The organism is Dinoroseobacter sp. S375, from assembly GCF_049800775.1.
In the GTDB taxonomy this organism is placed as follows: Bacteria; Pseudomonadota; Alphaproteobacteria; order Rhodobacterales; family Rhodobacteraceae; genus Dinoroseobacter.
The window spans coordinates 1-86222 of record NZ_JBNAFR010000009.1 but is presented as its reverse complement, the minus strand read 5'-3'; the positions used below and the strand labels follow the sequence as shown (position 1 = coordinate 86222).

At 65.7% G+C, this 86222-nt stretch carries 77 protein-coding genes and 1 tRNA gene; 36 read left to right on the top strand and 42 right to left on the bottom strand.

Annotation, left to right across the window (positions count from 1 at the left end):
* Positions 1 to 181 precede the first annotated feature (181 nt).
* A complete protein-coding gene (gene rpe / locus ACP150_RS17605; RefSeq protein WP_424967999.1) occupies positions 182 to 871 on the top strand; it encodes a ribulose-phosphate 3-epimerase in 690 nt (229 codons plus the stop codon).
* Here the strand turns inward: rpe and ACP150_RS17600 are convergent.
* Complete coding sequence (locus ACP150_RS17600; protein ID WP_424967997.1) at positions 862 to 1179, bottom strand: hypothetical protein; 318 nt, start codon at positions 1177 to 1179, stop codon at positions 862 to 864. The two genes, rpe and ACP150_RS17600, sit on opposite strands and share 10 nt — an antisense overlap.
* A 112-nt stretch (positions 1180 to 1291) precedes the next feature.
* On the bottom strand, positions 1292 to 1948 hold the full coding sequence (locus tag ACP150_RS17595) for a GntR family transcriptional regulator (RefSeq protein ID WP_424967996.1): 657 nt from the start codon (positions 1946 to 1948) through the stop codon (positions 1292 to 1294).
* A 140-nt stretch (positions 1949 to 2088) separates the two neighbouring features.
* Here ACP150_RS17595 and dctP point away from each other — a divergent pair, with 140 nt between their 5' ends.
* From dctP to ACP150_RS17565, 6 genes are all read left to right on the top strand, one after another.
* Positions 2089 to 3072 (top strand): TRAP transporter substrate-binding protein DctP, encoded by a 984-nt coding sequence (gene dctP, locus ACP150_RS17590; RefSeq protein ID WP_424967995.1) that lies wholly within the window; start codon positions 2089 to 2091, stop codon positions 3070 to 3072.
* Positions 3073 to 3147: 75 nt separating this feature from the next.
* Positions 3148 to 3699, top strand: a complete 552-nt coding sequence (locus ACP150_RS17585) for a TRAP transporter small permease subunit (RefSeq protein ID WP_424967994.1) — start codon at positions 3148 to 3150, stop codon at positions 3697 to 3699.
* Positions 3699 to 5015 carry a TRAP transporter large permease gene (locus tag ACP150_RS17580; RefSeq protein ID WP_424967993.1) on the top strand — a complete coding sequence of 439 codons (1317 nt, stop codon included), beginning with the start codon at positions 3699 to 3701 and terminating at the stop codon, positions 5013 to 5015. Before ACP150_RS17585 ends, ACP150_RS17580 begins: the two co-directional genes overlap by 1 nt.
* Positions 5012 to 6265 (top strand): malonyl-CoA decarboxylase, encoded by a 1254-nt coding sequence (locus tag ACP150_RS17575; RefSeq protein ID WP_424967992.1) that lies wholly within the window; start codon positions 5012 to 5014, stop codon positions 6263 to 6265. Before ACP150_RS17580 ends, ACP150_RS17575 begins: the two co-directional genes overlap by 4 nt.
* Positions 6262 to 7773 (top strand): malonate--CoA ligase, encoded by a 1512-nt coding sequence (locus tag ACP150_RS17570; protein WP_424967991.1) that lies wholly within the window; start codon positions 6262 to 6264, stop codon positions 7771 to 7773. The genes ACP150_RS17575 and ACP150_RS17570 overlap by 4 nt, the downstream gene beginning before the upstream one ends.
* A gap of 137 nt (positions 7774 to 7910) precedes the next feature.
* Positions 7911 to 8429, top strand: a complete 519-nt coding sequence (locus tag ACP150_RS17565) for a hypothetical protein (RefSeq protein ID WP_424967989.1) — start codon at positions 7911 to 7913, stop codon at positions 8427 to 8429.
* A 51-nt stretch (positions 8430 to 8480) separates the two neighbouring features.
* On the opposite strand, the gene ACP150_RS17560 is transcribed toward ACP150_RS17565, so the two are convergent.
* A complete protein-coding gene (locus tag ACP150_RS17560; protein WP_424967988.1) occupies positions 8481 to 10925 on the bottom strand; it encodes a mechanosensitive ion channel domain-containing protein in 2445 nt (814 codons plus the stop codon).
* A 162-nt stretch (positions 10926 to 11087) separates the two neighbouring features.
* Positions 11088 to 13223, bottom strand: a complete 2136-nt coding sequence (gene pnp / locus ACP150_RS17555; RefSeq protein WP_424967987.1) for a polyribonucleotide nucleotidyltransferase — start codon at positions 13221 to 13223, stop codon at positions 11088 to 11090.
* Between the two features lie 223 nt (positions 13224 to 13446).
* On the opposite strand from pnp, the gene ACP150_RS17550 reads away from it, so the two are divergent.
* From ACP150_RS17550 to ACP150_RS17540, 3 genes are all read left to right on the top strand, one after another.
* A complete protein-coding gene (locus ACP150_RS17550; protein ID WP_424967985.1) occupies positions 13447 to 14364 on the top strand; it encodes an endonuclease/exonuclease/phosphatase family protein in 918 nt (305 codons plus the stop codon).
* A 78-nt stretch (positions 14365 to 14442) separates the two neighbouring features.
* Positions 14443 to 15003, top strand: coding sequence for a helix-turn-helix domain-containing protein (locus ACP150_RS17545; RefSeq protein ID WP_424967984.1), 561 nt, complete (start codon positions 14443 to 14445; stop codon positions 15001 to 15003).
* Positions 15000 to 15533 carry an N-acetyltransferase family protein gene (locus ACP150_RS17540; protein WP_424967983.1) on the top strand — a complete coding sequence of 178 codons (534 nt, stop codon included), beginning with the start codon at positions 15000 to 15002 and terminating at the stop codon, positions 15531 to 15533. The genes ACP150_RS17545 and ACP150_RS17540 overlap by 4 nt, the downstream gene beginning before the upstream one ends.
* Before the next feature lie 88 nt (positions 15534 to 15621).
* Here ACP150_RS17540 and rpsO read toward each other — a convergent pair whose 3' ends face one another.
* Positions 15622 to 15891, bottom strand: a complete 270-nt coding sequence (rpsO, locus tag ACP150_RS17535; RefSeq protein ID WP_424967982.1) for a 30S ribosomal protein S15 — start codon at positions 15889 to 15891, stop codon at positions 15622 to 15624.
* Positions 15892 to 16102: 211 nt separating this feature from the next.
* Between rpsO and ACP150_RS17530 the strand changes: the two genes are divergently transcribed.
* Entirely contained in the window at positions 16103 to 16816 is a 714-nt protein-coding gene (locus ACP150_RS17530) for a hypothetical protein (RefSeq protein ID WP_424967981.1), read from the top strand.
* On the opposite strand, the gene ACP150_RS17525 is transcribed toward ACP150_RS17530, so the two are convergent.
* Positions 16813 to 17700 carry an alpha/beta fold hydrolase gene (locus ACP150_RS17525; RefSeq protein WP_424967980.1) on the bottom strand — a complete coding sequence of 296 codons (888 nt, stop codon included), beginning with the start codon at positions 17698 to 17700 and terminating at the stop codon, positions 16813 to 16815. The two genes, ACP150_RS17530 and ACP150_RS17525, sit on opposite strands and share 4 nt — an antisense overlap.
* A complete protein-coding gene (locus tag ACP150_RS17520; protein ID WP_424967979.1) occupies positions 17697 to 18212 on the bottom strand; it encodes a DUF1643 domain-containing protein in 516 nt (171 codons plus the stop codon). The genes ACP150_RS17525 and ACP150_RS17520 overlap by 4 nt, the downstream gene beginning before the upstream one ends.
* Positions 18213 to 18439: 227 nt before the next feature.
* Between ACP150_RS17520 and ACP150_RS17515 the strand changes: the two genes are divergently transcribed.
* Positions 18440 to 18817, top strand: a complete 378-nt coding sequence (locus ACP150_RS17515) for a hypothetical protein (RefSeq protein WP_424967978.1) — start codon at positions 18440 to 18442, stop codon at positions 18815 to 18817.
* Between the two features lie 68 nt (positions 18818 to 18885).
* Here the strand turns inward: ACP150_RS17515 and ACP150_RS17510 are convergent.
* Together ACP150_RS17510 and ACP150_RS17505 are read right to left on the bottom strand one after the other, a co-directional pair.
* Positions 18886 to 18961, bottom strand: a tRNA-Ala gene (locus ACP150_RS17510).
* A gap of 95 nt (positions 18962 to 19056) precedes the next feature.
* Complete coding sequence (locus ACP150_RS17505) at positions 19057 to 19392, bottom strand: TIGR02300 family protein (protein WP_424967977.1); 336 nt, start codon at positions 19390 to 19392, stop codon at positions 19057 to 19059.
* Positions 19393 to 19495: 103 nt separating this feature from the next.
* On the opposite strand from ACP150_RS17505, the gene ACP150_RS17500 reads away from it, so the two are divergent.
* Positions 19496 to 20188: a M48 family metallopeptidase gene (locus tag ACP150_RS17500; protein WP_424967976.1), complete on the top strand. Its 693-nt coding sequence runs from the start codon at positions 19496 to 19498 to the stop codon at positions 20186 to 20188.
* Positions 20189 to 20220: 32 nt separating this feature from the next.
* Positions 20221 to 20880, top strand: coding sequence for a GntR family transcriptional regulator (locus tag ACP150_RS17495; RefSeq protein ID WP_424967975.1), 660 nt, complete (start codon positions 20221 to 20223; stop codon positions 20878 to 20880).
* A 21-nt stretch (positions 20881 to 20901) separates the two neighbouring features.
* Here the strand turns inward: ACP150_RS17495 and ACP150_RS17490 are convergent, their stop codons facing one another.
* The 4 genes from ACP150_RS17490 to cobU form a co-directional block, all read right to left on the bottom strand.
* Entirely contained in the window at positions 20902 to 21588 is a 687-nt protein-coding gene (locus tag ACP150_RS17490) for a glutathione S-transferase (RefSeq protein WP_424967974.1), read from the bottom strand.
* An 85-nt stretch (positions 21589 to 21673) separates the two neighbouring features.
* Positions 21674 to 22672, bottom strand: coding sequence for an NADP-dependent oxidoreductase (locus ACP150_RS17485; protein WP_424967973.1), 999 nt, complete (start codon positions 22670 to 22672; stop codon positions 21674 to 21676).
* Positions 22673 to 22717: 45 nt separating this feature from the next.
* The gene (locus ACP150_RS17480) at positions 22718 to 23290 is read right to left on the bottom strand and encodes a histidine phosphatase family protein (protein WP_424967972.1); all 573 of its coding nucleotides are present in this window, start codon (positions 23288 to 23290) and stop codon (positions 22718 to 22720) included.
* Positions 23287 to 23814, bottom strand: coding sequence for a bifunctional adenosylcobinamide kinase/adenosylcobinamide-phosphate guanylyltransferase (gene cobU / locus ACP150_RS17475; RefSeq protein WP_424967971.1), 528 nt, complete (start codon positions 23812 to 23814; stop codon positions 23287 to 23289). The genes ACP150_RS17480 and cobU overlap by 4 nt, the downstream gene beginning before the upstream one ends.
* A 114-nt stretch (positions 23815 to 23928) precedes the next feature.
* Between cobU and ACP150_RS17470 the strand changes: the two genes are divergently transcribed.
* The 7 genes from ACP150_RS17470 (at position 23929) to ACP150_RS17440 (ending at position 32052) form a co-directional block, all read left to right on the top strand.
* On the top strand, positions 23929 to 24810 hold the full coding sequence (locus ACP150_RS17470; protein ID WP_424967970.1) for an RNA polymerase factor sigma-32: 882 nt from the start codon (positions 23929 to 23931) through the stop codon (positions 24808 to 24810).
* Between the two features lie 17 nt (positions 24811 to 24827).
* Positions 24828 to 25610: a ChaN family lipoprotein gene (locus tag ACP150_RS17465; RefSeq protein ID WP_424967969.1), complete on the top strand. Its 783-nt coding sequence runs from the start codon at positions 24828 to 24830 to the stop codon at positions 25608 to 25610.
* A gap of 69 nt (positions 25611 to 25679) precedes the next feature.
* Complete coding sequence (coaBC, locus tag ACP150_RS17460) at positions 25680 to 26873, top strand: bifunctional phosphopantothenoylcysteine decarboxylase/phosphopantothenate--cysteine ligase CoaBC (RefSeq protein WP_424967968.1); 1194 nt, start codon at positions 25680 to 25682, stop codon at positions 26871 to 26873.
* The gene (dut, locus tag ACP150_RS17455) at positions 26870 to 27337 is read left to right on the top strand and encodes a dUTP diphosphatase (RefSeq protein WP_424967967.1); all 468 of its coding nucleotides are present in this window, start codon (positions 26870 to 26872) and stop codon (positions 27335 to 27337) included. Before coaBC ends, dut begins: the two co-directional genes overlap by 4 nt.
* Positions 27338 to 27341: 4 nt before the next feature.
* Positions 27342 to 28382 carry a molybdopterin-synthase adenylyltransferase MoeB gene (moeB, locus tag ACP150_RS17450; protein ID WP_424967966.1) on the top strand — a complete coding sequence of 347 codons (1041 nt, stop codon included), beginning with the start codon at positions 27342 to 27344 and terminating at the stop codon, positions 28380 to 28382.
* A gap of 586 nt (positions 28383 to 28968) precedes the next feature.
* Positions 28969 to 30999 carry a M3 family metallopeptidase gene (locus ACP150_RS17445; RefSeq protein WP_424967965.1) on the top strand — a complete coding sequence of 677 codons (2031 nt, stop codon included), beginning with the start codon at positions 28969 to 28971 and terminating at the stop codon, positions 30997 to 30999.
* A gap of 153 nt (positions 31000 to 31152) precedes the next feature.
* The gene (locus ACP150_RS17440; RefSeq protein ID WP_424967964.1) at positions 31153 to 32052 is read left to right on the top strand and encodes a PAS domain-containing protein; all 900 of its coding nucleotides are present in this window, start codon (positions 31153 to 31155) and stop codon (positions 32050 to 32052) included.
* Here the strand turns inward: ACP150_RS17440 and ACP150_RS17435 are convergent, their stop codons facing one another.
* Positions 32053 to 32640 (bottom strand): SH3 domain-containing protein, encoded by a 588-nt coding sequence (locus ACP150_RS17435; RefSeq protein ID WP_424967963.1) that lies wholly within the window; start codon positions 32638 to 32640, stop codon positions 32053 to 32055.
* Positions 32641 to 32773: 133 nt separating this feature from the next.
* Between ACP150_RS17435 and ACP150_RS17430 the strand changes: the two genes are divergently transcribed.
* The 3 genes from ACP150_RS17430 (at position 32774) to ACP150_RS17420 (ending at position 35077) form a co-directional block, all read left to right on the top strand.
* Entirely contained in the window at positions 32774 to 33760 is a 987-nt protein-coding gene (locus ACP150_RS17430; protein WP_424967962.1) for a 2-hydroxyacid dehydrogenase, read from the top strand.
* Between the two features lie 83 nt (positions 33761 to 33843).
* A complete protein-coding gene (locus tag ACP150_RS17425; protein WP_424967961.1) occupies positions 33844 to 34182 on the top strand; it encodes a carboxymuconolactone decarboxylase family protein in 339 nt (112 codons plus the stop codon).
* Positions 34183 to 34489: 307 nt separating this feature from the next.
* Entirely contained in the window at positions 34490 to 35077 is a 588-nt protein-coding gene (locus ACP150_RS17420) for a hypothetical protein (RefSeq protein ID WP_424967960.1), read from the top strand.
* 117 nt (positions 35078 to 35194) lie between these two features.
* On the opposite strand, the gene ACP150_RS17415 is transcribed toward ACP150_RS17420, so the two are convergent.
* The 3 genes from ACP150_RS17415 to ACP150_RS17405 form a co-directional block, all read right to left on the bottom strand.
* Positions 35195 to 35764, bottom strand: a complete 570-nt coding sequence (locus ACP150_RS17415; RefSeq protein WP_424967959.1) for a Hint domain-containing protein — start codon at positions 35762 to 35764, stop codon at positions 35195 to 35197.
* Between the two features lie 110 nt (positions 35765 to 35874).
* Complete coding sequence (locus ACP150_RS17410; RefSeq protein WP_424967958.1) at positions 35875 to 38382, bottom strand: GcvT family protein; 2508 nt, start codon at positions 38380 to 38382, stop codon at positions 35875 to 35877.
* A gap of 162 nt (positions 38383 to 38544) precedes the next feature.
* Positions 38545 to 39618 carry an FkbM family methyltransferase gene (locus ACP150_RS17405; protein WP_424967957.1) on the bottom strand — a complete coding sequence of 358 codons (1074 nt, stop codon included), beginning with the start codon at positions 39616 to 39618 and terminating at the stop codon, positions 38545 to 38547.
* A 132-nt stretch (positions 39619 to 39750) separates the two neighbouring features.
* On the opposite strand from ACP150_RS17405, the gene panB reads away from it, so the two are divergent.
* Positions 39751 to 40581 (top strand): 3-methyl-2-oxobutanoate hydroxymethyltransferase, encoded by an 831-nt coding sequence (panB, locus tag ACP150_RS17400; protein WP_424967956.1) that lies wholly within the window; start codon positions 39751 to 39753, stop codon positions 40579 to 40581.
* 100 nt (positions 40582 to 40681) lie between these two features.
* Entirely contained in the window at positions 40682 to 40876 is a 195-nt protein-coding gene (locus tag ACP150_RS17395; RefSeq protein WP_424967955.1) for a YgaP family membrane protein, read from the top strand.
* 167 nt (positions 40877 to 41043) lie between these two features.
* Here ACP150_RS17395 and ACP150_RS17390 read toward each other — a convergent pair whose 3' ends face one another.
* The 9 genes from ACP150_RS17390 to ACP150_RS17350 all read right to left on the bottom strand — a co-directional run bounded on the left by ACP150_RS17390 (position 41044) and on the right by ACP150_RS17350 (position 51890).
* Positions 41044 to 42132 carry a BMP family ABC transporter substrate-binding protein gene (locus tag ACP150_RS17390; RefSeq protein WP_424967954.1) on the bottom strand — a complete coding sequence of 363 codons (1089 nt, stop codon included), beginning with the start codon at positions 42130 to 42132 and terminating at the stop codon, positions 41044 to 41046.
* A gap of 185 nt (positions 42133 to 42317) precedes the next feature.
* Positions 42318 to 43244, bottom strand: coding sequence for an ABC transporter permease (locus ACP150_RS17385; RefSeq protein WP_424967953.1), 927 nt, complete (start codon positions 43242 to 43244; stop codon positions 42318 to 42320).
* The gene (locus ACP150_RS17380) at positions 43244 to 43543 is read right to left on the bottom strand and encodes a hypothetical protein (protein ID WP_424967952.1); all 300 of its coding nucleotides are present in this window, start codon (positions 43541 to 43543) and stop codon (positions 43244 to 43246) included. Before ACP150_RS17380 ends, ACP150_RS17385 begins: the two co-directional genes overlap by 1 nt.
* Complete coding sequence (locus ACP150_RS17375) at positions 43540 to 44625, bottom strand: ABC transporter permease (RefSeq protein WP_424967951.1); 1086 nt, start codon at positions 44623 to 44625, stop codon at positions 43540 to 43542. The genes ACP150_RS17380 and ACP150_RS17375 overlap by 4 nt, the downstream gene beginning before the upstream one ends.
* Positions 44626 to 44739: 114 nt before the next feature.
* Positions 44740 to 46275, bottom strand: a complete 1536-nt coding sequence (locus ACP150_RS17370) for an ABC transporter ATP-binding protein (RefSeq protein ID WP_424967949.1) — start codon at positions 46273 to 46275, stop codon at positions 44740 to 44742.
* Positions 46272 to 47222 (bottom strand): xanthine dehydrogenase accessory protein XdhC, encoded by a 951-nt coding sequence (xdhC, locus tag ACP150_RS17365; RefSeq protein WP_424967948.1) that lies wholly within the window; start codon positions 47220 to 47222, stop codon positions 46272 to 46274. The genes ACP150_RS17370 and xdhC overlap by 4 nt, the downstream gene beginning before the upstream one ends.
* Entirely contained in the window at positions 47219 to 49573 is a 2355-nt protein-coding gene (xdhB, locus tag ACP150_RS17360) for a xanthine dehydrogenase molybdopterin binding subunit (RefSeq protein ID WP_424967947.1), read from the bottom strand. The genes xdhC and xdhB overlap by 4 nt, the downstream gene beginning before the upstream one ends.
* On the bottom strand, positions 49570 to 50967 hold the full coding sequence (gene xdhA / locus ACP150_RS17355) for a xanthine dehydrogenase small subunit (protein ID WP_424967946.1): 1398 nt from the start codon (positions 50965 to 50967) through the stop codon (positions 49570 to 49572). Before xdhA ends, xdhB begins: the two co-directional genes overlap by 4 nt.
* Before the next feature lie 302 nt (positions 50968 to 51269).
* Positions 51270 to 51890 carry a J domain-containing protein gene (locus ACP150_RS17350; RefSeq protein WP_424967945.1) on the bottom strand — a complete coding sequence of 207 codons (621 nt, stop codon included), beginning with the start codon at positions 51888 to 51890 and terminating at the stop codon, positions 51270 to 51272.
* 213 nt (positions 51891 to 52103) lie between these two features.
* Between ACP150_RS17350 and dnaE the strand changes: the two genes are divergently transcribed.
* Complete coding sequence (dnaE, locus tag ACP150_RS17345) at positions 52104 to 55592, top strand: DNA polymerase III subunit alpha (RefSeq protein WP_424967944.1); 3489 nt, start codon at positions 52104 to 52106, stop codon at positions 55590 to 55592.
* Positions 55593 to 55817: 225 nt separating this feature from the next.
* Here the strand turns inward: dnaE and ACP150_RS17340 are convergent, their stop codons facing one another.
* Positions 55818 to 56027: a SlyX family protein gene (locus ACP150_RS17340; protein ID WP_424967943.1), complete on the bottom strand. Its 210-nt coding sequence runs from the start codon at positions 56025 to 56027 to the stop codon at positions 55818 to 55820.
* Positions 56028 to 56121: 94 nt separating this feature from the next.
* Between ACP150_RS17340 and hisS the strand changes: the two genes are divergently transcribed.
* The 6 genes from hisS to ACP150_RS17310 are packed head-to-tail and all read left to right on the top strand — an operon-like array spanning position 56122 to position 61898.
* Positions 56122 to 57615 (top strand): histidine--tRNA ligase, encoded by a 1494-nt coding sequence (gene hisS, locus ACP150_RS17335; RefSeq protein ID WP_424967942.1) that lies wholly within the window; start codon positions 56122 to 56124, stop codon positions 57613 to 57615.
* A 4-nt stretch (positions 57616 to 57619) separates the two neighbouring features.
* Positions 57620 to 58726 carry an ATP phosphoribosyltransferase regulatory subunit gene (locus tag ACP150_RS17330; RefSeq protein ID WP_424967941.1) on the top strand — a complete coding sequence of 369 codons (1107 nt, stop codon included), beginning with the start codon at positions 57620 to 57622 and terminating at the stop codon, positions 58724 to 58726.
* On the top strand, positions 58723 to 59445 hold the full coding sequence (gene hisG, locus ACP150_RS17325; RefSeq protein ID WP_424967940.1) for an ATP phosphoribosyltransferase: 723 nt from the start codon (positions 58723 to 58725) through the stop codon (positions 59443 to 59445). Before ACP150_RS17330 ends, hisG begins: the two co-directional genes overlap by 4 nt.
* A complete protein-coding gene (gene panC / locus ACP150_RS17320) occupies positions 59438 to 60283 on the top strand; it encodes a pantoate--beta-alanine ligase (RefSeq protein ID WP_424967939.1) in 846 nt (281 codons plus the stop codon). The genes hisG and panC overlap by 8 nt, the downstream gene beginning before the upstream one ends.
* Before the next feature lie 3 nt (positions 60284 to 60286).
* Complete coding sequence (locus ACP150_RS17315) at positions 60287 to 61327, top strand: PLP-dependent cysteine synthase family protein (RefSeq protein WP_424967938.1); 1041 nt, start codon at positions 60287 to 60289, stop codon at positions 61325 to 61327.
* Between the two features lie 31 nt (positions 61328 to 61358).
* The gene (locus ACP150_RS17310) at positions 61359 to 61898 is read left to right on the top strand and encodes an amino acid synthesis family protein (protein ID WP_424967937.1); all 540 of its coding nucleotides are present in this window, start codon (positions 61359 to 61361) and stop codon (positions 61896 to 61898) included.
* 6 nt (positions 61899 to 61904) lie between these two features.
* Here the strand turns inward: ACP150_RS17310 and ACP150_RS17305 are convergent, their stop codons facing one another.
* The gene (locus tag ACP150_RS17305; RefSeq protein ID WP_424967936.1) at positions 61905 to 62336 is read right to left on the bottom strand and encodes a DUF1489 family protein; all 432 of its coding nucleotides are present in this window, start codon (positions 62334 to 62336) and stop codon (positions 61905 to 61907) included.
* A 141-nt stretch (positions 62337 to 62477) separates the two neighbouring features.
* Here ACP150_RS17305 and ACP150_RS17300 point away from each other — a divergent pair, with 141 nt between their 5' ends.
* Positions 62478 to 64769: an adenosylcobalamin-dependent ribonucleoside-diphosphate reductase gene (locus tag ACP150_RS17300; protein ID WP_424967935.1), complete on the top strand. Its 2292-nt coding sequence runs from the start codon at positions 62478 to 62480 to the stop codon at positions 64767 to 64769.
* 16 nt (positions 64770 to 64785) lie between these two features.
* On the opposite strand, the gene ACP150_RS17295 is transcribed toward ACP150_RS17300, so the two are convergent.
* The 13 genes from ACP150_RS17295 to ACP150_RS17235 form a co-directional block, all read right to left on the bottom strand.
* The gene (locus ACP150_RS17295; RefSeq protein WP_424967934.1) at positions 64786 to 66753 is read right to left on the bottom strand and encodes a 4-alpha-glucanotransferase; all 1968 of its coding nucleotides are present in this window, start codon (positions 66751 to 66753) and stop codon (positions 64786 to 64788) included.
* Positions 66750 to 68849: a glycogen debranching protein GlgX gene (gene glgX, locus ACP150_RS17290; protein WP_424967933.1), complete on the bottom strand. Its 2100-nt coding sequence runs from the start codon at positions 68847 to 68849 to the stop codon at positions 66750 to 66752. The genes ACP150_RS17295 and glgX overlap by 4 nt, the downstream gene beginning before the upstream one ends.
* The gene (gene glgA / locus ACP150_RS17285; protein ID WP_424968107.1) at positions 68846 to 70282 is read right to left on the bottom strand and encodes a glycogen synthase GlgA; all 1437 of its coding nucleotides are present in this window, start codon (positions 70280 to 70282) and stop codon (positions 68846 to 68848) included. The genes glgX and glgA overlap by 4 nt, the downstream gene beginning before the upstream one ends.
* An 18-nt stretch (positions 70283 to 70300) precedes the next feature.
* Positions 70301 to 71560 carry a glucose-1-phosphate adenylyltransferase gene (glgC, locus tag ACP150_RS17280; protein ID WP_424967932.1) on the bottom strand — a complete coding sequence of 420 codons (1260 nt, stop codon included), beginning with the start codon at positions 71558 to 71560 and terminating at the stop codon, positions 70301 to 70303.
* A 22-nt stretch (positions 71561 to 71582) separates the two neighbouring features.
* Complete coding sequence (glgB, locus tag ACP150_RS17275) at positions 71583 to 73805, bottom strand: 1,4-alpha-glucan branching protein GlgB (protein ID WP_424967930.1); 2223 nt, start codon at positions 73803 to 73805, stop codon at positions 71583 to 71585.
* On the bottom strand, positions 73802 to 76177 hold the full coding sequence (locus ACP150_RS17270) for a glycogen/starch/alpha-glucan phosphorylase (RefSeq protein ID WP_424967928.1): 2376 nt from the start codon (positions 76175 to 76177) through the stop codon (positions 73802 to 73804). The genes glgB and ACP150_RS17270 overlap by 4 nt, the downstream gene beginning before the upstream one ends.
* A 294-nt stretch (positions 76178 to 76471) precedes the next feature.
* Complete coding sequence (locus ACP150_RS17265) at positions 76472 to 77971, bottom strand: mannitol dehydrogenase family protein (RefSeq protein WP_424967927.1); 1500 nt, start codon at positions 77969 to 77971, stop codon at positions 76472 to 76474.
* Complete coding sequence (locus ACP150_RS17260; RefSeq protein WP_424967926.1) at positions 77964 to 78269, bottom strand: hypothetical protein; 306 nt, start codon at positions 78267 to 78269, stop codon at positions 77964 to 77966. The genes ACP150_RS17265 and ACP150_RS17260 overlap by 8 nt, the downstream gene beginning before the upstream one ends.
* Complete coding sequence (locus ACP150_RS17255; RefSeq protein ID WP_424967925.1) at positions 78266 to 79270, bottom strand: ABC transporter ATP-binding protein; 1005 nt, start codon at positions 79268 to 79270, stop codon at positions 78266 to 78268. The genes ACP150_RS17260 and ACP150_RS17255 overlap by 4 nt, the downstream gene beginning before the upstream one ends.
* Positions 79271 to 79282: 12 nt before the next feature.
* The gene (locus ACP150_RS17250) at positions 79283 to 80113 is read right to left on the bottom strand and encodes a carbohydrate ABC transporter permease (RefSeq protein WP_424967924.1); all 831 of its coding nucleotides are present in this window, start codon (positions 80111 to 80113) and stop codon (positions 79283 to 79285) included.
* Positions 80114 to 80123: 10 nt separating this feature from the next.
* Positions 80124 to 80990 (bottom strand): carbohydrate ABC transporter permease, encoded by an 867-nt coding sequence (locus ACP150_RS17245; RefSeq protein ID WP_424967923.1) that lies wholly within the window; start codon positions 80988 to 80990, stop codon positions 80124 to 80126.
* A gap of 125 nt (positions 80991 to 81115) precedes the next feature.
* Positions 81116 to 82423 (bottom strand): ABC transporter substrate-binding protein, encoded by a 1308-nt coding sequence (locus ACP150_RS17240; RefSeq protein ID WP_424967922.1) that lies wholly within the window; start codon positions 82421 to 82423, stop codon positions 81116 to 81118.
* Positions 82424 to 82535: 112 nt separating this feature from the next.
* Positions 82536 to 83570 carry a LacI family DNA-binding transcriptional regulator gene (locus ACP150_RS17235; protein WP_424967921.1) on the bottom strand — a complete coding sequence of 345 codons (1035 nt, stop codon included), beginning with the start codon at positions 83568 to 83570 and terminating at the stop codon, positions 82536 to 82538.
* A 159-nt stretch (positions 83571 to 83729) separates the two neighbouring features.
* Between ACP150_RS17235 and ACP150_RS17230 the strand changes: the two genes are divergently transcribed.
* Positions 83730 to 84548 (top strand): glycosyl transferase, encoded by an 819-nt coding sequence (locus ACP150_RS17230; protein WP_424967920.1) that lies wholly within the window; start codon positions 83730 to 83732, stop codon positions 84546 to 84548.
* A gap of 62 nt (positions 84549 to 84610) precedes the next feature.
* Complete coding sequence (locus tag ACP150_RS17225) at positions 84611 to 85327, top strand: hypothetical protein (RefSeq protein WP_424967919.1); 717 nt, start codon at positions 84611 to 84613, stop codon at positions 85325 to 85327.
* Here ACP150_RS17225 and ACP150_RS17220 read toward each other — a convergent pair.
* A partial coding sequence (locus ACP150_RS17220; RefSeq protein ID WP_424967918.1) for an Ig-like domain-containing protein occupies positions 85324 to 86222 on the bottom strand: 899 nt, incomplete at its 5' end. The genes ACP150_RS17225 and ACP150_RS17220 overlap by 4 nt on opposite strands.

Genomic DNA, 86222 nt, shown 5'->3' with positions numbered 1-86222 from the left:
ACCCTCCGTGATCGTGTCGGTGCGGGTCCTGCGGGTGGGTGTTTGATGGGGGGGGGGGGGGGGGCCCGCCCCCCACGGCCCGTGCCGGGCCGCCCCCCGGAGTATTTCAGGAACAATGAAGGGGCGGGCCGATTGATCCCCGCTGCTGCGCGAGCTAAGGAGCGCGCAAAGGAGACCGCCCATGGCTTTTGACCGCTCGATCAAGATCGCCCCGTCCATCCTGGCCGCTGATTTCGCAAATTTTGGCGCGGAATGTGCCGCCGTCGAAGCGCAGGGCGCGGATTGGGTTCATGTGGATGTGATGGATGGGCATTTCGTGCCGAACATCACCTTTGGCCCGGCGACCTGTGCCGCGATCCGGCCGCATATAAAGGGGGTGATGGATGTCCATCTGATGATCGCACCGGTCGATCCCTATATCGAGGCTTTCGCACAATCCGGGGCGGATGTGATCACCGCCCATCTGGAGGCGGGACCCCATATTCACCGCACCCTGCAGGCGATCCGCGGGGCGGGGGCCAAGGCGGGGCTCGCGCTGAACCCGGGGACCGGACTTGGTGATGTGGCCCATCTGCTGGATATGGTGGATCTGGTCTGCGTGATGACCGTCAACCCGGGCTTTGGCGGGCAGAAATTCATCGATCTGAGCGCCAAGATCCGCGACTTGCGCGCGATGATCGGGGACCGTCCGATCCATATCGAAATCGATGGCGGCGTGACCCCAACCACGGCACCTCTGGTGGCCGCGGCCGGGGCGGATGTGCTGGTGGCCGGATCCGCCGTGTTCAAGGGGGGATCGGTGTCTGATCCGGCCCCGTACGGCGCAAATATTGCGGCGATCCGGGCCGCCGCCGAAGCCGCTCAGTCCTGACCGGGCAATTCCGAGAGCCAGAGCGCGCGCAGGGTCTCGCCATCGGGGAGGGGCGCGTTGCGCGCCTCATAGGCAAACAGATCCGCGGCGATCATTGCGGCCAGACGGTAGAGCGCGGGGACCTTGGCGTCGCCGGACATATCCTCCAGCCCGCTGGCGGCCGAGGTGATCGCGAAGACGAGGGCGAGGCCGCTGGCCTCGGGGAACTCCTCGGCCAAGGCGCGGGCCAGCTCATAATCGACGCCCTCGGCGCTGGCCACACGTTCCAACACCGACGCGATCATGCGATCTGTGAAAATCTCTGTCATCCCTGCGTACCTAACAAACTCGTCCTGAAATCCACCCACGGGATGGTCGACGGCGAGCTTTAGCGCAAAAAACAGCTGATCTCAAATCCCGGGGCGGTGGAAAGGCGCGCGTTTATTCGGCGACCTGCTTCAATCCGGCCAGGAGATGATGGAATTTCTCGCCCTGAACGGCCACGTGATCGCGCAGGATGGCCGCCGCGGCATCGCCGTCGGCGACGGTCAGGGCCGCGACGATCTGTTTGTGTTCGGCCATGGATTGGGCCAGACGCCCGCGCAATTGCAACTGCATCCGGCGGAAGGGTTTGAGCCGCTTATGCAGGCGTTCCACGTCGTTTTGCAGATAGGAATTGCCACATTCCGCGTAGATGATCCGGTGAAAGCGCTCGTTCTCGGCATAGTAGCCATCGCTGTCTCCGGCGGCCACGGCCTCGGCGCAGGTGGCGTTCGCGGCCTCCAGCGCAGCCAGAGCGGACTCAGAGATCCGGGGGGCGGCAAGGCGACCGCAGGCGGCCTCAAGCTCGGCCATGTATTCAAAGAGGGCGACCAGTTCCATCGGTCCCGGATGGCGAACAAAGACCCCGCGACGGGGGATTTGTTCAACGAGCCCGGCGGTTCCAAGTTGATGAAATGCTTCGCGAATCGGGGTGCGGGAGACGTTGAAATGGGCCGCGAGCTTGATCTCGTTCAACCTGTCGCCATCGGCGAAGGCGCCGGTGAGGATCATGTTCTCCAGCTCAAGGGCGATGGTATCGGCGCGGCGCGTCTCCATCCGGGGATGATGCCCCGCATGGCGATAGAATGCAATGGCGCAAAAATTGTATACAATATGATTGACAGTTGCCCGTGCCTCCCTAAGCTTAAGGTTAGCGCGCCCGAGCGAGATGCGGCGCGGATAAGGGAGGAAACGACATGAAATCATCTTTGCTGGCCGCCGTTGCGGCAACAGCCCTGGGATTGGCCACCACTGCGGGGGCAACCGAATTGCGCCTGTCGCATCAGTGGTCGAACAAGGATATCCGTCATCAGGTCGCCCAGATCGTGGCCGATGAAGTGGCCGCGGCGGATGTGGATCTCGAGATCAAGATCTTCGGTTCGCAATCGCTCTTCAAGGCCCGGGAGCAGTACAAGCCCCTGTCGCGCGGACAGCTCGACATGACGGTCTTTCCGCTCAGCTATGCAGGCGGACAGCAGCCGGCGTTCAACCTGACCCTGATGCCAGGGCTGGTGAAGAACCATGACCATGCCGCGCGTCTCAATGAGAGTGCTTTCATGGACGCGATCGAGGCCAAGATGGCCGAAGATGACGTGATGGTTCTGGTCCATGGCTATCTGGCTGGCGGTTTTGTCGGCAAGGACAAGTGCATCACGGCGCCGTCCGATGTGCAGGGAATGCAGACCCGCGCGGCGGGCAAGGCGTTCGAGCAGATGCTGGCGGGCGCGGGTGCGTCCATCGCCTCCATGGCCAGCTCCGAGATCTACAATGCGATGCAGACCGGCGTTCTGAACGCGGCGAATACCTCGTCGAGCTCGTTTGTGTCCTACCGGATCTACGAGCAGGTCGCCTGCTACACGCCGGCCTCGGATTTCGCACTGTGGTTCATGTATCAGCCGCTTCTGATGAACAAATCCACCTTTGACGGGCTGAACGAGGCGCAGCAGGCCGCGCTGATGGCCGGGGCCGCCAAGGCCGAGGCGCACTACCTCGAAGAAGCCAAGAAGCAGGACGCCGCCTCGGCGGAAGTCTTTGAAAAGGCCGGGGTCGAGATCGCTGCCATGAGCCAGGAAGACTTCGACGCCTGGCGTTCGCTGGCGCAGGAGACCTCCTACGCCAAGTTCATCGAGGATACGCCGGGCGGCCAGGAACTGCTGGATCTGGCGCTGTCGGTCGAGTGATCGACAGCTGAACCGCTCGGGGCGGCGCCCGCCGCCGCCCCTATTCCCCGGAATTCCAAGAACTGAGGTCAGTCCATGGCAGGGCAAAGCTCTGCTGCCGTGGCCCGGACAGGGGGAAACCCCTTCCTGAAGGCTGTGGCAGCTCTCTCGACACTCGCCGGTTGGCTCTCGGCTTCGATGATTGTCATCGCGGTCGGCCTGACCTGCCAGATGATCTTCATCCGCTTCGTGCTGAACGGCTCGACGGTGTGGCAGACCGAGGCGGTGATCTACCTCGTAGTGGCCGCGACCCTGATCGGGCTGCCTTATGTCCAGCGCCTGCGCGGGCATGTGAATGTGGATCTGATCCCACTGATGATGGGCCCGCGCCTGCGCCGGGGCATGGCGATCTTCACCCTGAGCATGTCGATCCTGATCATCGGGGTCATGCTGTTCTACGGGTTCGAATACTGGCATTTCGCTTGGGATCGGGGCTGGCGCTCGGACACGGTCTGGGGCCCGAAGCTCTGGATTCCCTATCTCGCGATCCCGCTGGGCTTTGGCCTGCTGATGCTGCAGCTCATCGCCGATCTGGTGGCGGTCCTGCTGCGGATCGATACGCCATTCGGACTTGAGGAGGACGCGTAATGGATCCCCTCACGCTGGGCGCGTTGGTCGCCTTTGCCACCATCATTGTCCTGTTCTCCGGCGTTTCCGTGGCCATTGGCCTGCTGATCGTCTCCGCCGGGTTCCTGATCGTCTTCGACGGCATGCGCTCGCTGGAGCTGATGCCCGAGATCTTCTTCGGCAAGCTCGACAATTTCGCGCTGCTGTCGATCCCGATGTTCATCATCATGGGCGCCTCGATTGCCTCCACGCGGGCGGGGGCCGACCTCTATGAGGCGTTGGAGCGCTGGCTGACCCGGGTGCCCGGTGGTCTGGTGATTTCCAACCTCGGGGCCTGCGCGCTGTTTGCGGCCATGTCCGGGTCCAGCCCGGCCACCTGTGCCGCCATCGGCAAGATGGGCATTCCCGAGATGCGCAAGCGCGGCTACCCGGACGGGGTCGCCGCAGGGTCCATCGCGGCGGGGGGCACGCTGGGCATCCTGATCCCGCCCTCGGTCACCATGATCGTCTATGGCATCGCGACCGAAACCTCGATTGGCCGCCTCTTCCTCGCCGGGGTCTTTCCCGGGCTGCTGCTGGTCGGACTTTTCATGGCCTGGTCACTCTATTCCACGTGGAAATCCGGGAACACCGCCGTGATGTCCCGCACGGTCTATACTTGGAAGGAAAAGCTCGAGATCCTGCCCCGCGTCCTGCCCTTTATCGGGATCATCATCGGCGTGCTCTACGCCATGTATGGCGGGATCGCGACACCCTCCGAGACGGCGGCGGTGGGGGCCCTCCTGTGCCTGCTGATCGCGATGATCATCTACAAGCTCTGGGCGCCTTCCGCGCTCTGGACGGTGCTGCGCGACAGTACCAAGGAAAGCGTGATGATCCTCTTCATCATCGCCGCGGCGGGCGTGTTTTCCTACATGCTCTCGAGCCTCTTCATCACCCAGGCCATTGCCGAGTGGATCGGCACGCTGGAGGTCAATCGCTGGGTCCTGATGGCGGCGATCAATGTCTTCCTTCTGGTCGCGGGCTTCTTCCTGCCGCCCGTGGCGGTGATCCTGATGACGGCGCCGGTGCTGTTGCCGATCATCACCACCGCCGGATTCGACCCGATCTGGTTCGCGGTGATCCTGACGATCAACATGGAGATCGGGCTGATCTCGCCGCCCGTGGGTCTGAACCTTTATGTGATCAACGGCATCGCGCCGGACATCAAGCTCAAGACCATCCTGATGGGTTCGCTGCCCTTCGTGGCCTGCATGGTGATCGCGATCCTGATCCTGTGCGTCTTCCCGGGCATCGCCACATGGCTGCCTGACGCGGTGATGGGGCCCAGCTTTTGAGCGTGATGGCGGATCTCCTCGGCACGCTCTTTGAGCGGCGCTACAGGGCCGGTGCGCCCGATGGCCGCTCCCTGCCCGAGCTTAGCCGCGCCCTCGTTGAGACCCGGGCCGAGGGGACGGGCGGCGCGCTGGCCCATGCCCTGCTCGATCGCTACGCGGCGGCGGGGCGGGACGAACGACAGGACTGGTTTCGCTTCCTCGCCGAGGAGATGGATCTCGACCTCGCCGCTCTGGAGGAGGCATTGGCCGCCTTCGGCACGGACCGCGATGCGAGGGCCTATCGCCGGTTCGCGGCCCTGAGTGAGCCGCCCCGGCAAGAGCTGGCCCGGCGTCTGAACCAGGTACAGGGCGCCACGGCACAGCTTGTGGCCATGCGCGCCGATCTGCTGAGCATGCTGGGTGAGGACCCGGCGCTGGCACGCGTCGATCTCGACTTCCGGCATCTCTTCAAAAGCTGGTTCAACCGCGGCTTTCTGGTGCTGCGTCCCATCACCTGGGAAAGCCCGGCCCATATCCTCGAGAAGATCATCGCCTATGAAGCTGTCCACGCCATCGACAGCTGGGACGACCTGCGCCGACGGCTGGAACCTGAGGACCGCCGCTGTTTCGCGTTCTTCCACCCGGCCATGCCCGATGAGCCTCTGATCTTCGTCGAGGTCGCCCTGCTCGACGGGGTGCCCGGCTCGATCCAGGCTCTGCTTGCGGCGGAACGGGTCGAGATGGACCCGGCGCAGGCGACCACGGCGGCGTTCTATTCGATCTCGAATTGTCAGGCGGGGCTCGCCGGGATCTCCTTCGGGAACTTTCTGATCAAGCAGGTGGTGCGCGACCTGCAGCGGGAATTGCCGCAGATCTCGAATTTCGTCACCCTCTCGCCGCTGCCGGGGCTGAAGGGCTGGGTGGCCGAGGCCGGTCTGGACTGGCCCGAAGCCCCCGAGGCGCAGCGCGCCCTGGCCGCCCATTACCTGACCCAGGTCAAGGGGCGCGGGGCGGGTCCGCGCGACCCGGTGGCCCGCTTCCATCTGGGCAACGGCGCGCTGATCCACGCGCTCCATGCGGCGGCGGATCTGTCCGAGAATGGCCGAGCCCAATCCGGTGGGGTGATGGTGAACTACCTTTACGATCTCGACCGGATCACCGACAACCACACCGCCTATGCCAGCGACGCGCGGATCGTCACGACCCGCGATGTGGCCGCCCTTGCCAAGCGCGCGCCCGCCGCCGACCTGAAAGAGAAGACCGAGATATGACCAATCCGCTGTATGACGCCCTGTTCGGTGCCCATGTCGGGAGCGCAGCGCCGTTCCTCCACCTGCCCGATGGCAGCACCCTGAGCCATGGGGATTTCGTGGCCCTGGCCGCCCGGTACGCGGCAACGCTGACGGGGCAGGGGCTCGCCCCCGGAGACCGGCTCGCGGTGCAGGTCGAGAAATCCCCAGAGGCGCTGGCGGTCTATGCGGCCTGTGTGCAGGCGGGGATCGTCTTCCTGCCGCTAAACACCGCCTATACCCCGGCGGAGGTCAGCTACTTCGTCGGCAATTCCGGGGCGAAACTCGTGCTGTGCGACCCCCGGGCCGAGGCCGGGCTTGCCCCCGTCGCCGCCGAGGCGGGCGCAGCCCTTCTGACCCTGGGGGGCGCGGGCGAGGGCAGCTTTGCCGATGCCGCCGCGCAAGCCCCGGCCAGTTTCGAAACCGTGCCCCGCACGCGGGAGGATCTGGCGGCGTTTCTCTACACCTCGGGCACGACGGGCCGGTCCAAGGGCGCGATGCTGAGCCAGGAGAACCTGCTGTCCAATGCCGAGGTGCTGATCGACTACTGGCGCTTCACGGCGGAGGACACGCTGCTCCATGCCCTGCCGATTTTCCATACCCATGGGCTGTTCGTGGCGACGAACATCACGTTGCTGGCGGGCGGATCGATGATCTTCCTGCCGAAATTCGACACGGATGCCATGATCGCCGCCCTGCCGCGCGCCACCTCGATGATGGGGGTGCCGACCTTCTACACGCGGCTTCTGGCCGATGCGCGGTTCAACAAGGATCTGGTCGCTCATATGCGGCTTTTCGTGTCCGGCTCTGCCCCTCTCCTGGCGGAGACCCACCGGGAGTTCGAGGACCGCACCGGGCACCGGATCCTCGAACGCTACGGCATGACCGAGACCAACATGAACACCTCGAACCCCTATGACGGCGCGCGCCGCGCGGGCACGGTTGGCCATCCACTGCCGGGGATCGAGCTCAAGATCACCGATCCCGAGACCGGGGCCGAGCTGGCCCAGGGCGAGATCGGCCAGATCGAAGTGCGCGGGCCCAATGTCTTTCAGGGCTACTGGCAGATGCCGGAGAAGACCGCCGCCGAGCTGCGCGCGGACGGGTTCTTCATCACCGGCGATCTCGGGCTGATCGATGACCAGGGCTATGTGCAGATCGTCGGGCGCGGCAAGGACCTGATCATTTCCGGGGGCTACAACATCTACCCCAAGGAGGTGGAGCTGGCTCTGGATCAAGCGCCGGGCGTTCTGGAATCCGCGGTGATCGGCGTGCCCCATCCGGATTTCGGCGAGAGCGTCGTGGGCGTGCTCGTGCCCCGGGGCGGGGCGGAGATCGATCTGGAAGCCGTGGCCGACCAGATCACGACCGAGCTCGCCCGGTTCAAGCAGCCGCGCAAGCTGGTGGTGATGGACGCGCTGCCGCGCAACACCATGGGCAAGGTCCAGAAGAACGTCCTGCGGGACCAGTTCGCCGACGCGTTCTCTTGAGCGGTGCCTCGGAAAATCCGCAAATTCAACATGAATACGGCGCATTTCGCCGGACGCGCCTAGGCCTTTTGCAAGGCTTTCTGCCTATCCCGAGGGGGCCCGACCAGCCCCGGCGGGCCAGCAGAAGGAGACGGCCCATGCTGTCTGTTCAAGGTGGTGTGCCACCTTCCCCAAGCGCGAGTTTGGGGGCCAAACCCCTGTCCGAGACGCAACAGCAAGGCTTGGACGATCTCTTGTCGAACTACGACGCAGAGACACTGTCCGATGAGGACGCCCGGAGCCTCGTCGAAGGGATCCGGGATCTCGAGATCCAGCGCGGCGCCGCGCTGACCGAGGCACTCGGATCTGCCGGATTCGATGCCCGTGAACTGGCCGCGCAGGCCGGGATTGCGGGCAAGCCCGCCGGCGGCGGCGGTGGACCCGGTGGCGCGGGCGGTCCGCCCCCCGGCGGTGGCGGAGGCGGCGGTCCCGGGGGGGCGCAAGGGTCGAAGGGCCCGGACAGTGCCGCGGTCCAGACCCTGCAATCCATTGTCGAACAGTTGGAGGAAGAGGCCTCCGAGACCGACGCGGATACGGATTTCAGCAGCCTCTTGCAGCAAGCGCTTGAGGATGCGGGGATCGACACCTCGCAGCCCATTCTGGACTTCCGGGCCTAGCCCCGCAGACGTCCTGTCGTCCCGTGGTGGGGGCGCTCGGTCCGGGGCGGGTTACCGTCCCGGATCGTCGCCATCGCTGGCGGGCACGTCCAGCACTTGCGGCCCGCTGGCATCGGGGACCGCATCGGCCACCGGATGGGCCTGCGAAGCTTCGGGGCTGCTTGTCTGCATCATCACATGCACCGGCGGGGCCTTGCCCTTGCGATCCTCGCCGAAATAGATCGTCTGATGCGGGAAGGGGATCTCGATCCCGCGTTCGTCGAAGATCCGCTTGAGGATCAGGTTGTAGGCCCGCCCCACGCCCCATTGCTTGCCCGGCTGGGTCTTGATCCGCGCGCGCAGCACGATCGCGCTGTCACCAAAGGAATTCAGGCCGAACCATTCCAGATCCCCCAGCAGGAAGGCCCCCTGTTCGGGATCTGCGCGCAGCTCTTCGAACGCGTCGAACATCGCCTGTTTCGAGACCTCGATATCCTCGCGATAGGCCACGCCCATATCGCAGACGTAAAACGAGAACTCGCGCATGTAGTTCGAGATCATCGAGGCCGAGGAGAAGGGGATCATATGGACGACCCCTTGCACGTCACGCAGGGTGACCGAGCGCACGGTGAGCTTTTCGACCGCGCCGACCACGCCGCCCACATCCACCACGTCCCCGACATTCATCGCGTTCTCGAACTGGATGAAGACGCCGGTGATGATATCCTCGACGAGCTTCTGCGCGCCGAAGGAGATGGCGAGCCCCAGCACCCCGGCAGAGGCCAGAAGCGGGCCGATATTCAGGCCCAGCTCGGACAAGGTGAACATCGCTCCGAAAATCACCAACACGATGGTCACCGCGTTACGCAGCAGTGTGAGCAGGGTGATCATGCGCGGCGTCGGGGCGGTGCCGACAAACGGGTTGAGCTGGTAATCCACCCAGGACGAAATCGCCAGATAGACCAGCGTCACGAGGATCGTCGCAAAGGCCACACCGAAGAGGGCGCTGATGAAGTTCGCCCCGGCCGCTGAGGCGAGATATCCGCTCAGATCGAAACCACCCAGCACATCGAGCACGCCGAGCACGACCACCGCCACGATACCGATCCGGATCACGATCAACGTGGCAGGCAGCAGCCGGTTGAGCCGCCCCGCCAGAAGGGGCAGGCGGCTGTCGACCATCTGGGGCAGGCGCACACGACGCCGGGTGGCGCGGCGGGCGAGGGCTGTTGCCGTCCCTCCCGCTGCGATGATCGCCAGAACCTTGACCGTATCAATGGCCAGTGGGCCCAGAACATTGCCCGGTCGAGTCAGCACGACGGTCAGCAGATAGCCGAGATAGAGTAGCACCGGCCAATGCCAGCGGATGGCGAAGAAGGCCAACACCTCGTCCAGCGTGGCGTCCTCCTCGGAATTCCGGGTCAACCATTTCGCCACAGCCTTGCGATAGCGCAGCACAACGATAAGCAGATAGAGGATCACCACCGCGCCCAGCAGGGTCGAAACCGCCCGTCCGATGAAGATCGATGTCTCGGCGGTGACCACCGGCACGGCCACCAGCTGCCCGTACCCGGCCAGTCCGATGGCAAAGGCCAGCATGCGCTGCATCCGGCGTGCTGCCTTGTCTCCGACCGCGATCAGGCGAAGGTCTCTGGACCGGGGTGTCAGGACAAAGCGCGACGGGATCTTGAGCGTCTCGACCAGCACAAAGGCCGCGAAAAAGGCGGTCTGCGCGGTGCTGAAGGTCGCGCCGCCTTCGCCGTTTTCCATCAGGAATGTCACCGCGGTGACGCCGATCACCCCGGCAATGGGGATGGCGAGGGTAATGATTGCGGTGCCGACCAGCCGCAGGATGAGCCGGTAGAACCAGTTGGCGCTGATGGCGCGCCGTCCCAGGGCGCGCAGCATGGGCCGCGTTGCCAGGCGCAGCGCGATAAGCGCGGCGTAACTGATGAGCACCGCCTCGGCCAGATCGCGGATCACCGAGAGGATGATCTCGGTTTCGAACCCCCGCAGTGCGAGCATCAGGGTCGTCGGGATCCGGTTCACCCGGGCCACGAAATCACGCACATCCGACGCCACTTCGGTGCGCAGCTGATGCACCAGCCGTGTAGAGAAATTCCCCTCTGGCGCGGTGCTCGTCGTCGTCGGTGGAGCGACCTCGGAGGGGGAAACCGCGCTGCGTGGGCCTGCGCCGCCCTGGGTTTCATCCACAGGCGGGCTTTCGCCTGCCGCCTGTTCCAGCTGGGCGATCAGGGCGGCGCGCGCCGCATCATCCTGCAGGATATCGATCAGGGCCTGAGTGGGGTCCTGCGGCGTCGGCTCCGGCTCTGGCGCGTCACTGGCCGCGGGCTCGCTGGTGCTGCTGCCGCCGATCCCGGGGATCGGGAAGGTCGACTGGGCTGCGGCCTGAACCGCCCAGAGGGCCGCCAAGAGCGCCAGTGCAAAGACCAGAAGAGCCGCTCGGAACGTATCGGTGGGGCGCGCCTGCGGTACAGGGGGGAGGGTCGTCGGCATTGGGGCACTCAAGCGATGAATCAAAAGGATAGATCGACAAGGGCCGATCCCGGATCTGCAACATGAACCATCGGGGCAGGGCCGCCAAGGCCCAAGGCCGCAAAAGCAAACACCCCCGGCAGGGGGCCGGGGGTGCTCGCAGTCTCGCAAAGGCAGGGCCGCTTAGTCGGCGGGCGCTTCCTTCTTGATCTCTTCACCGGTCTCCTGGTCGACGACCTTCATCGACAGGCGCACCTTGCCGCGATCATCAAAGCCCAGAAGCTTGACCTTCACTTCCTGACCTTCCTTCAGAACATCCGACGGATGGTTCAGGCGGCGGTTCTCGATCTGGGACACATGGACCAGACCGTCACGCTTGCCGAAGAAGTTCACGAAGGCGCCGAAATCGACGATCTTCACCACGGTCCCGGTATAGACCTTGCCCTCTTCGGGCTCGGCCACGATCGAGTGGATCATCTCATAGGCCTTCTTGATCGCTTCGCCATTGGCGGAGGCAATCTTGATGATGCCGTCATCGTTGATGTCCACTTTCGCGCCGGAGGTTTCCACGATCTCGCGGATGACCTTGCCGCCGGAGCCGATGACTTCGCGGATCTTGTCGGTCGGGATCTGCATGGTCTCGATGCGGGGCGCGTGCTCGGAGAATTCCGAACGCCCTTCGGAGAGGGCTTGTGCCATCTCGCCGAGGATGTGCAGACGACCGGCTTTCGCTTGGTCGAGGGCCTTTTCCATGATCTCGGGCGTGATGCCTGCAACCTTGATGTCCATCTGCAGCGAGGTGATGCCGTCTTCGGTCCCTGCCACCTTGAAGTCCATGTCGCCGAGGTGATCCTCGTCGCCGAGGATGTCGGTCAGAACCGCGTAGGAGCCATCATCCTCAAGGATCAGGCCCATGGCCACACCGGCGACCGGTGCCTTGAGCGGAACGCCCGCATCCATCATGGACAGGGAGCCACCACAAACCGATGCCATCGAGCTGGAGCCGTTGGATTCGGTGATCTCCGACACGATGCGGATCGTGTAGGGGAAGTCGGTTGCCGCGGGCAGAACCGCCTGCAGCGCGCGCCATGCGAGCTTGCCGTGGCCGATCTCGCGCCGTCCCGGAGGGCCGAAGCGGCCCACTTCGCCGACCGAGTAGGGCGGGAAGTTGTAGTGCAGCAGGAAGTTGGATTTGAAGTTGCCATGCAGCGCGTCGATGAACTGCTCATCGTCGCCCGTACCCAGCGTGGTGACCACGAGGCCCTGGGTCTCGCCGCGCGTGAACAGCGCCGAGCCGTGGGTCCGGGGCAGAAGGCCCGCTTCGGCCACGATCGGCCGCACGGTGTCCAGCGCGCGCCCGTCGATCCGGCGGCCATTCTTGACCACGTCGCCGCGCAGGATGCTGGATTCCAGCTTCTTCATCGCGGAGCCAAGGTTCGCATCGGTCTGCTCGTCATCGCTCAGGGTGCTGAGGATCGCGTCCCGCGCCGCAGAGATCGCGGAGACCCGCTCCTGCTTGTCGGAAATCGCGAAGGCGGCGCGCATCTGCTCTTCGCCCGCCGCTTTGATCTTGCCATAGAGCTCGGAGTAATCCGGCGCCTGGAAATCGAAGGGCTCTTTCGCGGCGTCTTCGGCCAGATCGATGATCAGGTCGATGACCGGCTGCATCTGCTCGTGACCGAATTTCACAGCACCCAGCATCTCGGCTTCGCTGAGCTCATAGGCCTCGGATTCCACCATCATGACGGCGTCCTTGGTGCCTGCCACGACGAGGTCCAGACGCTGATCGGGGTTCGACCGTAGGTCCTGCATGTCGTCCACGACCGGGTTCAGGACGTATTCGCCATCCTCGAAGCCCACGCGTGCACCCGCGATCGGACCCATGAAGGGCACACCGGAAATGGTCAGCGCAGCCGAGGCCGCGATCATCGCAACGATATCCGGGTCGTTTTCCAGATCGTGGGACAGCACGGTGCAGATCACCAGCACTTCGTTCTTGAACCCGTCGACAAAGAGCGGGCGGATCGGACGGTCGATGAGACGGCTGGTCAGCGTCTCTTTCTCGGTCGGGCGCGCCTCGCGCTTGAAGAAACCACCGGGGATCTTACCGGCGGCATAGTATTTCTCGTTGTAGTGAACGGTCAGCGGGAAGAAATCCTGACCCGGCTTCTGGGCCCGGGCGTAGGTGACGGCCGCCATCACGGAGGTCTCGCCATAGGTGGCGATCACGCAGCCATCGGCCTGACGGGCGATCTTGCCCGTCTCGAGGGTCAGCGTATCTTCCCCCCATTCCATTGTCTTTTTGACTTCTTTGAACATCTGTTTTTCCTGTAGGGGAGCACTCCCGGCCTTCCGGGTCTCCCGTTCATGTGGCGGCCCCATTGCCGCCGACCCCTGTCCTTCGCATCACGCCGGGGTCCGAGCGTCACGTCTCAGATGCGCGGCAGATACACGTTTTGTGTCGCCAAGAAAACCGGCAATCTTTGCGCGCTAACAGGATGCGGTATTTTCGCCGTAGGCAGCGGCACAAAAGGGAGCGGCGATGCGGCGGGTTTTGAAAGGGCTGGTCTTTGGGTTGGTGGGATTGGCGCTGGCGGCCTGTGCCCAGGTCTGGCGCCATTCGGGCACGGCGTCCTTGGCCGGGGCTCCGGCCGATGCGCTGCGGCTGGCCAGCTACAACGTGCATTACATCGTTCTGTCGCAGGCCGACGGGCCCTGGTCTCGCGGCGATTGGGAGCGGCGCAAGCGCCCGCTCGATGCGGCCTTCAAGGCTTTGGATGCGGATCTCGTGGCCTTTCAGGAGATGGAGAGCTTTCAGAACGGCTCGGATGGCAGTGTCAATCTGGCCCGCGACTGGCTGCTGGCGGAAAACCCGGGCTATGCGGCGACCCACCATGGCGATTGGCGGCAGGTCCCCCAAACCCAGCCGATCTTTTACCGCGCGGACCGGCTCGTACCGCTGGAGGAGGGCTGGTTCTTCTTCTCGGACACACCGGACGTGATCTATTCGCGGACCTTCAACGGGTCCTGGCCCGCCTTTGCCTCCTGGGCGCGGTTCCGCGATCTGCAAAGCGGCGAAGAGCTGCGCGTGGTCAATGTCCATTTCGAGTTCAAGAGCGGCTCGAACCGGCGGCTCTCGGCAGCGCTGGTGGCCGAACGACTGGCCGCACCGCTCGCGGCGGGGGAGCGGGTGGTGCTGGTCGGGGATCTGAATGCGCGGCTGGGGGCAACCACGGTCGAGATCCTTGAGGCGGCGGGCTGGGATTTCCTGCCGGTCGCGGGCGCGACGTATCATTTCAACCGGGGTCTCAACCTCTTTGGCGCGATCGACCATATCGCGCTGGCCGGTCCGGTGGCGGCGCTTGGCCCGCCGGTGGTCCTGCGCCAGCAATTCGAGGGCGAGTGGCCGACGGATCATTACCCGCTGGTGGCGGATCTGGACCTGAGCGGCCCGCCCTGACGCGCGCGCTGGGCGTTCCCTGCGCAGCTGCCGCATCGGATCTTGCCTGATATCCCGAATTTGGGATAAATCTCGGATATGAGATTCGAGACGTCTTCCGAAACAACCCGGCTGGCCAGCCATCTGCGCGATCTGCGGGACCGCCACGGCCTCACCCTTGCCAGACTTGCCGACCGCAGCGGCGTGAGCCGGGCCAGCCTGTCGCGCATCGAAAACGCCGAAGTGAGCCCAACCGCCGAGACCCTCGGGCGGCTGGCGACGGTCTATGCCCTGCCCATGTCGCATCTGCTCGGGCCCTTGGAACAGGGGTTCCAGCCGGTGATGAGACGCGCGGATCAGGCGGTCTGGCAGGATCCGACGCATGGCTTTGAGCGCCGCAGCGTGTCGCCGCCGAACGGGACGCTGTCCATCGAGTTGATTGAAGGCACATTGGAGGCGGGGCAGCGCATCGCCTATGACGCCCCCGCCATCCCCGGGCAGGAGCATCACGTCTATGTCCTGTCGGGCGAGATGGCGATCACGGTCGAAGGCACGCCCCATCGCCTGCGTTCGGGCGATTGCCTGCGCTACGTCCTGTTCGGCGAGACGGTTTTCGAGACCAGCCATGCCCCCTGCAAATACGTGATCGCGCTGTCATGACCGACCAGACATGTGACATACGCCCGATTTCACCCGCCGATCTGGTTCATCAGTTCGAGGATCTCTGCGGCTTGCTGCGGGACTGTGTGCAGGAGGGCGCGGCGATCGGGTTTCTGGCGGCGATTACCCAGGAGGAGGCGGAGCGCTTCTGGCGGCGCGATATCGGCGCGGCCCTAGCGAGCGGGGAGCGTGTGCTGCTGGGGGCCTACCTCGGCAGACGTCTCGTCGGGACCGTGCAGGTGATCCTGGCCATGCCTCAAAACCAGCCGCACCGCGCGGAGATCGCCAAGATGATGGTCCACCCCGAGAGCCGCCGCCGCCGCGTGGGCCACGCCCTGATGGACAGAGCGCTCGCCGAGGCGCGCAGCGCGGGCAGGACGCTCGTGACGCTGGATACCCGCACGGGCGATGTCTCCGAGCTGTTCTATGGCAGCGTCGGGTTCCAGAAGGCAGGCGTGATCCCGGGCTATGCCTATGATCCGGACGGACAGACCCTGCATGGCACGACGCTGATGTACCGCGCCGTCTGAGCCGACGCCGCGCGGCGCGCGACATGATCCGGGCACAAAAAAGCCCGCTCTTTCGAGCGGGCCTTGGTCGGTTCTGTCGCTGGTGCGCTTAGCGGCGCAGACCCAGGGACGAGATCAGCTTCTGGTAGCGCGCTTCGTCCTTGCCGCGCACATAGTCCAGCAGCTTGCGGCGCTGGGCCACGAGCTTGAGAAGGCCACGACGGGAGTGGTTGTCCTTCTTGTGGGTCTTGAAGTGCTCGGTCAGGGTCGAGATGCGGCTCGACAGGATCGCGATTTGCACCTCGGGAGAGCCGGTGTCGCCCTCCTTGGTCGCGTATTCCTTGATGAGGCGTGTCTTTTCTTCGATCGTGATCGACATCGGGATCTCCTGTTCAGGTTTGTGTGACGGCACAAGCCGGGATGTCGTCCAGCAGGGCCCATATAAGCGTCCCCCTCCCTGCGGGCAGGTCAGGCGGATGCGCGCGTATAGGAAATATCGCGGGCCTTGAAAACCCCTTTTTCGGGCGGCGATCTGTCCTGAGGGCCGCAGGGCGATGGACCCCGGCCCGGGCGGCGGGATAAGCTGTGGCATGTTCAGACCTCTCGCGCTTCTCGTCGCCCTGCTCACCCTGACCTTCGTGCTCTCGCCATTGGCCAGCCCGCCCTTCACTGGCTTTCGCCCGGATCAGCTCCCGGTGCCGCAGGTCGACCCACCTGTGCAGCCCGCGGGCTACGCCTTCGCGATCTGGGGCGTGATCTATCTCTGGCTGGTGGCCTCTGCGGGGTTCGGCCTGTTCCGGCGGGCCCAGGCGCAGGATTGGGATCATGTCCGCTGGCCGCTCATTGTCAGTCTCGCGGCGGGCACGCCTTGGTTGTTTGTGGCGACGCGCTCGGCGCTGGGGGCCTTCGTTCTGATCTTCGTGATGCTGATCCCGGCGATTGTCGCGCTGTTGCGGGCGCCGTCCCGTGACCGGATCTGGCTGCGCACGCCGCTCGCGCTCTATGCCGGATGGCTGACGGCAGCCTCCTGCGTGTCGCTGGCCACGGTGGCTGCGGGATATGGGCTGTGGTTCGGGGATGGGGTCTGGGCGGTGATCGCGCTGGCCCTGGCATTCGCCATCGCGCGCTGGGTGCAGCCCAAACGCCCCGAGACGCCCGAATACTCGGCCACGGTGATCTGGGCGCTGGTTGCGGTGGTCATCGCCAATGGCAGCAGCCAGCCGGGCATCGCGGCCCTGGCCGCGGCGGGCGCGGTCGGGCTCGGCTTGCTCTACTGGACGGATCGGCACCCGCGCGGGGTCTAGGCCTCGGCAAAAAAGGGCAGAAAGGTCTCGAGCACTGCCTCGGGCACCTCTTCCATGGCGAAATGACCCGACTGGCAGGAGGCATCGCGCACATCCTCGGCCCAATCGCGCCAATGCCCCGCCGGATCGCCGGTCTGAGCCGGGAAACCGCCCTCCGCCCAGAGGAACATCAGCGGCGCCGCGATTTTGCGCCCGGCGGCTGCGTCCGCGTCATCCAGCGCCCGGTCATAGGTCGCGCCCGCCCGGTAATCGGCGCACATGGCATGGATCCGCGCCGGATCACGGGCCTGGGCGCGGTAGCCGGCCAGCGCGTCGGGGGTAAAGACCTCCAGCGACTTCGCCTTGGTCCAGGTCTGCAGGGTCCAATCCATATAGGCTTCGGGATCCGCGCCGATCATCCGCTCGGGCAGCGGCGCAGGCTGGGCGAGGAAGGTCCAGTGATAGGCCTTCATGGCGAGCTCTGCGGTCCAACTGGCCCAGAACGGCCCCGTTGGGACGATCTCGATGATGCCGAGGCGGTCCACGCGGTCGGGATGGTCGAGCGCAAGCCGGTAGGTCACCCGCCCGCCCCGGTCATGGCCGAGGATATGGGCGCGGTCGATCCCGAGCTGGTCCAGCAGGCCGATGATATCCAGCGCCATGGTGCGTTTGGCATAGACCGAATGCTCGGCGTCATCCCCGGGCGCGTCGCTGTCGCCATAGCCGCGCAGATCCGGCACGATCACCCGGAAATGCTTGGCCAGTTCCGGCGCGACCTTGGCCCAGCAGGCATGATTCTGCGGATATCCATGGAGCAGGACCAGCGGCGCACCGCCGCCCGCCTCATGCACCGAGAGGCGGAGGCCGTTGGTGTCGACAAAGCGCTGCGTGAAGCCAGGGATCATGCGGGATCCTCCCAGGGTCGGGGATGTTCGGAGTAAGAGATATAGAGAGGGTGTTTCGGATGCCCGGCCTTGCTCAGCCCCAGATGGGTCAGGGGCCGGTCGGTCTGGCGCAACAGCCGCGCGACGGCTGGACCGCGGTCGAGATGGGCGCCATGGGTGCCCCAGGCGCAGAGCACGGTCTCGGCCCATTCTGCCCCCTCAAGAATCGCCGCGTCATTTGCGGGCCCGACCGGATCGGCGGCGGCGCGCATGGCCTTGGGGTCCGTATCGCGCCAGGCAAAGATGTTGCAGACCCGAAACCCGCCATAGCCGAGCGCCCGGGCGCGCCGTTCGCAGCGCTCCACCGTGGGGTCATTCTGCACCTCCGTGGCGGTGGAGGGGTTCAGCATAACGAAGAGAATGCGACCGCCCTCGGGCTCCCAGATGCGGGTGAGGGCGTAGCGGTAGCGCTCGCAATCGGAATAGACCGCGACCGAGGCCGCATCGTCTTTCTGGTGGGTGCGGGTGATCATGGCCCGGTTGTGCCCCGCGCCCCGGATCGGGTCAACGGCAAGTGGCCGGGCCTTGGGCGCTTGGCCCGCTGGTGGTTCGGCGCGCGGGGTGTGTCGGGGGCGGGCGGAGGCGTCTTTGGACGCTTTGCCGGTCGATCCCCGAGCTTTCGCAGTCGTCAAGTGGGGCTTGGAGTTCTACTCTCGGCCGGACATGGGGCCCGTCACAAGGCGGAGTTCAAGGACAGCGGATGAACCTGATCACAAGTCTCGCAGTCGGATACGCGATCGCCTGTCTCGGTGTTATCGGGTTTCAGATCGCCCTGATCGCCGGAGCACCCTGGGGCCGGATCACCCAAGGGGGCAAACATCAGGGTGCCTTGCCGATCTCCGGGCGGGTTGCGGCGTTTGTGTCGATCTTCATCCTCGCGGCCATGGCCTGCGCGATCCTCTCGGCTGTGGGCATCTGGCCCAATTGGCCGCGTTGGACCGGGCGGGTCGCGCTCGGGGTGCAGGCTTTGGTGACGCTGGTAAATTGGATCACGCCGTCAAAACCCGAACGGATGCTCTGGGGGCCAGTGGAATCGGTCTTGCTGGCGATGGCGACTGTGGTGGTTCTGGTGACGTGACCGCGTGTGCCGAACACGCAGGACGATCACGCTGAGCGCATCGACACAGACCACCAGAGGGGGGGATTTGGTGGAGCCTAGCGGGATCGAACCGCTGACCTCCTGCATGCCATGCAGGCGCTCTCCCAGCTGAGCTAAGGCCCCAAACCGAAGCGGTCGCTATCGCGTCCGCTGGCGTTGTTTATGTAAGCCGCGCGAGGAGTGCAAGAGGGATTCTCACGCTCTTTGCGCGCCTTTTTTCAGGAGTCGTCATCCTCGGATGCGACGTCCTTCAGATCGTCGAGCGCGACGGTGTCATCATCATCGTCATCGTCGAGCACGTCATCGGCGAGATCGACATCCGCGTCATCATCCGCGTCGTCGAGCACCACGTCTTCGGCCTCGGTTGCGTCGTCTTTCAGTTCCTCCGGCGCGGCTTTCTTGTCGCGGGTCAGGGACACCGACGACTTGCGACCGGTCTCCAGCACGACTTCCTCGCCGGTATACGGGCTGATGATGGGCGTGCGGTTCAGGTCGTAAAAGCGTTTACCGGTGGTCGGGCACAGGCGTTTTACGCCCCAGTCTTCCTTGGGCATTCGAGTTCCTCTTTGCAGCGGCTGCTGGATCGGATCGGGGTCGGTTGCCACAAGCAGATGGGCGTGTCAAAGCCTTTTGCAAGGTCAGCACCACGGGGAGCCTATGCGCGACGTCGAACTTGAAGGGGAGCCGCCGATCCAGGTCGCCTTGCGCCGGTCCGGTCGGGCCAAGCGCTATGGGCTGCGCGTCTCGCGGCTGGACGGGCGGGTGACGCTGACCGTTCCCACCCGCGGGAGCGAGCGCGAGGCCCTCGCCTTCCTGCGCGAAAAGGAGAGCTGGGTCCGGGCGCAGGTCGCGCAACTGGTGGTCGCACAGAGCGTCGGGATCGGCGATCGCATCCCGGTCGAGGGGCGGCCGGCACGGCTTGTCCGCACCGAAGCCCGGCGCGGCGGACTGGTGGGCGATTTCATCGAGGTGCCCGAGCGGGTTGCCGTGCCGGGGGCCTATGTGGCGGGCCTGTTGAAGGCCGAGGCGCGCGAGCGGCTGACCGAAGCCAGCCTCGACTATGCCGCACAGGTCGGGCGCAAGGTCTCGGGTATCACGCTCAAGGACACCCGCTCGCGCTGGGGCTCCTGCAGCTCCGCGGGGCGGCTGATGTATTCCTGGCGGCTGATCATGGCCCCGCCCGAAGTGCTCGATTATGTCGCGGCCCATGAAGTCGCGCATCTTGTCGAGATGAACCATTCGGCGGCCTATTGGCGCGTGGTGGCGGAGATCTGCCCCGATTACGCCCGCCACCGTGCCTGGCTGCGGCAGGAAGGCGCGGGCCTGCATCGCTACCGGTTCAAGGATTGACGCGGGCCGGGGCCATGGGTCTGATGCGCGCCATGCTATTGACACCGCGCCCGAACGATCCGGCCCCGGCCGCCCCCCATGTGCATGACCGGGTCTACCGGTCCCTGCGCACCCGCATCATGCATGGGGAGCTCGAGCCGGGGACCGCGCTGACCCTGCGCGGGATCGGCAAGGAATACAGCGCCTCCATGACGCCCGCGCGCGAAGCTGTCCGCCGTCTGGCGGCCGAAGGGGCGCTCACCCTGACCGCCTCGGGCCGGGTCTCGACGCCCGAGCTGTCCAACGAGCGGATCGAGGAGCTTGCGGCCCTGCGCTCCCTTCTGGAGCCGGAACTGGCCGCGCGGGCCATGCCCCGGGCCCATATCGCGCTGATCGAACGGCTGGAGATGATCCAGACCAGTATCGCCCAGGCCATCGCCCGCGAGGATGCGGTCGGCTACCTGCGCACCAATCTGGAATTTCACCGCACGCTGTACCTGCGAGCTCAAGCGCCGGCGATCCTCGCCATGGCCGAGACGGTCTGGCTGCAGCTCGGCCCGACCATGCGCAAGCTCTATGGACGGTTGCGGCGCACCGAGGCACCCCATTTCCACAAGCTGATCATTGCCGCGCTGAAGGCCGGGGATGAACCCGGCCTGCGTTTGTCCGTTCGGATGGATGTGACACAGGGCCTGAAACTGCTGGCCCAGTAGGGTGGCGGTCGCGGGTGGGCTTCAGCCCGGCCAGTCGACGGTCTCGAAGTCCCGCAGATAGGTGCTCTGCTCGGCCTGTGCGAGCCCCTTGGCCCGCCAGTCGCGCAAAAGGCCATGGGCCAGATGCGCTGCCACATAGGCCTGGGCCTGCGCCCCGACCGACAGGCCATAGCCCGCGATGCGCATGGCCACGGGCGCAAAGAAGGCATCCGCGAGCGTGTAGTCCCCAAACAGCCACGGCCCCTCGGCGGGGCAGGCCGCCCACAGGGCCTCCAGCCGGTCGAGATCGGCGCGCACCGCCTCGGAGACCGGCACGCCGCGATAGGCCACGCTCAGGTTCATCGGGCAAGCCTCGCGCAGGGCGGTGAAACCGCTATGCATTTCCGACACGAGGCTGCGGGCCAGCGCGCGCGCGACCGGGTCCGCAGGCCACAGCCCGGCCTCCGGGTGGCGCTCGGCGAGGGTCTCGGCGATGGCGAGGCTGTCGCTCAGGATCCCGCCCTCGGGCAGGCGCAGCATCGGGACGGTGCGCGGCGCGGCGGCCCCGGTCAGCCCGGGCGCAAAGGCCGCGAGGTCGTCGCGGAACCCGGCTGTGTACATCCGGGTCTCGGTGAGTGTGTGGGGCAGGTCAAAGGCAGCGAGGCAGAGCCAGCCGCGCAGGGACCAGCTGGAATAGGAGCGGTCGGCGATCAGAAGGTCATAAGTCATGGGCCCCGTTTATCCCGGGGGCATTCATCTGAAAAACGGTATCTCGTGACAAAAATCATCACCAAACGTGATGGATGCTTTGGGCTCAGACCGCGATGATCAGTTTGCCGGTATTTTCGCCGCGATAGAGCATCCCGATCGCGCCGGGGGCGTGCTCGGGCCCGTCCAGAATATGCTCGCGCGTGGTGATCTGCCCGGCGCGCAGCCAGTCCGCCAGGGCGGTGCGGGCCTCGGCCAAACGGTCCTTGTAATCGAAGATCAGAAAGCCCTGCATCCGGGCCCGGGCCACCAGCATCTGGCGGTGCACCCTTGGGCCTGACGGGATCGGATCCCATTCGGTCACGGCGGCGGTGCCACAAATCGTGATCCGTGCGCCCTGGGCGAGATGTCCCATCACCGCGTCGGAAATCGGCCCGCATGTGTTGTCGAAATAGCAATCCACCCCGTCCGGGCAATGGCGCGCGAGGGCCGCGTCCACATCCTCGGCCTTGTAGTCGATGGCTGCGTCATACCGGAAATCCGACAGGCACTGCGCGACCTTCTCCGGCCCGCCTGCGATCCCGACCGTCCGGCAGCCTTTGAGCTTGGCGATCTGTCCGACCGCCGAGCCCACTGCGCCCGCGGCGGTGGAGACGACCACCGTATCGCCCGCCTTGGCCCCGCAGCTCTCCAGCAGGCCGAAATAGGCCGTGGTCCCGTTCAGCCCCAGAATGCCCAGCGCATAGCTCCGGGGCAGGTCCGTTTCGCTGACCTTCCGCGCGAGTATGTCCCCGTCGACCAGCGCATGGGTCTGCCAGCCAAGCAGCCCCTCGACCACATCCCCCTCTGCGTAGTCCGGATGGCGCGAAGCGATCACATCCCCCACGGCAAAGGACCGCATGGGCGTCCCAAGCGCCACGGGCGGAGAATAGTTTGGCACGTCATTGGCCCAGCCCCGCATGGCGGGATCGACGGACCAATGGGTGGTGCGGACAAGGACCTGCCCGGCGGCGATTTCGGGCACCGGGGACTGGATGATCTCGAAATGCGCGGGGCTCGGCACGCCCACGGGGCGGCGCGCCAGAATGACCTGTGTGTTCTGCATGGGCTCTCCTATTGGGCGGAGTGGGCCCGAACTGCGGGGGCGGGGTCAAGGCCGGGTGTTGATGGCCAGCGCCTCCCAGGTCGATCCGGTCTGGCGCAGATGGGTCACCGAGAGGTTGTCGATCTTGTGGGCAAAGGTCTCGCGTGCCGGGATCCGGAGGGCGCGTTGCACCTGCGTGAGGATCACGCCGAAATGCGCCACGGCGATCACCGGGCCGGGCCCGGCATAGGTATCGACCCAGCCATCCACCCGGGTCCGCAAGGCGTTCCAGCTCTCGCCGCCGGGCGGGGCATTGTCGCCGGGCTGATCCCAAAACGCAAAGATCCGCTCGGGATCCTCGGCTTCGATGTCGGCGAAATTGCGCATCTCCCATGCGCCGAAATGCATCTCCCGCAAGGCGGATGTATGGGGCAGGCGGACCCGCCCGGGGGCCACGGCATCGGCGGTCGCGACGGCGCGGCTGAGATCCGAGGACACGCAGGTGGCCTCGCGCGGCAATGCGCGGTCGATCCGCGCGATGGCCGCGGCCTCGCTCAGATCTGCAGGCAGGTCGGTCCAGCCGACCATGCCCTTGGCGTGGGTCGGGCCATGGCGGACCCAGTACCAATCCCGGGTCATGCGCTGCCCTTGAGGAACAGGGGCAGCCCCGCCGTCACCAGCACCACGCATTCGGCCTTCGCGGCCAGACGCTGGTTCAGGCGCCCCTGTGCGTTGCGAAAGGTGCGACCCAGCTTGTGCTCGGGCACCACCCCCATCCCGGTCTCGTTGCTGACCACCACCACCGGGGCGGCGCAATCCTCCAGCGCCTCAAACAGATCCTCGACCGCCAGCGCGACCTCCTCCTCGGCCAGCATGACATTGCTTAGCCACAAGGTCGCGCAATCCAGCAGCACGACCTCCGATGCCTCCACCTGCTCGAACGCCGCCGTCAGATCCCGGGGCGCCTCGATCGTGCGCCAGTCCGGACCGCGGCTTTCGCGATGATCCGCGATTTTTTTTGACATTTCTTCGTCGAATGCCATGGCCGTCGCAATATAGACGCGGGGGCGTCCGGCTTTTGAGACAACCCCTTCTGCGAACACAGATTTTCCGGAAGCTGCCCCGCCGAGGACCAGCGTCAGCCGAGGCAATTCGACGCGCATTTTTCGCTCCTTTCGGAAAATATCGTCATTTCTGGTGATCCAAATAGGACCTCCGCGCGTAACTCATATGCCAAGCGATAAAATGGGACGCAACGTTTCCAGCAGGGGGTTGATATGGCACTAGACGGTTATTCAGGTGAAATGAGCCTGTCACGGCGTGCGATGCAAGCGGAGCTGCTCGACGCGGAAACGGAACTGAAACTGGCCTACGCGTGGCGCGATGAGCGGGACGAGGAGGCGCTGCACCGTCTGATCACCGCCTACATGCGCCTGGCGATCTCCATGGCCGCCAAGTTCAAGCGCTACGGCGCGCCCATGAATGACCTGATCCAGGAAGCCGGGCTGGGCCTCATGAAGGCCGCCGACAAATTCGACCCGGATCGCGGTGTGCGTTTTTCGACCTATGCGGTCTGGTGGATCAAGGCCTCGATCCAGGACTACGTGATGCGCAACTGGTCCATGGTGCGCACGGGCTCGACCTCCTCCCAGAAATCGCTCTTCTTCAACATGCGCCGGGTTCAGGCCCGTCTGGAACGCGAGGCTGCCGCGTCGGGCGATCGTCTCGACAAGCACCAGCTGCGCCAGATGATCGCGACCGAGGTTGGCGTTCCGCTCCACGATGTGGAGATGATGGAAGGCCGTCTTGCAGGCTCCGACTATTCGCTCAATGCCACCCAATCCACCGAGGATGAGGGCCGCGAATGGATCGACACGCTGGAGGATACCAGCGTGCAGGCCGCCGAGACGGTCGAGCAGGATCATGACATCGAGGCCCTGCGCGGCTGGCTGGTCACTGCCATGGAGGCCCTGAACGAGCGCGAGCGCTTCATCGTCCGCGAGCGCAAGCTCCGCGATCAGGCGCGCACGCTGGAAAGCCTCGGGCAGGAGCTTGGCCTGTCGAAAGAGCGCGTGCGTCAGCTTGAGGCCGCCGCCTTTGGCAAGATGCGCAAGAGTCTGATGAACCAAACCTCCGAGGTTCGCCAATTCTTCGCCTGAGCCTTCTTGCTTTCGCTTTGCTCGCCCGCCCGGTTGTGGCGGGCGAAGTCACGTCCGAGGACCTGACCGCGCTGCCCGAGGCCGATGTGGTCATTCTGGGCGAGCTGCATGACAGCCCGGTCCACCACCTGAATCAGGCCGCCGCCGTGGCCGCGCTCGCCCCCAGCGCGCTGGTCTTCGAAATGCTCTCGCCGGGGCAGGTGCAGGGGCTGTCCGAGCTGGAGCGTGAGGATGCCGAGACCCTCGGTGCTGCGCTGAATTGGGCCGAGAGCGGTTGGCCCGATTTCGATTTCTATTGGCCGATCTTCGCTGCGGCCCCCGACGCGCCGCTCTATGGCGCGGCGCTGCCACGTGCGCTGGTCCGCGGCTCGGTGGCGGCGGGCCCCGCGGCGAGCTTTGCCGAGGCGGGCGGGGATCCAGTGCTCTACGGGCTGGATCAGCCCTTGCCCGAGAGCCAGCAGACCGAGCGCGAAGCGATGCAGATGGCCGCCCATTGCGATGCCCTGCCCGAACATATGCTCGGCGGAATGGTCGGCGCTCAGCGCCTGCGCGATGCAGCCTTTGCCGAGACCGTGCTCGACGCTCTCAGGGTCCATGGCCCGCCGGTCGTCCTGATCACGGGCAATGGCCATGCGCGCACGGATTGGGGCGTGCCCTTCTATCTGGCCCGGGTCGCGCCCGAGGTCTCGGTCTACGCGCTGGGCCAGCTTGAGGAGGCCCCGGAAGAGGCGCCGCCCTTTGACGGCTGGCTCGTCACCGCCCCGACCGAGCGCGACGACCCCTGTGCCGCATTCCGCTAGCCGCTCGGTGGTTGAGTTCCCGGGCGGGGCACCCTACACCTTGGTCAGCGGCGGTAAGGAATTCCCTGGATGCTGGCAGGCAAACGACTTCTCCTGATTATCGGTGGCGGGATCGCGGCGTATAAGGCGCTCGACCTCATCCGGCAGGCGCGCCGCGCGGGCGCGACGGTGACCCCGGCCCTGACCCGGGCGGCGGAGGAGTTCGTCACCCCGCTCAGCGCCTCGGCCCTGGCCGCCGAGAAGGTCTATCGTGACCTCTTTGACCTGACGGACGAAGCCGAGATGGGCCATATCGAGCTCAGCCGCTCAGCGGATCTGGTGGTGGTCGCTCCGGCCACGGCGGATCTGATGGGCAAGATGGCGGCCGGATTGGCGAATGATCTGGCCTCGACCCTCCTGATGGCCACGGACACGCCGGTGATGATCGCGCCGGCCATGAATGTGCGCATGTGGGAACATCCCGCGACCCAGCGCAACCTCGCGATCCTGCGGGGTGACGGCGTGACAGTCATAGGCCCCGACGCGGGCGAGATGGCCTGTGGCGAGTTCGGTCCCGGCCGGCTCAGCGCCCCAGAGGCGATCCTCGCGGCGATTGAGGCGCATTTTGCCGAGGGGCCCCTGACCGGTCGCCACGTGCTGGTGACCTCGGGGCCGACCCATGAACCGATTGATCCGGTCCGTTATATCGCGAACCGCTCATCAGGTGCGCAGGGTACTGCGATTGCCGCGGCGTTGCGGGATCTCGGCGCACGGGTGAGCTTCGTCACCGGCCCGGCGGATGTGGCCCCGCCAAGCGGGGTCAACGTGCACCGGGTCGAGACCGCTGACCAGATGCTGCACGCGGTCGAGGCGGCCCTGCCCGCCGATGCGGCGGTCTTTGCGGCGGCCGTGGCCGATTGGCGGGTGGTCGATGCGGCGCGCTCCAAGATCAAGAAAGACGGGAGCGGTGCCTTGCCCAGCCTCAGTTTTGCCGAGAACCCGGATATCCTCGCCACGGTGTCCCAAGGGACGGCGCGCCCGAGCCTTGTGGTCGGCTTTGCCGCCGAAACCGATGACGTGATCGCCCATGCCACCGCGAAGCGGGCGCGCAAGGGCTGCGACTGGATTCTCGCCAATGATGTGAGCCCGTCCACGGGCATCATGGGCGGATCCGAGAACGCCGTGACCCTGATCTCGGAGGCGGGGGCTGAAGAGTGGCCGCGCATGGGCAAGGAGGCGGTCGCCGCTCGGCTCGCCGCCCGCATCGCCGAGGCCCTCGCATGAGCGTCCAGATCGCGGTGATCCGCGAGGACTGGGCCGATCCTGACGTGCCCCTGCCGCGCTACGAGACCGCCGGGGCCGCCGGTGCGGACCTGCGGGCGAACCTGCCGCCCGAAACCCGCGAGCGCGGTGTCACGATCCAGCCTCTGCACCGCCTGATCGTGCCCACGGGCCTGCGCGTGGCGATCCCCGCAGGCTACGAGATGCAGATCCGGCCCCGCTCGGGGCTTGCCTTGCGGCATGGGCTGAGCCTGCCCAACACGCCGGGCACGATCGACAGCGACTATCGCGGCCCGCTGGGCGTGCTCCTGACGGTGATCGGGACCGAGCCCGTGACGCTGCATCACGGCGAGCGCATCGCCCAGGCGATCATCGCGCCGGTGGTGCAGGCCGCCTATACCCCGGTTGTCAGCCTCGATGAGACCGCGCGCGGCAATGCGGGGTTCGGCTCGACCGGGCGGGAGTAACAGAGTGTTTTTCGTACTTTTCCTTGCCGGAGTGATCTGGCTGGTCGCGCGTCGGGCGGGCCTGCCTTCGCAGGCGCGCTGGCTGCTGGTGGGCTTGCTCTACGTGGCCGTGCTCGGGGTGCAGATCATCCTGCCCGAGGGGACACCGCTGCGCCAGATGACCGGCGGCTCGCCGGCGCTGTGGCTCCTGCTCGGGGCCTTCGCGGCGCTGGTCGTGGCCTATCGCGAGATCCTCAAGCGGGTCCGTGAGCGGGTCCAGGCGCCGCCCCCCGCAACGGGGGAGCAGGTCGGCCCCTTCTCGGACGTGGAGCTTGATCGCTACGCCCGCCATATCGTCATGCGCGAGATTGGCGGCGTCGGGCAGAAACGGCTGAAGGATGCCAAGGTGCTGGTCGTCGGGGCCGGGGGGCTCGGCTCGCCCGCGCTGCTCTATCTCGCCGGGGCCGGGGTTGGCACGATCGGGGTGATCGACCACGACACGGTCAGTCTCAGCAATCTGCAGCGGCAGGTGATCCATACCGATGCCCGCTCGGGCATGCCCAAGGTCTTCTCGGCCGAGGCCGCCATGAAGGCGCTGAACCCCCATGTCACCGTGCGCCCCTATAACCGACGGTTGACGGCGGAGATCGCGGAAGAGCTCTTTGCCGATTACGACCTGATCCTCGATGGCAATGACACGTTTCAGACGCGCGCGCTGGTCAACAAGGCCGCCGTGGCGACGGGCAAGCCGCTGATTTCCGGGGCGATTGCCCAGTGGGAAGGGCAGATCAGTCTGTTCGACCCGGTGCGTGGCGCGCCCTGCTATGCCTGCATCTTTCCGACCGAGCCTGCCGATGGGCTCGCGCCGAGCTGTGCTGAGGCGGGCGTGGCCGGGCCTCTGCCCGGGGTGATCGGGACGATGATGGCGCTGGAGGCGATGAAAGAGATCACCCAGGCGGGCGAGGGGCTCGGGGGGCGCATGATGCTCTATGATGCGCTGAGCGCCGAGACCCGGACCGTCAAGCTCAAGCGGCGGGCGGACTGCCCGGTCTGCGGAGACATCTAGCGCGCGTTTTCAAAGGCGGGCGAAGGCATGGCAGGCGATCGGTGCTGATCGTGATTGCGGCAGGCTTTGCGCGTGCACTGTCCAAAGGGCATGAAGCCTCGACCATCCAAGCAGGCGCGCAACGCAGCGCCGCCGGGACGGAAACCACGTGGCAGAGCCCCGACGCGCGCGCACGTCGCGACCGCATTGCGCGCATCTTAATGGCGATCTGCTCGGGTGGCGGCGGAGGCAGGACTGGACGCAGGGGCCGCACCTGCCGCTGCTGCCGGAGGCGACGGACCAGAAAGCGCTTCCCGGGCGGCCCCTCGCCCGTCACAGAGCGCTGAAACGGGGCCCGGACGGTCAGGCCGCCGTTCTCTGTCCCCATTTGGCGCGCTCCTCCTTCGCGCGGGAGGTCATGCGCGGACCAAGGGCAACTGGGCCAGTCAGGATCTGTCGCATTCGATCCCGGGCTGAAGTGACCCGCCTGTCGCCGGGGCAGGTTCCGCGGGCCGGGTATTTGAGCGCCTTCATGGGGGCGCCGGGCTCTGGGCTGGTTGTTGCGGCCCCTGCCAAGACCTAGGTTGAGGACAAAGGAGATCTGCCCATGACCGACGCTTCCAATCCGCTGCTCGAGACCTGGACCCCGCCCTATGGCCTGCCGCCGTTCGATCGGATCACCGATGCCCATTACGCGCCGGGGCTGGAGGCGGCGCTGACCGAGGCGCGGGCCGAGATCGCGGCGATTGCCAACGCTCAAGAGGCCCCGACCTTCGACAATACGATCCGCCCGCTGGAGACCGGCGCGCGGAAACTCGGGCAGGTTCTGCGCGTCTTCTTCCACGTAGCGGCCACGGACAGCACAGCGGAGCGCGAGGCGCTGCAGAAGGATTTCAGCGGCAAGCTCAGCGCCTATAACTCCGAGGTGATCACCAATGCCGCCCTGTTCCGGCGGATCGCAGCGGTCTGGGCCGCGCGCGCGGATCTCGGCGCCGAGGAGGCCCGGGTCACGGACCTCTATTACAAGGATTTCACCCGGTCGGGGGCCGCGCTCGAAGGGGCGGCCAAGGACCGGATGACCGATATCAAGGCGCGGCTGGCCCTTCTGGGGACCGAGTTCACCCAGAACCTGCTGGCCGATGAGCGGGATTGGGTGATGCCGCTGGCCAATGGCGACCTCGAAGGGTTGCCGGATTTCGTGATCGCGACCGCGAAATCCGCCGCCGAAGAGCGTGGCATGGACGGGCATGTTGTGACCCTGTCGCGGTCCCTGATCGTGCCCTTTCTGCAATTCAGCCCCCGGCGGGATCTGCGCGAACAGGCCTATGAGGCTTGGGTGGCCCGGGGGGAGCATGACGGCCCCACGGACAATCGTGGCATCGCGGCCGAGATCCTCGCCCTGCGGGATGAGCGCGCCAAGCTTCTAGGCTATGGCAGCTTTGCCGATTACAAGCTCGAACCGGAAATGGCCAAGACGCCCGCTGCCGTGCGCGATCTGCTGATGTCGGTCTGGGCCCCGGCCAAGGCCTCGGCCGAGGCGGATGCGGCCGTCCTGACGGGCATGATGCAGGAGGATGGTGTCAACGGCCCTCTGGAGGCCTGGGACTGGCGCTACTACTCCGAGAAGCGGCGGCAGGCCGAGCATGATCTCGATGAGAGCGAGCTCAAGCCCTATCTGCAACTCGACAAGATGATCGATGCGGCGTTCGACTGCGCCGCGCGGCTTTTTGGGCTGAGTTTTGCGCCGATCGATGCGCCGCTGGCCCATCCGGACGCCCGCGCATGGGAGATCCGGCGCGGTGACCGCCTGATGGCGGTGTTTGTTGGCGATTACTTCGCCCGGGCGGGCAAGCGCTCCGGCGCGTGGTGCGGGTCGCTGCGCTCGCAACACAAGCTGGACGGCGACACGCGGGCCATCGTCACCAATGTCTGCAATTTCGCGAAACCGGCGGCGGGGCAACCCGCGCTGCTGAGCTTTGACGATGCGCGCACCCTGTTTCACGAGTTCGGCCACGCCCTGCACCATATCCTGTCGGATGTGTCCTATCCGATGATCTCGGGCACCTCCGTGGCGCGCGACTTTGTCGAACTGCCGAGCCAGCTCTATGAGCACTGGCTGGAAGTGCCCGATGTGCTGCAGCGCTATGCGGTTCATGCAGAGACCGGCGCGCCCATGCCCGATGACCTGCTTGGGCGGATGCTGGCGGCCTCGACCTATGACATGGGGTTCCAGACCGTGGAATACGTGGCCTCGGCGCTGGTCGATCTGGCCTTTCACGAAGGCGCGGCCCCGGCGGACCCCATGGCGCGGCAGGCGGAGATCCTGTCCGATATCGGCATGCCCCACGCGATCCGTATGCGCCACGCGACGCCGCATTTCGCCCATGTCTTCTCCGGGGACGGCTATTCCTCGGGCTATTACAGTTACATGTGGTCCGAAGTGATGGATGCCGACGCCTTCGCCGCTTTCGAAGAGGCGGGCAGCGCCTTTGACGCGGATATGGCCAGCAAGCTTGAGACCCATATCCTCTCGGCGGGCGGATCGGAGGAGGCCGATGCCCTCTATCAGGCCTTCCGCGGGCGGATGCCGGGGGTCGAGGCTCTGCTCAAGGGGCGCGGGCTCGACAAGGCCGCCTGAGCGGCCAGATCCGGTCCCCCGGTCGATGCCGCGCGCGGCCTGCGGCATCGACCTGACCACCGCCCGATCCGGGATGTGAAGAAAAACAGGCGTTTTTGCGGAATTCGTGCTATGGTTGTGTGACCATCACACCATCAGTGAGGGATGCAGATCGTGTTTCAGACTGCCCCGACCGACGCCGAGATAGAAACCGCAGCCCTTGCTGCGGAGCTTGTGGAAGGCCGCACAGAGATGCTGCGGCACCTGTTTGCGGCTGCGAATGCCACGTCGCCCATCGTGATCTGGGATCCCTTTGACCGGGATCTCAAACATCCGGTGGTGCGGGCCTTCGCCACGACACTCAGGCCCATTGCCGACGCGCAAAAACGGGTGACGCAGGCGGCGCTGGACGCTGCCGATCTCTCGGGGTTTTCCGATTGGATGATGCGGCTGGAACCCATCCGGGACGCCGATGGTATCGTCCGGGATTTCCGCTATCTGCACTACGGGTCCGAGATCGCCGCGAGCTATGGGCGTGATATGACCGGCGGTTACACCTCCGAGATCGGCGGCCATATCTCGTCATTCTTTGCCGCGCTCTATCATGCGGTTCTGGGCCGGGGCGAATGGGTCAAGAGCATTCACGAGCCCCCTTCCGAAGTCTTCGCCCGGATCTGGCGGCGGCTGATCGTGCCGGTCTATGACGCTGCAGGCGAGATCGTACAGATCGCGGTGCTGAACGTTGCCGATAATGATCTGCGCGCCGGGCTGGAGGCCGTGCCCGATCCGGTGATGGTCGTGCGCCAGAACGGCAATGTGACCTTTGCCAACGGCGCGGCCCGGGCTCTGTTCGGCGAGCGTCGGTTCCTGAGCGATCCGGTGACGCTGGAGGCTTATTCCGGGATCTTCCTGGATTTGAGCCAGCCGCGCGACTCCGTGCTGGACCGGCGGGTCCATACCGAAGAAACACAGGTCGGCGTCAATAACAGCCTGATCGTGCATTTCCGCGTGACCCGCAGCGTGATCTTCTACCGTGAGCAGCTTTACTATCTGGTGATTGCCAAGCCCGAGTGATCACTCGAGCGGGGCGTGGGACACGCCCCAGAGCTGATCTTCGCTCATCCAGCCGCGCGTGCGGCCCACGCGGACGCGGCACCAGTCCCGTTCACATCCCTCGAGCCGGGCGATCACGCCAAGCTCGGCATGGGCGCGGATCGGGGCATCGGCGGTGGGGTGGCTGAGCACCGGGGCGAGATCCTCTTCGATGATCACCGTGCGTGCGCCGCTCAGCAGCGAGTAATGCATCCAGCCGCCCGCGCCGTCCCGGTCCCGCACCCGGCGCCAATGGCCATACTCCCCGGTGATCTCGAGCGGCATGTTGCGATGCTTGAACACCCAGTCGATCCGATGGGTCAGGCTGGGGCCGCGACGCACATTGCCTTCCTTCGCCTTCATCGACACAAAGCGCGGAATGGGCAGGTTGGTCTCGGGGCCGGTCTGGGGTTTCGGCGCGGCGGCTGTCTCTGCATGCGTCGGGGCGGAAGGGGTCGTTTCGGCCAGTGCGCTCACGGGTCCCAGCAGCAGCGCGGCCAGAACGGCCAGCGACCATCGCGGGGTGCGGATGCCACGGAAGAAACGACCACGGATTGCGCGGTTGATCATAGGTGCCTCGACTGCTCGTCCGGGCTTGGAATTCGGCCCGGTAATTTTATTGCGCTGAGGGGTCTATCTGCTTGCCCCTGTTCCTGACTTATTGCCAGTATGGCGCCGAGTTGAAAAGTGTGGAGGTGGGCCGATGCCCGGTGAACGCCTGAGTGTTGTCGTCACGCGACGGTTGCCCGACGCGGTGGAGACGCGCCTGAAGGAGCTGTTCGACGTAGAGCTCAACGAGAGTGATACGCCGATGTCCCGCGAGGCGTTGCAGGGGGCGATGCGGCGGGCCGATGTGGTTGTCCCCACGGTGACCGATACGATCGACGGGGCAATGCTGGCCAGCGCCGGCGATCGGCTGAAACTGATCGCGAATTACGGGGCGGGGGTGGACCATATCGATGTCGCCACCGCACGTCAGCGCGGCATCCATGTGTCGAACACGCCCGGTGTTCTGACCGATGATACGGCGGATATGACCCTTGCGCTGATCCTTGCGGTGACGCGGCGGATCCCCGAGGGGCTCGCGCTCATGCAGGCCGGGACCTGGACCGGCTGGAGCCCCACGGCCCTGATGGGCGGTCGGGTCGCCGGACGCCGTCTGGGCATTCTCGGCATGGGTCGGATCGGGCAGGCCGTGGCGCGCCGGGCCAAGGCGTTTGGCATGCAGATCCATTATCACAACCGCCGCCGCCTGCATGCGGGGATCGAAGAGGATCTGGAGGCCACCTATTGGGAAAGCCTCGACCAGATGGTCAGCCGGATGGATGTGATCTCGGTGAACTGTCCGCACACGCCTTCGACCTTTCACCTGATGAATGCGCGGCGGCTCAAGCTGATGAAACCGTCTTCGGTGATCGTGAACACCTCGCGCGGAGAGGTGATCGACGAGAACGCCCTGACGCGGATGCTGCGCGCCGGCGAGATCGCCGGGGCCGGGCTCGACGTGTTCGAGCATGGGCACGAGATCAATCCGCGCCTGCGCGAGCTGCCCAATGTGGTGCTTCTGCCCCATATGGGATCGGCGACCGAGGAGGGGCGCTCGGAGATGGGCGAAAAGGTCATCATCAACATCAAGACCTTCGATGACGGGCACCGGCCGCCCGATCTGGTGGTGCCCTCGATGCTCTGACCGCGTCGGTTGATCCGGATCAAAGCCCGGCGTGGGTTTGGCTGTCATGTCTCCCTGTGAAAATATTCACAGAGGAGAATATGATGGAGTGGACCGGCTTCATGTCCGACATGCGCGGCGATCTGAAAACCCTCAACGCGGCCATGCCCGAGACGGCGCGCGCCTTTGGAACGCTGACCAAGGCGGCCAAGGAAAGCGGTGTGCTGGACCTGAAATCGCGCGAGTTCGTGGCCTTGGGCATCGCGGTCTCGCAGCGTTGCGCGCCCTGCATCGGGTTTCACGTGGAAGCGCTCGCCAAGGCCGGAGGTACGCGGCAAGAGCTTGTGGATGTCTTGAGCATGGCGGTCCAGATGGGGGGCGGCCCGTCCTTCATGTATGCCGCCGAAGCGCTCGCGGCCTGGGATACGCTCGTGGCGGAGTGATCGGGCCCTCCGCTGCTGACGGACGCCATTCGTAGGTTTTACCCCGAGGTTCCGCTACTCTACGCCATAGCGCCAAGCCACGCCGGGTTGGCCTTGTTCCGATGCCCAAACCATGGGAGGCCACCGCATGACAGCCCTTTTTTCCGTGATCGCAAGTGCGGCACTGGTCCTGATGCTCTGGCCCCAGACCGTTGCGGCCCAAGACGCTGGGGGACTATGGCGGGATGCTTGCCTTGTCGAGTCGCGCACGCGAGGGGCCGGAACACTCCCGACTGCATGCCCGCGCGGTAAGGTTATGCAGGGGGGCTTGTGCTACGATACCTGCCGCTCTGGCTATGCCGGGGCCGTGACCATGTGCGTGCCCGATTGCCCCTCGGGCTTCCGCGATGACGGGCTCTATTGCGCCAAACCAGCGTCTTACGGGCGCGGGGCGGGCTATGCCTGGCAGCCTGCGGATTGGTTCAGCGATGCGGGCATGTTTGCGCGCTGCGAAGCCGACCATGGGCGCGGGAATTGCGAGAAGTCTGGGCTGATTGTCTATCCGAAATGCAAAAGCGGCTTCGTCGCGGTGGGGGCCAATGTCTGCTCGCCGCAATGCCCGTCCAACACCGTGGATATCGGAGTGTCCTGTCAGAAAAACACCTATGATCGCGGGGTTGGGACGCTCCCGATCTGTGGAAGCGGTCGGGAGAACGACGCAGGGCTCTGCTATCCTTCTTGTCCGGCGGGGCTGCGCGGCGTCGGTCCTGTCTGCTGGCAAAATGGCTGCCCCTCGGAGTTTCCAGTCGCCTGCGCCTCTGTCTGCGCGCGCAGCGCAGAGGCCTGCGAGGCGATCACCGGCTTGTTGATCGTGGCTGTGGAAAACTTGGGGCGCTTGTCCTGGTGCGCTCGTTGAGTTTGAACCTGCCAGAGAGGACAGGGCGCTCTCACACAGAAACGCGCCGCTGGTCCGAGCGCCGCACGAGCCGGTTCGGCGACCCGCTGCAGGAAACTCCGCTTATGGAACGCGCGGTCAGATCTCGTTTTTTGGCGGGGTGCCCGCGGTCCCCAGAGCCTCAGGCGCCTGACCGGGTCGTGTTTTTGCGCCCCGGCATTCGAGGATCACACCACTGACCATGACGCTTTGCGGGCGCTCGAAAACCAGTCGGTACCAGACCAGCGGTGCGTCGAGATCGAAGAGCGTCGCGGCATTCACCCCGTCAAGCTGACCGACCAGATCCTGCGCCTTGAGCCGCAGGGTCGGATGCTCGGAACCGGCATCGATCAGGTGCGCCGGAACCCGCACGGGCTGATCCGGTGCAAGCAGCAGCGCGCGTTGTGGCATCATCGGGCCAAAGGCGCGCGCCGCGATCCGGATGGGCGGGGCAAGGGTGGCATCCACCCGACTGCGCGGTTCGATCACCACGTCCCTGACCGGTTGCAATCCTTCGGTGCGCGTCACCACCAGATCGCCCGGGTTCAGATTCTCGATCCAGCGGTCGCCATAGGGGCTGCGGATGCTGGCCCCGGCGCCGATCCCGCCCGGCCCCCCTTTGGGTTCCTGTGGCGCAAGGGCCGTGTCGTCACGGGACATATGGCTCATGGCAGGCTCCTGATCCGGGCAGCGCGGATCCCGGACGGGGCAGATCGTCCGGGTGTCGGGATCAGCCTAGAGCAGAGGCCTTAACAGCCCGTAAGCCCGCGCAGCGCCGCTCAGCCGTCCTTGCGGATCGCCGCGTTGCTCGGGTCATAGGGGCTGTCCTCGGTGATCTCGGCATCCCAGAGTTCGCCCAGCATCCGCACCTTGAGCTTCGTGCCCGGCACGGCGAGATCTGGGCGGACATAGCCCATGCCGATGCTCTGGCCGAAGGCGACCGAGTAACCGCCGGAGGTCAGACGCCCGACCTTGGTGTCCGGCCCGGCAGGCGCATCCGCCAGATAGAGCGCCTCGCGCCCCCAGGGATCTGCATCCCCGGGCCCATCGATGCGCAGGGTCACGCATTTCGAGCGGATCCCCAGAGCTTCCATCGCCGATTTGCCGTGAAAGTCCTTGGACAGGTCGACAAAGCGGTCGAGCCCGGCCTCCAGCGGGGTGGCATCGCGGCCCAGTTCGGTCCCGAAGGCGCGATAGGATTTCTCCTGCCGCAGCCAGTTCTGCGCCCGCGCGCCCACCGGTGTCAGACCGAGATCGGCGCCCGCCTCCATGAGCTGGTCGAAGAGGTAGTTCTGCATCTCGATCGGGTGGTGCAGCTCCCATCCCAACTCGCCGGTATAGGCCACGCGGATCGCCATCGTGGGGCACATCTTGAGCTCGATATCTTTCGCGCTGAGCCAGGGGAACCGCTTGTTCGACAGGGCCGTGCCCGGCTCGGGGTCGCGGATCAGCTTGGCCAGAATGGCCCGCGCATTGGGACCAGCCAGTGCGAAAACCCCGTATTGCGAGGTCACATCCTGCAAGACCATGGGGCCAAACTCGGGCATCTTGTCGGCGATGGCCTTTTGCAGGAAATCCGCATCATAGGCCTGCCACGCCCCGGCGGAGACGAGGTAATACTGATCCTCCGCCTGGCGAACGATGGTGTATTCGGTCCGGGTGGTCCCGGCGGAGGTCAGGGCGTAGGTCAGGTTGATCCGGCCCACGCGGGGCAGCTTGTTGGTGGTGAACCAGTCGAGGAACCGGGTCGCGCCCGGCCCGGTCAGCACATGCTTGGTGAAGGCGGTGGCGTCGATCAGGCCCGCCGCCTCGCGGATCGCCTTGGCCTCGGTCACGCTATGCTCCCACCAGCCGCCGCGGCGGAAGCTGCGTGCCGCGTGATCGTCGAAGCCTTGCGGGGCGAAGTAGTTCGGACGCTCCCAGCCGTTGACCTGCCCGAACTGCGCGCCGAGCGCCTTCATCCGGTCATAGCAAGGTGCGGTTTTCAGGGGGCGGCAGGCTGCGCGCTCCTCATCCGGGTGGTGCAGGATGAAAACGTGAGAATAGCATTCCTCGTTCTTGCGCATGGCGTATTCGGTGGTCATCCAGCTGCCGTAGCGCTTGGGGTCGAGGCTGGCCATGTCGATCTCGGCCTCGCCTTCGATCATCTGCTGGGCCAGGTAATAGCCCGTGCCGCCTGCCGCCGTGATGCCGAAGCTGAAGCCCTCGGCGAGCCACATGTTGCGCAGCCCCGGCGCGGGGCCGAGCAGGGGGTTGCCGTCGGGCGTATAGCAGATCGGGCCGTTATAGTCGTCCTTGAGGCCCACGGTCTCGGAGCTGGGGATCCGGTGAATCATGGACATGTATTCTTCCTCGATCCGCTCGAGATCCAGCGGGAAGAGGTCGGCGCGGAAGCTGTCGGGCACGGCATACTCGAACCGGGCCGGGGCGTTTTGCTCGTAAGGGCCGAGGATCCAGCCGCCGCGCTCTTCGCGGACATACCATTTGGCATCGGCGTCGCGAAGGACGGGGTGTTCGGGGTTGGAGGCGCGCCACTCCACCAGCGCCGGATCCGGCTCGGTGACGATATACTGGTGCTCCACCGGGATGGCGGGGATCTTGATGCCCAGAAGCTGCGCGGTGCGTTGGGAATGGTTCCCCGTGGCGGTGACCACATGTTCCGCATGGATCGTGATCTGCTCGTCCGAGGGCACAAGATTGCCGCCCTTTTCCACCATCTTGGTGCAGGTGACATCCCAGTGATCCCCGGTCCAGTGATAGGCGTCGACCTGCCAGCGCCGCTCGATCATCACCCCGCGCTGGCGCGCGCCCTTGGCCATGGCCTGCGTGACGTCAGCCGGGTTGATATAGCCGTCGGTGGGATGAAGGATCGCGCCCTTCAAATCCTCGGTCCGCACCAGCGGGTAGAGGTCCTTGATGTCGCTCGGCGAGAGCCATTCATAGGGCACGCCCACGGTCTCAGCCGTGGAGGCATAAAGCATGTACTCATCCATCCGCGCCTGGGTTTGGGCCATGCGCAGGTTGCCCACGACCGCGAAGCCCGGGTTGAGGCCGGTTTCTTCTTCGAGTGTCTTGTAGAACTTGATCGAGTAGTCGTGGATATGGCTCGTGGCGTAGCTCATGTTGAAATAGGGCAGAAGCCCCGCCGCATGCCAGGTTGAGCCAGAGGTCAGCTCGTCCCGCTCCAGCAGCATGACATCAGACCAGCCGCCGCGCGCCAGATGATAGGCAATGGAGGTGCCGACCGCACCACCGCCGACGATCAGAGCTTTGACATGGGTTTTCATCGGGAGCCTCCTTCGCGCAACGGGCTCAGCATAGCAAAGCCGCACGAGCGCGCGCCGTCCTGCCGACCCATGGCGGTGCGAATGCGACCTGTGCCGTGCCCTTTGATCCCGCCGCTGCGCTGGTTGAGAGGGCGGGAGCCTCCGGCGGGGATATTTGGAGACTTAAGGGAGGGGGCGCGGATCCGAGCCCGGTGCGGGGGATCGAGGCTGCGCGTAGATCACTGTTTCCGCGGCAATGGGCGCGTGGGTTTCGAGATGCAGGCTGTGGCCCGGCAGGGTGCGGCGCAGCCAAGGGAGCAGCTCGAAAATTTGCCAGCCATGATAGGTGCAGATCGCCAGTTTCGGCGTGAAACGCTGCAGGGTCTGGAGGCCGCCTTGCAGGGCGCGGAGCTCCATCCCTTCGATATCCATCTTGATCAGATCCACGCGGGGGAGGGACTGGGACGCAACCAGCGCGTCAAGCGTGGTGGTCACGGCCTTGGGGCCACTGGTTTGCCCCTCCGGCGCGATATGAGCCCCCGTGGTGGCGCCTGCCAGATGGATCTCTTCGCCGTCCCGGTCGGAGATCGCTGCGGGCAGAGTTGTGATGCGCTGGGACAGGTCCGGATTGGCGGCGCGGTTCCGGGCTTGCAAAGCCAGTTCCGTCGGGGTCGGCTCGATGGCGAGCACGCGTCCCTTGCGGCCGACCACCGCCGCAAAAGCGAGGCTCGTATCGCCTGCCCCTGCGCCAAAATCGAGGGCGATATCGCCCGGTTCCGGCCCGATCCGCAGCCCGTCGCGATCGAGGAAATACTGACGCTCGAGGAAGGGGCTGATCGCATTGCCATACGGGGCGAGGTAGTGCAGAGGCGTGTCGCCAAAGCTCAGGCTGTGCATCTCGAGCCCGGCCTCATCAGGTTGGCGGCTGATCACGCGGTCATGGGCGGCCACATGGGCCTCCCACCGATCCCGGGCCGTCATGGCAAAGCGCGTCGGACCAAGAAGCTTCGCGGCAAAAAACTCCTCCAACCGCGTGCGGGAGGTTGCGTCGTCGAGCATGCCCTCCAGCGCGTCGATCTCAGCCGCGCGGTCCTCGAGAAACGCTGCCTTTTGGGGCAGGGTGTGGGGCGGCACCCGGTAGCGGGCGAGCAGGGAATTTAGCGGCTCGGCCACGGATGCCAGCGCGGTTTCGCTGTCCTGCGCAAGGGAAGACGCCAGTCGCGCGCGCAGCCGGTCAGAGAGAGAGGGGGCGGTCATTAGCGCTCCATTGCTGGGACCAGTGCTCGCATGCGGCGCGCCTTCTGGCAAGCGCCGGGGGCTGCGCGGATTGGCCCTGTTGAGCGGAGGCAAGGCTTGCCGCACATCTGCGGCAGTTTTGGAGGTGCTCCCATGTCCGCTCAACCCCAGCCCGAGACCCCGTCCGCCCCGATCCGCCGGATCACCGTGCCGCAGATCGCCGCGCGAAAGGGGGGCGAACCGATTGTCGCCCTGACAGCGAGCCATGTGCAATTCGCTCAGATCCTCGACGCCCATTGCGATGTGCTTCTGGTGGGCGACAGCCTTGGGATGGTGACCCATGGCTTTGAGACGACCCTGCCCGTGAGCGTGGAGCTGATGATCGCCCATGGCGCTGCGGTGGTGCGGGGGACGCAACGGGCGCTGGTCGTGGTGGACATGCCCTTCGGATCCTACGAGGAATCCCCGCAGGTGGCGTTCCGCAACGCCGCGCGGATCATGGCCGAGACCGGCTGTCAGGCGGTGAAGCTTGAAGGCGGCGCGCGCATGGCCGAAACGATCGCTTTCCTGACGGCGCGGGGCATTCCGGTCATGGCGCATATCGGCCTGACACCGCAGAGCTCGAACGCCATGGGGGGCTTCAAGACCCAGGGCCGCGACACCGAGAGCTGGCCCTTGCATCACGCGGATGCCCGGGCCGTGGCCGAGGCGGGGGCCTTCTCGGTCGTGCTGGAGGGGATGGTCGAACCCCTCGCGGCCGAGGTCTCGGCAGCCTGCACCATCCCGACCATCGGGATCGGCGCGTCAAAGGTCTGCGACGGTCAGATCCTCGTGATGGAGGACATGCTGGGCCTCGGCGGCTGGGCCCCGAAATTCGTCCGCAAATTCGCGGATCTGCGCGCCGAGGTGGACCGGGCCGCGGGGGCCTATGCCGCCGCCGTCCGGGATCGCAGCTTTCCCGACAAAGATGAGACCTATGGCTAAAGCTGTGTTTGTCGCAGCGCTTTGGTGACTGTGTCACCGACACGACCGGCGGGCACGGGCGATACTGCGGTCAGGATCTGACACGCAAAGGAGTCGCATCATGACCCGCAACGAAGGCACGCTCGACCGCGCATTGCGCATCATCGCAGGGCTTGTCCTGCTCTCGCTGGTATTCATCGGCCCGCAAACCCCCTGGGGCTGGGTCGGCATTGTCCCGCTCCTGACCGGGCTCGTCGGCTACTGCCCGGCTTACTCGATCTTCGGGATCAACACCTGCGGGCTGAAGAAAAGCTGATCGTTTGGCGCGTCCGGGCCTTGGGCGCCTCCGCAATCTTCCCCCGACAAGGCCCGCGTCAGACGTGAAAAAGGGGCAGCGTCGTTCCGCGCTGCCCCTTCCTCTTAAGTCTCTAAATATCCCCGCCGGAGGCCCGCGCCGCAAGGCGCGACCCGCGCGGTGCCGGATCAGTTCGGAATGTCGCCGGTGATCCCCTGGACGTAGAAGTCCATGGTCACGAGCTGCTCATCCGTGGCGACCTCGCCTTCGGCGAGAAAGACGCTGCCATCCTGCTTCATGATCGGCCCGGTAAAGGGATGGTACTCGCCCGCGGTGATCGCGGCGATCATGGCTTCTGCCTCGGCTTTGACCTCTGCGGGCACGGGCGCGGTGATCTCGCCGATCACGACTTCGCCTTCGGCCATACCGCCCCAGCTGTTCACCTGCTCCCATGTGCCATCCATCACGGCCTGCACGCGCTTGATGTAATAGGGGCTCCACTCGTCAATGATCGACGCAATACGCGGCGAGGGCTTGTAGGCGGCCATGTCATTGGCCTGGCCGAAGCCGTAAACGCCCTCGGTCTTGGCCATCTCGGCGAGCGGCGCGGTCGAATCCGTGTGCTGCATGATGATGTCGACACCCTGCTCCAGCAGGGCCTTGGCCGCATCCGCCTCTTTCGCGGGATCATACCACGTATAGGCCCAGACCACGCTGATCTCGACATCGGGGTTCACCTTCTGCGCATGCAGGAAGGCCGAGTTGATGCCCTGGATCACTTCGGGGATGGGGAAGGAGGCGATATAGCCGATCTTGTTGGTCTTGGTCATGCTGCCGGCGATGTGACCCAGCACGGCGCGCCCTTCATAGAACCGGGCGTTGTAGCTCGAGACATTCGGATGCAGCCGCTTGTAGCCCGTGGCATGCTCGAATTTCACATTCGGAAAGCGCGCGGCGATGGTGTTCACCGGGTCCATGTAGCCAAAGGAGGTGGCAAAGATGATATCCGCGCCGGAGAGGGCCATCTGGGTCATGACGCGCTCGGCATCTGCCCCCTCGGGCACGATCTCCTGATACACGGTCTCGACCGCATCGCCGAAATGCTCTTCGACGGCCAGGCGGCCTTCATTGTGCTGGGTGTTCCACCCGCCATCATTGATCGGTCCGACCATGATGAAGCCGACCTTGGTCTTGTCTTCGGCAAACGCGCCGCTGCTGACCCCTGCTGCCAGTGCGGCCGCGAGTGCGGCGCTCTTCAATGCGAAGCGGAATTTCATACGTCTTCTTCCCTGTGAAACCGGTTGTTGTTGAGCCCGTCCGGGAGGGCGTCGCGTGACATTATCCTACAGCGCGCCGCGCCAGCGGCAAGGGCGCGCGGGGCCCGAATGCTCGTGACTTGGGCGCGCGCCGCAAAATTGGGCGCTCTGCGAAACCCATGGTCCCGCGCGGGGGCGGGGCGCGCCTAGCTTGAGGCGTGAAAACTGCGTCCGAGGGCGGCGGGCGCATTCAGGGCCGCGCGGGTCTTGTCCATGGACATCAGCACCAGCACGAGGATCGTGATCAGGTAGGGGCTCATGGACAAAAGCTCCACCGGGACCTTCACGCCCGCGGCCTGCAGGTTGAGTTGCAGCACGGTGATCCCGCCAAAGAGATAGGCCCCCAGCACGATCCGCCAGGGTCTCCAGCTGGCGAAGACGACAATGGCCAGCGCGATCCAGCCTGCCCCTGCGGTCATGCCCTCGGTCCATTGCGGCACCCGGATCAGGCTCAGATAGGCCCCGCCCAGCCCGGCCAGCGCGCCACCAAAGGCAATCGCCATCAGGCGGATCCGCACCACCTTGTAGCCGAGCGCATGGGCTGCATCATGGCTCTCGCCCACGGCGCGCAGGATCAGTCCCGCCCGGGTAAAGCTCAGGACCGCCCAGACCGCCGCCACGAGCGCGATCGAGATATAGACCATCAGGTCATGGGAAAAGAGGATCCGCCCGAGCACCGGGATATCCGATAGAGGCCCGAAATTCAGTGGCTCGGTGACCGGGGCCTTGATCCCCACATAGCCCTGTCCGACCAGTGCCGAGAAGCCGAGGCCGAACAGCGTCAGCGCAAGTCCCGTGGCCACCTGGTTCGACAGCAGGAATTGCGTCAGCAGGCCAAAGATCATCGAGAGCGCCGCGCCCCCCAGCGCCGCGCAGACAAATCCGAGTGCGGGGCTCTCGGTCTCGACCGCGATGGCAAAGCCGCAGATCGCGCCGAAGATCATCATCCCTTCGACCCCGAGATTCAGCACGCCCGCCTTTTCGCAGACCAGCTCGCCGAGCGCGGCCAGCAGGATCGGGGTGGAGGCCACGATCAGCGAGGCGATCAGGATGACAGGGTTGATCGCGTCCATCAGTGGTGCTCCCCGAGGATGGCAAGACAGTAAAGGCACACAGCCCCCCAGCCGAGGGCGAGCCCGAACCCCATGAGCGGCAGATGCGCAGGTTTCGGGTGATGGGCCAGAAAACGCCGCGCCAGCGGGCGCAGTCGGGGCAGGCACAGGCCGAGTGCCATTGCCGCAACAGCGACCCCCAGATGGGCGAGCACGAAGCCGAGGCCGAGCCCCCGGTCGGAATGCAGCAGAGAGGGCAGCATCAGCCCCAGCATCAGGCCCATAGCCACGGGGGGCGATATCAGCTTGTGTCCGGTCATGCGGCAGACCTCCGCCCCAGCCGGATCCGGTAGTTCGACAGCACGTCGACCCCCAGAAGGAAGAACAGGAGCATCCCCTGGAAGGCCTGGATGGCGGCGGAAGGCAGGCCGAGCATGAATTGCGCCAGCTCGCCGCCGATATAGGTCAGCGCCATCAAGAGCCCGGCGAGCAGGATGCCGATCGGGTTCAGACGCCCGAGAAAGGCCACGATGATCGCGGTGAAACCGTAGCCCGAGTTGAAGTCGATGCTGATCTGACCGGCGGGGCCGGTGACCTCGAACAGGCCCGCAAGCCCCGCAAGCCCGCCCGAGACCCCGAGGCAGACCGCCACCAGCAGCGACGGGTTCACCCCGGCAAAGCGCGCCGCGCGCGGGGCCTGACCGGTCAGCTTGATCTGGTAGCCCAGCATGTGCCGGTTCAGCATGACATAAGCCGCGATCACCGCGACGAAGGCGGTCACCACGCCCCAATGCATCCCCGTGCCCGCGATAAGCTCGGGGTTGGACATGGCGTCGATCTGCGACAGGTTGCGTGAGCCCGGAAAGCCGCCGCCCTCGGGGTTGCGCAAGGCTCCGAGCGCCATGGAGGCGAGGATCGCCTCGGCGACATAGACCAGCATGAGCGAGACGAGGATCTCGTTCGTGCCGAACTTGATCTTGAGCAGGGCCGGGATCATCGACCAGGCCCAGCCGCCCAGAGCGCCCGCCAGAACCATGGCCGGAAAGATCAGCGCGCTTTCGGTGGGATAGGCGGCCAGCCCAACCGCGGCGCCGCAGATCGCGCCCATGATGTATTGCCCCTCGGCCCCGATATTCCAGATCCCGGCGCGGAAGCCGAGGCTGAGGCCGATGGCGATCAGGATCAGCGGGCCCGCCTTGATCAGAAGCTGCGGGCGCGAGAAGGCCGCGAATTGCTCGGAGAAGAGCGGGTCCCAGAAGATGGTGCGCAGGGCTTCGAACGGATCCTTGCCGAGGGCGGCAAAGAGGATGCCACCTGCGATCATGGTCAGGATCACCGCGACCACGGGGGTCAGCGCAGTCCAGAGGCGGGACGGGTTGGGGCGTTTTTCGAGACGGATCATGACAGGCGGGGCCTTGCGGGCAGGGAGCGCCCCGCTGCACGCCGTTGGATCGGGCTGCGCGGGCAGGAGCCTCCGGCGGGGATATTTAGGGACTTAAGATAGCAGGGGGTGCGCTCAGCCATGAAGCACCGCCTCGGCATCCTTGGCGGGCGCGTCCATGTCATGGGCCCCGCCCAGCATCAGGCCGATCTGGTCCACGGTCAGCCCGGCGGCGGGGACCTTGGCGCTCAGCCGTCCGCCATTCAGGGCGGCGAAGGTGTCGGAAATCTCCATCAGCTCGTCGAGATCCTGGCTGATCACCACCAGCGCCGTGCCGCCCGCGGCGAGATCCAGCAGCGCTTGCCGGATGGCGGCGGCGGCCGAGGCATCGACGCCCCAAGTCGGCTGGTTCACCACGAGCACCTCGGGGCGTTGCAACACCTCGCGTCCGATGACGAATTTCTGCAGGTTGCCGCCCGAAAGCGCGCGGGCCGCAGCCCCCGGCCCAGGGGTGCGGACATCGAACTCTGCGATGATCCGCTCGGCAAAGGCCCGGGTCTTGCCCCAGTCGAGAAAGCCCTTGCGAGTCAGGTTCTCGCGCACGGATCCCGTGAGCAGGGCGTTCTCCGTCAGGCTCATATCCGGGGCAGCGGCATGGCCGAGCCGTTCCTCCGGACCGCTGAGCACGCCGAGATGGCGGCGCGCCGTGGGGCCCGCCGCGCTGATCGGCTTGCCATGGAGGAAAATCGCATCCTCGGCCCGCCGTTCGCCCGAGATGGCCGCCAGCAGTTCATCCTGACCATTGCCCGCGACACCGCCGATGCCCAGCACCTCGCCCGCGCGCACGCTCAGATTGATGTCGCGCAAGGGTGTGCCGAATTGCGTGGCGGCGGGCAGGGACAGGTTGCGCAGTTCCAGCACCGGCTCCCCATGGGCGTTGCCTGCCGATTTCGTCTGCTGCAGGGTCTTGCCCACCATCATCTCGGCCAGCTCGCGTGCCGAGCTCTCGCGCGGGTCGCAAGTGCCCACCACCTTGCCCAGCCGCAGGATCGTCGCGCTGTCGCAGAGGCTGCGGATCTCTTCGAGCTTGTGCGAGATATAGAGGATCGCCGTGCCCTCATCGCGCAGCTTGTTCAGAGTGGCGAAGAGGATCTCGACCTCCTGCGGGGTCAGGACCGAGGTCGGCTCATCCATGATCAGCAGCTTCGGATCCTGCAGCAGGCAGCGGATGATTTCTACCCTCTGGCGCTCGCCCGCGCTGAGCGTGCCGACAAGGCGCGCCGGATCGAGGGGCAGGCCGTAGGCGTGGCTGACTTCCGTGATCCGGGCGGCCAGATCGCGCATCCGGGGCGGATCCTCCATCCCCAGCGCAATGTTCTCGGCGACGGTCAGTGCTTCGAACAGGCTGAAGTGCTGGAACACCATGGCCACGCCCGAGGCGCGCGCAATCCGGGGTTCAGGCGGGGCAAAGGCAGCGCCGCGCAGGGTCATGGCGCCGCTATCCGGACGCACGAGCCCGTAGATCATCTTGACGAGCGTGGATTTGCCCGCGCCATTCTCGCCCAGCAGGGCATGGACCTCGCCCTGGGCAATCTCGAAAGAGACGTCATCATTGGCGACCACGCCCGGATAGGCTTTGGTCAAGTGCTCAACGGTCAGCAGCGAGGTCACGCGCGGGCCTCGCGGGGCGGTGTCTGTGCGGGTCTTTTCATCATCTGCTCGGAAAGTAGGCTGGCGGCGACACCCACGGCAATGGCCTGCGGGTGTTTGCCGAGGCTCGGATCGCCGATTGGACAGGTGATGCGCGAAATTTGGGCAGGCCCATGGCCCAGTTGCGCCAGCCGGGACCGGAAGCGGGCCCATTTCGTCTGCGATCCGATCAGCCCGATCCCGGCGCAGGGCTGCTGCAGCAGGGCGTGACACAGCTCGAGGTCGATTGTGTGGGAATAGGTCAGGATGAGATGGGCCGCCTCCGGTGGGGCCAGACGCGCCGCCGCGGCCGGGTCCGGGGCCGGCAGGCAAGAGACGCAAGCGGGCACGGCTTCCGGGAAGCGATCCTGCCCGGTATCCACCCAGGTGATCGCCAGATCCGGCAGCGGGGCGAGCGTATGGACCAGCGCGCGCCCCACATGCCCGGCCCCATAGATCCAGAGGGGCCGCTGCGGGGGCGCCACGGCCTCCGCCACCCAGCCATCGCGCAACAGCAGTGTGGGAACCTGTCCCTGTCCGCGGGCGTCTGCCAACACCCGCCGCAGGGCCAGCGGCGCGTCTCCGGTGGTGCCGGGCAGGGGGCGCATGGACAGAGGCGCGTCGAGCTCGGCCACGCGCTGCGCGTCGTAGATCTCGGTCAACAAGGTCACCGCCCCGCCACAGCACTGGCCCAGTCCGGGCCCGAGCGGGATCGGGTCGAGCCGGTCGGTCCAGCTCTCCCGCGCCCGTGCGGCGGCTTCGAATTCCAACGCGCCGCCTCCGATGGTCCCCGACTGGCCGCCTTCCCAAACGAGCATGGCCGCCCCGACCTCGCGCGGCACCGAGCCCCGGATCTCGGCCACCACGACCCGGGCCACCGGCCCATGGGCGGCGATCGCCGCGCGCAAGGCGTCCGGATCGAGGCTCATGCCGCGCCCCGCACGCGCTCAATCGCCCAGAGCACCCGCTCCGGCGTCGCCGGCGCGTCAAGCGCGGGGTAAAGCGCCCCGTCGCCGCAGGCCGCCACCGCATCCGAGAGCGCCATCAGCGCCGAAATCCCCAGCATCAGCGGTGGCTCCCCCACCGCCTTGGAGCGATAGACCGTCTCCTCGTGGTTCGAACCTTCCCAGAGCGCGACATTGAACACAGGCGGCGTATCCCCGACCGCCGGGATCTTGTAGGTGGAGGGCGCATGGGTCCTGAGCCGTCCGGCCTTGTCCCAGACCAGCTCTTCCATGGTGAGCCAGCCCGCACCCTGCACATACCCGCCCTCGATCTGGCCAACATCCAGGGCGGGGTTCAGGGACGCCCCGGCATCATGGAGGATATCCGTGCGCAAAATCCGGTACTCGCCGGTCAGCGTGTCTACCGCGACCTCGGTCAGGGCGGACCCATAGGCGAAATAGTAGAATGGCCGACCTTCCCCCTTGATCCGGTCCCAGACGATCTTGGGCGTCTTGTAGAACCCCGTCGCCGAGAGGCTGACTCGGGACATGTAGGCCTTCTGCACCGCCTCCGGGAAGGAGATCTCGGCCCCACCCGCGCGCAGCATGCCGCCCTCGAACACAATGTCTTCGGGTCGCGCCTGCAGATCCGGGGCGATGCACTCCGCGATCCTGTCACGAATGGTGTCGCAGGCCGCCTGCACCGCCATCCCGTTCAAATCCGAGCCCGAGGAGGCCGCCGTGGCCGAGGTGTTGGGCACCTTGCCCGTGTCCGTTGCGGTGATCTTGACCGCGCCGACATCGACCCCGAACCGCGCTGCGGCGACCTGCGCGACCTTCTGGAACAGGCCCTGTCCCATCTCGGTACCGCCATGGTTCATGTGGATCGAGCCATCCTGGTAAACATGCACCAGCGCGCCCGCCTGGTTGAGATGGGTCAGCGTGAAGGAGATCCCGAATTTTACCGGGGTCAGGGCGAGACCCCGCTTGATCAGGGGGCTCGTCTCGTTCCAAGCCCGGATCTGCGCCCGCCGCACGCCGTACTCGGCCTGCTGCGCCAGCTGATCCGTCAATCCATGCAGGACGAAGTCCTCCACAGGCATGTGATAGGGCGTGGTCTGAACCGCGCCCGCCTGCTTAAGTCCGGAAATATCCTCGGGGGGGCTGCCAGCGGCAGCGGGGGGCAGACAGCCCCCCTCCGCATAGTAATTCAGGCGCCGCACGTCGAGCGGGTCGCGGCCGACGGCAAAGGCAATATGATCCAGCACGCGCTCGATCCCGACCATGCCCTGGGGGCCGCCAAACCCGCGAAAGGCGGTGTTGGATTGAGTGTTCGTCCGCAGCCGATGCGAGCGGATCGAGACATGCTCCAGATGATAGGCGTTGTCCGCATGGAGCATCGCCCGGTCCGCCACCGGCAGGCTCAGATCCATGGACCAGCCACAGCGGCAATACTGCTCAAAGGCGAGGCCGAGAATGCGCCCCGCGTCGTCGATCCCGACCTGGTAGTCGATGCGGAAATCATGGCGCTTGCCGGTGATGACCATGTCGTCATCCCGGTCATAGCGCATCTTGGCCGGCCGCCCGGTCAGGGCCGCGACCACCGCGCAGGAGCAGGCCAGCGCGTTGCCCTGGCTCTCCTTGCCGCCGAACCCGCCGCCCATCCGCCGGATCTCGACCCGGACCGCGTGCATCGGGACCCCAAGGGTCTCGGCGACCTTGTGCTGGATCTCGGTCGGATGCTGGGTCGAGGAATGGACGACCATGTCGCCCCCTTCCTGGGGCAGGGCCAGCGCCGCCTGACCCTCAAGGTAGAAATGCTCCTGCCCGCCGATATCGATGCTGCCCTCGATCAGCTTGGGGGCCGTGGCCAGCGCGGCCTCGGCATCGCCCTTGGTGTAGTGCCGGGGGGCGTCCTCGAAGATCGCATTCGCCGCAATGGCATCCTCGATACTCAGGAGCGCGGGCTTCTCCGCATAGGTGATCCGGGCCAGACGCACGGCCTTGCGCGCGGCCAGATGGCTCTCGGCGGCCACGACAAAAATGGGCTGGCCAACATAATGCACCCTGCCGGTGGCGAGCATGGGCTCGGGCGCCGGGGAGGGCGAGACGTCATTGTGATGGGGCAGGTCATCTGCCGTGAGAACACAGGCCACGCCGGGGGCCGTCCGCACGGCCTCCAGATCAAGGCCGGTGATCTCGCCATGGGCGATCTCGCTCAACCCGAAGGCCAGATGCAGGGCATTGGCCGGTGTGGGGATGTCATCCACATAACGCGCCGCGCCTGTCACATGGAGCTTGGCGGCGTCATGGGGGAGGGGTTTGGCGACGCTCATGGGCGCACCTGCGCGAGCGAGGTCGCCGCCCCGTCGAGATCTGCCATGTAGCGATGCAGCATGTTCTGCGCTGTGCGCAAACGGTACGGGGCAGATGCCCGCATGTCGCTCAGAGGGGTGAAATCCTCCGACAGGGCTGTTGCCGCGGCCTCGAAAGAGGCGGCGGTCCAGGGCGCGCCGGTCAGAGCCTGTTCTGCCGCGGAGGCCCGCTTCGGGATCCCGGCCATGCCGCCGAACACGATGCGCGTCCGCGCGATGGTGTCGCCATCGCGCTCCAGATTGAGGGCCCCGCAAACCGCCGAGATGTCCTGATCGAACCGTTTCGAGAGCTTGTAGACCCGCAAGCCCGTCTGGCCCCGGGGAATGGTGATCGCCTCGACGAATTCGCCTTGGGCGCGGTCCTGTTTGCCGTAATCGAGAAAGAAGGCCTCCAGCGGTATCTGGCGGCGCTTATCCCGGTGCCGCAGATGGAGCGTGGCACCCAGCGCGATCAGGGGCGGGGGGCTGTCCCCGATCGGGGATCCGTTGGCGATGTTGCCGCCCAGCGTCGCCGCATTGCGGACCTGGACCGAGCCGTAACGGCGGAGCATCTCGGCAAGGCTCGGATAGTCGTCGCAGACCAGCTCCAGAAGCTCTGAAATCGTCACCATGGCACCGACCTGCCAGTGGTCCTTTGTGGTGTGAACTGTCTTGAGATCCTCGCAACCCGACAGATAGGCGACGGGGGCCAGCGCGCGCAGCTGCTTGGTCACCCAGAGCCCGACATCCGTTGCCCCGGCGATCAGGGTCGCCTTGGGATTGTCCGCGTACCATGTGGCGAGCGCGTCGGAGGAGCGTGGCTGCACCACGCCCGCCTCCGCGCCCGCTGTCGTGGCCTCCCGCGCCTCGGACACCGGTCCGGGCAGAGGCGGCTCGATCATCCAGTCCGGCACTGGCGCATCAGAGGCGGCTTCGGCGGCGCGCAGGATCGGGGCATATCCGGTGCAACGGCAGAGATTGCCGGCGAGCTGGGTGGCGTAGTCGGTCTTGCCCGCGCTATGGGCGCAGGCGAGGGTGGCGATGATCCCGGGCGTGCAGAACCCGCATTGGCTGCCATGATGGGTCACCATCGCCTCCTGCATCGGGTGCAGGCCGCCATCGGGTCCGGCGATCCCTTCGACGGTGCGCACGGCCTTGCCCGCGAGCTGCGGCAGAAAGAGAATGCAGGCATTCAGGGTCCTGGGACCGTCCGCATCGGTCACGATCACCGTGCACGCGCCGCAATCGCCTTCGTTGCAGCCCTCTTTCGTGCCGGTCAGCCCGCGCCGCTCACGCAGCCAATCCAACAGGGTCCGCGTTGCCGGTTCATCCGCAACGCGCACGGTCTCTCCATTCAGAAGAAACGTCGTCTCCATAAATATGTGCCCGCCGCGTTACTGAAGAGGGAGGGTTCTGCGGCCTTCGATGCGGCGTAGAAGGCAGCCCCTCATGCTTGGATCAACCCAGAACAGGAAACCGGGGATCACAGCGCTTTGCAAGAGATTTGGCGCGGGACTGTCATGGTTTTGCGCAGATGCCTAATCCTTTGGCATCTCCCCCGGGGCGCGGGGCGTCCGGTCAAACCCCGAGACCGGAGCGCAAGATCGAGCGGGATGTCTCACCAAACCCTTTCAAAACTGGTTGGGGTTTGATCGATGCTTGAGTCGAATTTTAGGGATCAGGCAAACCCAAAGGTGCGCTGCGCTGCCTTGGGTTCAAAGGCGGACAGGGCGTCCATGAAGCGCGCGCGGGCGACGGCTGCGGCGCTGATCTCTGCACCGGTGCGGGCCTTGGCGCGGGCGGCGGCCTCGCCCTTGGCACGTGCGGCGGCTTCGGCTTGGGCGCGGGCGGCAGCCTCGGCCTTGGCGCGAGCCGCGGCGTCTGCCTTGGCCTTGGCGCGGGCGGCGGCCTCGGCTTGGGCGCGGGCGGCTGCCTCAGCCTTGGCACGAGCCGCGGCGTCTGCCTTGGCGCGGGCAGCGGCTTCGGCCTTGGCGCGGGCAGCGGCTTCGGCCTTGGCACGCGCCGCGGCGTCTGCCTTGGCGCGAGCGGCCGCTTCGGCCTGGGCGTCGGCGCGATTGGTCTGAGCGGCACGCGGGCCCTGCTCGGCCCAGACCCAGACGAGGTCAAACGCGGCATTGATCTCGGCCAGACGGGCATTGGCCGTTTCCTTGCAGCCCTCGGCCTGATCCGGGTGATGGATGCGCACCAGCTTGCGCCATGCCTTCCGGATCACGGCGACATCGGTGGTCGGTGCGAGGCCGAGAAGAGCGAAGGCGGTCTTGGTAGCTGCGTCGATCATGTCGTATCCATCCAGGTCTTTGCGTTTGTTCGAAGCTTTGAAGCAAGTTCGGGTCAAAAGCGTCTAAAATGCACACTAAATGCAACGGGCCTCCGCGGGCAGTGATTTCTTGCCCGACAGTTAATGCCCGGCTCGCGCGTTAACACTTGATTATCCACAAAATAGAGTGGTCTGACGCTTTCCGCCCGCAATCTCTTGCGCTAACTTCCTGTTATGCTTGATCCCCGATTCATCCATTTGCGCGTGCACACCGAATACTCCCTCCTCGAGGGGGCGATGCGGCTCAAGAAGCTGCCGGATCTGACGGCCAAGGCGGGCATGCCCGCGATCGCCCTGACCGACACGAACAACATGTTCGCGGCTCTGGAGTTCTCGGAGGCGATGTCCAAGGCGGGCATCCAGCCGATCATCGGCTGTCAGGTGGATCTGGAGTTCGACCCCGCCGCCCCCGGGGAGCGTCCGCGCGCGCCGGCGCCGCTTGTCCTGCTGGCGCAGACCGAGCGGGGATACGAGAACCTGATGAAGCTCAATTCCTGTCTCTATGTGGACAAGGGCGGGCAGTTGCCTCAGGTCACTCTGGAAGAGCTCGAAAGCCTGAGCAGCGATCTCATCTGCCTGACGGGCGGACCGCGCGGCCCGGTCGGGCGCCTGCTGTCAGCCGGGCAGAAACCCAAGGCCGAGGCGCTGATGGCGCGGCTCAAGGCGGCGTTCGACACGCGGCTCTATGTGGAATTGCAGCGCCACCCGGGCGATCCGGTCTGTGCCGAGACCGAGCCGGGCATGGTCGGGTTGGCCTATGCCATGGACCTGCCGCTGGTGGCGACCAATGACGCCTACTTCCCGAACGAGTCCATGTACGAGGCCCATGATGCGCTGATCTGCATCGCCGAAGGGGCGTATGTGGACCAGCAGGCTGATCGCCGTCGCCTGACGGACCAGCACTATTTCAAGACCCAGACCGAGATGGCGACGCTCTTTGCGGATCTGCCCGAGGCCATCGAGAACACGGTGGAAATCGCTCGCCGCTGCGCCTTCAAGGCCTACAAACGCGACCCGATCCTGCCGAAATTTGCCGATGACGAGGTGGCCGAGCTGCGTCGGATGGCCAAGGAGGGGCTGGCCAAACGTCTGGCGGTCATCCCTCATGCGACCTCGGTGGAGGAATACGAGAAGCGGCTCGATTTCGAGCTCGGGATCATCGAGGGGATGGGCTTTCCGGGCTATTTCCTGATCGTGGCGGATTTCATCCAGTGGTCCAAGGATCACAACATCCCGGTGGGGCCGGGGCGGGGCTCGGGCGCGGGCTCGCTCGTGGCCTATGCGCTGACCATCACCGATCTCGACCCGCTGCGCTATTCGCTTCTGTTCGAGCGCTTCCTGAACCCCGAACGGATCTCGATGCCGGATTTCGACATCGACTTCTGCATGGATCGCCGTGAAGAGGTGATCCGCTACGTGCAAGAGAAATACGGGCGCGACAAGGTGGGCCAGATCATCACCTTCGGCGCGCTCCTGTCCAAGGCGGCGGTGCGCGATGTGGGCCGGGTGCTGCAGATGCCCTATGGGCAGGTGGACCGGCTGAGCAAGATGATCCCGGTGGAAGGGGTCAAACCCGTGTCCATCGAAAAGGCGCTGGCCGATGAGCCGCGCCTGCGCGAAGAGGCCAAGGCCGAGGAGGTCGTGGACCGGCTCCTGAAATACGGGATGCAGGTCGAGGGGCTGCTGCGGAACGCCTCGACCCACGCCGCCGGCGTGGTGATCGGGGATCGTCCGCTCGATGCGCTGGTGCCGCTCTATCAGGATCCGCGCTCGGACATGCCGGCAACCCAGTTCAACATGAAATGGGTGGAGCAGGCCGGGCTGGTGAAGTTCGACTTCCTCGGGCTGAAAACCCTGACGGTGATCCAGAACGCGGTGGACCTGATCCTCGCCAGTGGGCGGGACCTGCATATCGCCGCCGATGGCACCGAGCTCTATACGCCCAAACCCGGCACCGAGAACGACATCAATGCGATCCCGCTGGATGACGAGGCGTCCTACAAGCTCTATGCCGCCGCCAAGACCGTCGCCGTGTTCCAGGTGGAAAGTACGGGCATGATGGATGCGCTGCGGCGCATGAAGCCCGACTGTATCGAGGACATCATCGCGCTCGTGGCGCTCTACCGCCCCGGCCCGATGGAGAACATCCCGAAATTCTGCGAGGTGAAGAACAAGCTCAGTGAGCGGGAATTGCTGCATCCGACGGTGGATCACATCCTCGACGAGACCCAGGGCATCATCGTCTATCAGGAACAGGTGATGCAGATCGCCCAGGAGATGGCGGGCTACACGCTCGGCGGGGCCGACATGCTGCGCCGCGCCATGGGCAAGAAGATCCAGGAGGCGATGGACGCCGAGCGCCCGAAATTCCTCGCAGGCGCCAAGGAGAACGGCGTCGACAAGGACAAGGCGCTGGAGGTCTGGAACCTTCTCGACAAGTTCGCCAATTACGGCTTCAACAAATCCCACGCAGCGGCCTATGCGGTGGTGAGCTACCAGACCGCGTGGCTCAAGGCGAACCACCCGGTGGAGTTCATGGCCGGGGTCATGAATTGCGATATCCACCTGACCGACAAGCTCGCGGTCTACGCCGAGGAAGTGCGGCGCGGGCTCGATCTGGAGATTGTGCCGCCTTGCGTGAACCGCTCGCTCGCGACCTTCTCGGTGACCGAGGGCAAGCTGGTCTATGGCCTCGGCGCGCTCAAGAATGTCGGCGCCGACGCGATGGAGCTGGTGGTGGCGGGGCGCGGCGACAAGCCCTTCGTGACGCTCTTTGACCTCGCGCGGCGCGTGGATCTGAAACGGGTCGGCAAGCGCCCGCTGGAGATGCTCGCCCGGGCCGGGGCTTTTGATCAGCTCGACGGCAACCGGCGGCGGGTTTTCCAGAGCCTCGACGGCCTCGTGGCCTATTCCGCCGCGATCTTCGAGCAACGTGCCTCAGCGCAGGTCTCGCTCTTTGGCGAAGCGGGCGAGGACCTGCCGGAGCCGCGGATCCTGCCTTGCGACGACTGGCTGCCTGCCGAACGGCTCGCGGAGGAGCATAAGGCCGTGGGCTTCTACCTCTCGGGGCATCCGCTCGATGACTATATGGGGGCGCTGAAGCGGAAAGGCGTCGTGACGCTCGAGGCCCTGACCCAGCAGATGGATCGCGGTGCGGCCGTGGCCAAGATCGCGGGCACTGTGGCCGGGCGGCAGGAGCGTAAATCCGCGCGCGGCAATCGCTTTGCCTTCGTGCAGGCCTCGGACCCGACAGGGCTCTACGAGGTGACGGTCTTCTCCGATACGCTGGAGACGGCGCGACCCCATCTGGAAACCGGCAAGAATGTGGTGCTGACGGTGGAGGCGACCCTGGAGGCGGATCAGCTCAAGCTGCTCTGCAGATCCGCCGCCCCCATTGATGACGCAGTTTCCGATGCCAAGGGTATGATGGGATTGCGTATCTTCGTGGACAATGACGAGGCGGTCCCCAACATCGCGGGTCTGCTCGGGCGCATGGCCGAAGATCCGAGTATCCGGACCCGCGGCCCGATCACCCTGGCCTTGGTCGATCCCGACCTGCCCGGAGAGGTCGATGTCCTTCTGGGCGAGACCCTGCCGGTCAATCCGCAGATCAAGGGCGCACTCAAAAGCCTGTCCGGCGTGGCCATGGTCGAAGAACTCTGAGCCTTGCGGCAAGCTTAAGTCCGGAAATATCCCCGCCGGAGGCCCAAAATCCGCCCGAGCTTTGCTCGGGCCAACTGGCCTGCGGCCAGTGCCTCCGGCGGGGATATTTTAAGACTTAAGAAACCAGAATCGCGGCAATTTCAGTGCACGGTACAGGCGGGGACGCCGATGACCGTGACTTAAGGGATACCTCGCCGCGCAGGCGGGGTATTCTTGTATCCGGGCTCAGTAATGGGGCGGGCGCTCGTCGCCGAGGATGACGCCGCCGGTGCCTTCGGCCTCGCGGGTGGCTTCGCGTTCCATCAGACGGCGCAGACGGGCCTCGATCAGGTCGATCTGGCGGGCCTGCGTGGCGATGACCTCGGACAGCTCGTCGATGGTCTTTTCCTGATAGGCCAGTTTCTCCTCCAGCCGGTCGATTGCTGCCTGAGACATCTTTCCGCTTCCCCTTCTTGGCGGGCGCCCTTGTCTTGCTCCTGTGCCTTTGCTCCGCTAAACGCGGGCGCACCAGACCCAATGGAGCCATTCGATGGCCAAGCCCAAGAAAACACCGCGCCCCAAGGCACAGACGCCGAAGGGCTTTCGCGACTATTTCGGCGCTGACGTGACCGAACGCAAGGCCATGCTCGACCGCATTGCCGAGGTGTATCATTTGTATGGCTTCGATCCGCTGGAAACCTCGGCGGTGGAAACGGTCGAAGCGCTGGGCAAGTTCCTGCCAGATGTGGACCGCCCCAATGAGGGCGTCTTTGCGTGGCAGGAGGAGGAAAGCGACTGGCTCGCGTTGCGCTATGACCTGACCGCGCCGCTGGCCCGGGTCGCCGCGCAGTATCGCAACGATCTGCCCAGCCCCTATCGCCGCTATGCGATGGGACCGGTCTGGCGCAACGAAAAGCCGGGGCCGGGGCGGTTCCGCCAGTTCTACCAATGTGATGCGGATACGGTCGGCGCGCCCAGCGTCGCCGCCGATGCCGAGGTCTGCGCCATGCTGTCGACCGCGCTCGAGGCGGTCGGGATCGAGCGCGGCGATTACATCGTGCGGGTCAACAATCGCAAGGTGCTCAACGGCGTGATGGAGGCGGCAGGGGTTCTCGACCCGTCCGATCCGGAGAAATTCGCCGCCGAACGCGGCATCGTTCTGCGCGCCATCGACAAGCTCGACCGGCTGGGCACCGAGGGCGTGCGCGCGCTGCTCGGGGCCGGGCGCAAGGATGAGAGCGGTGATTTCACCGACGGGGCCGGGCTCAGCGATGCGCAGGCCGAGCGCGTCATGGCCTTCATGGCCGCCAAGCGTGCCACCGCGGCAGAGACCTGTGCGGCGCTGGCCGATCTGGTTGGCGGGTCCAAGGCCGGGGCCGAGGGCGTGACCGAGCTCGAGACAATCGCGACGCTGATGGAGGCGCAAGGCTACGGCGCGGACCGGATCGAAATCGACCCGAGCGTGGTGCGCGGTCTTGGCTACTATACAGGTCCCGTCTTCGAGGCCGAGCTGACCTTCGATGTCCAGAACGACAAGGGCCAGACTGTGCAGTTCGGCTCTGTTGCCGGGGGCGGGCGCTATGATGATCTGGTAAAGCGCTTCACCGGGCAGGCCGTGCCTGCGACCGGGGTGTCCATCGGGGTAGACCGGCTGCTCGCAGCGTTGCGGGCCAAGGGCAAGGCGCAGGCCGCAGCCCCGGGGCCCGTGATTGTCACGGTGATGGATCGTGACCGCATCGCCGACTACCAGACCATGGTCGGCACCCTGCGCGAGGCGGGCATCCGGGCAGAGCTCTATCTCGGAAACCCCAAGAACTTTGGCAACCAGCTCAAATACGCGGATAAGCGCGGCGCGCCCATGGCGGTGATCCAGGGCTCGGACGAGGCCGCACGCGGCGTGGTCCAGATCAAGGATCTGGTGCTCGGGGCTCAGATCGCCGCGAGCGCGAGCCTCGACGAGTGGAAATCCCAGCCCGCGCAGCGGGAGGTGGCGGTCTCGGACCTGGTGGCCGAGGTGCAGGCGATCCTCGGTCGCGGAGCCTGATGCCATGACCATTTCCCAAGCGGATCGTGCGGTCGGCGCGCGGCTCTTCTCGGCATTCCAAGCGGCGGGGGCGGCTCCGGTGGATGCGGATATCCTGCAGCCTGCCGAAACGCTCCTCGATCTTTATGGCGAGACGATCCGGCACCGGGCCTATGTTACCGCCGATGCGGTGCGGGGCGAGCAGATGCTGCGCCCGGATTTCACGGTGCCCGTCGTGCAAATGCACATGAGCGAGGGGGCCGAGCCCGCGCGCTACGCCTATATGGGCGAGGTCTTTCGCAAACAGGCCGCAGGTGTCGAGCGCCCGCGCGAGTTCCTGCAGGCGGGCTACGAGGTGTTTGACGGCCATGACCCAGCCGCCGCAGATGCCGAGGTCTTTGCCCTGTTGCGCGTGCAGCTGGCGCATCTGCCAACCCGGGCGGTGATCGGCGATATCGGCATTCTGCGCGCGGCCATTGTCGGGTTGACCACCACGCCCGAGCGTCGGGCGGCCCTGCTGCGCCATATTTGGCGCCCGCGCCGGTTCCGCGCGCTGCTGAGCCGGTTTGGCGGGCAGTTGCCCGAACCCGAGGGCCGCGCCGCGCTGGTCACGGAGGTGGCCGAGAAGGGCGTCGCCGCTGTGCTTGCCGCCAATGGCCCGGATATGGGCCGGCGCAGCCCCGAGGAGATCACCGCCCGTATCGACCGGTTGCGCGCGGATCAGGACACGGCGCCGATCCCGGCGGCGGAGGTCTCGGTGCTTGAGGATATCTCGCGCCTGCGCGAGAGCGCCCCGAACGCGCTGGAGCGGTTGCGGGATCTCGCGGTGGATCTTCCGACGCTGACCCCGGCGCTCGACCAGATGGAGGCCCGGCTGGAGGCCTTGTCGGCCCGGGGCGAGGATCCGGCGGCGCTGGAATTCGATGGCACCTATGGGCGCGCTTCGCTGGAATATTATGACGGGTTCGTCTTTGGCATCTTTTCGCGCGCACGGCCCCATATGGCGCCGGTGGCCTCGGGCGGGCGCTATGATGCGCTGACCTCGGTTCTGGGCCAGGGCCGGGCGATCCCGGCGGTGGGCGGGGTGATCCGCCCCGGTCTCGTCGCCGCGCTTGAGGAGGCTCTGCGATGACCCTGAAGCTCGGCGTGCCGTCCAAGGGGCGGCTGATGGAAAAGACCTTCGACTGGTTCGGCAAGCATGGCGTGACCCTGCGCCGGACCGGGTCGGATCGGGAATATGCGGGGGCGGTGGACGGGCTCGACAACGTTTCGCTCGTGCTGCTCTCGGCGGGGGAGATCCCGCGCGAGCTGGCCGCCGGGCGCATTCATCTGGGCGTGACCGGCACGGATCTCGTGCAGGAGAAGCTGCCCGACTGGATGCGGCAGGTCCGCAGCCTCGAGGCGCTGGGCTTTGGCCATGCGGATCTGATCCTCGCGGTGCCGCGCTGCTGGGTCGATGTGGAAACGCTCGACGATCTCGACGCGGTGGCCGCGCAGTTCCGTGCCAATCACGGGTTCCGGCTGCGCATCGCCACGAAGTATCACCGTCTCGTCCATGCCCATCTGAGCGGGCATGGCGTCGCCGATTACCAGCTTGTCGACAGCCAGGGCGCGACCGAGGGCACGGTGGCGAACCTGACCGCCGAGGCGATTGCCGACATTACCTCGACCGGCGAGACTTTGCGCGCCAATCACCTTAAGATCCTCAAGGGTGAGCCGGTGCTGCGCTCGCAGGCGACCCTGTTCGCGTCGCGCATGGCGCCTTGGGACGCTACGGCGCGAGCGGCGCTACAGGCGCTGGGCACGGCACTGGGGCGCGACGACGTGACGGATGGAGTGTTCCATGACTGACGTGATCCGGGATGTGGCCTCCCTGCGGATGTTGCAGGGTATGTGGCGGCGCGCGGGCCAGAGCGTGGGGCTGGTGCCGACCATGGGCGCGCTCCATGCGGGGCATATGGCGCTGGTGGCGGCGGCGCGCGAGGAATGCGCCAAGGTCGTGGTGACGATCTTCGTGAACCCGACGCAGTTCGGCGCGAACGAGGATCTGGACGCCTATCCCGACACGTTCGACGCGGATCTGCAAATGCTGCGCGAGGCCGGGGTGGACGTGGTCTTCTCGCCGACGCGCGAGATCATGTATCCCGATGGCTTCAGCACCACGGTCAAGGTCGGCGGGCTGACGGATATGCTCTGCGGACAGACGCGCCCGGGGCATTTCGACGGGGTCACACAAGTGGTCACCAAACTGTTCAATCTGGGTCAGGCGGATCGCGCCTATTTCGGGCAAAAAGACTGGCAGCAGCTCGCCGTCGTCCGGCAGATGGCGCGCGACTTGAACTTCCCCACCGAGGTGATCGGCATTCCCACGGTGCGGGCCGAGGACGGGCTCGCGCTCAGCTCGCGCAACGCGTACCTGACCGAGGAAGAACGCGCCATCGCGCCGGGGATGCACAAGATCCTGCGCAACGCGGCGGCGCGGATCGCCCATGGGCACGGCGCTTCGGGGGTCTGCTATACGGCGGCCAAGGATGTGCTGGGCCTCGGGTTCAAGACGGTGGATTACCTCGAATGCCGGGACGCCACGACGCTGCAGATCGTCGAGGCGCCCAAGCCGGGCACGGCGCGTGTCTTCGTGGCCGCTAAGCTCGGGGGCGCGCGACTGATCGACAATGTGGCGGTGAGATAGGTCATGAGCGCCTGGGTGCATGAGGCCGTCCGCAAGATCGAGGCGGATTTCCAACGCTCCGCCGATACCCATCTGTTCAAGCTCGAGCTGCCCGCCCTGTACGATGTGGACATCTACCTCAAGGATGAGAGCACCCACCCGACGGGCAGCCTGAAACACCGGCTGGCGCGGTCGCTGTTCCTCTATGCCCTGTGCAATGGCAAGCTCGCGCCCGAACGCCCGGTGATCGAGGCGTCTTCCGGCAGCACCGCCGTCTCGGAGGCCTATTTCGCCAAGATGCTGGGCCTGCCCTTCGTCGCGGTGATGCCGCGCAAGACCGCGCCCAGCAAGATCGCCGAGATCACCCGCTATGGCGGGCAGTGCCATTTCGTGGAGAGCGCGCCCGAGATGCATGACGCGGCCACCACGCTCGCCGCCGAGAGCGGCGGGTACTTCATGGACCAGTTCCTCTATGCGGAGCGGGCCACGGATTGGCGCGGCAATAACAACATCGCCGAGAGCATTTTCCGCCAGATGGCGCGGGAGCGTTTTCCGGTGCCTTCGGTGCTGGTGATGAGCGCCGGGACTGGCGGCACCTCCGCCACCCTGGGACGCTATATCCGCTATTGCGGGCACGCGACGCGGCTGGTGGTGGTCGATCCCGAGAATTCGGTGTTTTTCGACAGCTATACCCAGCGCGACGCGACGCTGACCCGGGCCTGTTCCAGCCGGATCGAGGGGATTGGGCGGCCCAAGGTCGAGAAATCTTTCCAGCCCGATGTGATCGACGCCATGCGACAGGTGCCCGATGCGGCCTCGGTTGCCACGACCCTGTGGCTGTCCGAACAGATCGGGCGCAAGGTCGGCGGTTCCACGGGGACAAACCTTTGGGGCGCGCTCGAGATCGCGGGCGAGATGCAGGCGGCGGGCAAGCGTGGGTCCATCGTGACGGTGATGTGCGACGGGGGGGAGCGGTATCTGAACACGTACCACAACCCGGACTGGGTCGCGGCGGAGTTTGGCGATCTTTCGGGCCCGTTGGGTGAACTGGATCGCTGGTCCTGACGCAGGCCGCACACACCGCAGAGGAGGTATCATGGACGAGCTCAGAAAGACACTTCTGCTGCGCGAGGTGATACGGACCGACCCCATGGGAACGCCGTGTTCTCCTGTGGTGCGCGTGGCGGCGCTGGCAGTGCTTCGAAATCCGCTGGCGGGGCAGGTGTTTGAAGATCTGACGCCGCTTTTTGCTTTGGGCGCCGACGCGGGCGCGCTTCTCGCCGCCGAGGCAGTCGCCGCGCTGGGCGCGCCCGCCGTGAGCTATGGAAAGGCAGCCCTCGTTGGTGTCGCCGGCGATATGGAGCATGGCGGCGCGGTTGTGCATCCCCGGCTCGGAGCGCCAATGCGGGCGGCGTCGGAAGGTGGGGCTGCGGTGATCCCGTCGAATGTGAAGCTGGCGGCGATGGGCACCGCCATCGACCTGCCGCTCGGTCACAAGGACGATGCCTGGTCTTTCGACCATTTCGACACGATGACTGTATCTGTCCCCGACGGTCCGCGCCCGGACGAGATCGTCCTGGCCTTGGCATATGCAACAGCCGGTCGTCCGAAACCGCGCTGCCCGAAGGGCGGCTGAACGGTCTCAGCGTACCCCTATCTCAGCCAGCGCCATCTCGAGCTTGGGGGGCAGGGTTTCTTCGCGGCGCTTGGCGCTGCTGAGATCGGCCGGGGCGTCCTGCGGGGTGAGGTAGCGCCAGCCCTGGAAGGGGCGTTTCGGGGCGGCCTCGGTCCGGTGGACCTCCGGATCCAATACGATCCCGCAGCGGATGATGCCATCGGCGCCCACCACTTCGTCCAGTCGCAGGATCCGTTGCCGGGCCAGAACGATGCCCTTGAACACCCAGTAGATCGAGCCGCCATTGAGAATCTCGTCGCTGCGTTTGGGCCACATGCGGGTCACATGGCGCGGCAGGCCGTCGGGCCCCTTGGCCCGTGCGGAGGCCTGCCAATTGGTCAGATCCTCGACTTTCTCGGCGCCCACGCAGAGTTTGATGAGATGGACAGTCTTTTCCACAGGCTTATCCCCAGATTCGTCCCCAGAACGGGTCGCGACACACCGTATATCGTAGAGCAGACAGACCGCGCTGCAACCTGTTGTGTCTCCTGCGGATGTTGCGGTATATTACGAGGCTGCTGCACATAGGGAATCGCTGCCATGACTCGTTTTTCCGCGCCTATCTCCGAAACGATCTGGGACATGAAATACCGCTTCAAGGAGGCGGACGGCACGCCGCTCGACACCACGGTCGAGGATAGCTGGCGCCGGATCGCGCGGTCACTGGCCGAGGTCGAGGCGGAGCCAGGGGCCTGGGAGCCGAAATTCTATGCCGCGCTTGAGGATTTCAAGTTCCTGCCCGCCGGGCGGATCACGGCAGGGGCCGGGACCGAGCGGTCCGTGACCCTTTTCAACTGCTTTGTGATGGGCACCGTTCCCGACGATATGGGCGGGATTTTCGAGGGGCTCAAAGAGGCCGCGCTGACCATGCAGCAGGGCGGCGGGATCGGCTATGATTTCTCGACCATCCGGCCCAAGGGGGCCGTGGTCAAGGGCGTCGCGGCGGATGCCTCGGGGCCGCTGTCATTCATGGATGTCTGGGATGCCATGTGCCGCACGATCATGTCCGCAGGCTCGCGACGCGGGGCGATGATGGCGACCATGCGGTGTGATCATCCGGATGTGGAAGAGTTCATCGCAGCCAAGTCCGATCCGGCGCGGTTGCGGATGTTCAACGTCTCGGTTCTGGTAACGGACCCTTTCATGGAGGCGGTGAAGTCCGATGGGTCCTGGGATCTGGTCTTTGACGGCAAGGTCTACAAGACCGTGCAGGCGCGGGATCTGTGGAACCGGATCATGCAGGCGACTTATGATTATGCCGAGCCCGGGGTGATTTTCATCGACCGGATCAATGCGGCGAACAACCTGAGCTATTGCGAGACGATTGCCGCGACGAATCCTTGTGGGGAGCAGCCCTTGCCGCCCTATGGCGCCTGTCTGTTGGGATCGATCAACCTCGCGCGGCTGGTCTCGGAGCCCTTTACGGGGGCGGCCGAGCTGAACGGGGCGGAGCTCGACGGGTTGGTCGCCACCGCTGTGCGGATGATGGACAATGTGGTCGATGCTTCGCGTTTCCCGCTGGAGGCACAGGCGGCCGAGGCGCGCGCCAAGCGCCGGATCGGGCTCGGGGTGACGGGCCTCGCGGATGCGCTGCTGATGCTCGGGCTGCGCTATGGTTCCGAGGAGGCGGCGCGTCAGACCGAGCACTGGTTGCACGCGATCGCCCGCGCCGCGTACCGGGCGTCGGTGCAATTGGCACGCGAAAAGGGCGCCTTTCCGCTCTTTGATGCGGAGGCCTATCTGCTGTCAGGCACGATGCAGGCCATGGATGAGGACGTGCGTGCCGAGATTGCCGAACACGGGATCCGCAACGCTCTGCTGACCTCGATCGCGCCGACCGGGACGATCAGCCTTTATGCCGGGAATGTCAGCTCCGGCATCGAGCCGGTCTTTGCCTATTCCTACACGCGCAAGGTCCTGCAGAAGGATGGCTCGCGCACCGAGGAGGAAGTGGTCGATTACGCGGTGCAGATGTGGCGCGACCTGAAAGGGGATGCGCCGCTGCCGGACTACTTCGTCAACGCCCAGACGCTTGCCCCGCAGGACCATGTCCGCATGCAGGCCGCCGCCCAGAAATGGGTCGACTCGTCGATCTCGAAAACCATCAACTGCCCCGAGGATATCAGCTTTGATGCTTTCAAGGACGTCTATATGGCGGCCTGGGATCAGGGCTGCAAAGGCTGCACCACCTACCGCCCGAACGCGGTGACGGGCTCGGTTCTGAGTGTGTCGGAAAGCCCGGCGACGGCGGAGGACAGCGGCGAGGTCAAACCTGTCTCGGAGGCGCGGCTCGATGGTGATGTGGTCTATATCTCGGACCCGCTGGACCGTCCGCAGGCGCTGGAGGGGCAGACCTACAAGGTGAAATGGCCGCTGACCGATCACGCGATCTACATCACGATCAACGATGTGGTGATCAATGGGCATCGGCGGCCTTTTGAGGTCTTCATCAACTCCAAGAACATGGAGCATTTCGCCTGGACCGTGGCCCTCACCCGCATGGTGTCGGCGGTGTTCCGGCGCGGGGGGGATGTGTCCTTCGTCGTCGAAGAGCTCAAGGCCGTGTTCGATCCCCGGGGCGGTGCCTGGATGGATGGCAAATATGTCCCGTCGATCCTCGCGGCCATCGGCAGCGTGATCGAGCGCCACATGATCGCCACCGGCTTCATCGAGGGCGAAGGGATGGGGTTGAAAACCGATCCCCATGCCGAGGTCGTCGCCGTGGGCGAAGCCCCGCGCGGCCCGTCCTGCCCCAATTGCGGATCCTTCGCGCTGCGCATGGTCGAGGGGTGCAACACCTGCGCCGATTGCGGCTTCTCGAAATGCGGCTGACGGTGCTGCGCAGGACCTAGGCAGCCCCGCGGGTCTTCGCAGTGCCGCGCGCGTTAAACCGCGCCGCGGTCGCGGTCAGCTCGGGCGCGGTCTCGACCTCTGCGACATCCACCGGCAGGCGGCGGCGCCAGTTGGGATGGGCATCGATCGTCCCGGGGAGGTTTTGCGCCTCCTGCACGTCAAAGACATCATCGAGCTGCACCGCGACCATGGCCGAGCGCGCCCCGGCGAGCTCTCGGTTGATCCCGTCCCGAACCTGATCGAACCGGGCGGAGGGGGCCAGCCCGCAAGCCTCGCGCAGCCCGGCGCGCTGATGGGCGCGGGCGCTGTGGCGCTCCGCCCGCTCGGGCGCGCGCATCCAGCCGACCCGGTGCCACCATTCGATATCCACCCCGTGCCAGAAGCCGGAGATCGTCGGGGTGTCATGGGTGCCGAAGCAGGCCATGCTCTGTTCGGGCAGGGAGGACGTATCGCGCACGCGGCCATCATCCTCGGTCTCGAACTGCCAGACCGCATAGCTGTAGAGCCCCGCCGCCTGCATCTTGTCGCGGAAGCCGTCCGGCACGAGGCCGAGATCCTCGCCGATCACGACGCAGCCCGTGCGCGCGGCCTCGATGCTGATCACCGCGAGCAGGGCCTCATAGGGCTGGGTGATATAGCCCCCAGGGCTGCCATCCTCGGGGAGCCAGAAGCTCCGCATCAGGCCGAGCGCGTGGTCGATCCGCAAGAGGCCGCAGGTGGACATCAGGTTCCAAAGGATCTTGCGCAGGGGCAAGTACATGGCGGAGGCCAGCGCCGTGGGCGCATGGGCCGCAAGCGCCCAGGACTGACCCTCGGGGCTGAGATGGTCGGGCGGCGCGCCGATCGTCACGCCCGTGGCAATGGTGTCCGCGTTGAGCCAGACCTCGGCCCCGTCCGGGCGCGGCCCCACGGCCAGATCGAGATAGAGGCCCAGCCCCATGCCCGCCCCCTTGGCCCGGCCTTGCGCCGCGTGGATCTGGGTCTCGGCCTTGTATTGCAGCCAGAGGTGGAAGTCCGCGCGCGCGCCGGCATGGCGTGCGGCCCCTTGGCCCGGTTTGCGGGCGGCGGCGGGCCAGCGATGGGTCTCGGCCCCATGCCGTTCGCTCAGGGCTTCGAACTGCGCGAAGGCCTCGGTGTCCGGATCGGCAGCGGCCCTCCAGGCCAGAAAGGCCGGGTCGTCCTTGCCGGCCTCGTATGCGGGCTCCAGCGCGGCGCGGTGCGCGTGACGAAACGCGGGGTAGTCGATCAGGGCGGCCTCGGGCGTGGGACCCAGCCCGCCCTCCAGCGCAATGTGATCGCAGTTGAGAAATCCGCGATGGGAGGGGGAATAGGGGCTGATGATCTCGGTTTCTGCCCAGCCCAGGGCATGGACCGGGTTGATCCCGAGAAACTGCGCACCGTGCCGTGCCAGGCCTTCGGCGAGGGTGCCGAGATCGGCATAGCTGCCCAGTCCGCCATTCTGCGCGCTGCGCACTCCGTAGAGCGCGCCGGTCACGCCCCAGCACTGCGTCAGACCCGTGGCCTCCGCGTGGCCGGGGGCCCGGTCGGGGCGGACGAGAACGCGGATTTCCTTGCGCCATTCGGCGGCCGTCAGGGCCAGGGTGTAGTACCCGATCTCCAGCCTCGGCAGGCTGAGGGTATCCGTCCCGCGCCCCTCGGCTGCCAGCGCCCCGTGTTCGTCGATCAGCGCCCAGGCGCAGGGGGCGGGCAAGGCAAGGGTCTCGGGCGTGTCGGCAAGCAGGATCCGTTCATCGGGCAATTGCCCGGCAAGGCCCGGCGCGCTCAGAACCGCGAGGCTGTCGCGCAGGTCCGACGGGCTCCGGGCCGGGACACCCAGTGCGGATAGAAGCGCGCGTAGGGTGTCGGGGGCGGCGGTCTGTTCGTGGCCCTGCAGGTCGTGAAACCGCGTATAGACCCCGTGCGCCTCGGCCAGACGGCGCAGATCGGCATCCGGATCGCTCATGGGGCGGGCTGGGGCGCGCTGGCAAAGGCCGACAGGCTCTGCGCTGGCACCTCGACCTGATCCCCGGTGATCATCAGCGGCGCTTGCGCCATCACCGAGGTCTCGATCACCCGTGTCCAGACGCCCTGCGGCAGGTGCAACGCGAGCGGCGCATCGGTGCGGTTGAAAGCCAGCAGCACCTCGTCCCGGATTTCAGCCCCGGCCACGCTTTCGGCACTGCCCCGAAGGAGCAGGCAGAGGCTCGCAAGCCCCGGATCCCGCCAGTCCAGCGGTGCGCCATCAAAGCTGCGCCATTCCACATCCGGCTTGCCATCGCCCGGGCGCGCCTCCCCGTGGAGGAAATCGAGCTGCCGCACCGCCGGGTGCGCCTTGCGGACCTGCGATACTGCGGCCGTGAAGTCGATCAGCTCGGGATCCAGCGCGGCCCATTCCACCCAGCTTGTGGGGTTGTCCTGGCAATAGCTGTTATTGTTGCCCTGTTGGGTATGGCCCCCCTCATCCCCGCAGAGCAGCATCGGCGTGCCCTGGGACAGGAACACGGCGGCCAGCAGGTTGCGCTGCCGCTGAGCGCGCTTGGCGCGGATCTCGGGGTCGGAACTGGGGCCCTCAACGCCGAAATTTTCGCTGAAATTCGCGTGATGACCGTCGCGGTTCTCTTCGCCATTGGCGTGGTTGTGCCGCTCAGCATATCGGGTGGTATCGGCCAGGGTGAACCCGTCATGGGAGGCCGCGTAATTGACCGAGGCCCAGACCCGCCGCCCTTTGGTGTCGAAGATATCCGCCGAGCCCAGCAGGGCGGAGCCGAGATCCTGCGCGCTGTGCCGATCGCCGCGCCAGAACCGCCGGATCGTGTCGCGGTAGCGGTCGTTCCACTCGGCAAATTCTGGAGAGAAGCTGCCGAGCTGATAGCCGCCCGGGCCCACATCCCACGGCTCCGCGATCAGTTTCACGCCGCTGAGCACCGGGTCCTGCCGCAGCGCGTCGAGGATCCCGCCGCGCGGATCGAACCCCTGCGCCTCGCGCCCCAGCGTGGTGGCCAGATCGAAGCGGAACCCGTCCACCCCCATCACCGTCACCCAGAAGCGCAGGCTGTCGAGGATCATGCGCATCACGAAGGGGTGGCTCACATTCAGCGTGTTGCCGCAGCCCGTGTCGTTCACATAGTAGCGCGGCTGCCCGTCGATCAGCCGGTAATAGGCGGCATTGTCGAGCCCGCGGAAGGACAGGGTCGGGCCCAGATGGTCGCCTTCGCCGGAATGGTTGTAGACCACGTCGAGGATCACCTCGATCCCGGCCGCGTGGAACCGGTCCACCATGGCTCGGAAGCCCTGCACACCGCTTGGCCCGAAATAGCGCGGCTCGGGGGCAAAAAAGCCCAGGGTGTTGTAGCCCCAGTAATTCACCAGCCCGCGCCGGCCGAGCGCCTCTTCGGACTTGATTGCCTGCACAGGCAGAAGCTCCACCGCCGTGACGCCGAGCCGGGTCAGGTGGTCGAGCATCGGGGGCGTGGCCAGCCCGTCATAGGTGCCGCGCACGGGCGGGGCGATTTCCGGCGCGCGCATGGTGGCGCCTTTGACATGGGCCTCGTAGATCACCGCGCCGCGCCAGTCCCGCCCGAGCGGGGTAGCATCCGGGGCAAAGAGTGCCGGGTCCGAGACCACCGATTTCGGCACGAAGGGCGCGCTGTCCGTGGTGTCGAAGGCCAGATCCCGGGCCGGGTTCGCCACCGGGTAACCGAGGGTCGCCGTGTGATCCGTGAACCCGCCCTGCAGCTCGCGGGTATAGGGGTCCAGCAATAGCTTGTGGATGTTGAACCGGTGCCCCTGTTCGGGGGCGAAGGGCCCCGCCACCCGGTAGCCGTAAAGCGCGCCGGGCCGCAGCCCGGGCAGGTAGCCGTGCCAGATATCGCCCGTGCGTTCGGGCAGGGGCAGGCGCAGCTCCTCGCGCTGGCCATCGGCGCTGTAGAGGCAGAGAAACACCGCTTGCCCATGTTCTGAGAACACGGCGAAATTCGTGCCCTCGCCATCGAAATGGGCCCCCAGACGGTGGGGGCTGCCCGGCTCGAACCGGGCCGACACATCGGCGTGGTAGGTCATGGCGTCAGCGCCGCATAGAGATCGGCATAGCCCTGGGCCGAGCTTTCCCAGCCCACCGGGTGGCGCATGGCGGCGCGCTGCAGCTTCTGCCAGAGGCGCGGCGTCCCATAGAGGTCCACGACCCGGTCGATGGCGCGGGCGATGCCCTCGGCGCTGACCTCGTCAAAGACAAAGCCGGTGGCGACCTCGGCCGCCAGAGCGGCGACATTGGCGTCGATCACCGTATCGGCCAGACCGCCAGTGCGCGCCACCACGGGCAGGGTCCCGTAACGCAGCCCGTAAAGCTGGGTGAGGCCACAGGGCTCGAACCGCGAGGGGATCAGGATCGCGTCGCTCCCGCCCTGCAAGAGATGCGAAAGCGCCTCGTCATAGCCGATGAAACAGCCGACCCGCCCGGGATGGGCCTCGGCGGCCTGTCGGAACCCCTGTTCCAGCGCAGGCTCGCCACTGCCGAGAACCGCGAGCTGCGCGCCGCGCCCGACCAGATGGGGCACTGCGCCCAGCAGGGCGTCGAGCCCCTTCTGGCTGGTCAACCGGCTGACCACGCAAAAGAGCGGCCCCTCATCTTCCGGGTCCAGCCCTAGTCGCGCGCAGATCTCGGCCCGGTTCTCGGCCCGGCGTTTCAGGCTGCGCGCGTCATAGGCGCGGGGCAGGGCGGCATCCGCCGCCGGATCCCAGACCGCCATGTCGATCCCGTTCAAAAGCCCGCTCAGCACGCTGCTGCGCGCCCGCAACAGCCCCTCGAGCCCCATGCCGAATGCCGGCGTCAGGATCTCCTGGGCATAGGTCGGGCTGACCGTGGTGATCCGGTCGCAAAAGGCGAGCCCGGCTTTCAGGAAGCTGAGATCGCCGTGATATTCGAGCCCCTCGGGATGGAACCAGTCGGGATTGAGCCCGAGCGGGCCCAGCGTGTCCGGGTTGTAGCGGCCCTGAAACGCGATGTTGTGGATGGTGAGGGCCGAGCGCGGGTGATCGCGCCCGGCCATCTTGAGATAGACCGGGGCCAAGGCCGCCTGCCAGTCATGGGCATGGAGAACATCCGGCTGATAGCCGTCGATCTCGCCCATGCAGATCCGGGCCGCGGCCTGAGACAGCGCGCCGAAGCGCAGATGGTTGTCGGTGAAGTCCTGACCCTGCTCATCCTGATAGAGCGTGCCGGGCCGGTCAAAGAGCTGCGGCATGTCCAGAAGCAGCAGGTCGATCCCCTCGGCCTGGGCCGCGACGATGCGCCCCTCGCCCCCGGGCAGCCCGCCCATCCGGGTCAGCTCCGTGCCGCCGGGCAGCAGTGGGAAGAGCCCGGGATACGCCGGCAAGAGCACCCGCGCCCGCAGGCCCAGCGGCGCCAATGCGGCGGGCAAGGCCCCGACCACGTCGCCCAGCCCGCCGGTCTTGGCGAAGGGCGCGCATTCGGAGGCCACCATCAGAATGTCCATCTCAGCCATCTTGGGTCGTCAGCTTTCCAGTTTGTCGATCATGTCCTGGGTGATCAGGCAGATCCCGTTTTCCGAGCGGCGGAACCGCTTGGCGTCGAGCTCGGGGTCCTCGCCGACGATCAGCCCGGCGGGGATTTCCACGCCCCGGTCGAGGATCACGTTCTTGAGGTAGGCGCGGCGTCCGACCTTTGCATAGGGCAGGGCGACCACGCCTTCGAGCTGCGCATAGGAATGGGTTTTCACCCCGGTGAAAAGCAGGCAGCGGAACAGGGACGAGCCCGAGATGATGCAGCCCCCCGACACCATGGACGAGACCGCCTGTCCGCGACGGCCTTCCTCGTTATGGATGAACTTGGCCGGGGCCGTCAGTTCGGAATAGGTCCAGATCGGCCAGTCCGTGGCATAGATATCGAGCTCGGGCTTGAAATCCGTCAGGTCGATATTGGCCTGCCAATAGGCGTCGATCGTCCCCACATCGCGCCAATAGGGCTCGGTCTCGAGCCCGGACATCACGCAGGAGCGGCTGAAGGGATGCGCCCGCGCGCCGCCTGCGGCCACGATCTTGGGGATGATATCGGTGCCGAAATCATTGCTGGAGTCGGGGTTCTTTGCGTCCTCGCCCAACACCTCATAGAGGTACTCGGCCTCGAAGACATAGATCCCCATGCTGGCCAGCGCTTTGGTCGGATCGCCGGGCATGGGCGGGGGATCGGCGGGCTTCTCGACGAATTCGAGGATCTTGTCGGTCTCGTCCACGGCCATGACGCCAAAGCCCCTGGCCTCTTCGCGGGGCACGGCGATACACCCTACGGTGACCTGCGCGCCGGAGCGCACATGCTCCTCGATCATGAAGGAATAGTCCTGCTTGTAGATATGGTCCCCGGCGAGGATCAGGACGTATTTCGGGTCATAGCCGTTGATGATCTTGATATTCTGGGTGACCGCATCGGCGGTGCCCTTGTACCAGTTGTCCTCGTCCAGCTGCTGCGAAGCGGGCAGGATATCGAGGCTCTCGTTGCGCTCGGCGCGGAAAAAGCTCCAGCCGCGCTGCATGTGCCGGATCAGGCTATGGGCCTTGTACTGGGTCGCGACACCGATGCGCCGGATGCCGGAATTGACCGCGTTCGAAAGCGCGAAGTCGATGATCCGCGTCTTGCCCCCGAAATACACGGCCGGTTTGGCCCGTATATCGGTCATTTCCTTCAGCCGGCTGCCCCGTCCCCCGGCCAACACATAGGCCATTGTCTGTTGTGCCAGGCGAAATCTGTCCTGTTCCATCGCGTCCTCCCCTAATGCCGCGTCAGCGCGTTGCCGCGCCGGTCCATTCGTAAAACACCGTTGCCAGTGGTGGTATTGTGATCTCGATCGAGTGGTCGCAGCCATGGGCCGGGACCGGGTCTGCGGTGGCGCCCCCGGGGGTGCCCATGCCGCTGCCGCCATACTCTGCCGCGTCCGAGTTCAGCCGCTCGGCCCAGTGCCCGGCCTCGGGCACGCCGATGCGGAAGCCCGTGCGCGGGACCGGTGTGAAATTGCTCAGCACGAGCACCGGGGCCGTGCCCGCATTGCCCATGCGGACCCAGGAAAAGATCGAATCCGCCGCGTTGCCGCCATCGATCCACTGGAACCCCTCGGGGCTGCTATCCTTCTGGAACAGCGCGGGCATCGCCGCATAGACCCGGTTGAGGTCCCGCAGCCAGGCCTGCATCCCGGCATGGAGCGGATCCTCCAGCAGGTGCCAGTCGAGGCTGGTCTCGTTGTTCCATTCCTTGGCCTGACCGAACTCGCCGCCCATGAAGATCAGCTTCTTGCCCGGATGGCCGTACATGAAGCCGAAATAGGTCCGCAGATTGGCGAAACGCTGCCAGTCATCGCCGGGCATCCGGCCCAGCAGAGAGCCCTTGCCATGGACCACTTCGTCATGGCTGAGCGGCAGGATGAAGTTCTCGGTGAAGGCGTAATGCAGCCCGAAGGTCATCTTGTCGTGGTGGTATTTGCGGTTGATCGGGTCTTCGCCCATGTAGCGCAGGGTGTCGTTCATCCACCCCATGTTCCACTTGAACCCGAAGCCCAGACCGCCCGTATCCGTCGGCGCGCTCACGCCCGGAAAGGCGGTGCTTTCCTCGGCGGCGGTCAGGATACTGTCATCGGCGGCATAGACCACCTCGTTCATCCGCTGCAGAAAGGCGATCGCCTCGAGGTTCTCGCGCCCGCCATCCTTGTTGGGGACCCATTCGCCCTCCTTGCGGGAATAGTCGCGATAGAGCATCGAGGCGACGGCATCGACCCGCAGCCCGTCGATATGGAACTCTTCGAACCAGTAGCGGGCATTGGCGATCAGGAAGTTCTGCACCTCGGTGCGACCGTAATTGTAGACCAGCGTGTTCCAGTCCGGGTGATACCCTTCCTTGGGATCCGCATGCTCATAGAGAGGGGTGCCATCGAACTGACCGAGCCCGTGAGCATCGGTCGGAAAGTGCCCGGGCACCCAGTCGATGAGAACGCCGAGATCGGCCGCATGGCAGGCCTCGACAAAGGCACGGAAGTCATCGGGCGTGCCGAACCGCGAGGTCGGCGCGAAGAGACCCACGGGCTGATAGCCCCAGGAGCCGCCAAACGGGTATTCCGAGATCGGGGTCAGCTCGAGATGGGTGAAGCCCATCTCCTGCGCATAGGTCACAAGCTGATCGGCCAGTTCGCGATAGGTCAGGGGGCGGTTGCCCTCCTCGGGCACGCGGCGCCAGCTTTCCAGATGCACCTCGTAGATCGAGATCGGCTGGTCGATCTTCTGACGCGCGCCACGGCGCTGCATCCAGCCGCCATCGGACCAGTCATAGCTGTTCAGGTCGCGCACGACCGAGGCGGTCTTCGGCGGCAGTTCGGCCCCGAACCCGACCGGGTCCGCCTTGAGCGGCAGCAGGTTGCCGTGCTGATCCAGCACCTCGTATTTATAGACCGCGCCATCGCCGAGATCGGGCACAAAGATTTCATGCACGCCGGTGGCCCCGCGACGGCGCATCACATGGCGCCGCCCGTCCCAGCCGTTGAAATCCCCGACCACCGAGACGCGCGACGCGTTCGGGGCCCAGACGGCAAAATGGGTGCCGGGCACGCCCTCATGGGGGCCGACATGGGCGCCAAGCGCTTTCCACAGGGCGTTATGGGTGCCTTCGCCCAGCAGGTATTCGTCCATCTCGCCCAGTCGCGGGCCATGGGCATAGGCGTCCCGCTCTTCCCAGGTATCCGCGCCCCGGGTCATGCGCAGCCGGTAGGCGAACCGCTTCTTGCGGCGCGGGATCACCCCCTCGAACAGCCCCGGCGCGCCGGTTACCGGGCTCAGCCCGGCAAGGCGTCGCCCGGTCTTGGCGTCGAGTACTTCGACCCCGTCCGCCTCGGGGCGCAGGGCGCGCAGCACGAGTTTTCCATCCAGATCATGCAGGCCCAGCACGGCGAAGGGATCGCCATGACGGCCCGCCACCAGAGCCTCCGCCGCGGCGGGAGGGGTCAGAGCAGTCGTGGAGGTCATGCGGATTTCTCAAGCGCCGAGCGCGGCGGTGCGGCTTTCCAGATGTCGCGCGCATAGCCCTGGATGGTTCGGTCGGACGAGAACCAGCCCATGCTTGCGGTATTGGTCACGGCCATGGCGGACCAGGCCTGCGGGGTGCGGTAGACCACATCCACGCGGCGCTGGGTGTCGTAGTAATCGTCGAAATCGCAGGTCACGAGGAAATGGTCGTGGTCATAGAGCATGCCGACCAGCCCGTGATAACGGTGCGGCTCGTCCGGCGAGAACACCCCCTCGTAGATCTGACCCAGCACCCGTTGCAGGCGCGGGCTCGCCTCGATCGCTGCGCGCGAGAAGCCCGGCTGCTGGCGGCGCGCCACGACCTCGCTCGCGGTCAGGCCAAAGAGGAAGAAGTTCTCCGATCCCACATGCTCGCGGATCTCCACATTCGCGCCATCCAGCGTGCCGATGGTCAGCGCGCCGTTCAGGGCGAACTTCATGTTGCCCGTGCCCGAGGCCTCCTTGCCCGCAGTCGAGATCTGCTCGGACAGGTCCGCCGCCGGGATCAGGCGCTCGGCCATGGTGACGTTGTAGTTCGGCGGATAAACCAGCTTGAGCATGTCGCCGGTCACCGGGTCGGCATTTACCACCGCGCCCACATCGTTGATCAGGCGGATGATCTCCTTGGCCATGGCATAGCCCGGGGCCGCCTTGCCGCCAAAGATCTTGACCCGTGGGGTCCAGCCCGCATTGGGATCGTCGCGCATCTCGGACCAGAGCGCGACCGTCTCCAGAAGGTTCATGAGCTGCCGCTTGTACTCGTGGATCCGCTTGATCTGCACGTCGAACAGGGCGTCCGGGTTCACATCGATCCCGCAGGTCTCGGCGATCCAGTTCGACAACTGCACCTTGTTCGCGCGCTTGGCGGCCATGAAGGCGCTGACGAAGGCCGGGTCGGACCGCTTGTCCTTGAGGCTGCTGAGCTGTTCGAGATCGGCGACCCAACCGGTGCCAAGCTCCTCAGTGATCAGGTCGCGCAGGCCGGGATTGCAGCCATGGAGCCAGCGGCGCGGGGTGATCCCGTTGGTCTGGTTGATGATCCGCGTCGGGTGGATCCGGTGCAGATCCGCAAAGACGGTCTCTTTCACCAGCTCCGTATGGAGGGCCGAGACCCCGTTGACCTTGTGCGCCATGATGAAGGCCAGCTCGCCCATGCGCACATCCCCATGCTCGAGGATGCGGGGGCTGCCGGGGTTCTCGGCCTGCTGGGTGTCCTCGATCACGCGGATGATCTCGAGATGCCGGGGCAGGGTGCGCCCGAGCAGGTCCTCGCTCCAGCGCTCCAGCGCTTCGGGCAGAAGGGTGTGGTTGGTATAGGCGAGACAGCGGCGCGCCAGTGCAATGCCCTCGGCCATGGGCAGGCCATGGACATCCACCAGCATCCGCACAAGCTCGGGCCCGGCAATGGCCGGGTGGGTGTCGTTGAGCTGGATCGCCACATGGTCGGGCAGGGCGCGCAGGTCGTCATGGTCGCTCAGGTAGCGGCGCAGCAGGTCCATGATCGAGGCGGCGGTGAAGAAATACTCCTGCTTGAGGCGCAATTCCTTGCCATTGTCGGTCGTGTCATCGGGGTAGAGCACCCGCGAGATCGTCCGCGCCAGCGCCTCGGACCGGTTCGCGGCGAGGTAGTCGCCCCGGTTGAAACTGTCGAGATCGAACTCCCCGGCGGAGGTGGCCGACCACAGGCGCAGCGTGTTGCCCCAAGCCCCCTGCCAGCCAATGATCGGCGTATCATAGGCGGTGGCCAGCACGACCTCGCCCGGATGCCAATGGGCCTGCCCGGCGTCATGGGTCACATGGCCGCCAAAGCAGATCTTGTGGGTCACCTCCGGGCGCTCGAATTCCCAGGCGTGGCGCTGGCTCAGCCAGGTCTCGGGCTTCTCGGCCTGTTCGCCGCCGACAAAGCTCTGCTCGAAAAGGCCATGCTCATAGCGGATGCCATAGCCATAGGCCGGCAGGCCGAGGGTCGCGAGCGAATCCATGAAACAGGCCGCGAGCCGTCCCAGACCGCCATTGCCGAGCGCCGCATCGGGCTCGTCATGGACGATCGCGTCGTAATCCTGACCCAGATCCTCCATCGCGCGGCGGGCCGCGTCCTCAAGCCCGAGATTGGAGATCATATCCTCGATCAGCCGTCCGATCAGGAACTCCATCGACAGGTAATAGACCCGTTTCGTGCCAAGGGCATAGGTCTCTTGTGTGCTGTCGATCCAAGTGTCCACCAAGCGGTTGCGCAGCACCAGCGACAGGGCCATGCGCCAATCATAGGGCGAGGCATGCGCGGCGTCCTTGCCCAGGGCATAGCGCAGCTCTTTGAGGATATCGTCTTTCATGGGAGTGTCATCGCCTTGTTGCTCACGGGGCAGGTGCGTCGCTGAATGCGTTAGCGCTAGCAGTTCCCCTATACCTGACCTTCGAGCGCGCGCCTAGAACCCTTGTCGCCCTCGGCAGGGGCGGGCCGGACCCGTTGGAATGGGGCGCGCGCGCTATGTGTGGCCCAGTCTTTGGCCCTGTCTGTGGCCCGTGATTGTGACATGTTCGCGGGATGCTTGCGGCACCCCGCGCACGTTTTCGGGGCGGGCCTGGGACCGGCCCAAGGCCAGCCCCCACGGCACCGCCGATCTCGCCTAGCCGCCGCCCTGCGCGGCCCGTTGATCGGGGCCGACATAGCGGGTCAGCGCGGCGGTGGTCCCTTCGGTCCAGAGCGCCTGCAGCCAGCCCGCAAAGGCCTCGGCAAAGGCGGGTTGGTCCTTCAGATCCCCATAGAGCCGGGCCTGTTCGAGCCAGGCCATGGGCCGGTCGCGCGCCGCCAAGGCGGCTGCGTTGAGCTCGTCCCAGGCGGGATCATTGGCGGCGATCTCGCTGCCATCCTCCCGGTGCCCCGCGCACATCCGCGCCCAGAGCGCCTCGACCAGGGCAAGCCCGGTGACCGAGCCCCCGCGCGCCAGTTGATCGCGCAGGATCGGCAGCACGAACCCCGTGTGCCGCGCCGAGCCGTCAAAGGCCACGCGCCGGGTCGTGTCGACGATCCGTGGATTGGCGAAGCGCGCGGTGATCAGCTCGGCATAGGCCTGGGGCGTGGTGCCGGGCACGGGATGGACCGTGGGAGTGATCTCCTCGGCCTGAACCCGGGCAAAGAGCCCCCGGACCAGCGGATCGGCCATGCAGTCCGCGATGGTCTCCAGCCCCAGAAGCTCTCCGGCATTTGCGAGCACCTGATGACCGGCATTGAGGATGCGGATCTTCATGGTCTCATAGGCGTGGACATCATCCGAGAAGGTGGCCCCGACCTTGTCCCAATCGGGCCGCCCGGCGCAGAAGTCATCCTCGATCACCCATTGACGAAAGGTCTCGTGGGTGACCGGGGCGGCATCGGCGATCCCGAGATCGGCACAAAGCGCGCGTTCGGTCGGGCCCGTGGCCGGTGCGATGCAATCGACCATGGAGTTCGGAAAGCTCCCCATGGCATCGATCCACTCCGCCAGCTCCAGATCCGAAAGCCGCGCCAGCGAGACCACCGTCTGGCGCAGGATCGCGCCATTGCCCTGCAGGTTGTCGCAACTCAGCCCGGTGAAGGGACCAATCCCCGCCGCACGGCGGAGCCTGAGCGCCTTGACCATGGCCCCGAAGGCCGTGCGCGGCGCGTCCGGATGGGCCGCATCGTGCTGGATCTCGGGATTGGCCTCGTCGAACCCCTTGGTGACGGGATCGACGAAATACCCGCTCTCGGTCACGGTCAGGGCGACGATCCGGGTGGCGGGGTCCGCCATGGCCGCGATCAGCGCGCCGTGATCCTCCTCGATGGGAAGGTAGTCGATCATCGGACCGATCACCTCGGCCGAGACGCTGCCGGGATCGAGCGCGATCAGCGTCGTCAGGCAGTCCTGCGCCAGCAGACGCTCGCGCATGGCCGCATCATAGGGCCGCACACCCGCGCCGAGGATCGCCCAGTCATGGGCGCGCCCCTGTTCCATCAGCCGGTGCAGATACCAGGCCTGATGGGCGCGGTGGAAATTGCCGACACCGATATGCACGATGCCGGGGGTCAGCTGGCTGCGATCATAGGTCGGGTGCGGGATCGGGATCCGGTCCAGCGTCTTGTTGGACAGGGGGATCAGGTCAGTCATCCGAGATCCTCCTGGCGTGTTCAGAGGGTCCGACCCGGCCCGCGCGGCGCGCAAGAGAGGGGCGGAGGTCAAGACCACGCGCGCGCAGGGCGGGCGTGGTCGCGGCGTTGACGGGCTTGGCGGCGGTCAACGGGACGGCGATGGCCCGGACGCTAGGCGCCCGGGCGGTCTGCGCGATCGCTGCGGTCTCGGCGAGACCCCGGAGGGTCCTGTCACGCAGGGATGTCGCGCCAAAGGCCCGCCCGGAAATCCGGGCGGAGCCTGTGGTCATCGCCGATGTTCCGGCGAGGGCGGTCATGCGATCCTCAGGCCCTGCGCATCGAAACGGTGGAGCTTGTCCATCTGCGGCGACAGGAAGATCTTGTCGCCATGCTTGACCTGGATATCGCCGGTGATCCGCACGGTCACCATATCCGCGAGCCCGGTATCATGGACGTGGATGAAGGTGTCCGATCCCAGATGCTCGGCCACGCCCACGCGGCCTTCCCACAAGCCTTCGGTCGTGCTGACATCCGTATGCTCGGGGCGGATGCCGATGCTCGTGGCGTCGTGCTTCTGGGCCTCGGGACCGTCGATGATGTTCATCTTCGGGGACCCGATGAAGCCGGCCACGAACTTGTTGCGCGGGCTGTGATAGAGCTCCAGCGGGGAGCCCACCTGCTCGATATGGCCGGCGCGCAGCACGACGATCTTGTCGGCCATGGTCATCGCCTCGACCTGATCGTGGGTCACGTAGATCATCGTGGTCTTCAGACGCTCGTGAAGCTCCGAGATCTCCAGCCGCATCCCCACCCGCAGGGCCGCGTCGAGGTTCGACAGCGGTTCGTCGAAGAGGAAGGCGGCCGGTTCGCGGACGATGGCCCGGCCAATGGCGACCCGCTGGCGCTGACCCCCGGAGAGCTGCCCGGGGCGACGCTCCAGGTAGTCCGTGAGGTTCAGGGCCTTGGCCGCGGACGAGATCCGGCGCTCCTGCTCGGCCTCGTCGATCCCGGCCATCTTCATCGGGAAGGCGATGTTCTTGCGCACCGACATATGCGGGTAGAGCGCATAGGACTGGAACACCATGGCCAGGCCACGTTTCGCCGGGGGCACATCCGTGGCGTCATTGCCATCGATGGCGATATGCCCGGTGGTGATGTCCTCGAGTCCCGCGATCAGACGCAGAAGGGTGGATTTCCCGCAGCCCGAGGGCCCGACGAAGACCGTGAACTCGCCGTCTTCGATGGTGAGGTCCAGAGGCGGAATGACCTGAACGTCACCGAAGCTTTTGGTCACTTGGTTAAGCTGAATTTGTCCCATAGGTCAGGTTCCTTATTTCACAGCGCCGAAGGTCAGGCCGCTGACGAGTTGTTTCTGGCTGAACCAGCCGAGGATGAGGATCGGCGCGATAGCCATGGTCGAGGCCGCGCTGAGTTTGGCGAAGAACAGGCCTTCGGGGCTGGAATAGCTCGCAATGAAGGCTGTCAGAGGCGCCGCATTGGCCGCCGTGAGGTTGAGGGTCCAGAACGCTTCGTTCCAGGCCAGGATGAAGTTCAACAGAAGCGTTGACGCAATCCCGGGAATGGCCATGGGGGTGAGAACGTAGAGGATTTCCTCCTTCAGCGACGCGCCGTCCATGCGGGCGGCCTCGAGGATCTCGCCGGGGATCTCCTTGAAGTAGGTATAGAGCATCCACACGATGATCGGCAGGTTCATCAGCATCAGGATGACGACCAGCGCCACACGGCTGTCCAGAAGTCCCAGATTGATGCAGATCAGGTAGATCGGGTAGAGCACACCCACCGCCGGCAACATCTTGGTCGAGAGCATCCAGAGCAGGATGTCCTTGGTCCGCTTGGACGGCACGAAGGCCATGGACCATGCGGCCGGAACCGCGACGATGATGCCAAGGATGGTCGATCCCCCAGCGATGATGATCGAGTTCCACAGGAACTTGGCGTAATTCGACCGTTCGAGAACCGCCGTGTAGTTCTCCATTGTCCAGTCAAAGGCCAGGAACACGGGGGGATCCGCAATCGCGGTCGCCTCGGTCTTGAAGCTGGTGAGGATGGTCCAGAGGATGGGAAAGAAGATCAGCAGGCCAATGCCCCAGGCAAAGGCGGTGTTGATCATCTTGCGTTGTTGAGTAACTGCGCGGGCCATGATGTCCTCCTCACGCGTCCAGGTTCTTGCCGACGATGCGCATCAGGAAGATGGCAACGATATTGGCGAGAATGATTGCGTATACGCCACCGGCTGAGCCCAATCCGACATTCTGACTTTCAAGCACACGCTGGAAGATCAGGTAGGTGAGCGTCCGGGTTCCGAAGGCACCGCCCGTGGTCACGAAGATCTCGGCAAAGACAGCCAGCAGGAAGATCGTCTGGATCAGCAGAACAATCGTGATGGCGCGGCTGAGATGCGGCAACGTGATGAAGGCGAAGCGCTTGAGCGGCGGGGCGCCGTCCATTTCCGCGGCCTCGAGTTGCTCGCTGTCCAGGGACTGGATCGCCGTGAGCAGGATGAGCGTCGCGAAAGGCAGCCACTGCCAGGAGACGATCATGATGATCGAGGTCATCGAGGCTTCGGATAGCCATGAGACCGGCTCGGCTCCGAAAAATCGCCAGAGATGGGCAAACAGGCCGTTGGTCGGGTCCATGAACATGTTCTTCCAGACCAGCGCCGAGACGGTGGGCATCACGAAGAACGGTGCGATCACGAGGATCCGGACCACACCCTGGCCCCACATGGGCTGGTTGAGCAGGATGGCCAGAAGAATACCGAAAACAATCGTTATCAACAAAACGCCGCCCACGATCGTCAATGTGGCGATCACCGAGGGCCAGAAGGCGCTTGAGCTTACAAATCGGACATAGTTGTCAAATCCGACCCAGCCCAGATCGCCGCCCCGCAGCGGCAAGTACTGTTTGAAGGAAAACATCAGGGTCATGATCAGGGGCACGAGCATCCAGCCAAGGAGCAGGACGACCGCAGGCATCATCATAAGACGCGCCGCTGACCGGGAGTGTTGGGTTGCCATTGGGCATACCTCCTCTGTTGATCGCCGTGAGGCTATCTATACAGGATCCGGAATTTTGAGAGAAAAGAAGGGGCCCGGGGGGCAGCGCACGCAGTTGGCGTGCCCCCCGGGCGGGGGAGGAGCGCTTAGCGGTAGCCCGCGGCTTCCATCGCGTCGTTGGTGATGGCCTGAGCCTTCTCAAGGGCCTCTTCGACGGTCTGCTGACCGGCATAGACGGCGGAGAATTCCTGGCTCACTTCGGTGGCAATCCCGGCAAATTCGGGGATCGCGGCGAACTGGACACCAACATAAGGAACCGGATCAACGGTCGGGTTGTTGGGGTCGGCTGCCAGGATGGACTCCAGGGTCTTCTGAGCGAAGGGGATGTCCTTGTAGTTCGGGTTCTCATAGAGAGAGGTCCGCGCACCCGGAGGCACGTTGGCCCAGCCTTCGTTTTCGGCCACGAGCTCGATATAGTCTTTCGAGGTCGCCCACTCGATGAACTCCTTCGCAGCACCCTCTTTCTGGGTGCCTGCCGGAACCGCCAGGGCCCAGGCCCAGAGCCAATTCGACCGCTTGCCGAGGCCGGTATCGGGGGCCAGGGTGAAGCCGACCTTATCCGCAACTTCGGAGTCGTTGGGGTTGGTCACGAAGGACGCCGCCACAGTGGCGTCGATCCACATGCCGCACTTGCCCTGCTGGAACAGCGAGAGGTTCTCGTTGAAGCCGTTGGTGGCATAACCTGCCGGGCCGGATTCGGACATCATGTCGACGAAGAACGTGAGGGCTTCGTTCCACTGGGGCGTGTCGAACTGGGCGTTCCAGTCCTCATCGAACCAGCGGGCGCCAAAGGCGTTCGCCGTCACGGTGATGAAGGCCCCGCCTTCGCCCCAACCGGCCTTGCCGCGCAGGCAGATGCCGTTGATGTCGTTTTCGCGGTCGGTCATGGCGGCCGCCGCTTCGCGGATGAACGCCCATGTCGGCGCGTCCGGCATTTCCAGACCCGCTTTTTCCATCAGGTCCGTGCGATACATGACCATGGAGCTTTCGCCATAGAACGGTGCCGCATAGAGCGTGCCGTCATAGCTCAGACCCTGGCGCATGGCCGGCAGGATGTCGTCCACATCATATTCTGCGGACAGGTCATCCATGGGCACAAGCCAGCCATTGGCGGCCCAGATCGGGGCTTCGTACATGCCGATGGTCATGATGTCGAAGGATCCGCCTTTTGCGGCGATATCCGTGGTCACGCGCTGACGCAGCACGTTCTCTTCGAGGGTCACCCATTCCACCGTGTGCCCGGTCTTGGCGGTGAAATCGTCGGTCAGACCCTGCATACGGATCATGTCGCCGTTATTCACCGTGGCAATGGTCAGGGTTTCGGCGGCATACGCGCCGGTCGCCGTGACAAGCGCAAGTGCCGTCGCAGCATACATCGTGGTTTTAAGAGACATCCGGTTCCTCCCTACAGTCTGGATGATGCAACCAGTGGTAGCGGGAGTGGACGCGCTGCGTCAATAAAAATTTACGCGCGTTAAAAAATAAAAATACGCGGGACGCTGGATCTCAGGCGGAGTCGCGCATCACGAGCCGTCCGTCAAAGAAAGTTTCCGAACGATCCGAGGGGGTTGTGCCGGTCTCGATGCGCTCGAACAGGGTGCGCGCAGCGGCATTTGCGATGGCCTCGTAATCCTGCGCAATCGTGGTCATGGGCGGGCAGGTGAAGCGTGAAAACGGGTGGTCGTCATGTCCCGCCACGCGAATCTCGCAGGTTTCGCTGTGTCCCACGGGTATGTTCAGGCGATAGGCCGCGGCGAGCATCCCGATGGCGAGGCGGTCATTGCTGCACAGGATCGTGTTGGTGTTGAACGCCTTCTCGGCCAGCAACCTGCCGCCCTCGCTGCAGCCGATCTCCTCGAAGTTCCAGCCTCCGCCCTCGGCCTGAAAGACATGGGGCGTCTGGCCGTGCTGCTCCATGCTCTCGATATAGGCGCGCCGGTGGACAAAGGCGTTGGGGTGTGTCGGGTTCTTCATCTCGAACAGGCAAGGCGGCTCGCCGCTGCGGCAGAGATACTCCACCATCAGGTCGATGCTCTGGGTGTGGTTCGTGCCCACAAAGGCCTCGCCGGTTTCCTGCATATTCGCATCAAACAGAACGAGCGGGATATCCCCGCCAAACGCCTGCACCGCCGCCTTGTCCGACAGCCGCCGTCCGAACGGCGCCAGCAAGACCCCGGCCGGCTTGAGCGAGCGGAGGGATTCGAGATTGTCCCGCTCCATCTCCGGGCGCCCATGGGAGCTCAGCAAGATCGGGCTGTAGCCGGCCTCCAGACAGGCCAGCTCGACCCGACGGGCAATCTCGGAAAAGAACGGGTCCGCGAGGTTCGGCACGACCACGCCGATATTCTTGGTGGTGCGACGGTTCTGGTTCACCGCAAAGACATTGGGGCGGTAGTCATGCTGCTCGAGCGCGGTCTCGATCTTCACCCGGGTCGAGGCCCGGACGCTTTCCGGATCGTTGAAGTATTTCGACAGGGTGGGACGCGAGATACCGGAGACGCGGGCGAACTCCTCCATGTTCCGGATTTTCTTTTGCGTCATCTTGCAGCCTGTCTTGCGCCAAAGGTAGCGCGCGTAAAGTCTAAGCTTTACACTATTAACGTCCGGGCGCGTCGGTCAAGGCACAGGTTTTACCCCGGTTGCGGCGGATGCGCAGGCTCGATCATTGATTTGCGCAGCGCGGGGTGTTAGCGCCAGCCCATGAAAAAGCAGTTCATGTGCATCAACTGGGGCCCGAAATACGGCGCGGTCTATATCAACCGTCTCTACGAGATGGTGGCCCGCAACACGACGCCGCCTTTCCGCTTTGTGTGTTTCACCGATACGCGCGAGGGCGTGCGCCCCGAGGTGGATTGCTTCGATCTGCCGGAAATGCCCGGCTTCATGCCGAAGAACACGATCGGGCAATGGCCGAAATCCCGCCTCTGGGCCCCAACCCTGGGGGATTTGGAGGGACCGGTCCTGTTCCTCGATCTCGACAGCGCGATCATCGGCTCGCTCGATCCGTTCTTCGAGTTTGGCGATCCCGAGGATGTGGTGCTGGCGCGCAACCCGGCCAAGCCGCTGCACAGGCTCGGGCAGACCTCGATCTACCGGATGCCCGTGGGCGCTCTGGCCCCCTTGCAAGCCATGTTTGCCGCCGATCCGCAGGCGGTGGCCGATGAATACCGGTTCGAGCAGCATTTCGTGACTAAGAATGCCCCGGGCGGGGTGAAGTTCTGGCCGCGCGGCCTGGTCGCGCATTTCCGGATCCATTGCATCCCGCGCTTTCCCCTGAACTTCTTCCTGCCGCCCAAGCCGCCGAAGAATGCCCGGGTTGTGATCTTTGCCGGGGCCCTGAACCCGCCCGATGCCATTGCGGGCCGCTATGTGGAACGGTTGCCCCATCTGCCACGGCTCGCGCATCTCAAACGCGCCCTCGGTCAAAAGAAAAAGCTCAAGGCCATGCGCCAGTTTCTCTATCCCGCGCCGTGGGTCGCCGAGGCCTGGGAAGGCAAGAGCCCGGGTAATCCGGACTAGGCGCGTCGCCTCTGGCGCGGATTTTGCCTGACCTTGCCGGGATCAGGGCTATGATTTGCGGCATGGACAGGACCTGCCTCGCCTTTCTGCGCATCCTCTGGCTCGCCTGCGCGCTGACCCTTGCCACGCTGCCCCTGCGGGCGGCGGATGTCACGTTTATCGTCAATGAAAACCGGATGGCGACCACGGTCTATCTTCGGATCAACGCGGTCTTGCTGGAGCCTGTCTTTGGCATGCCGCCCGACCATCTGTGGTCCGAGACGGAGGCATTGGACTACGCAGCGCTCAAGGCGCGGCTCGATGCGCGCGCGCCGGAGCTTTGGCCGCAACTGGGGATCGAGACGGGGCAGGGCGCTGTCCCGGCGACCCCCATGGGTATGGTCATGCACCCGCGCGCCCGCCCGGTGCCCTTCGACACACCCCTTGCAGCTTCGATCGCGGCAGCGGTCTGCGTCACCCCGACCGAGCCCGTGGCGGCGCGGCCCGCGCTTGATCTCTATGCCGGGTTCGTCCTGCGCGGCGAGGGGGTGAGCGACCTGCACTGGGCCCTGGATGCCGAGGCTCCCGCGCCGGTGACCGTCCGAATCGACCGCTTCGACGCGGGCAAACCCCTCGGCGCGCAAGAGCTGGTGCTGGCCCCGGGTCAGCAGGTCGCGCTCACCGAGGCCGCGCCTGAGGATCCTCCGCTCTGGCCTTGGGGCCTTGGCGCGGGCGCGCTCGCGTTGTCGCTGGGCTGGTGGATCCGTCGCAGCCCGGCATTGCGGATCTCGCGCCCCTAGGCCGAGGGCGTCGTGGTCGCCACAACATCGTCCTGTACGGAGACGAGATCGGCGAAATCTCCGAGCCCGCCCAACACGTCCGAGAGATCCGCCCCTCCGGCATCTGCATCCGGGGCATCGGCGCCGGTATCCCCCGCATCCGATGACGTCTGATCCGCGTCCGGGTCATCCGGAAAGGCTGCATCGAGCAAGGCGTCAATGGCATCATCCGTCCCATCCGGGTCCTGCAGCAGGTCAGGCAGGTCCGGGTCCTGCTGTTGCGCGGGCACCTGATCCACCGCCGCCAAGTTCAGTGCCGCCGGGGCCGGCGCGTTGGAAATGACCAGAGAGGTTGCGACCTGAACGGTGACCGTCTCGACGCGGCTCCCGCCATCCGGGTCCGACACCGTGACCTTGAAACTATCCGTCCCCACGAACCCCGCGCCGGGCAGGTAGAGATAATCGCCATTGCTCGAAACCACCACATCCGCATTGGTCGAGGGCGTATCAAGCGCAAAGGTCACCGCACTGCCCTCTGGATCCGTGGCGGTCAGCGTGCCGAAATTGATGGTTCCCGCCGTGGCCGTGATGGTCGGCAGGTCGAGGCTTGGCGCGTCATTCGTGCCGGTGATGGTGACGCTCAGGGTCTGGGTCGCGGTCCCGCCGAGCCCGTCGGAGACGGTGACCTCCGTGGTCTCGGTGACCTCCTGGCCCGCGGCGAGGGACTGGGCGGCATCGGGGTCGAGCGTATAGCTCCAGGCCCCGTCCGGGGTGATCGCGAAGGCGCCAAGCGCGGTGGCGGCACCCCCCGACCAGCTGAGCACGGCGCCGGTATCGGGATCGCTCGCGGCGAGCTGGCCGCCGGTGACATCCGCCGGCCCGTCCTCGGTCAGCGCCCCGGCGGCATCGCCCGCCC

Bases quoted from the DNA above. Each gene is read 5' to 3' on its own strand.
- rpe (WP_424967999.1), top strand. From the start codon at position 182: ATGGCTTTTGACCGCTCGATCAAGATCGCCCCGTCCATCCTGGCCGCT.
- ACP150_RS17600 (WP_424967997.1), bottom strand. From the start codon at position 1,179: ATGACAGAGATTTTCACAGATCGCATGATCGCGTCGGTGTTGGAACGT.
- ACP150_RS17595 (WP_424967996.1), bottom strand. From the start codon at position 1,948: ATGGAGACGCGCCGCGCCGATACCATCGCCCTTGAGCTGGAGAACATG.
- dctP (WP_424967995.1), top strand. From the start codon at position 2,089: ATGAAATCATCTTTGCTGGCCGCCGTTGCGGCAACAGCCCTGGGATTG.
- ACP150_RS17585 (WP_424967994.1), top strand. From the start codon at position 3,148: ATGGCAGGGCAAAGCTCTGCTGCCGTGGCCCGGACAGGGGGAAACCCC.
- ACP150_RS17580 (WP_424967993.1), top strand. From the start codon at position 3,699: ATGGATCCCCTCACGCTGGGCGCGTTGGTCGCCTTTGCCACCATCATT.
- ACP150_RS17570 (WP_424967991.1), top strand. From the start codon at position 6,262: ATGACCAATCCGCTGTATGACGCCCTGTTCGGTGCCCATGTCGGGAGC.
- ACP150_RS17565 (WP_424967989.1), top strand. From the start codon at position 7,911: ATGCTGTCTGTTCAAGGTGGTGTGCCACCTTCCCCAAGCGCGAGTTTG.
- ACP150_RS17560 (WP_424967988.1), bottom strand. From the start codon at position 10,925: ATGCCGACGACCCTCCCCCCTGTACCGCAGGCGCGCCCCACCGATACG.
- pnp (WP_424967987.1), bottom strand. From the start codon at position 13,223: ATGTTCAAAGAAGTCAAAAAGACAATGGAATGGGGGGAAGATACGCTG.
- ACP150_RS17550 (WP_424967985.1), top strand. From the start codon at position 13,447: ATGCGGCGGGTTTTGAAAGGGCTGGTCTTTGGGTTGGTGGGATTGGCG.
- ACP150_RS17545 (WP_424967984.1), top strand. From the start codon at position 14,443: ATGAGATTCGAGACGTCTTCCGAAACAACCCGGCTGGCCAGCCATCTG.
- ACP150_RS17540 (WP_424967983.1), top strand. From the start codon at position 15,000: ATGACCGACCAGACATGTGACATACGCCCGATTTCACCCGCCGATCTG.
- rpsO (WP_424967982.1), bottom strand. From the start codon at position 15,891: ATGTCGATCACGATCGAAGAAAAGACACGCCTCATCAAGGAATACGCG.
- ACP150_RS17530 (WP_424967981.1), top strand. From the start codon at position 16,103: ATGTTCAGACCTCTCGCGCTTCTCGTCGCCCTGCTCACCCTGACCTTC.
- ACP150_RS17525 (WP_424967980.1), bottom strand. From the start codon at position 17,700: ATGATCCCTGGCTTCACGCAGCGCTTTGTCGACACCAACGGCCTCCGC.
- ACP150_RS17520 (WP_424967979.1), bottom strand. From the start codon at position 18,212: ATGATCACCCGCACCCACCAGAAAGACGATGCGGCCTCGGTCGCGGTC.
- ACP150_RS17515 (WP_424967978.1), top strand. From the start codon at position 18,440: ATGAACCTGATCACAAGTCTCGCAGTCGGATACGCGATCGCCTGTCTC.
- ACP150_RS17505 (WP_424967977.1), bottom strand. From the start codon at position 19,392: ATGCCCAAGGAAGACTGGGGCGTAAAACGCCTGTGCCCGACCACCGGT.
- ACP150_RS17500 (WP_424967976.1), top strand. From the start codon at position 19,496: ATGCGCGACGTCGAACTTGAAGGGGAGCCGCCGATCCAGGTCGCCTTG.
- ACP150_RS17495 (WP_424967975.1), top strand. From the start codon at position 20,221: ATGCTATTGACACCGCGCCCGAACGATCCGGCCCCGGCCGCCCCCCAT.
- ACP150_RS17490 (WP_424967974.1), bottom strand. From the start codon at position 21,588: ATGACTTATGACCTTCTGATCGCCGACCGCTCCTATTCCAGCTGGTCC.
- ACP150_RS17485 (WP_424967973.1), bottom strand. From the start codon at position 22,672: ATGCAGAACACACAGGTCATTCTGGCGCGCCGCCCCGTGGGCGTGCCG.
- ACP150_RS17480 (WP_424967972.1), bottom strand. From the start codon at position 23,290: ATGACCCGGGATTGGTACTGGGTCCGCCATGGCCCGACCCACGCCAAG.
- cobU (WP_424967971.1), bottom strand. From the start codon at position 23,814: ATGCGCGTCGAATTGCCTCGGCTGACGCTGGTCCTCGGCGGGGCAGCT.
- ACP150_RS17470 (WP_424967970.1), top strand. From the start codon at position 23,929: ATGGCACTAGACGGTTATTCAGGTGAAATGAGCCTGTCACGGCGTGCG.
- coaBC (WP_424967968.1), top strand. From the start codon at position 25,680: ATGCTGGCAGGCAAACGACTTCTCCTGATTATCGGTGGCGGGATCGCG.
- dut (WP_424967967.1), top strand. From the start codon at position 26,870: ATGAGCGTCCAGATCGCGGTGATCCGCGAGGACTGGGCCGATCCTGAC.
- ACP150_RS17445 (WP_424967965.1), top strand. From the start codon at position 28,969: ATGACCGACGCTTCCAATCCGCTGCTCGAGACCTGGACCCCGCCCTAT.
- ACP150_RS17435 (WP_424967963.1), bottom strand. From the start codon at position 32,640: ATGATCAACCGCGCAATCCGTGGTCGTTTCTTCCGTGGCATCCGCACC.
- ACP150_RS17430 (WP_424967962.1), top strand. From the start codon at position 32,774: ATGCCCGGTGAACGCCTGAGTGTTGTCGTCACGCGACGGTTGCCCGAC.
- ACP150_RS17425 (WP_424967961.1), top strand. From the start codon at position 33,844: ATGGAGTGGACCGGCTTCATGTCCGACATGCGCGGCGATCTGAAAACC.
- ACP150_RS17415 (WP_424967959.1), bottom strand. From the start codon at position 35,764: ATGAGCCATATGTCCCGTGACGACACGGCCCTTGCGCCACAGGAACCC.
- ACP150_RS17410 (WP_424967958.1), bottom strand. From the start codon at position 38,382: ATGAAAACCCATGTCAAAGCTCTGATCGTCGGCGGTGGTGCGGTCGGC.
- ACP150_RS17405 (WP_424967957.1), bottom strand. From the start codon at position 39,618: ATGACCGCCCCCTCTCTCTCTGACCGGCTGCGCGCGCGACTGGCGTCT.
- panB (WP_424967956.1), top strand. From the start codon at position 39,751: ATGTCCGCTCAACCCCAGCCCGAGACCCCGTCCGCCCCGATCCGCCGG.
- ACP150_RS17395 (WP_424967955.1), top strand. From the start codon at position 40,682: ATGACCCGCAACGAAGGCACGCTCGACCGCGCATTGCGCATCATCGCA.
- ACP150_RS17390 (WP_424967954.1), bottom strand. From the start codon at position 42,132: ATGAAATTCCGCTTCGCATTGAAGAGCGCCGCACTCGCGGCCGCACTG.
- ACP150_RS17385 (WP_424967953.1), bottom strand. From the start codon at position 43,244: ATGGACGCGATCAACCCTGTCATCCTGATCGCCTCGCTGATCGTGGCC.
- ACP150_RS17380 (WP_424967952.1), bottom strand. From the start codon at position 43,543: ATGACCGGACACAAGCTGATATCGCCCCCCGTGGCTATGGGCCTGATG.
- ACP150_RS17375 (WP_424967951.1), bottom strand. From the start codon at position 44,625: ATGATCCGTCTCGAAAAACGCCCCAACCCGTCCCGCCTCTGGACTGCG.
- xdhC (WP_424967948.1), bottom strand. From the start codon at position 47,222: ATGAGCCTCGATCCGGACGCCTTGCGCGCGGCGATCGCCGCCCATGGG.
- xdhB (WP_424967947.1), bottom strand. From the start codon at position 49,573: ATGAGCGTCGCCAAACCCCTCCCCCATGACGCCGCCAAGCTCCATGTG.
- xdhA (WP_424967946.1), bottom strand. From the start codon at position 50,967: ATGGAGACGACGTTTCTTCTGAATGGAGAGACCGTGCGCGTTGCGGAT.
- ACP150_RS17350 (WP_424967945.1), bottom strand. From the start codon at position 51,890: ATGATCGACGCAGCTACCAAGACCGCCTTCGCTCTTCTCGGCCTCGCA.
- dnaE (WP_424967944.1), top strand. From the start codon at position 52,104: ATGCTTGATCCCCGATTCATCCATTTGCGCGTGCACACCGAATACTCC.
- ACP150_RS17340 (WP_424967943.1), bottom strand. From the start codon at position 56,027: ATGTCTCAGGCAGCAATCGACCGGCTGGAGGAGAAACTGGCCTATCAG.
- hisS (WP_424967942.1), top strand. From the start codon at position 56,122: ATGGCCAAGCCCAAGAAAACACCGCGCCCCAAGGCACAGACGCCGAAG.
- ACP150_RS17330 (WP_424967941.1), top strand. From the start codon at position 57,620: ATGACCATTTCCCAAGCGGATCGTGCGGTCGGCGCGCGGCTCTTCTCG.
- hisG (WP_424967940.1), top strand. From the start codon at position 58,723: ATGACCCTGAAGCTCGGCGTGCCGTCCAAGGGGCGGCTGATGGAAAAG.
- panC (WP_424967939.1), top strand. From the start codon at position 59,438: ATGACTGACGTGATCCGGGATGTGGCCTCCCTGCGGATGTTGCAGGGT.
- ACP150_RS17315 (WP_424967938.1), top strand. From the start codon at position 60,287: ATGAGCGCCTGGGTGCATGAGGCCGTCCGCAAGATCGAGGCGGATTTC.
- ACP150_RS17310 (WP_424967937.1), top strand. From the start codon at position 61,359: ATGGACGAGCTCAGAAAGACACTTCTGCTGCGCGAGGTGATACGGACC.
- ACP150_RS17300 (WP_424967935.1), top strand. From the start codon at position 62,478: ATGACTCGTTTTTCCGCGCCTATCTCCGAAACGATCTGGGACATGAAA.
- ACP150_RS17295 (WP_424967934.1), bottom strand. From the start codon at position 66,753: ATGAGCGATCCGGATGCCGATCTGCGCCGTCTGGCCGAGGCGCACGGG.
- glgX (WP_424967933.1), bottom strand. From the start codon at position 68,849: ATGACCTACCACGCCGATGTGTCGGCCCGGTTCGAGCCGGGCAGCCCC.
- glgA (WP_424968107.1), bottom strand. From the start codon at position 70,282: ATGGACATTCTGATGGTGGCCTCCGAATGCGCGCCCTTCGCCAAGACC.
- glgC (WP_424967932.1), bottom strand. From the start codon at position 71,560: ATGGAACAGGACAGATTTCGCCTGGCACAACAGACAATGGCCTATGTG.
- glgB (WP_424967930.1), bottom strand. From the start codon at position 73,805: ATGACCTCCACGACTGCTCTGACCCCTCCCGCCGCGGCGGAGGCTCTG.
- ACP150_RS17270 (WP_424967928.1), bottom strand. From the start codon at position 76,177: ATGAAAGACGATATCCTCAAAGAGCTGCGCTATGCCCTGGGCAAGGAC.
- ACP150_RS17265 (WP_424967927.1), bottom strand. From the start codon at position 77,971: ATGACTGACCTGATCCCCCTGTCCAACAAGACGCTGGACCGGATCCCG.
- ACP150_RS17260 (WP_424967926.1), bottom strand. From the start codon at position 78,269: ATGACCGCCCTCGCCGGAACATCGGCGATGACCACAGGCTCCGCCCGG.
- ACP150_RS17255 (WP_424967925.1), bottom strand. From the start codon at position 79,270: ATGGGACAAATTCAGCTTAACCAAGTGACCAAAAGCTTCGGTGACGTT.
- ACP150_RS17250 (WP_424967924.1), bottom strand. From the start codon at position 80,113: ATGGCCCGCGCAGTTACTCAACAACGCAAGATGATCAACACCGCCTTT.
- ACP150_RS17245 (WP_424967923.1), bottom strand. From the start codon at position 80,990: ATGGCAACCCAACACTCCCGGTCAGCGGCGCGTCTTATGATGATGCCT.
- ACP150_RS17240 (WP_424967922.1), bottom strand. From the start codon at position 82,423: ATGTCTCTTAAAACCACGATGTATGCTGCGACGGCACTTGCGCTTGTC.
- ACP150_RS17235 (WP_424967921.1), bottom strand. From the start codon at position 83,570: ATGACGCAAAAGAAAATCCGGAACATGGAGGAGTTCGCCCGCGTCTCC.
- ACP150_RS17230 (WP_424967920.1), top strand. From the start codon at position 83,730: ATGAAAAAGCAGTTCATGTGCATCAACTGGGGCCCGAAATACGGCGCG.
- ACP150_RS17225 (WP_424967919.1), top strand. From the start codon at position 84,611: ATGGACAGGACCTGCCTCGCCTTTCTGCGCATCCTCTGGCTCGCCTGC.